The 108,184-nt window shown below is 62.2% G+C and carries 89 protein-coding genes, 4 tRNA genes and 1 pseudogene (1 of these 94 cut by a window edge); 42 read left to right on the top strand and 52 right to left on the bottom strand.

Annotation, left to right across the window (positions count from 1 at the left end; genetic code table 11):
* Positions 1–100: 100 nt before the first annotated feature.
* The gene (locus M0D65_RS24050; protein WP_266254862.1) at positions 101–316 is read right to left on the bottom strand and encodes a hypothetical protein; all 216 of its coding nucleotides are present in this window, start codon (positions 314–316) and stop codon (positions 101–103) included.
* Positions 317–318: 2 nt separating this feature from the next.
* Positions 319–10,035, bottom strand: a complete 9,717-nt coding sequence (locus M0D65_RS24045; protein WP_266254861.1) for a hemagglutinin repeat-containing protein — start codon at positions 10,033–10,035, stop codon at positions 319–321.
* Between the two features lie 511 nt (positions 10,036–10,546).
* On the opposite strand from M0D65_RS24045, the pseudogene M0D65_RS33165 reads away from it, so the two are divergent.
* Positions 10,547–10,807 (top strand): annotated as a pseudogene (locus tag M0D65_RS33165) (GFA family protein); the annotation flags it as partial.
* A 276-nt stretch (positions 10,808–11,083) separates the two neighbouring features.
* Here M0D65_RS33165 and M0D65_RS24040 read toward each other — a convergent pair.
* Positions 11,084–12,202, bottom strand: coding sequence for a YaaC family protein (locus tag M0D65_RS24040; protein WP_266254860.1), 1,119 nt, complete (start codon positions 12,200–12,202; stop codon positions 11,084–11,086).
* 833 nt (positions 12,203–13,035) lie between these two features.
* On the opposite strand from M0D65_RS24040, the gene M0D65_RS24035 reads away from it, so the two are divergent.
* The 5 genes from M0D65_RS24035 (at position 13,036) to M0D65_RS24015 (ending at position 21,190) form a co-directional block, all read left to right on the top strand.
* Positions 13,036–15,759 carry a DEAD/DEAH box helicase gene (locus M0D65_RS24035; RefSeq protein WP_266254859.1) on the top strand — a complete coding sequence of 908 codons (2,724 nt, stop codon included), beginning with the start codon at positions 13,036–13,038 and terminating at the stop codon, positions 15,757–15,759.
* Positions 15,760–16,213: 454 nt separating this feature from the next.
* Entirely contained in the window at positions 16,214–16,813 is a 600-nt protein-coding gene (locus M0D65_RS24030) for a recombinase family protein (protein WP_266254858.1), read from the top strand.
* Positions 16,814–17,082: 269 nt separating this feature from the next.
* Positions 17,083–18,426 (top strand): AAA family ATPase, encoded by a 1,344-nt coding sequence (locus M0D65_RS24025; protein WP_266254857.1) that lies wholly within the window; start codon positions 17,083–17,085, stop codon positions 18,424–18,426.
* Positions 18,423–19,475 carry a hypothetical protein gene (locus M0D65_RS24020; RefSeq protein ID WP_266254856.1) on the top strand — a complete coding sequence of 351 codons (1,053 nt, stop codon included), beginning with the start codon at positions 18,423–18,425 and terminating at the stop codon, positions 19,473–19,475. Before M0D65_RS24025 ends, M0D65_RS24020 begins: the two co-directional genes overlap by 4 nt.
* A gap of 20 nt (positions 19,476–19,495) precedes the next feature.
* Positions 19,496–21,190, top strand: a complete 1,695-nt coding sequence (locus tag M0D65_RS24015; RefSeq protein WP_266254855.1) for a DUF262 domain-containing protein — start codon at positions 19,496–19,498, stop codon at positions 21,188–21,190.
* 77 nt (positions 21,191–21,267) lie between these two features.
* On the opposite strand, the gene M0D65_RS24010 is transcribed toward M0D65_RS24015, so the two are convergent.
* The 7 genes from M0D65_RS24010 to M0D65_RS23980 all read right to left on the bottom strand — a co-directional run bounded on the left by M0D65_RS24010 (position 21,268) and on the right by M0D65_RS23980 (position 26,944).
* Positions 21,268–22,416 (bottom strand): site-specific integrase, encoded by a 1,149-nt coding sequence (locus M0D65_RS24010; protein WP_266254854.1) that lies wholly within the window; start codon positions 22,414–22,416, stop codon positions 21,268–21,270.
* A 323-nt stretch (positions 22,417–22,739) separates the two neighbouring features.
* Complete coding sequence (locus M0D65_RS24005) at positions 22,740–24,125, bottom strand: replicative DNA helicase (RefSeq protein WP_091016369.1); 1,386 nt, start codon at positions 24,123–24,125, stop codon at positions 22,740–22,742.
* Between the two features lie 198 nt (positions 24,126–24,323).
* Positions 24,324–24,776: a 50S ribosomal protein L9 gene (gene rplI, locus M0D65_RS24000; RefSeq protein ID WP_091016367.1), complete on the bottom strand. Its 453-nt coding sequence runs from the start codon at positions 24,774–24,776 to the stop codon at positions 24,324–24,326.
* Positions 24,777–24,803: 27 nt separating this feature from the next.
* Positions 24,804–25,079, bottom strand: coding sequence for a 30S ribosomal protein S18 (gene rpsR, locus M0D65_RS23995; protein ID WP_091016365.1), 276 nt, complete (start codon positions 25,077–25,079; stop codon positions 24,804–24,806).
* Positions 25,080–25,081: 2 nt separating this feature from the next.
* Positions 25,082–25,381, bottom strand: a complete 300-nt coding sequence (gene priB / locus M0D65_RS23990; RefSeq protein ID WP_091016363.1) for a primosomal replication protein N — start codon at positions 25,379–25,381, stop codon at positions 25,082–25,084.
* Between the two features lie 33 nt (positions 25,382–25,414).
* Positions 25,415–25,786: a 30S ribosomal protein S6 gene (gene rpsF, locus M0D65_RS23985; protein ID WP_091016361.1), complete on the bottom strand. Its 372-nt coding sequence runs from the start codon at positions 25,784–25,786 to the stop codon at positions 25,415–25,417.
* A gap of 246 nt (positions 25,787–26,032) precedes the next feature.
* Positions 26,033–26,944: a LysR family transcriptional regulator gene (locus M0D65_RS23980; protein ID WP_091016358.1), complete on the bottom strand. Its 912-nt coding sequence runs from the start codon at positions 26,942–26,944 to the stop codon at positions 26,033–26,035.
* Between the two features lie 209 nt (positions 26,945–27,153).
* Here M0D65_RS23980 and gcl point away from each other — a divergent pair, with 209 nt between their 5' ends.
* From gcl to M0D65_RS23965, 3 genes are all read left to right on the top strand, one after another.
* The gene (gcl, locus tag M0D65_RS23975) at positions 27,154–28,929 is read left to right on the top strand and encodes a glyoxylate carboligase (RefSeq protein ID WP_266254853.1); all 1,776 of its coding nucleotides are present in this window, start codon (positions 27,154–27,156) and stop codon (positions 28,927–28,929) included.
* A gap of 49 nt (positions 28,930–28,978) precedes the next feature.
* Positions 28,979–29,776, top strand: coding sequence for a hydroxypyruvate isomerase (hyi, locus tag M0D65_RS23970; RefSeq protein WP_266254852.1), 798 nt, complete (start codon positions 28,979–28,981; stop codon positions 29,774–29,776).
* A gap of 82 nt (positions 29,777–29,858) precedes the next feature.
* Complete coding sequence (locus tag M0D65_RS23965; protein ID WP_091016349.1) at positions 29,859–30,764, top strand: 2-hydroxy-3-oxopropionate reductase; 906 nt, start codon at positions 29,859–29,861, stop codon at positions 30,762–30,764.
* A 270-nt stretch (positions 30,765–31,034) separates the two neighbouring features.
* On the opposite strand, the gene M0D65_RS23960 is transcribed toward M0D65_RS23965, so the two are convergent.
* From M0D65_RS23960 to M0D65_RS23935, 6 genes are all read right to left on the bottom strand, one after another.
* Positions 31,035–32,066: an asparaginase gene (locus M0D65_RS23960; RefSeq protein WP_266254851.1), complete on the bottom strand. Its 1,032-nt coding sequence runs from the start codon at positions 32,064–32,066 to the stop codon at positions 31,035–31,037.
* Positions 32,067–32,243: 177 nt separating this feature from the next.
* Positions 32,244–33,170 carry a CysB family HTH-type transcriptional regulator gene (locus M0D65_RS23955; protein ID WP_091016345.1) on the bottom strand — a complete coding sequence of 309 codons (927 nt, stop codon included), beginning with the start codon at positions 33,168–33,170 and terminating at the stop codon, positions 32,244–32,246.
* A 55-nt stretch (positions 33,171–33,225) separates the two neighbouring features.
* Positions 33,226–34,284, bottom strand: coding sequence for a sulfate/molybdate ABC transporter ATP-binding protein (locus tag M0D65_RS23950; RefSeq protein ID WP_266254850.1), 1,059 nt, complete (start codon positions 34,282–34,284; stop codon positions 33,226–33,228).
* A 3-nt stretch (positions 34,285–34,287) separates the two neighbouring features.
* Positions 34,288–35,283 carry a sulfate ABC transporter permease subunit CysW gene (gene cysW, locus M0D65_RS23945; RefSeq protein WP_266254849.1) on the bottom strand — a complete coding sequence of 332 codons (996 nt, stop codon included), beginning with the start codon at positions 35,281–35,283 and terminating at the stop codon, positions 34,288–34,290.
* Positions 35,280–36,176, bottom strand: coding sequence for a sulfate ABC transporter permease subunit CysT (gene cysT / locus M0D65_RS23940; protein ID WP_266254848.1), 897 nt, complete (start codon positions 36,174–36,176; stop codon positions 35,280–35,282). Before cysT ends, cysW begins: the two co-directional genes overlap by 4 nt.
* 192 nt (positions 36,177–36,368) lie before the next feature.
* Positions 36,369–37,409, bottom strand: a complete 1,041-nt coding sequence (locus M0D65_RS23935; RefSeq protein ID WP_266254847.1) for a sulfate ABC transporter substrate-binding protein — start codon at positions 37,407–37,409, stop codon at positions 36,369–36,371.
* A 299-nt stretch (positions 37,410–37,708) separates the two neighbouring features.
* Between M0D65_RS23935 and lexA the strand changes: the two genes are divergently transcribed.
* From lexA to M0D65_RS23920, 3 genes are read left to right on the top strand one after another with little or no spacing between them, the layout of a single operon-like run.
* Positions 37,709–38,359, top strand: coding sequence for a transcriptional repressor LexA (gene lexA, locus M0D65_RS23930; protein WP_091016334.1), 651 nt, complete (start codon positions 37,709–37,711; stop codon positions 38,357–38,359).
* A 21-nt stretch (positions 38,360–38,380) separates the two neighbouring features.
* On the top strand, positions 38,381–38,719 hold the full coding sequence (locus tag M0D65_RS23925) for a hypothetical protein (RefSeq protein ID WP_091016332.1): 339 nt from the start codon (positions 38,381–38,383) through the stop codon (positions 38,717–38,719).
* Between the two features lie 17 nt (positions 38,720–38,736).
* On the top strand, positions 38,737–39,381 hold the full coding sequence (locus tag M0D65_RS23920) for a DUF2939 domain-containing protein (RefSeq protein ID WP_266254846.1): 645 nt from the start codon (positions 38,737–38,739) through the stop codon (positions 39,379–39,381).
* 40 nt (positions 39,382–39,421) lie between these two features.
* Here the strand turns inward: M0D65_RS23920 and M0D65_RS23915 are convergent, their stop codons facing one another.
* A complete protein-coding gene (locus M0D65_RS23915; protein WP_091016877.1) occupies positions 39,422–39,889 on the bottom strand; it encodes a universal stress protein in 468 nt (155 codons plus the stop codon).
* A 277-nt stretch (positions 39,890–40,166) separates the two neighbouring features.
* Here M0D65_RS23915 and nodI point away from each other — a divergent pair, with 277 nt between their 5' ends.
* Positions 40,167–41,081 carry a nodulation factor ABC transporter ATP-binding protein NodI gene (gene nodI, locus M0D65_RS23910; protein WP_266254845.1) on the top strand — a complete coding sequence of 305 codons (915 nt, stop codon included), beginning with the start codon at positions 40,167–40,169 and terminating at the stop codon, positions 41,079–41,081.
* Positions 41,082–41,174: 93 nt separating this feature from the next.
* Positions 41,175–42,002 (top strand): ABC transporter permease, encoded by an 828-nt coding sequence (locus tag M0D65_RS23905; protein WP_266254844.1) that lies wholly within the window; start codon positions 41,175–41,177, stop codon positions 42,000–42,002.
* A 34-nt stretch (positions 42,003–42,036) separates the two neighbouring features.
* On the opposite strand, the gene M0D65_RS23900 is transcribed toward M0D65_RS23905, so the two are convergent.
* Together M0D65_RS23900 and M0D65_RS23895 are read right to left on the bottom strand one after the other, a co-directional pair.
* Complete coding sequence (locus M0D65_RS23900; protein WP_091016323.1) at positions 42,037–42,459, bottom strand: hypothetical protein; 423 nt, start codon at positions 42,457–42,459, stop codon at positions 42,037–42,039.
* Positions 42,460–42,744: 285 nt separating this feature from the next.
* Complete coding sequence (locus M0D65_RS23895) at positions 42,745–43,797, bottom strand: NADP(H)-dependent aldo-keto reductase (RefSeq protein ID WP_266254843.1); 1,053 nt, start codon at positions 43,795–43,797, stop codon at positions 42,745–42,747.
* 149 nt (positions 43,798–43,946) lie between these two features.
* Between M0D65_RS23895 and M0D65_RS23890 the strand changes: the two genes are divergently transcribed.
* Together M0D65_RS23890 and M0D65_RS23885 are read left to right on the top strand one after the other, a co-directional pair.
* A complete protein-coding gene (locus tag M0D65_RS23890) occupies positions 43,947–45,377 on the top strand; it encodes an MFS transporter (RefSeq protein WP_266254842.1) in 1,431 nt (476 codons plus the stop codon).
* Between the two features lie 40 nt (positions 45,378–45,417).
* Positions 45,418–45,630, top strand: coding sequence for a DUF3820 family protein (locus M0D65_RS23885; protein WP_091016874.1), 213 nt, complete (start codon positions 45,418–45,420; stop codon positions 45,628–45,630).
* A gap of 18 nt (positions 45,631–45,648) precedes the next feature.
* Here the strand turns inward: M0D65_RS23885 and M0D65_RS23880 are convergent, their stop codons facing one another.
* The 3 genes from M0D65_RS23880 to dusA form a co-directional block, all read right to left on the bottom strand.
* Positions 45,649–46,215, bottom strand: coding sequence for a hypothetical protein (locus tag M0D65_RS23880; RefSeq protein ID WP_266254841.1), 567 nt, complete (start codon positions 46,213–46,215; stop codon positions 45,649–45,651).
* Between the two features lie 311 nt (positions 46,216–46,526).
* Positions 46,527–46,602, bottom strand: a tRNA-His gene (locus M0D65_RS23875).
* Positions 46,603–46,691: 89 nt separating this feature from the next.
* Positions 46,692–47,693 carry a tRNA dihydrouridine(20/20a) synthase DusA gene (gene dusA, locus M0D65_RS23870; protein ID WP_266254840.1) on the bottom strand — a complete coding sequence of 334 codons (1,002 nt, stop codon included), beginning with the start codon at positions 47,691–47,693 and terminating at the stop codon, positions 46,692–46,694.
* Between the two features lie 264 nt (positions 47,694–47,957).
* Here dusA and M0D65_RS23865 point away from each other — a divergent pair, with 264 nt between their 5' ends.
* Entirely contained in the window at positions 47,958–48,236 is a 279-nt protein-coding gene (locus M0D65_RS23865; RefSeq protein ID WP_091016310.1) for a hypothetical protein, read from the top strand.
* A 144-nt stretch (positions 48,237–48,380) separates the two neighbouring features.
* Here M0D65_RS23865 and M0D65_RS23860 read toward each other — a convergent pair whose 3' ends face one another.
* From M0D65_RS23860 to ssuD, 4 genes are all read right to left on the bottom strand, one after another.
* On the bottom strand, positions 48,381–48,596 hold the full coding sequence (locus M0D65_RS23860; RefSeq protein WP_091016309.1) for a molybdopterin-binding protein: 216 nt from the start codon (positions 48,594–48,596) through the stop codon (positions 48,381–48,383).
* Positions 48,597–48,691: 95 nt separating this feature from the next.
* Positions 48,692–49,663 (bottom strand): ATP-binding cassette domain-containing protein, encoded by a 972-nt coding sequence (locus M0D65_RS23855; protein WP_266254839.1) that lies wholly within the window; start codon positions 49,661–49,663, stop codon positions 48,692–48,694.
* Positions 49,660–50,475 carry an aliphatic sulfonate ABC transporter permease SsuC gene (gene ssuC, locus M0D65_RS23850; protein WP_266254838.1) on the bottom strand — a complete coding sequence of 272 codons (816 nt, stop codon included), beginning with the start codon at positions 50,473–50,475 and terminating at the stop codon, positions 49,660–49,662. Before ssuC ends, M0D65_RS23855 begins: the two co-directional genes overlap by 4 nt.
* A gap of 46 nt (positions 50,476–50,521) precedes the next feature.
* A complete protein-coding gene (ssuD, locus tag M0D65_RS23845; protein WP_266254837.1) occupies positions 50,522–51,679 on the bottom strand; it encodes an FMNH2-dependent alkanesulfonate monooxygenase in 1,158 nt (385 codons plus the stop codon).
* Between the two features lie 534 nt (positions 51,680–52,213).
* On the opposite strand from ssuD, the gene M0D65_RS23840 reads away from it, so the two are divergent.
* Positions 52,214–52,639 (top strand): hypothetical protein, encoded by a 426-nt coding sequence (locus M0D65_RS23840; protein ID WP_266254836.1) that lies wholly within the window; start codon positions 52,214–52,216, stop codon positions 52,637–52,639.
* A gap of 63 nt (positions 52,640–52,702) precedes the next feature.
* Here the strand turns inward: M0D65_RS23840 and M0D65_RS23835 are convergent, their stop codons facing one another.
* Entirely contained in the window at positions 52,703–53,833 is a 1,131-nt protein-coding gene (locus tag M0D65_RS23835; protein ID WP_266254835.1) for an enoyl-CoA hydratase/isomerase family protein, read from the bottom strand.
* 46 nt (positions 53,834–53,879) lie between these two features.
* A complete protein-coding gene (locus M0D65_RS23830) occupies positions 53,880–54,611 on the bottom strand; it encodes a TetR/AcrR family transcriptional regulator (RefSeq protein ID WP_266254834.1) in 732 nt (243 codons plus the stop codon).
* A 108-nt stretch (positions 54,612–54,719) separates the two neighbouring features.
* Here M0D65_RS23830 and M0D65_RS23825 point away from each other — a divergent pair, with 108 nt between their 5' ends.
* Positions 54,720–54,917 (top strand): hypothetical protein, encoded by a 198-nt coding sequence (locus M0D65_RS23825; protein ID WP_266254833.1) that lies wholly within the window; start codon positions 54,720–54,722, stop codon positions 54,915–54,917.
* Between the two features lie 39 nt (positions 54,918–54,956).
* Positions 54,957–55,319, top strand: coding sequence for a hypothetical protein (locus M0D65_RS23820; RefSeq protein WP_266254832.1), 363 nt, complete (start codon positions 54,957–54,959; stop codon positions 55,317–55,319).
* A 29-nt stretch (positions 55,320–55,348) separates the two neighbouring features.
* On the opposite strand, the gene M0D65_RS23815 is transcribed toward M0D65_RS23820, so the two are convergent.
* Positions 55,349–55,687: a multidrug efflux SMR transporter gene (locus tag M0D65_RS23815; RefSeq protein WP_091016291.1), complete on the bottom strand. Its 339-nt coding sequence runs from the start codon at positions 55,685–55,687 to the stop codon at positions 55,349–55,351.
* Between the two features lie 4 nt (positions 55,688–55,691).
* Positions 55,692–56,189, bottom strand: a complete 498-nt coding sequence (locus tag M0D65_RS23810; RefSeq protein ID WP_091016872.1) for a heme-degrading domain-containing protein — start codon at positions 56,187–56,189, stop codon at positions 55,692–55,694.
* 238 nt (positions 56,190–56,427) lie between these two features.
* Between M0D65_RS23810 and M0D65_RS23805 the strand changes: the two genes are divergently transcribed.
* The 5 genes from M0D65_RS23805 (at position 56,428) to M0D65_RS23785 (ending at position 59,997) form a co-directional block, all read left to right on the top strand.
* Positions 56,428–56,504 (top strand) — tRNA-Met (locus tag M0D65_RS23805).
* Positions 56,505–56,689: 185 nt separating this feature from the next.
* Complete coding sequence (locus tag M0D65_RS23800) at positions 56,690–57,235, top strand: NUDIX hydrolase (RefSeq protein ID WP_091016288.1); 546 nt, start codon at positions 56,690–56,692, stop codon at positions 57,233–57,235.
* 11 nt (positions 57,236–57,246) lie between these two features.
* A complete protein-coding gene (aat, locus tag M0D65_RS23795; RefSeq protein WP_266254831.1) occupies positions 57,247–57,984 on the top strand; it encodes a leucyl/phenylalanyl-tRNA--protein transferase in 738 nt (245 codons plus the stop codon).
* An 84-nt stretch (positions 57,985–58,068) separates the two neighbouring features.
* Positions 58,069–58,890, top strand: a complete 822-nt coding sequence (locus M0D65_RS23790) for an arginyltransferase (protein ID WP_091016286.1) — start codon at positions 58,069–58,071, stop codon at positions 58,888–58,890.
* Between the two features lie 78 nt (positions 58,891–58,968).
* Positions 58,969–59,997, top strand: coding sequence for a quinone-dependent dihydroorotate dehydrogenase (locus tag M0D65_RS23785; RefSeq protein ID WP_266254830.1), 1,029 nt, complete (start codon positions 58,969–58,971; stop codon positions 59,995–59,997).
* 126 nt (positions 59,998–60,123) lie between these two features.
* On the opposite strand, the gene bla is transcribed toward M0D65_RS23785, so the two are convergent.
* The 7 genes from bla to M0D65_RS23750 form a co-directional block, all read right to left on the bottom strand.
* Positions 60,124–61,023, bottom strand: a complete 900-nt coding sequence (bla, locus tag M0D65_RS23780; protein ID WP_266254829.1) for a class A beta-lactamase — start codon at positions 61,021–61,023, stop codon at positions 60,124–60,126.
* Between the two features lie 222 nt (positions 61,024–61,245).
* Positions 61,246–61,953 (bottom strand): signal peptidase I, encoded by a 708-nt coding sequence (gene lepB, locus M0D65_RS23775; protein WP_091016280.1) that lies wholly within the window; start codon positions 61,951–61,953, stop codon positions 61,246–61,248.
* A 155-nt stretch (positions 61,954–62,108) separates the two neighbouring features.
* On the bottom strand, positions 62,109–63,086 hold the full coding sequence (locus M0D65_RS23770) for a Gfo/Idh/MocA family protein (protein WP_266254828.1): 978 nt from the start codon (positions 63,084–63,086) through the stop codon (positions 62,109–62,111).
* A gap of 139 nt (positions 63,087–63,225) precedes the next feature.
* Entirely contained in the window at positions 63,226–63,942 is a 717-nt protein-coding gene (locus M0D65_RS23765; protein ID WP_091016275.1) for a FadR/GntR family transcriptional regulator, read from the bottom strand.
* A gap of 272 nt (positions 63,943–64,214) precedes the next feature.
* A complete protein-coding gene (locus M0D65_RS23760; RefSeq protein WP_266254827.1) occupies positions 64,215–64,769 on the bottom strand; it encodes a flavin reductase family protein in 555 nt (184 codons plus the stop codon).
* On the bottom strand, positions 64,741–66,363 hold the full coding sequence (locus tag M0D65_RS23755; protein ID WP_266254826.1) for a mannose-1-phosphate guanylyltransferase/mannose-6-phosphate isomerase: 1,623 nt from the start codon (positions 66,361–66,363) through the stop codon (positions 64,741–64,743). The genes M0D65_RS23760 and M0D65_RS23755 overlap by 29 nt, the downstream gene beginning before the upstream one ends.
* 88 nt (positions 66,364–66,451) lie before the next feature.
* On the bottom strand, positions 66,452–68,314 hold the full coding sequence (locus tag M0D65_RS23750; RefSeq protein WP_266254825.1) for an alpha/beta fold hydrolase: 1,863 nt from the start codon (positions 68,312–68,314) through the stop codon (positions 66,452–66,454).
* 170 nt (positions 68,315–68,484) lie between these two features.
* Here M0D65_RS23750 and M0D65_RS23745 point away from each other — a divergent pair, with 170 nt between their 5' ends.
* Positions 68,485–69,945, top strand: coding sequence for an oligosaccharide flippase family protein (locus M0D65_RS23745; protein ID WP_266254824.1), 1,461 nt, complete (start codon positions 68,485–68,487; stop codon positions 69,943–69,945).
* A gap of 55 nt (positions 69,946–70,000) precedes the next feature.
* On the opposite strand, the gene M0D65_RS23740 is transcribed toward M0D65_RS23745, so the two are convergent.
* The 6 genes from M0D65_RS23740 to M0D65_RS23715 form a co-directional block, all read right to left on the bottom strand.
* Positions 70,001–71,125, bottom strand: coding sequence for a glycosyltransferase family 4 protein (locus M0D65_RS23740; protein WP_266254823.1), 1,125 nt, complete (start codon positions 71,123–71,125; stop codon positions 70,001–70,003).
* 14 nt (positions 71,126–71,139) lie between these two features.
* Positions 71,140–73,611: a hypothetical protein gene (locus M0D65_RS23735; RefSeq protein ID WP_266254822.1), complete on the bottom strand. Its 2,472-nt coding sequence runs from the start codon at positions 73,609–73,611 to the stop codon at positions 71,140–71,142.
* A gap of 16 nt (positions 73,612–73,627) precedes the next feature.
* Positions 73,628–74,785: a glycosyltransferase family 4 protein gene (locus tag M0D65_RS23730; RefSeq protein WP_266254876.1), complete on the bottom strand. Its 1,158-nt coding sequence runs from the start codon at positions 74,783–74,785 to the stop codon at positions 73,628–73,630.
* Positions 74,779–75,942: a glycosyltransferase family 4 protein gene (locus M0D65_RS23725; protein WP_266254875.1), complete on the bottom strand. Its 1,164-nt coding sequence runs from the start codon at positions 75,940–75,942 to the stop codon at positions 74,779–74,781. The genes M0D65_RS23730 and M0D65_RS23725 overlap by 7 nt, the downstream gene beginning before the upstream one ends.
* A gap of 11 nt (positions 75,943–75,953) precedes the next feature.
* Positions 75,954–77,519, bottom strand: coding sequence for a hypothetical protein (locus tag M0D65_RS23720; RefSeq protein ID WP_266254821.1), 1,566 nt, complete (start codon positions 77,517–77,519; stop codon positions 75,954–75,956).
* Between the two features lie 64 nt (positions 77,520–77,583).
* Positions 77,584–78,117 carry a GNAT family N-acetyltransferase gene (locus tag M0D65_RS23715; protein WP_266254820.1) on the bottom strand — a complete coding sequence of 178 codons (534 nt, stop codon included), beginning with the start codon at positions 78,115–78,117 and terminating at the stop codon, positions 77,584–77,586.
* A gap of 266 nt (positions 78,118–78,383) precedes the next feature.
* Here M0D65_RS23715 and M0D65_RS23710 point away from each other — a divergent pair, with 266 nt between their 5' ends.
* The 10 genes from M0D65_RS23710 (at position 78,384) to M0D65_RS23665 (ending at position 92,080) form a co-directional block, all read left to right on the top strand.
* Complete coding sequence (locus M0D65_RS23710; protein ID WP_091016250.1) at positions 78,384–78,635, top strand: acyl carrier protein; 252 nt, start codon at positions 78,384–78,386, stop codon at positions 78,633–78,635.
* Positions 78,632–79,912, top strand: coding sequence for an acyl-CoA dehydrogenase family protein (locus tag M0D65_RS23705; RefSeq protein WP_266254819.1), 1,281 nt, complete (start codon positions 78,632–78,634; stop codon positions 79,910–79,912). Before M0D65_RS23710 ends, M0D65_RS23705 begins: the two co-directional genes overlap by 4 nt.
* A gap of 1 nt (position 79,913) precedes the next feature.
* Entirely contained in the window at positions 79,914–80,954 is a 1,041-nt protein-coding gene (locus M0D65_RS23700) for an amino acid--[acyl-carrier-protein] ligase (RefSeq protein ID WP_266254818.1), read from the top strand.
* Positions 80,955–81,064: 110 nt separating this feature from the next.
* Complete coding sequence (locus M0D65_RS23695; protein WP_266254874.1) at positions 81,065–82,066, top strand: DUF1839 family protein; 1,002 nt, start codon at positions 81,065–81,067, stop codon at positions 82,064–82,066.
* A 41-nt stretch (positions 82,067–82,107) separates the two neighbouring features.
* The gene (locus M0D65_RS23690) at positions 82,108–84,612 is read left to right on the top strand and encodes a glycoside hydrolase family 2 protein (RefSeq protein ID WP_266254873.1); all 2,505 of its coding nucleotides are present in this window, start codon (positions 82,108–82,110) and stop codon (positions 84,610–84,612) included.
* 611 nt (positions 84,613–85,223) lie between these two features.
* Positions 85,224–85,958: a Crp/Fnr family transcriptional regulator gene (locus M0D65_RS23685; RefSeq protein WP_091016245.1), complete on the top strand. Its 735-nt coding sequence runs from the start codon at positions 85,224–85,226 to the stop codon at positions 85,956–85,958.
* 87 nt (positions 85,959–86,045) lie between these two features.
* A complete protein-coding gene (locus tag M0D65_RS23680; protein WP_266254817.1) occupies positions 86,046–87,431 on the top strand; it encodes an undecaprenyl-phosphate glucose phosphotransferase in 1,386 nt (461 codons plus the stop codon).
* Positions 87,432–87,459: 28 nt separating this feature from the next.
* Entirely contained in the window at positions 87,460–88,392 is a 933-nt protein-coding gene (locus M0D65_RS23675) for a glycosyltransferase family 2 protein (RefSeq protein WP_266254816.1), read from the top strand.
* A 38-nt stretch (positions 88,393–88,430) separates the two neighbouring features.
* Entirely contained in the window at positions 88,431–89,642 is a 1,212-nt protein-coding gene (locus M0D65_RS23670; protein WP_266254815.1) for a polysaccharide biosynthesis/export family protein, read from the top strand.
* Between the two features lie 26 nt (positions 89,643–89,668).
* The gene (locus tag M0D65_RS23665; protein WP_266254814.1) at positions 89,669–92,080 is read left to right on the top strand and encodes a polysaccharide biosynthesis tyrosine autokinase; all 2,412 of its coding nucleotides are present in this window, start codon (positions 89,669–89,671) and stop codon (positions 92,078–92,080) included.
* A 114-nt stretch (positions 92,081–92,194) separates the two neighbouring features.
* Here M0D65_RS23665 and M0D65_RS23660 read toward each other — a convergent pair whose 3' ends face one another.
* Complete coding sequence (locus tag M0D65_RS23660; protein ID WP_266254872.1) at positions 92,195–92,620, bottom strand: type II toxin-antitoxin system HigA family antitoxin; 426 nt, start codon at positions 92,618–92,620, stop codon at positions 92,195–92,197.
* A 114-nt stretch (positions 92,621–92,734) separates the two neighbouring features.
* Complete coding sequence (locus M0D65_RS23655; RefSeq protein WP_266254871.1) at positions 92,735–93,931, bottom strand: glycosyltransferase family 4 protein; 1,197 nt, start codon at positions 93,929–93,931, stop codon at positions 92,735–92,737.
* Positions 93,932–94,141: 210 nt separating this feature from the next.
* Between M0D65_RS23655 and M0D65_RS23650 the strand changes: the two genes are divergently transcribed.
* Together M0D65_RS23650 and M0D65_RS23645 are read left to right on the top strand one after the other, a co-directional pair.
* Positions 94,142–95,386: a glycosyltransferase family 4 protein gene (locus M0D65_RS23650; protein ID WP_266254813.1), complete on the top strand. Its 1,245-nt coding sequence runs from the start codon at positions 94,142–94,144 to the stop codon at positions 95,384–95,386.
* 91 nt (positions 95,387–95,477) lie between these two features.
* On the top strand, positions 95,478–95,993 hold the full coding sequence (locus M0D65_RS23645) for a TonB family protein (RefSeq protein WP_266254812.1): 516 nt from the start codon (positions 95,478–95,480) through the stop codon (positions 95,991–95,993).
* A gap of 28 nt (positions 95,994–96,021) precedes the next feature.
* Here M0D65_RS23645 and rpiA read toward each other — a convergent pair whose 3' ends face one another.
* On the bottom strand, positions 96,022–96,717 hold the full coding sequence (rpiA, locus tag M0D65_RS23640) for a ribose-5-phosphate isomerase RpiA (RefSeq protein WP_266254811.1): 696 nt from the start codon (positions 96,715–96,717) through the stop codon (positions 96,022–96,024).
* Positions 96,718–96,922: 205 nt separating this feature from the next.
* Between rpiA and M0D65_RS23635 the strand changes: the two genes are divergently transcribed.
* Together M0D65_RS23635 and M0D65_RS23630 are read left to right on the top strand one after the other, a co-directional pair.
* Positions 96,923–97,684 carry a hypothetical protein gene (locus tag M0D65_RS23635; RefSeq protein ID WP_266254810.1) on the top strand — a complete coding sequence of 254 codons (762 nt, stop codon included), beginning with the start codon at positions 96,923–96,925 and terminating at the stop codon, positions 97,682–97,684.
* Positions 97,685–97,842: 158 nt separating this feature from the next.
* On the top strand, positions 97,843–98,727 hold the full coding sequence (locus M0D65_RS23630) for a hypothetical protein (protein WP_266254809.1): 885 nt from the start codon (positions 97,843–97,845) through the stop codon (positions 98,725–98,727).
* A 99-nt stretch (positions 98,728–98,826) separates the two neighbouring features.
* On the opposite strand, the gene rlmB is transcribed toward M0D65_RS23630, so the two are convergent.
* Positions 98,827–99,573 (bottom strand): 23S rRNA (guanosine(2251)-2'-O)-methyltransferase RlmB, encoded by a 747-nt coding sequence (gene rlmB / locus M0D65_RS23625; RefSeq protein WP_091016223.1) that lies wholly within the window; start codon positions 99,571–99,573, stop codon positions 98,827–98,829.
* Positions 99,574–99,700: 127 nt separating this feature from the next.
* On the bottom strand, positions 99,701–102,169 hold the full coding sequence (rnr, locus tag M0D65_RS23620; RefSeq protein ID WP_091016858.1) for a ribonuclease R: 2,469 nt from the start codon (positions 102,167–102,169) through the stop codon (positions 99,701–99,703).
* A gap of 320 nt (positions 102,170–102,489) precedes the next feature.
* Between rnr and M0D65_RS23615 the strand changes: the two genes are divergently transcribed.
* Together M0D65_RS23615 and M0D65_RS23610 are read left to right on the top strand one after the other, a co-directional pair.
* A tRNA-Leu gene (locus tag M0D65_RS23615) sits at positions 102,490–102,576 on the top strand.
* A gap of 148 nt (positions 102,577–102,724) precedes the next feature.
* Positions 102,725–102,810: transfer RNA gene (locus M0D65_RS23610), tRNA-Leu, on the top strand.
* Between the two features lie 150 nt (positions 102,811–102,960).
* On the opposite strand, the gene M0D65_RS23605 is transcribed toward M0D65_RS23610, so the two are convergent.
* The 4 genes from M0D65_RS23605 to M0D65_RS23590 all read right to left on the bottom strand — a co-directional run.
* Positions 102,961–104,004, bottom strand: a complete 1,044-nt coding sequence (locus M0D65_RS23605; protein ID WP_266254870.1) for an LLM class flavin-dependent oxidoreductase — start codon at positions 104,002–104,004, stop codon at positions 102,961–102,963.
* Positions 104,005–104,076: 72 nt separating this feature from the next.
* On the bottom strand, positions 104,077–105,018 hold the full coding sequence (locus M0D65_RS23600) for an ABC transporter substrate-binding protein (RefSeq protein ID WP_266254869.1): 942 nt from the start codon (positions 105,016–105,018) through the stop codon (positions 104,077–104,079).
* 40 nt (positions 105,019–105,058) lie between these two features.
* Positions 105,059–106,873 (bottom strand): amino acid ABC transporter permease/ATP-binding protein, encoded by a 1,815-nt coding sequence (locus M0D65_RS23595; protein WP_301718882.1) that lies wholly within the window; start codon positions 106,871–106,873, stop codon positions 105,059–105,061.
* 29 nt (positions 106,874–106,902) lie between these two features.
* Positions 106,903–108,184, bottom strand: partial view of an LLM class flavin-dependent oxidoreductase gene (locus M0D65_RS23590; protein WP_266254808.1) — the 3' portion only. It continues 41 nt past the right edge of the window; only the last 1,282 of its 1,323 coding nucleotides appear in the window; its start codon lies off the right edge, out of view — the gene reads right to left on this strand; it ends in the stop codon at positions 106,903–106,905.

Raw genomic sequence — 108,184 nt, 5'->3', positions numbered from 1 at the left:
CAAACCGCTCCTTGAATTCTCCCGCTCACACGATAGTCCATACGCTTCTCAATACCAGGACTTTTGCAGAATTTCCCTAGCTTTCGTTATTCGAGACAGGTTACCGCCTTCTTCCGTAGACTAGACCCACGAAGATGCTAAGCACGGCACCCAAAAGCGCGCCTTGCTTGAAAACCGAATGCACGTCATCCATGCCCCATTCGTAGTGCCCTCCATGCGAAATAACCACGATCAAAACCGCAAAGAATTTGACCAATGCGATAGCGACGAGTGAAATCGCAAATATTGAAAGAATGAGTGCAATCCACCTTGCCATCTTCATTTCCTTACGTGGCTGTTTATATCGTTGACCGCCTTGGTTCCGAATTCCGATCCGGCGGCACCGGCTGCGCCCGCGGCTACTACAGGCACATTATTTGGCGTGAACAAATTCATTCCGTTTGGACCGGCCAAAATACCTGTCCCGGCCCATACCCCGCTATTCAACGTTGGTTGCAACAGCCTGTTTGCTAAGCCCTGCACAGCAGCACCGGCGCCATAACCAATCGCTGCCGCTGTAGCGTTTACGGCAGCGCCCGTAGCAATACTATCGTTCTTTCCTGATATTGCATTGTTAGTGATCGTATCGAATGCACCGGTTACCGCATTTACACCGACATTCCATAGAAGGCGGCCAGATGCGCCGGCAAATCCCGCAGCATAAGCATATGCCACGTCTACAGGATTGATTGTGCCGCTTTGGATGTACTGCGAGGTTGCGTTCACCGCGCCGCTTATCAACCCGATTCCATTAGGTGCAGCCCACGCAGTGGAACCCAACGCCCCACCTGTGCTAAAAAGCGGCGCTCCCGGTATTGCTGCCAATGCTGGAAGTATGGCCGGAGCGGCCAATGCACCCGTAATCGCTAACCCGAGTGCCGGATGCGCGACCGCCCCCGGCATGGCCGCCTGCTCAGGCGTGAGCGGCCCGCCTAGCGGCCCAGGATCATTCCGCTGCTGCCATGTCGCGACGAACAGGCCCGTGCCCTGTGTCTGACCAGCGATGAATTGAGCGGCCACCGGATCGAACCCCGGTCCTTTCGCCGCTGTGTTGTCCACCTCGATATAGCCGGTGGCGAGCAGCATCTTTGTGGCCTGGTCGGGTGTGATTGCCTGGCCGGTCTGTTGTTCGTAGAAGTCTGCGAACGCCTGTGCCTTGTCTTTCGCCCACTGCCGCTCGTTTGAGTTCAACTGGCGGTTGTACATATCCGCGTTCGATGCCGTGAACGCGCCTGCGGTGCCGCCAACCAGCGCACCCGCTGCGGTCGCCAGCACGTTGGACACGATATTGCCCGCAAGCGTCGGGCTGGTCGTGTCACCAACCGTATCCGCGACACTGTTGAGCTTGCCTGCAAGTGCCGACGAAACGCCAGCGCCTGCGGCGCCCTGTGCTGCCGATCCGATGCTGCCACCGCCCAGACCGGCAACGAGGCCACCACCCGCAACGTGCAGCGCCACCCGGTTCGCGCCACCTTCTGCCCAGGAGTCCGCTTCCGCCTTGTCGGCAGCGGCTGCAGCCGTGTTGCCTGCAAGCTCATCTGCCTGCTCCTGCAATTGGGCCTGATGCTGCTTCCCGTCCGCGTATGCCCCGATCCCCTGCGCGACAGTCTGCCCAGCGGCCTGCGCCGCATTCATCATGTCCGACTGCTGCGACAGCAGGTTGTTGACGTCCGGCGTCTTCGCTACCGTCCCGTTCAGGTTCGACGTATCGCGATTCAGGCTCGCAATATCCTGCGTCTGGCCTGCACCGCTCGTGATGTTTATCGTGCCCGCGCCGATGGCACTCTTTGTCGTCGCGCTCTGGTCGCCATTGGCATCCTGCGACATCATTGGCACGATGCCGCCCGAGCCGGGAACCGAACCAGGTCCTGTCGCCTTGCCGGTAATGCCCACACCAGCGCCCGCGCTGAACCCGTTACTCGCCGCGCTGTAGTGCGACTGGTTCTGGATGTCGCTGAAGGAGAGCGTGCCCGTCGTCAGGCTATTTTTATCCGGGGTAGCCATGCTGGCAATCTCTGCACCCTTGAGGTCCGTGTTGCCCTTCACATTGATGTCGAAACCACCATTCCCAGCCTGGATACCTGCCTGTTCGTTCACGCCCGCGTAGTTCGAATCTGCGTGCCCGTTCTGCGCGCTGAAACTCGCGCTTCCACCGCCCTGGCTGATGCTGAAGCCGCCGCTCGTGCTCGACTGGTGCGCCGCGCTCACGGTCGTATCCTGCACGCTCGCGATGTTCAGGTTGCCGCCCACGTCCGCCGACACGTGGTTGCCACTCACGTCCGCGCCGACGATATTCGTATCGCCTCCTGAGACAATCGACACGTTGTTCGCCGCAGTCACATGCGTATTGTTCTGCATCGCCGCGTCGGAATTCGCATCACCATGCGCATTCGACATTGACGCCGACACACCAAAACCCTGTGTGCCGACCGACACGCCGACGCTTGAACTGCTCGAACTGTTCGAACTGCGTGTCGAATCAGTGTTCGTCGTGTTGACAAGGTTGACCTGGTTCTTCGCGGCCAGCAGGACGTTGTTCCCGCTCACGTCAGAACCCGCGATGGTCACGTTGCCACTATTGGGCGTACCGTTGCCGGTTGCAATGAAACTTGTCGTTCCACCCGCCTTCACGGTCGAACCCGTCTGCGTCGTCTGATCCTCGCTGGATGTGCTCTTGCTCTGGCTCGATCCGAAGCTCAGCTGCACGCCAAGGCTCGGGGTTGATCCCGCAAGCGACCCGCCTGTCACGCCAGCCAGCGCCGTCGCAGCGTCGCCTGCTGCAGCGATACCGTGCAGCGCCGCAGCGCGAGAGTCCCCCGCACCGCTACTGATAGCCTGTGACTGCTGGATCGAGTTGTTGATCGCGTCGCCCACGCTGCCTGAGAGCCCGAGCGTGAAGCCGCTCGTCTTCGCTTCCTGCGTCTCGTCGTGATGACTCGTGCCCGTCGCCGCATCGATCGTGACACTGGCCGCCTTGCCCGTCACGTCCTGCGCGGCGATCACGTCGCTGCCGGTGATGTGCAGGTTATTGCCCGCCGTCATCGTGACGCTGCCGTTCGTGCTACCAACCAGGCTCCCGTTCTGCGTCACCGAGTTGTCGTGCGTCGTCACCTTCGTATCGCTTGTGCCGTACGAGATGCCCGCACCACCCGTGCCGCCCAGTCCCGAGGTCTTCTCCTCGTGGAAACCGCTGCTCTGGCTCGTGTCCTGCGTCGTCGTAATGTTCAGGTCGTGACCGGCCGCGAGCGCCATGTCGTTTGTCGAGGCCACCGTCGAGCCGGCGATCGTCAGGTCGTGGCCCGCAATCGCCCCTACCGTGTCGCCCGAAACCGTCGAACCGACGGAGTTCACCTGATGCGAGGATGTCTGGTCCGTGGTTTTGTCGCTTGACAGGAAGCCCGAGTGATTCGCCTGTTCCCAGCTTTGCGAATCGTGCGTTTCACTGACCCCACCGACGTTGATGTCGCCGGTAGCCGCCAGCGTCGTTGCTCCACCGCTCGTGGCGCCGTTCGCCTGCGTCGAGCCTGTCGTCGCGCTCGAACCGAGCACGCTGAGGTTGCCGCCGCCCTTCGGCGCATCGGAAGCCACGTTGACACCGTATTGCGACAGCAGTGCGCCAGCGGTGCCCGTCTGCCCGGCGCCCAGCGTCAGGTTGTTGCCGGCATTCACGTTGCTGCCCTGTACCGTCTCGTTGTAGCTCGACGCCGTATGCTTCGCTTCGCTGCCGCCGAGCGACTGCCCGTTGTACGAGGTGGTATCGCGTGCGGCCGTGACCGTGAGATTGTTGCCGGCGATCATCGATGCATCGCCGCTCGACTTCAGGCTCGCATCGGTGAGTGTGGTGTCTCCGCCCGATACGCTGGTTAGACCGCCGCCCGTGATAATCGTGCTACCAACGTTCTTCGTCAGGCTGGTGTGGCCACCGTTCAGCCCGTCGTTCGTGCCCGCACCCTGCGTCGCGGTCAGCGTCGTCGTACCAATGTTGATGTTGCGGCCTGCGCCGACGAACGTGCTGTTGCCCGACTGGATCGATGCGCCGGCCAGTGTCAAATCGCGCCCCGCCAGTACCGCTGCATTGCCGGATGCCGAAATCGTCCCGGTCGCAAGTATCCCCTGTGAAGAAGCGCTGGATGTGAATCCGTCTTCATGCAACGTGTTCGAGACGCTGGAGGTCGCCGTTTCGTTGACGACATCGCGCCCGGCCTGCACCACGGTCTGCACGCCACCAATCTGACCACTCACGTTGCGCACATCCTGTACCGCCGCGACCGCGGTCACGCCGCCGCTGCCGATTACACCGCTGTTGACAATGTTGTTGCCCAGCACCGTCGTCGCCACATCGCTGACGATGTGTCCGCTGTTGTTCACGTTACCGGTGGCATTCAGGCTCACCGAGTTGCCTGCGACGAGCGCGCCACTGTGCTGCAGGTCGACGGTGTCGCCCTTCGCCAGATATACCGTCGGGACCAGCACGGTCTGCTGCGAGCCGTTCGGCAGTGTGACCGTCTGCGACACCAGCCACACCATATCGGTCGTGAGCTGCTGCATCTGGGCACCGGTCAGTGCGATGCCAGGTGTGAGACCGAACTCCTTGCTATAGCTGACACCGTTGTTCATCAGTGCCGTGTACTCGTCCATGTTGTCCGAGTATCCCGCGAGGAAGGTGCGGCCGGTGAGCTGCGTCACCTGGTTCATCACCAGGTTCTGCTCATAGGAGCCGTCGCCCAGGCGCTTTTCTGTGGTCTGCGGGTTCAGGCCGAGTTGTCCGAGCATGTAATCGCTCGAAACGAATTTGGTGTAGCTCGTCAGACGCGGATCGGTTGCGACCAGGTACGTTGCCCCCGGAGCCGTCTGGTACGTGTACAGGCCGTTGACCGGCAGCTTCAGGTTCGGGACACCGCCCGACACACCGCCCAGCGTCTGCGGACGCACGGTCAGTCCGCCCACCCCGGTCGCTGTATTCACACCCGCCGTCTGCCCATTCACACCGCCGAGCTGCGTACCTGTTGCGTCGCCCCCCGTCACACCGGAGCCTGCGACCGTCTGGCCAACGCGGTTCACGCTCGTGACATTGATGGTCTGCCCGCTGATCCCTACCGCACCGTTGGACGTCGAGACCGCGGGCAGCGCCGCCACTGTGGAGGTGTTTTGCGTAATGCCGTCGTCGACTGTCTTCGTGTCCGTGCTGCTGCCGGTCTTCTGGTGCCAGTAGTAGGTCGACTGGCTGTCCGCCGTGATGGTCTGCTGCAGCACGATGCCCGTTTCGTTCACGGTGCCGCCATTCGCGCGTGGCGTCAGGGTGCCACCTGCGGCCATGGTCGACGACTGGTTATTGATGCTGCCGCCGTCCGCATTGATCCGGATCGCGCCCTGTGCCTGGATGACCGCCTGCGTGCCCGCGTTCAGCAACTGGTCCGTCGTGGTGGTCGTTGTCGACGTGCGCGACATCTCCACGTAATCGTGGTTGTCCGAACCCAGGTCGGTGCGGACCTTGACCTGGGCCGGATTGATGTTCACGTTCGGGTTGTAGTCCGGGTAGAACGTGATCGACACCGTACCGTTGCCGTTATCCGTGATGCTGTTGTAGTACTGCGTCGTATTGTTCGTGATGGTGCGCGTGAACGTACAGAAGTTCGCGCACTTCGTCGCGTTTTCCGGCGCAGCCGCGAGCGTCGGGTCCTGGTACGTATCGGTGAGGGGTGTCGTCAGCGAGAAGGTCTGCGCCGTCGAGTTCAGGTTCGTGACCTGGGATTTCGGCAGCGTGACGCTGAGTGGCTTCGCCAGCGCGCCGATCGCCTCCGTGCCGATTGCGCCGGCATTGAAGGTCCACTGCGGATACGTCAGGCTGCGGTAATCGCCCAGCTCATCCATAGGAATGCCGCCCGTCCACAGCGTGAGCGTGCTCGTGCCGGTGGTCTGCGGGGTGCCCGCCTGCGTCACCACGCCGGTGCGCAGGTTGTTGACCGTATGGGCGGCGATGTCGATGTCGCCCACGGCCTGGATGCTGGCAGCACTGTTTGTTAGCGTCCCGGCCTGGTCCGCGAGCATCCCCGAGCTATCGCGCGTGCCATCCTTCGCGATCTGGAGATTGCCGCCGCTGTAGATCAGCGCGCCATCCTGATTGGTCACCGAGTTCGACGCGTAGATGGCCAGATTCTGCGCGGCCGCGATCGCTGCCGCCGCGCCGCTGTTCTGCACGTCGGTCGCGTTGACCTGGACCGTATTACCGATCACCGTGCCCGTGTTTGCGAGCGTCGCGCTGTTCGTCGTGACCGAATTGCCCTCGATGCGACCTGCGTTGGTGAGCGTGCCGGCCGCATTGACCGTGGTCGATGCCGAGTTGATGTCGGCACCCGCCGCGTTGATCACGTTTGCGCCGCTGGCCGTCAGTGCGCCGGTCGCAGCCAGCGTGCCGCTGTTGGTCAGGGTTCCGGTCGCTGACACGCTCAGGTTGCCGTCTGCGTGCAGGTTGTTAGCCGCGCCGTTGGTATAGTCGCCTGCAACACTGAGCGACAGGTTCCGCCCGGCCGTCATACCTCCATCGCCGCTTGCAGTACCGCTCACCGTGATGTCGCGGTTCGCATTGATTGCACCACCCGCGTTCGAGAGCGATGCGACCTGCAGCGATACATCCTGACCACCCTCCAGCTTGCCGCCGTCGTTCGTGACCGTGGCACCGGACTGGTTCAGATTCAGCGCCGTGCCGCCATAGATCGTGCCGCCTGCGTTGTTGATGTTGCTGGTAACGTTCAGGTTCGCAGCGCCGGCCGCCACGAGATTTGCGTTCGCGTTGTTGGCAAGTGTCTGCGCATTGAGCGTCACATCTCCGTTGCCACCCATCGTGCCGCCAGTGTTCGTGATTCCGGTGGTAGCCGTGATGGTGGTCACGCCATCGCCGCTGCTGGCGAGTTTGCCTGACGTATTGTCGATGCTGGAGCCCGAGACGGCCATCGTACTGTGAGCGCCGTTGGCTGAGACTGTGCCGTTCGCATTCGAGAGAGTCCCGCCTGCAGTCACCGACAGGTTGCCGCCGGTCTGGGCAGAACCGGCGCTGTTGTCTAACGCGCCCTGGGTAGTCGCGGTCAGACCCGTCTTGCCGTAGAGGGTGCCTCCGTGGTTCGTGAGTCCAGTGGTTGCGTTGACCTGCGCCACACCCTGTGCGGACACGGTGCCTTTCGTGTTGTCGAGGCTTGCCGACTTCGAGGTGAGCGCACCATTGGTCGCGATCTGTCCGCCCACGTTCGACAGCGCACCGGGCGTGGTTACGGCAAGTGTTCCGGTGCCCGCGTGCTGGATCGATCCGCTATCGTTCGTGATGGCCTGCGCGGAGACGGTCAGGTTCGTCGCGTTCGTTGCGATGGTGCCACCGGTGTTATCAATCGTGCCGCCCGCCGAAACTGTCTGGTCCGCATTGCCGAACTGCTGGATATGGCCACCACGATTAGCGAGATTTCCGGTAGTGGAGAGGACAAGCTGGTCGCCTTCGATCGTGCCGTTCGTGTCGTCGACCGACGAGGCCGACACCGTGGCGATCGCGCCCGACAGTGTGCCGCTCTGGTTGCCGAGCGCGCCCGTCACAGTCGCATTGAGATTGCCAGCGGCGGCAATGCTGCCGGCATGGTTGTCGAGCGACTGCGCGGTCACCGTTGCGTTGCCCTTCGCGCTCATCTGCCCCTGGTTCGACACTGCGCCACCGGTCACCTTGAGCGCGCCGTTCGTGACTACCTTGCCGCCCGTGTTCGAGACGGTTCCGGTCGTGCCGACGTCGAGCGTACCTGTGCCAGCGTGCTGGATCGATCCGCTGTCGTTCGTCAGCGACTGCGCAGACACGGTCAGGTTCGTCGCGTTGGAGGTAATCGTGCCCCCCGTATTGTCCAGCGTGCCACCGGCCGAAACTCGCTGGTCCGCGCCGCTGTACTGGGTGATGTGACCACCACGATTGACAAGATTTCCGGTCGCAGAGAGCGCGAGCTGGTCGCCTTCGATCGTGCCGTTCGTATCGTCGACCGACGCCGCCGACACCGTCGTCGCAGAACCCGAGAGCGTACCGCTCTGGTTGTTGAGTGCTCCACCAATCGTCGTACCGAGGCTGCCACCTGCGACGATGCTGCCAGCGTGATTGTCCAGCGACTGGGCACGCACGATCGCGTTGCCGGTCGCATTGATCTGCGCCTGGTTCGAGATCACGCCCGCTGATACGTTGAGTGCCCCGTTGCTGCCGATCACGCCGCCGCTCGTACCCGCTCCCGTGGTACCCGCCGCGTTCAGCAGCGCACCACTTGTGGTGATGTCCAGTGTTGCAGGCGCACCGGTGCCAACGAGGGTGCCAAGTGCGACGACTCGACCGGCCGTGTTATCGAGCGAGGCCGCGTTGATGGTTTCGTTTCCGGCTGCCTGGATGATCCCCTGACGGTTGTTCACCGCGCCGCCCGTATTCACGTTCAGCGTGGACTGCGAGACGATCTGGCCACCCTGATTCGACAGGGCACCGGCTGTGATTGTCTGCGCACCGGATGAAGACAGCACACCGCCATCGTTCGTAAGCGTACCCTGCGCGCTTGCCGACAGCGCACCGCCTGCCGTGGTCGTCGCACCGGCAAGCGTCAGGTCGCCGGCGCTTGCCAGCAAGGTCACATTGCCGTTCGCCGAGGTCTGACTGTTCGCGAGGTTGAGAGCCGTGCCTGTCAGCGTAGCGCTGCCACCGGCCGCGTTGTGGCCGGTCGCGGACAATGCACCCGACGAAGTCACGTTCAGATCGCCCGATTTCGCAATCGAGCCATCCGCGTTGATGCCTGCACCCAGCGTGCCGGTTGATGCAACACTGCCTGCATTGAGTGTGGTGTTCTGCTGTGCAGCGAGCGTGCCGCTGTTCGTCAGCGCCCCGGACGTGGAAACGGAGACATTCTGCTGCCCGTAGGTCGTGCCGCTGTTGTCGACGCCACCCGCGGCAGACACAGAGAGATTGCCGCTCGCGTTGGTCTTGCCGGTGAGCACCAGCTTGCCCTGCGTCGTGAGTGTCAGGTCACCCGCCTGCGCGGCAATCACGCCGGCGTTCGAAACACCGACGCCGTTTTCTGTGCCGACCAGCGTGATGCGGTTGGCGTACATGCCGCCCAGTTGACTCACATCGATCGAAACGCCGGGCGCTGCCCCACTTCCCGCAATCGGAGTAGCCGCAAGCGTGTCGTGATTAACCTGATTCGCGCCCGTCACCACGTTCAGCGTATTCGCGTAGATCGCCGCATTGGCCTGCACGGCGCGCGCGATCAGGTCCACCTGATCCGTGTTCGTCGCGTTCAGCCCCGCACCCTGCACGGTGATCTGGCCGCCGGTGACATTGAAGCCCGTGAGATTCCCGTTTGCGCCGATGAGCGGAGAGCCCGTTGTGAGAATCGCACGTGATGTGTTGATAAAGCCGCCACCGTCAACAACGAGGCCAGAGGAATTGGCAATGATGACTTCCGCCCTGCGCCCGGCAACCTCGACGTACCCTCTCAGTTGCGAAGGATTGTTGCTATTCACCTGGTTGACGATGATCGATGCGGACTGGCCCGGCTGGAAATTCGGGTTGCCGTTGATGTATCCCGCCTGCTGGGTATTGACGATCGTGGGCGAGTTATTCAGGATTGCGCCCGGCTTCTGAACGTCGAACTGGCCGTACGTGTTCATCGACACGCCCGCTCCGGACGGTCTGTTCACGTTCACCTGCGGCAGGCCGTTCTGTGTCTGGACCACTGACGGCGCGTGTGCGCCGCCCGGCACGATCTGCGCGTGGGCGACCGGTGTCGTGACCGGGATTACACCCGCGAGCATCAGCGCACCGAAGGCGGCATGACGCAGTGCCAGGCACACAGTGGTCCGCCGACTGCCCGGACGTGAGTGCCCGACAGTGGTTTCTCCCTGATTCGCCTTGCCGGAGCCCACCGCAGTTTCCTCAACAGCGACAAGCATCCCCCGGAGCCTGCTGAATATCAGGCGGTAGGTCTGTTTATTCATTTTTATTTGTACGACGTGACGGATTCAAGTCACAAAAATACCTGTAATTTCCGGTAAATGAAAGTTAAGCATCGTTAGATGCCCCTCGATATGCATTTCGCATATTTACAAGGATCACACACGGAAATACTCGACGGTCAACTGGATCAAAGTTGCCGGGGCGCCTTCATATCGACCGGACGTGAAACAGCGCACGGGAAATACGCAGCTATAGGTAAGAAGGTTCCTGAAAACCTGGCGATAGTGATCGTTGGCGAGTTTTTCAACAAAATGAGACGAACTCGGCCGGCGACGTCGGGCAGTAATCGGCCAGTTTCGGTAACTCGACAAGTTGCCCTGCATTGCCGACAATCTGCTTACGAACGATAGGTTGGGGGATTCGATGCTGACAGGTGGATGCTATTGCCGTGCGATCCGGTATGAAATTCATTCGAGTCCGCTCGACGCGACACTTTGCCACTGCGCCACGTGCCGGAAGGTATCTGCGGCACCAGCCGTTGCCTGGTTCAGTGTAAGCAAGAGCGGGCTCCTTTGGGTACGAGGCACACCGAAGACGTTTGAGTCCAGCCCAGGGGTTCTTCGGGCGTTTTGCAGTAATTGCGGGACACCATTGACCTATGCAAATGCAGGATTGTCCGACGTGGTTGATGTTTCGACCTGCTCACTCGATGAACCTGGCGAGACTCGTCCGGCAAGTCACATTTGGTGCAAATATCGGCTAACCTGGGATGGGCCAGTGGACGGTTTGCCTGAATATCCCGAAGCCGGCTAAAAGCACGACAGTAATTGCGACTGGACGTTTTTTCGTAGCGGATCGTCCGTAAGGGGGCGAGCTGAGCCGGTCGTAATAAGGCTCAGTTCGGCCGAGGCCGTTGTAGTCCATTCTCGCAAGCCGGCTTTAGCAGTTCCCGACTTATACGTACGTTTTGACACAGCCTCGGCCAAGAACTGCCGGTCGTGAACGACGGTTTTCGGGTGGTGATTCGATGTAGGTAGAGTGCAACGCTTCTCGTGCGCTCCTCCTACCGCGCCCCCAACGCCCAAGATGCTAATCCACAAAGTATGGAAGTTCGCAATCCGTGATTTCGTTGATCAACAGTGCTACGAATTGCTTTGGCGCGATCTGAAGAAACTCTTCGATCAGCCAGTGATACTTATTGCCAATCAAGCTCGAAAATCGCTGTGGTTTGTATCGAACGATAGAGCCCAAGTAGAACATCACTGCATAAATCGATGCAGGCTGGCGCAAAACACCGGATTCCGGATAGAGATAATACCGATAACCTTGGGGGAGAAGCAGTGGATGAACGATCTTTCTCAAATTGCTTCGTTGGCTCGCCAGTCTACTGAGAAAATTCACATTCGAAAAATTCACCGAGGTATTTTCAAGATCGTGAAACCCGGCGAGCGCTGGGGCAACGGCGCGAAATTGCCCGCCCAATTCAAAATTCTTGATTGACGCCCCCGAAGCCCTCACATCCGCGGATTCGAGTCGCAGTAAATGCCACATATCTCCAGATTTTCCAGTCGCCGCGCGCTGCTCCATCGCTGTAGCGTCGACCTTGCAGAAGCGCAACGGCGTATCGTAGGCGGTACAGAATGCCCTGTGTACACTCACGATATGGGAAAGCAAGGACTTGATCGATAAGTCAGCGGACCTCTCTCCGGCCGCGAAACGGACCGGAGTGCCGAGTGCTTCACACAGAGCGGGGAAAATCTGCAACTTGGTCGGTGTATTAGTCGTCCTCACACCAAAGACGGTCACTTTTTGTTTGTTGAGCGTAACGTACCCCGTACTATTGTTTGCCGGGTCCGCAATGCCGTGCGTGGCATGCTCAACCTCTTTCAATGTGTAGATTGTCGGCGTCTTCAGTAATAACGCTTTGCTAAGGTTTAGAAAACAGTAGTACCAAAGCAGCGGCGAGGTGTCAGACGAAGCGCTTGATGCAATGTGGTAGAAGCGCTCCGCCTGTTTGGCGAGCTCAAGCGCATCCGAACTACTAGGCTGGGGATAGTTGTCTCGGATCCAAAACCGAAGGTAACTCCACGGTTCGCGAAACGGAACTGATGAACCAGCATGAGTGCTGGCCGTATGTAAGCCGAAGCGCACGAGACTCTTCTGCCAAGTCGCGTAGCCAGTGTGAGCGGAAGGGGTAGGCAGTTTCATTGGAACCGTAGGCGTACTAGGGTGCACTAGACTGATTAACACCAGTATCATAGCGTAGCCTTAACACCTCGCATTTTCTGATCAGCACAGAAGCTGGGGCATTGGTCGCTTGAGTGCTCTGCAAATGTCGGGTTTGGGACGCGCGGTTCGGGTTTGCGAATGACGGCTTTGGGTTGAGGCTGTGTGAAAACGCAGTTCGAATGGACCATTCGAAAAACTCGACGCTCCAAATCGCGCTGTATTGGCTTGCTAGCGATTCGGGAAGGGTAAACACCCGAAAACCATGTGGTTTCGCGCTTTCACACAGCCTCGGTCGACAACAGCCTCCTGACGCAAGGAGCACCAACGCCATGTTCATGGCGTCGATTGGCGGATCGCGGTCGCTGAAACTCGCAATCTAGCTATGCTGCGACACCGTCAGAATGGTCGGGTGGGAAACACCGTACTCTTTCGCCAGTTCGCGGATTGAGGCTCCCGGTGTTCGCTTCGTCCTGAATCTCCGTCTTCTGTTTTTCGTTCAGCGCATCCCGACGTCCGAGCTTCTTTCCCTAGGCTTTCGCGCGGGCGAGTCCAGCATGTGTATCGGTGAACGTGTCACCCGGTTCAGAGACGTAACCGTCGAACTCTATGAACGCTACGCGCCTAGGATTGGTTCAGGATAACGGGGAAATTCCCAAGGAACGACGCTTGCCTAGAGCCCGGCCTGCCGGTGGTCATTTTGGCAGAGTGCTCTGCGCCAACTCGCGGTGAAACGTCATCTAGGGTGATACTCGAGAACGACGTGCGATACTTTGAACCAATGGACAACAATCCGGGGGAACAAGAAGATGACAATGTCCGCCATAGAGGGGCCGGGGGTCGATGCGCAGTTGCTCCAGCGACTACAGAGCTGGGGCATCGGCTTATTGACAGATGTTCAGCAGCGCGCGCTTGCCGCTGGTGTCGCCACCCGTCGCAGTCTTATCGTTAGTGCGCCAACGTCTTCCGGCAAGACCTTGGTGGGTGAGATTGCCGTCTTCTGTGCCTTACGATCTGGTCTCCGCGCAATCTATCTGGTTTCCCACAAAGCGCTCGCAGATCAGAAGTACCTCGATTTTGTCGCCCGCTTTGGCGAAGGTGCTGCTGAGCCCATAGGATCGGTTGGACTAAACACAGGTGATCGAACCGAAGGCGACATCAACGCGCAGTTGATGGTTGCGACCTACGAGAAGGCTCTGGGTCTGTTCCTGAGTGGCCAGATCAAACCGAACAATGCACTGGTCGTCGCGGACGAGCTGCAGATTCTTGGTGAGCCCGGGCGCGGGCCAGATATCGAAGCTCTTTGTTCAGCGCTACGTCAACGCGGCATCAAACAATTCGTGGCGTTGACAGCGACTGTCGCAAATCCCGAAGACATTGCCGGGTGGATGGAATGCGACCTCGTTCGCAGCACACACCGGGACGTGCCTCTCTACCAAGAAATTTGGTACGGTGGCCGTATCCATAGCACGAAGTTCGGCGACGACAGTGGACAAGAAGTGCGCGGCGGCGCCGCCACAACAAATGACGTTGGCGTCGTCGTCGATCATCTATTGCGCCTCGGGCGTGGTCCTGTTCTGGTATTCACGGAAAGCCGCCGCGAAGCGCAGAATTTCGCCACCGCGTTCGGGCAGAGTCGGCCCCGGGTCGGTATCGGCATCGCCCTGGCGCAGCAACTCGACTTATTCTCCGAGCCGACGGAAGCCTCCGATCAACTCCGCGAAAATGCAGAACGGCGTGTTGCCTTCCACACGGCCGATCTGTCGCCGCAGGAACGACAGGTTATCGAGGGGGGGTTCACCGACAGCAAGTTTGAGGTTTGCTTTGCCACTTCGACCCTTGCGGCCGGGGTGAATTTCCCGTTTCGGACGATTGTCTTTTCCAAGCTGACCTATCGCTTCGGCGACCGAGCGGGAAGCCACATTGTCCGGTCCGACTACCGCAATATGTCTGGACGGGCAGGCAGGCTGGGTATGCATCCTGATGGGTTCGCCGTGTTGCTGCCGCAAAACAATGTTGAACTCGCACATGCCAACACGCTGGTACTGCCCCACAACGATCGGCTCAATTCGCAACTGGTGAACCTAAGCCTGCGCAAGTCGATCTTGACACTGGTCGCCTCGGGGCTCGCCAGTAGCTTCTCTGAGGTGATGACGTTCTTCGAGAACACCTTGTATTGGTACCAGACGCTGGACCGGAATCCTGCAAAACTGGCAACGCTGACAACCGAAAGCCGTGCCGCCGTTGACTGGCTCAATATCAATGCACTGATTCGCGAGCACGCCGGTACCCTATTCATCACGCCTTTGGGAAATGCAGCCGCAATGTCTGGCTTGCTTCCTACCACGGCAGTCCAACTAGCTGCAATGCTTCGCGTCATCGGGCCAAACCTGGCAACGGACTTCGATGAGTGGATTCCGGGGTTGATCTACGCAGCGTGCGCCAGTGACGAATTCAGGGCTGAACGACCGTCCCGTTTCTTTCCTTACCCGTCACCGATAACGTACGAGTCGGTGACGTTCTGGGGGACAAGGCTGTTGCCTGTGGAGCTTGACCGCAACGATCTAAGGCTTGCGCAGTGCGCTCATGCAATCGCACTCTATGCCGAAGGGTTAGCAGATCGCAAGATTACACACACCACTCACGTGCCGGGCGGCATGATCCATCGCCTAGCGTTGGACGTCGCCTGGGTGCTCGATGGCATGCACAAACTCTCCACGACACCCGAACTCTGTTGCTCGCAATCGGTCAGCAATCAGATAGCCATGCTCGCGCGCCGCGTCCGCTGGGGTGCACCAACCGAAGCGCTAGATGTGCTGCGGGTCGCCGAACGACACGGGGTGCCCGGCTTCGGTCGGCAACGTGCCATGGGGCTTATCGCGCAGGGAATCGCAACGCTCCACGACGTTCTGGAAACCACGAAAGACAAACTCGTGCAATTACTGCGAAGCGAGCCGAGAGCACAAGCGCTGATCGATGCCGTCTCGAGCACCGTCGGTCTGGGGCCGAGTCGCCTAGCGGCCGCGCATCGCAAGACCGGACAAGAGTTGGGCATCGAGCGCCAAGTCAAGGCATGCGACGACGCTTTGGGTACCGACTATGAAGAGGCGATTGCGGTTCTGATGAGGGTCGAAGCGGCTTGGATTGTGACCGTGCTGGATGACGGTACACGGCCTAACGTTCCAGACTTGCTCATCGAGTTGGGTACTCAGAGCATTCTTCTGGAATGCAAGACGTGCACAAAATCGCCTGCCCTCATCAAGAAGGAGGAAGCTTGGGCGGTCATTCAGAAGGCCGCAGATTTTGACCCGGCGATGCGGCGGATAACATTGGGTAAGCCCGCGTTCGACGAGACCTCCAAGAAAAAGGCGGCGGCATCGAAGGACATCACGCTGATCGAGCACAGCGTGCTCATGGAAGGACTGCTGCGCGTACATGGGGGCTCGCTTTCTGCAATCGACTTCATGACTTGGCTTGGCAAGCCTGGCGTCGCTGAGCTTGAACGACTTGGTGGGAATCCAACCTATCTCGGTAAGTAGAGAGGCGGTGAGTAACGCGCGACCATACACGTTGCCCATCGGGGAGCTGCCGCTTGGTCGTGACCTCGTCAAAGTCGACGCCCGACTCGCGCTTGCCCGCTATATCGATGCGTTGCGATCGGTTCTTGGCGACATTCAATGCCACGTTATATATGACATGGATATTGGGCACGTCCCTCCGCAACCGTCGCTCGTTAACGGTACGTTGACTCAGGTCAGGCTGTGCGATGGATGCGGAACCATAGTTCAGCGACTGGCGTAGCGCGACCCACTACGCTGATCTTTTACCCGATGTGAGACCGGGTGCGATTAGTTTCGGTCATGGAACATAGCTCGTTTGGGTACACCGTAACGGGCCGAGCGCCGGGACGCCCAGAAGTGGATCAATAGGATCAACCGGGTATTTGATCCGTGCTATTATTGATCTATCAATTCAAATGATCCACTCAAAACAATGCGCAAACTCTATTACGGGCGGATTTCGACCACGGACGGCCAGTCCTCCGCGAGCCAGTACGAAGACGCCAGAGTGCACGGGGTACAGGACAAAGATGTTTTCATTGACGAGGGCGTCAGCGGCTACCACGTTGCTCCTGATGCACGGGAGCAGTGGCGCAAAGCCGAACACGATCTGCGGCACGGCGGCACTCTTATCGTGCGCTGGCTCGACCGCATCAGCCGCCGTTACGACGAGTTGCACGCCACCATGCGCCGACTCATGGAACTGGGTGTGCGCGTCGAATGCACACTCAACGGGATGGTCTTTGATGGAAAGGCCAAAGACGCCATCGAGAAAGCAACGCGCGACGCGGTGCTGGCGTTCATGGCCGCGCAGGGCGAAGCCGATTATCTGAACCGCGCCGAAATGCAGCGACGCGGCGTGGCGATCGCGAAGGCTGAAGGAAAATACAAGGGGCGCGCACGATCACATGACTACGCTGCAATCAAGGCATGGCGGACGGAACGCGGCGCGAGTATCCGGGTGACTGCCGAGAAGTTTGGCGTCGGCACAGCTACGGTCAAGCGGGCGTGCGCCGAGGACATGCCATCCTGATTGGTAGCCAACTACTGAAATCAATGCGGTCGGGAATCAATAAGTATGGCCGCAGTTGCTTACCGCGTTCGGGGGCGGCAACGGCATGGCAATTTACCGGACGTTTTATTACCGGACTTCGGCAAGTGCAAGCATCGGCGTTCGACAGAACCAATGCTACGGACAGTGAGGACACGAGAACACCGATAGGTTTAGCGTCGGCAGCGACAGTGAAACGTGTGGCGCAGCGCCTATCCAGATTAGAAACCTAGGGTTGGGCGACAGGCCATATGGCAAAATGGGGCTCAAATGCCTCCCTTTTTTGGAGCAAGCCCGCAGTGATCCCTACCGCCATGTTTTTTTCGCGCTACCGTTCGTTTTTGGAGCCGGAGCGGCTCGACCTCGCACCGCTAACGGTAATTATCGGTAGAAACGGAAGCGGCAAGAGCGTTCTCACCCGACTACCACTCTTAATCGCCGGAGGCCTTTCGGCCAGCGCGGACTCCGTTCTGGACTTAAGTGCAGGCGGGGTAAACCACGCTGCTCGTTTCGAGGACCTTATTCACCAGAGGTCGGCCCAACCATTCACCCTTGGAGCCGAAATATCGGACGGACGTCGATCACTCAGCTTTCTTACGACTCTTCGTTATCTAGTTGAACGCCACGCGTTAGGCATTGAAGGGTTCGAACTAGCGGATCAGGACGGCCCCATAGTGAGTATCGAAGCCTCCCGCCCAGAGGACATTGGCAATGCGGAAGGAGTATTTACCGTGCGCGCCAGAGGTGTCGGCGCTGCCAGCACCGCTGAGGTTGGTTTCGTTGGACTGTTTGCGAATTCAATTCGGGGCTGCGGCGACATTAACTTCCGCATCGCAGAAGCACATAAAGAGTTTTCAACAGCCTTCGAGTCTCCCTCGTACCTAGGTCCGTTTAGATCGGAACAAGGTTCTGCAGCGCGCGTCGCGCATCAAGGTGCCCGGGGACTTGGCCCTAGGGGAGAGAATGCCATCGACCTGCTCGGCGCTGACGCCTTGCGCAGTAGTGGCGATATAGGGCGAGCGGTGGAGGAGTGGTTCGACCGTTCAATGGCAGGGAATCGTGTCAAGCTCGACCGCATTGGTAGTTTCGTTCGTATGCTCGTCCACGATCCGATTCGGAACATTGACGTTGATATGTCGGAAACTGGAGCAGGGTTCGCCCAAGCATTCCCGATAGTAGTGCAAGCGTTTTGCATCCAGATGAAAAGTATCTCCAGCCCTATCTCAATCGTCGAGCAGCCTGAACTCCACTTGCATCCTAGTGCGCACGGGGAATTAGCCGACCTTATCGCGTCTACCGCGAATAGCTGCGATACCCGTTGCAGATATATCTGCGAGACCCACTCAGAGCAGTTCATTACGCGCATTCGACGACGCATCGCAGAAGGTCAGATTCCGAATACGTCCGTGAAAATAATTTCTGTCGCGCATCAAAGTGAACCCGCTGGGAGGCTCGAACCACTGCGTGCGATCGGAATCGACCCACAAGGAAACATGGATTCTTGGCCAATCGGAGTTTTCGACGAGGCGTTCGATGACTTGGTACATATGCACAGCGCGCAGCAAGGGGGACAGGCTGAAGAGGATCGTTCGTGAACATTCGAATTTCTTCGAGCGTTTTAAACAATCCCCGATGGCATTCGGTCCTTGATGTACTGTTCGAACTCACGATGCAGAACGACAGTCCCCACAGCTTCGACGTCGGTAACTACCCCCGGCTGGTCGCCAGCTCATGGCTGCGCGGCGGCGGAAACGAACGATTGACAACTCTCGAGGTGCTCCGGGCCGCAATGAAGCATGCAAGTCGTAACGCAGTGGCAGCACCGGTCGTGCTCGAAGTTGATGATCTCGCCCCCGTTTCCGGGCGTACCGAGGGAGATAACACCATTGTTGCGCACCCCCTAGGGGCGCTTGCAATCTTAATGCAGCCTCTGCACGTGATCGTTGAGGACGAGACTTCGGACGGCGGCTTCTTCCTGTGGATGGCACGCCTACTCGGTATCGATGCGATAATACGTGCCTACCGTAGCGGTCGGTTGCTGTTCAGGCACGCGGGTGGGAAAGGTCAGTTCAAGAAATGCGCCATGGCGTTGAGCTACGGCATATGGCCCAGGCCCAACAATCCGATTCTTGCGCTACGTCTTCGAGCAATTGCAATATTAGACAGTGACGCTCGCTTTCCTGGTGACGAACCAAATGCGGCTATCCGTGACGGCGTGAGCGACCATGTTGCACACGTACACGTACTCGAGGGTAGGTACATCGAAAACTACGTGCCGGACCCGTTTGTGCGACGTCGGCTGTCGGACGTAGGGCGGCATATGGCGATCGAGCCGTTCTTGCGGATGACAACGAACCAGCGCGCGTTCTTTCCTATCAAGAGGGGCTTCAAAAAGGCTGACTCGGCAGTGCAGACACGGGCGGCGTTTCTAGCGGACGACACTCGCGACACACGAGAGAAAAGCCTGTTCGAAAGCATCAACCCTGCCGACTGGGATGTACTGGCGGATGGGTTCGGCGATGTGCTTTCCACCGTGTACCACGACTCTTCATACCGATGCGAGCCCGGTCGAGAACATCTGCTTTCACCGTCGCAACGTAGCGAATTGCGGCAAATCCTGACTACCATAGCCCGTTACTTGTGACCTAGACACTGCGAACTTTCATGAGCAACCTTGCACCGGCCGCTAGCGCCCGACCAGACATTATTTCGCTCGACGTCCTCCTAAACGACGTTGACGAAGGTCGAGTGCATATTCCCCAGTTCCAACGTCCGTACGTTTGGACGCCCCAAATGATGCGGGACCTGTTCGAAAGCGTACTGAATGGCTACCCCATTGGCTCGCTCCTCTTCTGGACGCCGCGAGAATCGGACGTGCGGACGATGACGCATATTGGGCCGCTGCCAGCGCCACAAAAAAACCCGCAAACGCCAATTTCTTTGGTGCTTGATGGGCATCAACGGTTGGCAACGCTCTATGGCGTCTTGCGCCTGCCCGAAGAGTTCCCCAAAGACGAGACTGCGGGGGCGGACAAGCTTGGCTGGTGGCTAGGCTACGACCTTGAGATGGAAGAGCCCCGACAACTGCGTCGGCCAGCTGATTTCGATAACCCATCTATTTTGCCCCTGCGTACGGTGTTGAAAACCGCAGATTTCGTTCGATTTGCTAGGGCCGTCGATGCGAGCCCTGCGCTCAGCGCGACGCAGAAGAGTACATATATTGACCGTGCCGACCGTGTTCAGCGAGCAATCCGAGACTATCGAATTGCGCTCACTACTATGAAAGACGGGACGGTCGACGATGCTGTTGCCATTTTCTCCCGCATCAACAGAAGCGGGCGACGGATAACCACAGACCAAATGGCAGTGGCGCTAACATATCACCAAGGTTTCAATCTCGAGTATGCGCTCGATGCCATTTTGGCCGAACTTGATCGCTACGGCTTCGGCGATGTAAGCCGGACTGTCGTCTTACAGAGTCTTCTTCGCGGCGCGGGCAGGAACTTCGCGAAGCCAAAGTTCGAAGAACTCCGACAAACTGACGGCCAGATCGCGCTCGAAAGCGCGACCAAGCCCGTCACAGAGAGCCTGCTCAGTGCCGCCCAATTTCTTAATCAAAGTATTGGATTTAGCACCGGCCGCCTACTTCCGTACGCTATGCAGTTGCTGCTGCTGGGTGTTTTTTTCTTCGAACGCAAAATCAGCAATGACGCGATCGACGAGAAGTCGCGCGAGGTCCTTGTGCGCTGGTTCTGGGCTACATCGTTCTCTGGATGGTTCTCCTCGGCCAATTCTGCCGAAGTCCAAGACGCCGTCGAGGCAATGGAGCGATTTGCGAAAGCGAAAGATATCGGCGGAAAGTCAGCGTTCGAAGAGTTTTTTCTGGATCGGCCGCTGCGACCTTTCCCGAAGACTTTTGACCGGAGGTCTGCGCGCATCCGTTCAATGCTCTTAATCCAAATCGCGAAAGGCCCCTTGCTTGATCCAATTTCGGGTGCGGAAATCAATGGGTCATCGCTTCTAGCAGATGAAGATCGTCGAGACCTGCCATATGTTTTTGCTCCGGATGGAACACGCGCGGCCCGCAGCCCGGCTAATCGGATGCTACTAGACAGGAAACACGGCGGTGCCGTGCGAAGTGCGCTGGTTACGAGTATAGACAGCGCCGTGGCATTGGAGAGTCATGCCATAAACCAAGAGGCGAGGTCAGCACTCCAGCAGCGAGACTTGGAAACGTTCGTTAAAGCGCGCGAGAAGGCCTTGCGTGTCCAGGAGGAAGAGTTTTTGCAGCGCTTCGATCTAGTCATCGGAGAGTTCGTGGAGCAATCCGATGAGGAGGCTGACGTTGACGAAGACTGATTGCTGTAGGCGCATATACAGCACTTGCTCGTCGGATGCTCTTTGAATTGGAGAACAAGAGCCCCTCCCCTAGAGCGTCAGTAATTTTCGCCGATCACGGAAACGCGATTGAGGCGCTCAACGATATTGTCGGTGAATGCCCCATAGTTTGATTGGATGATCGCGACGCTCGTGCCCGTTAGCTCGGCCACCGTGTAAACGTCGATGCCCTGTGCGATTGCCTCGCTGATATAGGTATGCCGCATGCAATATAAAACCGCATCCAACAAACCAGCGATTTCTCGAGCCTCCCGGAATGCCCGCCCCCAAATGGGCGCGGTCCACCGCTGTCCGTCTGTAGTGGTCAATAACGGCGCATTGGCGATCTTATCTTTAGCCTGCGTCGCGAAGAATTCACGCGCCTTGTCCGACAGCGGCACCTTGCGACTGCCAGTCTTGCCGTTGAGCATCAAGACCCCCGCACTACGGTCGAAGTCGGCCACATTGGCGCTCGCAACTTCGCCCGGCCGCGCTCCAATATGTAGCAATGCAATCGCGAGCGTGCGTAAATCGCCAGGCATCGACTGAAGTAAGCAAGTACGTTGCTCAGCGGTCAACCAGCCTTTCCGGCGGGTACCGACATCAGGGAATTGATTAACCTCCTTCCATCCCGCATCGCTCGAAACAAGTTTGAGACGCGCCTTGGCATAGTTCAACGCCGCTTTCAACGACTTGAGATTGCGGTTTACGGAATCCTTGGCGCGCTTGTAGCTTTCTTCATCATCGGGGGAAGCGTCGTCTAGTTGTGAATTCCGCCACCGCTCGACGTCCAAAGGGCGCAGCCTTGCGATGTTGACCATGCCGATGGGCTTCTCATAGACCAATCGCTTAAATCTGCCCTCGGCGTCGTGAGCTGTAGCTTCACCCTTCTCCAAACGCCGATTCTCGACATACAGGCGACATATGTCGGCGACCGTTTTTCTGTCATGGTGAACACCCGCCGCCAACTCATCCGCCCACCGTTCAATCCCTTTGCGCGCCTCGTTGTACTCGCAAAGTGCATCACCGAACGAGCTGAACTGGTATTTGCCACCCTCGCTCATGCGACGTCCGATCCAAGTGCCCGCCCCCGATTCCAACTTACGGTACCCGACGTGAACGCCCGTGCTTATGCGCTCCCAATACGGCTCACGGCGCGGCGCAAGTTTGGCGCGCGCCGTTTTCGTCTGAATGCTTATTTTCATCATGCAAAACCCCGACCAAGTTCCGTATACGGATTTTATACGGAAAATCACTGCCGGACGAACCCGAACGAAATCGAACAAACTTCTTAATTATCAATATCTTATTTCACCCACTGCGGACCTCCCCGAACGGCGTCGGACGGTAAATTTTGCCCTCGGTGGGCATAAATCGACCGAACATGGAAATCCCGGTAAATGGTCACGTGATGGCTGACATAAAACCGCAACATTGTACCGGTGTGGGACGGTTGCGGCACTCTCTGTGTCACTCCATCGTGGCCATTCACCACGCATAGCGGCTCTCCGTGCCGCTTCCGACGCTTCGGTTATTCGCTGTAGAAATTCTGCGCGCCGGCAAAATTATCGAACTTCGTATATTGGCCGTGGAACGTGAGCCGAACAGGCCCGATCGGACCATTCCGCTGCTTGCCGATGATGATTTCGGCGGTGCCTTTGTCGGGACTGTCCGGGTTGTAGACTTCATCGCGATAGATGAACAGGATGATGTCCGCATCCTGTTCGATGGCGCCCGACTCGCGCAGGTCCGACATGATCGGACGTTTGTTGGGCCGCTGTTCGAGGCCGCGATTCAGCTGCGACAGTGCGATCACCGGCACGTCGAGCTCTTTGGCAAGGCTCTTTAGCGAACGTGAGATTTCGGAGATTTCAGTTGCACGGTTTTCGCCCTGCGAAGACGATCCGCTCATCAGCTGCAGGTAGTCGACGATGATCAACCCGAGCTTGCCGCATTGCCGCGACAGGCGCCGCGCGCGCGAGCGCAATTCCATCGGGTTCAGGCCGCCGGTTTCATCGATGAACATTTGTGCCTCGCTCATCTTCTGCACCGCGTGCGTGAGCTTCGGCCAGTCTTCGTCGGTCAGCCGGCCGGTACGCATGCGGTGCTGATCGAGCCGGCCGACCGAGCCGAGCATCCGCATGGTCAGCTGCGTACCCGGCATTTCCATCGAGAACACCGCGACCGGCAGTCCGTACTCGACTGCAACGTATTCGCCGATGTTCATAGAAAATGCGGTTTTTCCCATTGACGGCCGACCCGCCACGATGATCAGTTCCCCACCATGCATCCCCGACGTCATCCGGTCGAGATCGACGAAGCCGGTAGGCGTACCGGTCACATCGCTGGGATTCGCCGTGTGATAAAGCGTATCGATCCGCTCCACAACCTGCGTGAGCAGCGGCCCGATCTCGAGAAAGCCTTGGGTACCGCGGGCACCATCCTCGGCAATCGAAAACACCTTCGATTCCGCTTCGTCCAGCAATTGCCGGACTTCCTTGCCCTGCGGGTTGAACGCGTCGGCGGAAATTTCATCCGCCACCGACACGAGCCTACGTAGCACCGCCCGGTCACGCACGATTTCCGCATAACGCCGGATGTTCGCCGCGCTCGGCGTGTTCTGCGCCAGCGCATTCAGGTAAGCGAGCCCGCCCACATCATCGGCCTTGCCTGCCGTGCCGAGCGCCTCGTAGACCGTGATTACGTCCGCGGGACGGGTCGCCGCGATCAGGCGCCCGATGTGTTCGTAGATGATCCGGTGGTCGTAGCGATAGAAATCGCCCTGCGACAGAAAATCCGCGATGCGGTCCCACGCGGCGTTGTCCAGCAGCAAACCACCGAGTACCGATTGCTCGGCCTCGATCGAATGCGGCGGAACCTTCAGCGATTCGATTTGGGGATCTTTCGGTGCGTTCATGGGGAGGAATTATCGGGCAAACCGGCGCTGGGAGGAACGGTTTCCAAACCCTGTAGCAAACAAAAAAGGCAGGGGCCGGTTTCCCGGCCCCTGCCTCTGCTCTAGCGCGAGGCTAGAGCGACTCCTGCCTACCGTACCTGGCTACGTCCACACGGCCCGGGCAGACTGCCCGGTCGGCGCACGCCAGCCAGAACCGGCTTAAACGTGTTCGCCCAGCACCGACACCGTGACGTCGACCAGCACGTCGGTGTGCAGCGAGACTTGCACCGGATGGTCGCCGACCAGCTTGAGCGGACCTTCCGGCAGACGCACTTGCGCCTTTTCGACAGCGAAGCCTTGCTTGCCCAGTGCTGCGGCGATGTCGGCGTTCGTGACCGAGCCGAACAGACGACCGTCGACACCGGCCTTCTGTGCGATCTGGACGGTCGAACCGGCCAGCTTTTCGCCTTGAGCCTGAGCGGCTGCCAGCTTTTCAGCGGCGACCTTTTCGAGTTCCGCGCGGCGGACTTCGAATTCGGCGATCGCGGTCTTCGTGGCACGGCGAGCCTGCTTTTTCGGGATCAGGAAGTTACGTGCGTAACCGTCCTTGACCTTGACGATGTCGCCGAGGTTACCCACGTTGACGACTTTTTCGAGAAGAATGATCTGCATTCGGATGCTCCTTGTAGCGTCGTCGGGTTAGGCCTTGTGCTGGTCGGTGTACTGCACCAGCGCGAGGAAACGCGCGCGCTTGATAGCCGTATCCAGCTGACGTTGATAGTGGGCCTTGGTACCCGTCAGACGCGCCGGCGTGATCTTGCCGTTTTCGCCGATGAAGTCCTTCAGCGTTTCGATGTCCTTGTAGTCGATCTGATCGACGCCAGCAGCCGTGAAACGGCAGAACTTCTTGCGCTTGAAGAGCGGGTTTTGTTGCTGACGACGCTTGTCGAATTTCTTACCAGTCGGGCGGGGCATGATTAGTCCTTTCCTGTGTCCTGCAATTCTGTGATGTGAAACACCAGGGTTCTCGCATTGCGGCTTTTTTTCGCCAGGAAACCGGTGAAGAGCGTTTCGACGCCCATCTCGCAGTTTTCCAGCTTGCCGCTCGCTTCACCGGCTGCCACCGCCTGCATCGTCAGTTCAACCTGCCGGGCAATGCCCGCTTCGACGACTTCGGCACGGTGGTGCAGCGTACAGCTTGCGATCGGAACGCCGGCGGGGGTGTACCGCACCGGTTCGCGTTCAACGACGCTCGCCTTGAGCTGCAGCCTGTTCACGTCAGCGATATGCTTTCCTGATGGCTTGGTTCTTTAAGCCTGCGCTTCGGACGGCTGGGCAGCCGCCTTCTTGGCTTCTTCGCGCTGCACTTCCTTCATCATCGGCGACGGGCCGGTTTCGGCCTTCTTCATCTTGACGATCAGGTGACGCAGAACGGCATCGTTGAACTTGAACGCGTGTTCGAGTTCGTCGAGCGTGGTCTGGTCGCACTCGATGTTCATGCAGACGTAGTGAGCCTTCGCGAGTTTCTCGATCATGTAGGCCAGCTGACGGCGGCCCCAGTCTTCGATGCGGTGGATCTGACCACCGTGCGACGTGATCGTGGACTTGTAACGCTCGATCATGGCGGGCACTTGCTCGCTCTGATCGGGGTGCACGATAAAGACGATTTCATAATGACGCATACACACTCCTTGTGGATTAAAGCCACCCGGGCGTCGAACCGGTGTAGCAAGAGAGAAGCCCAAGATTCTAACTGGATCGGGGGGCTGATGCAACTGATATCACCAGATCGGCGGTGAATTCGGCCGTATTTTCAACGACTTGCGGACCTTACGGGGGCCGCCTCGGTAGTCGCACCTGCTCCAGTCGGGCACGTGATCCAGCCTCGGGGCGCCCGCGAAGGCCCGCGCTGCCTCGGCCGGAGCCTGTTACTCGACACTGCTCCAGTAGTCGGCCCGCGCGTAGGCCGCCTTCAGATAGTCGATGAAATAGCGCACTTTGGCCGGTACATACCGCTGCTGCGGGTAGACCGCGAGAATGTCGTAGTCGGGCAACGCGTAGTCGTCGAGCACGGTTTCGAGTTCGCCGCGCGCAAGCTGCTGCTGGATCTCCCAGGTCGAGCGCCAGCCGAGCCCAAGCCCCTCGGACACCCAGCGGTGCAGCAACTCTCCGTCGTTACAGTCGAGCGTACCGCCGACCCGCACCGTCACCAGCTTGCCGTTGCGCCGGAAATACCAGCCGCGGTTCTGGCCGCCCTGCAGGTTGAACGCGAGGCAGTTGTGCTGCGGCAGGTCGTCGAGTGCTTTCGGCTTGCCGTGCTTCCTGAAGTAGGCGGGCGTGCCGCACACCACGCGCCGGTTCGACGCGAGCTTCACCGCCACGAAATTCGGATCGACCGATCCGCCGATCCGGATCGACAGGTCGTAGCCCTCGCGTACCAGATCCACCACGCGATCGGTCAGGTTGAACGACACCTGCAAATCGGGCTTGTCGGCAAGAAACGCGGGCGCCAGCGGCGCGACGTGCTTGCGGCCGAAGGCGGCCGGCGCCGACACGATCAGATGGCCGTTCACCGCGCGGCGCCCCGCTGTCAGCTCGTTTTCCGCCTGATCCCATTCGGTCAGCAGGCCCCGGCAGCGTTCGAGGAACGCCGCGCCCTCCTCGCTGACGACGAGCCGCCGCGTCGACCGGTACATCAGCTTCACGCCGAGCCGCTGTTCGAGCGCATCGATGCGCCGCCCAAGAATCACCGGCGACACGCCCTCTTCCAGCGCCGCCGCGGCAAGACTGCCGGCGTCCGCGACCCGTACGAAGGTTTCAATCTGCTTGAAGCGGTCCATCGTCGTCTCCTCTCCCTGTGTGCCCTGGCGCCGGTGTCTACCTGAACCGGCTACCGGACTGTCGCCATCATTCAATACTTTTTGTTTCGAAACAAGCGACCCGCGCTGATCTTATCAAACCTTTAGGTGAGGCCTAAAGTCGCTCCACCAGCCTTTGCAGCCATTCCCGGTATTTGCAACATCCGCGACATTCAGGAAGGAGACATTTCATGGCCAAGATGAGAGCCGTCGACGCAGCCGTACTGGTGCTCGAAAAAGAAGGCATCGACACGGCGTTCGGCGTGCCCGGCGCCGCGATCAACCCGTTCTATTCGGCGCTGCGCAAAGCCGGTGGCATCAGCCACGTGCTCGCGCGCCACGTCGAAGGAGCGTCGCATATGGCCGAGGGCTATACGCGGGCCGCGCCGGGCAACATCGGTGTGTGCATCGGCACCTCCGGGCCGGCGGGCACCGACATGATCACGGGTCTCTATTCGGCGCAGGCCGACTCGATTCCAATTCTCGCGATCACGGGCCAGGCGCCGCGCGCCCGGCTTTACAAGGAAGATTTCCAGGCCGTCGATATCGAATCGATCGCCAAGCCGGTCACCAAATGGGCGGTCACCGTGCGCGAACCGGCGCTCGTGCCGCGCGTATTCCAGCAGGCGTTTCATTTGATGCGCTCGGGCCGGCCCGGTCCGGTGCTGGTCGATCTGCCGATCGACGTGCAACTCGCCGAGATCGAGTTCGACATCGACACCTACGAACCGCTGCCGATCTACAAGCCGCAGGCAACCCGCAAGCAGATCGAAGCGGCGCTCACGCTGCTGAACGATGCCGACCGCCCACTGATCGTTTCCGGTGGTGGCGTGCTCAACGCCGCCGCGGAAGACCTGCTCGTGCGCTTCGCCGAACTGACCGGCGTACCGGTCGTACCGACCTTGATGTCGTGGGGCGCGATTCCCGACGATCATCCGCTGATGGCCGGCATGGTCGGCTTGCAGACATCGCACCGCTACGGCAACGCGACGATGCTCGCGTCGGATTTCGTGTTGGGTATCGGCAACCGCTGGGCCAACCGTCACACCGGCAGCGTCGAGGTTTATACGAAGGGCCGTAAGTTCGTGCACGTGGATATCGAGCCGACGCAGATCGGTCGCGTGTTCGGACCGGATCTTGGCATCGTCTCCGATGCGAAGGCCGCGCTCGAACTGTTCGTTCAGATCGGCGAGGAATGGAAGCACGCTGGCAAGCTGAAAGACCGTCGTGCATGGGCCGAGGAATGCCAGCAGCGCAAGCGCACGATGCAGCGCAAGACGCATTTCGACAACGCGCCGATCAAGCCGCAGCGCGTGTACGAAGAGATGAACAAGGTATTCGGTCGCGACACCTGCTATATCAGCACGATCGGTTTGTCGCAGATCGCCGGTGCGCAATTCCTGCACGTGTACAAGGCACGCAACTGGATCAACTGCGGCCAGGCCGGCCCGCTCGGCTGGACGATTCCGGCGGCGCTCGGCGTGCGTGCTGCCGACCCGCAGCGGCCGATCGTCGCGCTGTCCGGCGATTACGATTTCCAGTTCATGATCGAAGAGCTCGCGGTGGGTGCGCAGTTCAAGCTGCCGTACGTGCACGTTGTCGTGAACAACTCGTACCTCGGGCTGATTCGCCAGGCACAGCGTGCATTCGATATGGACTTCTGCGTTCAGCTCGCCTTCGAGAACATCAACGCGCCGGAGTTGAACGGTTACGGCGTGGATCACGTGGCGGTGGCCGAGGGTCTCGGTTGCAAGGCGCTGCGCGTGTTCAAGCCCGAAGAGATCGCGCCGGCGCTAAAGAAAGCGCAGTCGATGCTGTCGGAATTCAATGTGCCGGTCGTGGTCGAGGTGATTCTCGAGCGCGTGACCAACATCTCGATGGGTGCTGAAATCGATGCGATCAACGAGTTCGAGGAACTGGCCACGACTCGCGAAGACGCGCCGACTGCCGTCGCCTTGCAAGATTGAGCGCAGCAGCGTTCGCACTACCCTTGACCGACCACAAAGAACCCGCAACATGCCGAAATTCGCAGCCAACCTCACGATGCTGTTCAACGAAGTCCCGTTCCTCGACCGTTTCGCGGCCGCGGCAAACGCCGGCTTCAATGCAGTCGAATTCCTGTTTCCGTATCCGTACCGGGCCGCGGAACTGGCCCAACGTCTCGAACAGCATCGGCTGAAGCTGGTGCTTCACAACCTGCCGGCAGGCAACTGGGAAGCGGGTGAACGCGGCATCGCGTGTCTGCCTGCACGCATCGCCGAGTTTCAGGAAGGCGTCGGTCGCGCGATCGAATACGCGAAAGCGTTGAAAGTCCCGCAACTGAACTGCCTCGTCGGTATTCCGACGGCCGATGTCGATCGCGATACCGCCCGCGCGACCATCGTCGATAACCTGCGCTTCGCTGCGCAGGCGTTGAAGAACGAGCGCATCAAACTGCTCGTCGAACCGTGCAACGCGTACGACATTCCGGGCTTTGCGCTGAACCGCTCGGCGGAAGGTCTCGACGTGATCCGCGCAGTCGGCTCGGACAATCTGTTCCTGCAATACGACATCTATCACATGCAGCGAATGGAAGGCGAACTCGCGGCCACGATCAAAAAGAACCTGCCGCAGATCGCCCACATCCAGCTCGCCGACAACCCAGGGCGCAACGAACCGGGCACCGGCGAAATCAACTACCCGTTCCTGTTCGATCTGCTCGATTCGCTCGGCTACAACGGCTACGTCGGTTGCGAGTACAAACCGCGCACGACCACATCCGAGGGCCTCGGCTGGCTGCAACACATCGCCGGCCGCACACACGCTACGGCGTGAACGCGCGGCGCACGCGCTGCCGTCGAACCGTCATCGAGCTGTCGAGTAACGGATCGGCACGAACCTATTCCTGGAGAGAGATATGGCAACAATCGGTTTCATCGGCCTCGGCATCATGGGCGCGCACATGGCGCGCAATCTTCTGAAAGGCGGCCACACGCTGTTCGTCAACGGTGCGTATCCGGTGCCCGACGATCTGCGTACGACGACCACTGTCGTCGCGAATTCGACGGCTGTCGCGCAGGCCGCGGATATCGTCATCGTGATGGTGCCGGACACGCCCGATGTCGAGAATGTGCTGTTCGCCGACGACGGCGTGGCGAAGGGCCTCACGAAAGGCAAACTCGTGATCGACATGAGTTCGATCTCGCCGCTCGATACCCAGGCTTTCGCGAAGAAGATCAACGCGCTCGGTTGCGATTATCTCGACGCACCGGTGTCGGGTGGCGAGGTCGGCGCGCGCGAAGCAACGCTGACGATCATGGTCGGCGGTCCGCAGAAATCGTTCGACGCGGCAAAGCCGCTGTTCGATCTGATGGGCAAGAACATCTCGCTGATCGGCGACAACGGTGCGGGACAAACGTGCAAGGTCGCCAACCAGATCATCGTCGCGCTGAACATCGAAGCGGTCGCGGAAGCTTTGTTGTTCGCCGCACGCTCGGGTGCCGATCCGGAACGCGTGCGCCGTGCGCTGATGGGTGGTTTTGCATCGTCGCGAATTCTCGAAGTACACGGTGAGCGCATGACGAAGCGCACGTTCAATCCGGGCTTTCGCATCGAGCTGCATCAAAAGGATCTGAATCTCGCGCTCGACGGTGCGCGCAAGCTCGGCATCGCATTGCCGCACACGGCGAGTGCGCAGCAGCTGTTCAGCGTGTGTGCGGCGAACGGCGGCAAGGCGTGGGATCACTCCGCGATGATTCGCGCGCTTGAGTTGATGGCTAACTTTGAGATCGCGCAGGCGCCGCAGGAAGCGAAAGCGGCTTGAGCGGCCGGCGATAGGCGATAAAAACGTTCCGCCGGCGCATCGCGCCGTCGGAACAACAGGTGGGGCGTCCGTTGCGGTATGCGCGAGTATGGCGCAACGGGCAAATCGGACCGCTCTGGGCTGAGAGCGGTCAGTGGGGTCCGCAGCGGCACCCGGCGGCGCCGGGGAAGCCTTGGTCGGTCAGACGTCGTCGTCGGGTGTCCGGCTGTCGGATTTCAACGCACTTTTTTGCCGTCGGTTTTGCCCTGCGCGGTTGCGCAAATGCATAACTCAGTACGTATCGAACACGCGCTGCAGCACCACCGGCCCGGTTGCGCCCGCAGCTAGTGCCAGCATCAACAGCACACGCGCCTTGTACGGATTGAGCGTGCCGGCCGAAACGAAGCCGAGCGCATCGTCGGATGCCGCACCGTTGCGCATCACATGACCCGACCCCACGCGCGATCCCCGTACGACGGCCACACCGTGCGCAACTGCATCGGCGAGGCCCTGCTGCACGGTCGTATGAATCGAACCATTGCCGGTGCCCGCCACGACGATGCCGCGCACACCTGAGGTCACCAGCGCATCGACCGCAATGCGCGACGCACCCGCATAACTCGCGACGATCTCGACGTGCGGCCAGTTCGCGCCGATGACGAATTCGGTATCGACGGTGTGCGGCCGCAGGACCTTACGCTGAAACTCGACTCGACCGTCCTGCACCCAGCCGAGCACACCGACTTCGGGCGACTCGAATGCATTGACCGTATACGTGCTCGTCTTGACGATATCTCGCGCGCTATGAATCCGGTTGTTGAACGCAACCATCACGCCCTGCCCGTGCGCCACGGCGCTCGCCGCAACGGTCACGGCGTTGAGCAGATTGAGCGGGCCGTCGGCGGACAGTGACGTTGACGGCCGCATCGCCGCGGTCAAGACAACCGGCTTCGTGCTTTTCACGGTCAGATGCAGCAGATACGCGGTTTCTTCGAGCGTATCGGTGCCGTGTGTGATGACCACGCCATCGATGCCGTCGGTGGCGAGCAACGCGTTCACACGTTGTGCGAGCGTGCTCCACAACGCAAGCGAGATGTCCTTGCTGTCGACGCTCGCGAGCTGTTCGGCCTGCACGCGTGCCACCGATGACAGTGCCGGCACAGCGGAGAGCAGCCGCTCGACACCGACCACGCCGGCTTGATAGCCGGAGGTATTGGCCGGATCCGCCGCCGAGCCGGCGATTGTTCCGCCGGTCGCGAGCACGGCGATGCACGGCAGCGCGTCCGACGCTGCGTGGGAAGGAAAGGAAATCGATGAGTTCATGGCCGCGATTGTAAGCGAAGCGCCGTGCGCTTCACATAGTCGCGGCTACCCTGCCACCTGTACGAGCGCTATGCAACGGACCGCCGGTTCGGAGCCTGGCCAGTAGCGGACCGATCTGTGTGGACCGGCCTGCCCGACCCGATCAGCCGCAACCGATCGCAGCCCACGCGACTACGGTTACGCCACTTCGCGCAACTGCGCCGCGATTTCAGCTTCGTTCAGGTGCGGCGCGAACATTTCGATCAGCCGGTATGCGTAAGCGCGCAGAAAGGCGCCCTTGCGCAACCCGACGCGCGTCGTGCTCGCCTCGAACAGATGCTGGGTGTCGAGCGCGACAAGTTCGGTGTCGCGCTTCGGATCGTAGGCCATTGCCGCCACCACGCCGATCCCCATACCAAGCTCGACGTAAGTCTTGATCACATCGGCATCGATAGCGGTCAGCACGACGTCGGGCAAGGCACCCGCTTTTGCAAACGCCTGATCGATATGCGAGCGGCCAGTGAAGTCCTGATCGTAGGTGACGATCGGATATTCCGCGATTTCGTCGAGCGACAGGTTCGGGCGGCCCACCAGCGGATGGCCCTTCGGCACAACAACGATGTGATGCCACGAATAGCACGGGAACGTGACGATATCCGGGTAACGGTCGAGCGCTTCGGTTGAAATACCAATGTCCGCTTCGCCGTTGATGATCATCTGCGCGATCTGTTGCGGACTGCCCTGGCGCAGCGCGAGATGCACCTTCGGGAACACCTCGGTGAACTGCCGGATCACCTTCGGCAGCGCGTAGCGCGCCTGTGTGTGGGTCGTCGCAACGACCAGGTGACCACTGTCCTGGTCCGCATACTGGCGGGCAACGCGGCGCAGGTTTTCCGCATCGAGCAGCATCCGCTCGATCAGCTGATGCACCGCCTTGCCCGGCTCGGTCAGCCCCGTCAGGCGCTTGCCGCGGCGAATGAAGATGTCGACGCCGAGTTCGTCCTCGAGGTCCTTGATCTGTTTCGATACCCCCGACTGCGACGTGTACAGCACGTTCGCCACTTCGGTCAGGTTCATGTTCTGGCGCACGGCCTCGCGCACGAAGCGTAATTGCTGGAAGTTCATGTGTGTGTCTCCGGGTCAGCCAGAGTGTAATTAAGCGAAATCATATCCTTGCCCATCATTGTGCGGGGAACACCCGCAGCGCACGCGGCACGGCGGTGACGCCGTCGCCGACGCCAAGCTGCAGTTCGCGCCACGTTTCGCGGTCGAGTTCCGCTTCGAGCACGTTGCCCGCGCGGCCTTCGAGTTCGACACGCACCGAGCCGCCCAGCGTCACCACGCGCCGCACGTCGACCACGATGCCGTCTCGATGACCGGACGCCTGCGGATACAGCACGAGATCGTGCGGGCGCACATAGGCAAACGCGGGGCCTTCGAATTCCGCCTCGATGGCGATCGGCTGCGCCGCGCCGTCGACGACAAACCCGCTCTGCGCGACCTTGCCGTGCAACCGGTTCGCCGCGCCGAGAAACTCGTAGACGAACGAAGTCTGCGGATGGTCGTACACCTCCTGCGGACTGCCTACCTGCTCTACGTGACCGTGGTTCAGCACGACGATGCGGTCGGCAACTTCGAGCGCCTCTTCCTGGTCGTGCGTGACGAAGATCGTCGAGATGTGCAGATCGTCGTGCAGACGCCGCAGCCAGCCGCGCAGCTCCTTGCGAACCTTCGCATCGAGCGCGCCGAACGGCTCGTCGAGCAGCAGCACCTTCGGTTCGACTGCGAGCGCACGCGCCAGCGCGATCCGCTGCCGCTGGCCGCCCGACAGCTCGGATGGATAGCGCTGCGCAAGCCAGTCGAGTTGCACGAGCTTCAGCAGTTCATGCACCTTCTCGCGAATCACGGCTTCGCTGGGACGCTCTTTGCGCGGCTTCACGCGCAGACCGAACGCGACGTTCTCGAACACCGTCATATGACGAAACAGCGCGTAATGCTGGAACACGAAGCCGACCTGGCGTTCGCGCGCGCCAACCGTTGCGACGTCCTGGCCTTGCAGCACGACCTGGCCTGCGTCCGCATATTCAAGACCGGCAATCACACGCAGCAGTGTTGTCTTGCCACAGCCGGACGGCCCAAGCAGCGCGACGAGTTCGCCGGGCGGGAAGTCGAGTGAAACGTCGTCTAGCGCGACGAAATCGCCGAAGCGCTTTTGCAGGTTACGAACGATGATGCCCATGTGTTACCACTCCCCTTGCTGAACCGGTTGCGGTGCGACCTTGTTTAGCGATGTCGCCGAGCTCGCGGCCGTTCGCGCGCTGACGGGCTGGCTTGCCGGTCCCGCATGCGCCGGCACGACCTGCGCATCGTCGCGCTGCGCCGACAGATGGCGTTCCGCGAGCAGCTTCAGGCCGAGCGTCACGAGTGCGAGCAACGCCAGCACCGACGCCACGGCGAACGCGGCCGCGAAGTTGTATTCGTTATAGAGAATCTCGACGTGCAGCGGCATCGTATCGGTCTGCCCACGAATATGGCCCGACACGACCGATACCGCACCGAACTCGCCCATCGCCCGCGCATTGCAAAGGATGACGCCGTACAGCAAGCCCCACTTCACGTTCGGCAGCGTCACGCGACGAAACATCTGCCAGCCCGATGCGCCGAGCACGTGCGCGGCTTCTTCCTCATCGTTGCCCTGTGCCTGCATCAGCGGAATCAGTTCGCGGGCGACGAACGGGAACGTGACGAAGACCGTCGCGAGCACGATGCCGGGCACCGCGAAGATGATCTGTACGTCGTGCGCCTGCAGCCACGGGCCGAACCAGCCCTGTGCACCGAACAGCAATACATAGACGAGGCCGGAAATTACCGGCGAAACCGAGAACGGCAGATCGATCAACGTGGTCAGCAGCGCCTTGCCGCGGAATTCGAACTTCGCGATCGCCCACGATGCCGCGAGCCCGAACACGAGATTCAGCGGCACGGCGATCACGGCCGTCAGCAGCGTGAGCTTGATCGCGGACACGGCGTCGGGGTCGGTCAGCGACTCGAAATAGAAACCAATGCCCTTGCTCAATGCCTGGACAAACACAGCAGCAAGCGGCACGACGAGAAACAGCACGAGAAACAGCAGCGCGATGCCGGTCAGGAGCCAGCGCACGACGCGCGACTCGGTGACCGGATCGGGACGGCGCGGTGCGCCTGCGCGGATGTTCGATGAAACGGAAGCGCGGCTCATGGCGTGCCTCCTGTGACCGTTGCGGCCGTTGCGAGCGGTGCGCGTGGTGCAGCGGTGCCGCGCCCCGTGCGCCGCTGCAAGAACCATTGCAGCGTGTTGATCAGCAGCAGCATCAGGAACGACACGACCAGCATCACAACCGCGAGCGCAGTCGCACCCGCATAGTCGTACTGCTCGAGCTTCGTGATGATCAGGAGCGACGTAATCTCGGACTTCATCGGTACGTTACCGGCGATGAAAATCACCGAGCCGTATTCGCCGAGCGCGCGCGCGAACGCGAGCGCGAAGCCGGTCAACAATGCGGGAAACACGGCGGGCAGAACGACGCGGCGAAACGTCAGCCAGCGCGAAGCGCCGAGGCAGGCCGCCGCTTCCTCCTGTTCGCGCTCGAACTCTTCTAGCACCGGCTGCACCGTGCGCACGACAAACGGCAGACCGATGAACGTCAACGCGACGAGTACGCCAGCCGGCGTAAACGCGATCTTGATACCGAGCGGTTCGAGAAACTGGCCGATCCAGCCATTGCCCGCATACACGGCCGCGAGCGAAATACCCGCCACCGATGTCGGCAACGCAAACGGCAAATCGACGATCGCGTCGACGATCCGTTTGAACGGAAACGTATAGCGCACCAGCACCCACGCGACGAGAAAGCCGAACACCGCATTGATCAGCGCGCCGCCGAATGCCGAAAGAAAGGTCAACCGGTATGAGGCCAGCACGCGCGGCGAACTGACGGCGCGCACGAACTGCGCCCAGTCGAGCGTCGCGGTTTTCAGGAAAGTTGCTGCGAGCGGAATCAGCACCACAAGGCTCAGATACGCCACCGTGATGCCGAGCGTCACGCCAAAACCGGGCAGCGCACTCGGTTTGCGGAAGGTGAACGTCGTCATGCTCAATGCTCTGTCAGGGTTATCCGCTGCAGACCTGTCGGGTCCGGCGAGCGATGCAACGACGCGGTTCCATCTGGCCGAAAAGCGCGCCCGGGGGCGCGCTTGCCTGATGTCACCGCGTCGTTACATCGGCTGCTGCCGGTTCTCCGCGGTCTGCCTGTCTTTATGCTCTACGATCTGACGGCTTGCACTTCACTGCGGCGCGTAGATCGAATCGAACACGCCACCGTCGGCAAAATGCGTCTTCTGTGCGTTCGTCCAGCCGCCGAACGTATCGTCGACCGTGTACAGCTTCAGCTTCGGAAACTTGTCGGTCAGCGCGGCCGGCACCTTATTCGAACGCGGACGGTAGAAGTTCTTTGCAGCGATCTCCTGACCTTCCTGGCTATACAGGAAGTTCAGGTAGGCCTCGGCAAGCTTGCGCGTGCCATGCTTCTCGACGACCTTGTCGACCACGGCAACCGGCGGCTCAGCCAGAATGCTCACCGACGGCACGACAATCTCAAACTTGTCCGGACCGAATTCCTTCAGCGACAGGAACGCTTCGTTTTCCCATGCGATCAGCACATCGCCGATCCCGCGTTGCACGAAGCTCGTCGTCGCACCGCGCGCACCCGAGTCGAGCACGCCCGCATTCTTATAGAGCTTCGAGACGAATTCCTTGGCTGTCTGCTCGTTGCCGCCCGGCTGATGCAGTGCATAGGCCCACGCAGCGAGATAGTTCCAGCGCGCGCCGCCCGAGGTCTTCGGGTTCGGCGTGACGATCGATACGCCCGGCTTCGTCAGGTCGTTCCAGTCCTTGATCTGCTTCGGGTTGCCCTTACGGACAAGAAACACGATCGTCGACGTGTAGGGCGACGCGTTGTCGGGCAGACGCTTCTGCCAGTTCTTGTCGAGCAGGCCCTTGTTCGCGAGCGCGTCGATGTCGTAGGCCAGCGCGAGCGTCACGACGTCCGCCTGCAAGCCGTCCAGCACCGAGCGCGCCTGTGCGCCCGAGCCGCCGTGCGACTGCTTGAAGGTAATCGTTTCGCCGGTCTGCGCCTTCCACTGCTTGCCGAATGCCTGGTTGATGTCCTGATACAGCTCGCGTGTCGGGTCGTACGACACGTTCAGCAGCGTCGTATCCGCCGCCTGTGCGTGCGACACGATGCCGACTGCTGCCGCGGCGCCCAGCGCCAGTGCGGCAACGAGATGTTTCGTCCTGTCTGCAAACCCCGTAATGCGATAGACCATCCAGTTTCTCCGTGCGGTGTGGTTGTGCTGGCTATGTATGTTGTTGTGCGCCTGATGACGATCAGGTCGAGGCCAGTCTATCGAACGGCTTACATCATTAAAAATAATGTTTCCTCATTCTTTAATACTCAAAAGTGGTAATGGCGGCTGGGCGCGGCGTTGCGGCATGCAAATGGGTGTTTTGGCAGCCAATTGCGGTGCTGCAGCGGCCCCTCTAGAGGACGAACTTAAAGTAACGCTTGATATGTGCCGAATACTGTATAAAAATACAGTCACCTGTCTATCCATACAGTGGCGCTATGACCAAACTCACCGCACGACAGCAACAGGTTTTCGAACTGATCCAGCGCGCAATCGAGCGCACCGGCTTCCCACCCACGCGGGCGGAGATCGCCGCCGAGCTGGGCTTCAGCTCGGCCAATTCCGCAGAAGAGCACCTGCGGGCGCTTGCACGCAAAGGCGTGATCGAACTGGCGGCGGGCGCGTCGCGCGGTATCCGTCTGGTACGCAACCTCGACGACGCACCGCATCAGTTCACGCTGCCACATGCGAGCCTGATGCAACTGTCGCTGCCGCTGGTCGGCCGCGTCGCGGCAGGTAGCCCGATCCTCGCCCAGGAACATATCTCCCAGCACTACGCCTGCGACCCGGCGCTCTTTTCGAGCAAGCCGGACTACCTGCTCAAGGTGCGCGGGCTGTCGATGCGCGACGCCGGTATCTTCGACGGCGATCTGCTCGCGGTGCAGAAAAAAAGCGAGGCGAAAGACGGCCAGATCATCATCGCGCGGCTTGGCGACGACGTGACGGTGAAGCGTCTGAAGCGGCGACCGAACGGCATTGAGCTGATCGCCGAGAACCCCGACTACGAAAACATCTTTGTCGAAGCCGGGAGCGACGACTTCGCGCTCGAAGGCATCGCGGTAGGGCTGATCCGGCCTACCGAATTCTGAACCTGTCGTCTGGAGAGATTCATGGAACGCCTTGCCCGCCTGCTGCCTTTCCGCCAGTTCGGACGTCTGCGCCATTTGCGCGGTGTCGTCCCGTGTGCCCCGCTCGAAGCAGACGGTGCGCCATCGCTGTTCGATGAAGCTCCCACTAGCTCGTCCATCCTGCCGTCGTCGTTGCCGGCATTCGCTCGCGTGTCGCTGAATGCGGGTCTCAACGTCGAACCGGCGCGTCGTGCTCCGGTGCGCGTGTACCATGGGTCGAAGCGACTCATCATGGTCGGTACGATGGATGCCGTATGCCGGATGATTGATCGTGCGATCGCCGAAGAACGTGCCGGCATTCAGGGTGCGCTGTTCGAATAAACGGAGAACGGCAGGCAATGGCAGGGACAGTCAACGGTAGACGCGGATCGCAGCAAGGCAGCATCCGCAAACCACTGGTTATCGTCGTGATCGTGATTGCGATCGTCGCGATCCTGGGGTTCAGCTACGCGTCGCCTTATATGACGCTCGACCGGTTGAAGCGCGCCGCCGACGCACGCGATGCGGCAACCGTCGACCAATACGTCGATTTCCCCGCGTTGCGCGAAAGCCTGAAACAGCAGGTCACTGCCCTGCTCGCGCAACGGCTCGATGCGAAGAGCAACGGCAATCCACTCGCCGCATTGGGCGCGATGATCGGTGTGGCATTGATTGGTCCGCTGGTCGATGCGTATGCAACACCGGATGGCGTTGCCGCGTTGCTGAACGGTATACCGCCGCGCGGTGAACCCGGCGAGCGGCCCCCTGCGCCGTCTCAAACTGCGGCGAGCCCGGCAACCGACGTTGCGCCGGCGCCCGGTGGTACGACACCGCCTTCAACACAGCCCCCGCAGCCGCCGCAAACCACTGCCGGCTATCGCGGGCTGAATGAATTCGTCATCACGTATCGGCACGGCGTAGGCGATACACGTTACTCAGCCATTCTGCATCGCGACGGTCTGTTTTCGTGGAAGCTATCCGCCGTCGATCTGAACGGACGCTAGTTCGAACGCTAGTGCCGTCTGCATGCATTGCCTCCGAGATTCAGGCAGCCTCTTGTTGTTGCTGCTCTTGCACCGATGAACACGCCACCAGGATGCTGCACGACACGCGGTCTAGCAGCGGCGTGTTACCCGCACCCATCCACCAACGCGACAGGCCAGTACGGCATCGATGTCCCACTACGAGCAGATCGACCTGCAACTGGTTCGCGAGATTCGCGATCTCGTCGATAGGATGGCCGAACGCAAAGTGCCCTTGCGCGTTCACACCGCGCTCGGTCAGCCAGTCGACGCCTTCCTGAAGAATGTCGCGCGCGGTTTTCTCGAAGCTGCCGCACGCAACATCGGTTAGCAACCCTGCGCTTTGCGCGATGCTCGAGCGCATATCAACAACCGACAGCAAATGCGTTTCAGCTTTCAGGTCCAGTGCCAGGTCCGCGCCGCAACGCAACGCCTTGCGGCCTTCACGCGAGCCGTCGTAGCACAACAGAATCTTTCGGTAGCTCGCCATCGTCATCTCCCTTCCGCGCCTATCGCGGCATTCGATTCAATCATGGTGCACCGCAATTCAGGTTGCAAGGGATGGAAAACGCCAGGTATTCGAGGCCCTGCAATGGGGCATGCGGCGGTGCAAAACGATGCGAAACAGCACCAAAGCAGCTACGACGAATGCATCGATACCCTAGAATAGGCACCCGTGGCTTACGCATGGCCTGCATCGCGCGCAGACAGCGCGTTCGCCGTTTCGTTTCCGCTGCAGTTTTTTGTTCCCGGAGCCCTCGTCGTCCATGTCAGATGCCGCAATCGAGTTTCAGCAGGTTGAAAAACGCTACGGCGACAAGATCGTCGTCGATGGCCTGTCGTTTCATGTGCAGGCTGGCGAATGTTTCGGTCTGCTTGGGCCGAACGGTGCCGGCAAAACGACCACGCTACGCATGCTGCTCGGTATCGCGTCGCCCGATGCGGGCACGATCCGCCTGTGCGGCGAAGCGATCCCCGAACGCGCACGCTTTGCGCGTATGCGTGTTGGCGTCGTGCCGCAGTTCGATAATCTCGACCCCGACTTCACCGTCAGCGAAAACCTGATGGTGTTTGGCCGCTACTTCGGCCTGAGCGCCGCAGAGACGCGCGCCCTGGTACCGTCGCTACTCGAATTCGCGCGGCTCGAAAGCAAGGCTCACGCGCGCGTCAGCGAGCTATCCGGTGGCATGCGCCGGCGGCTGACGCTGGCACGCGCACTCGTCAACGATCCCGATGTGCTGATCATGGACGAACCGACCACAGGTCTCGACCCGCAGGCGCGTCATCTGATCTGGGAACGGCTGCGCTCGCTGCTCGCACGCGGCAAGACGATCCTGCTGACCACCCATTTCATGGAAGAAGCCGAGCGGCTCTGCAACCGGCTCTGCGTGATCGAAGAAGGACGCAAGATCGCCGAAGGTGCGCCGGCCGAGTTGATCGCATCGGAGATCGGTTGCGACGTGATCGAGGTCTACGGTCCCGAGCCGCTCGCGCTGCGCGACGAACTCGCGCCACTCGCAGTGCGGACCGAGATCAGCGGCGAGACGCTGTTCTGCTATGTCGACGATCCGCAACCGGTTCACGCGAAGCTCAAGCAGCGTACCGACCTGCGCTATCTGCACCGGCCCGCGAATCTCGAAGACGTATTCCTGCGGCTGACCGGCCGCGAAATGCAGGATTGAGCGCACCCCTAACAACCGCAAGCACAACAACAAGCGGATGCACGCGCCCCGCCCGCACGACAACCGCAACCGACACCGGAACAACACCGCACCATGGATGCACGAAGCCTCGACACCGCGAGCAAAACGATGTCCACCAGCGAACGTTTCGCCGCACTACCCGCCAACACCGTGAACTGGGTTGCCGTCTGGCGCCGCAACTATCTGGTCTGGCGCAAGCTCGCGCTCGCGTCGATGTTCGGCAACCTCGCCGATCCGATGATCTATCTGTTTGGCCTCGGCTTCGGCCTCGGGATGATGGTCGGGCATGTCGACGGCGTGTCGTACATCGCGTTTCTCGCGGCGGGCACAGTGGCATCGAGCGTGATGATGTCGGCGAGCTTCGAATCGATGTACTCGGGCTTCTCGCGCATGCACGTGCAGCGCACCTGGGAGGCGATCATGCATACGCCGCTCACGCTCGGCGATATCGTGCTTGGGGAAGTGATCTGGGCGGGCAGCAAGTCCGTGCTGTCGGGTGTCGCGATCATGCTGGTGGCCGGCGCGCTCGGCTATGCGAGCTTTCCGTCGATGCTCTTCGCGTTGCCGGTCATCGTGCTGGCAGGTATGGCGTTCGCGAGCGTCGCGATGATCGTGACGGCACTCGCGCCGTCGTACGATTTTTTCATGTTCTATCAGACGCTCGTGCTCACGCCGATGCTGCTGCTCTCCGGCGTGTTCTTTCCGGTCGAACAATTGCCGGCTGCTGCGCGACTGGTCACACAGTTGCTGCCGCTCTCGCATGCAGTCGAACTGATCCGGCCTGCGATGCTCGACCGGCCGGTCGGGCACGCAGCGCTGCACGTTGCCGTGCTGGTCGGCTATGTCGTCGTGCCGTTCTGCATCTCGGCGATGCTGTTCAAACGGCGCATGATGCGCTAACCGCTAGCCACGCGCAGCACCGGCGTGCAGCAGGTCAGTCTTCGTCGTCGGTCCAGGGAATGTCGACGTCGGAAATGAACGCGACTGTCGCGAAGGGTCCGCCGTCCTGGCGGCCAAGCTTCCCGTCCGCCCGTTGCCACTCGACGCGAAACACGGTCGACGGATCGTCGGCGATCAGGCGGATCGTGCGCAGTTCCTCGGGGTCGCTCTCTTCGACCGGACCGTCGAGCGAAATCAGCAGTGCCTGCGGCCAGAGGCCGTCGGCCGGATCGTAAATGCGATCGCCATCCTGTATCAGCGTGAACGCTTCAACGCCGATCGTCGCCGATGCTTCGACGATCATCTTGCCCAATGCGCGTAGTAGCGCGGTGGCCCGCGCCGAGTTCGCCTGGCGGATTGCAAGATCGCCGCGCGTCAGCGCCTGTTCGAGTTTCGGATTCGTTTTTTGTTGGGCCATTCGATGTCCTGAGTCCTGTGGCTATTTGGCAGCGGCGAAACGCAGCCCGGCGCGAGGCACGGCCCGGTGATACGTTTCGCGGGGTGAATCGTACCATCGGTGCGGACCATGGCCGCTGCAGGCAGCCGCGTTGTGTCCAGGCCGTGGCTGCCTGTGCGCTACCGCCTTCATCAGTTTAGGTCGTGAATCAGCGATCGCCCATGGAGATTTGCTGGTGACGCGCACCGGAAAATCCCGCAGGCGGCGTGAGTTCCCGCGCGCCGCCCCCATGCCGTATAAGCGCGACTACGGTGCCGGATTCGGTTGCAACTCGTGCAACGCGTCGATTTCCGCGAGGATCTCGGGCGAGAGCTTCACGTCGATACTCGCGATGTTTTCCTTCAACTGCTCGAGCGAGGTGGCACCGATCAGGTTGCTCGTCACGAACGGCCGGCTGTTGATGAACGCCAGCGCAAACTGCGCCGGCGACAGCCCATGACGCCGCGCCAGTTCAACGTAACGCGTGGTGGCCTGCACCGCGTGCGGCTTGCTGTAGCGCTGGAAGCGCTCGAACAGCGTGATGCGCGCACCGGCCGGCCGCGCACCGCCCTCGTATTTGCCCGACAGCCAGCCGAACGCCAGCGGCGAATACGCGAGCAAACCGACGTGCTCGCGATGACTGAACTCCGACAAACCGCTTTCGAACGTGCGATTCAGCAGACTATAGGGATTCTGGATCGTAGCGATGCGCGGCAGACCGGCCGTCTCTGCAGCGCGCAGAAACTGCGCGACACCCCACGGCGTTTCGTTCGATACACCGATATGCCGCACCTTGCCGGCCTTCACGAACTCGGCCAGCACCGACAGCGTTTCCTCGATCGGTACTGTGTAGGCATCGTCGATCCACGGGTATGCACTGCGGCCGAAGGTCATCGTGCTGCGATCGGGCCAATGCAGCTGGTACAGGTCGACGTAATCGGTCTGCAGGCGCTTGAGACTGTCGTTCAGCGCCTCGGTCAGATTCTTGCGATCGAACTGGTTGCCTTCGCCACGGATGTGCCGCGGGTTATGCGGCTGGCGCGCGGGCCCGGCGATCTTGGTGGCGAGCACGATCTTGTCGCGTGCGCTGCGGTGCTGCGCGATCCATGTGCCGATGAAGCGCTCGGTCAAGCCCTGCGTTTCCGGCCGCGGCGGTACCGGGTACATCTCGGCCGCGTCGATCAGCGTGACGCCCTGGGCCAGCGCGTAATCGATCTGCGCGTGCGCGTCCTGTTCGGTGTTCTGTTCGCCCCACGTCATCGTGCCGAGGCCGATCAGACTGACCTGTACATCGGTATTGCCAAGTCTGCGGTATTCCATCGAACGGTCCCTGTTGATTGAGTCAATCGGAAAACGTCGAAATTAACATGGCAGCACGACACGTGCAGCGCCGCTAGAATGTCGCTCGGCACGGCTGCCTTGCCTGTGCCTTCGTTTCGATGCAATGCCGTTTCCGGAGTGTCATCCCGATGTCAGGTTCGCCATCCGTTGCAGCCCGCCCCAGCGGTTCTTCGCTGATCGTGACGCTGGTCGCCGCTGCGTTCTTCATGGAGAACCTCGACGGTACGATCATCGCCACGGCGCTGCCGCAGATGGCCCGCTCGTTTGGCGTGCAGCCGGTCGAGCTGAGCATCGGCATCACCTCGTACCTGCTGACGCTCGCGGTCTTCATTCCGGCCAGCGGCTGGGTGGCGGACCGGTTCGGCGTGCGTGCCGTGTTCACGACCGCGATCGCGGTGTTCACGGCGGCATCGGTAGTCTGCGGGATGACCGATGGGTTGGTCCCGTTCACGGCGGCGCGGATCGTCCAGGGGATCGGCGGCGCGATGATGGTGCCCGTTGGGCGGCTCGCGGTATTGCGCGCGACCTCTAAAGACAACCTGATGCGCGCGATCTCGATCATCACGTGGCCTGGCCTCGTCGCACCGGTCATCGGGCCGCCGCTTGGTGGGCTCATTACGACACATGCGTCGTGGCGCTGGATCTTTTATCTGAATCTGCCGCTCGGACTGATCGGTATCGTGCTCGCGTGGCGCTTTCTCGATACGGCGAGAGATCCGGAAAAACGTCCCTTCGATGGTATTGGTTTTGCGTTGTGCGGTATCGCCGGCACGGCCGTGATGTACGCGATGGAATTGACCGGGCGCACAGACGCGGGGTGGCTCGAAACGTTCGCCTTCCTGCTTGTTGGAGCGCTGACCGGTGCGGCCGCGCTGTTTCATTTACGACGTACCGCGCACCCGGTTATAGATCTGACCGCGTTTCGCGTGAAGACTTTTGCGGTAGCAATGAGCGGCGGCCTGCTGTTTCGCATATCGATCAGCGCGGTCCCCTTCCTGTTGCCGCTGATGTTCCAGGTCGGTTTCGGCATGGACGCATTCCGCTCCGGGCTGCTGACGCTCGCAGTCTTCGCCGGCAATCTCGCGATGAAAGTCGTCACCACGCCGGTGATGCGCCGCTTCGGCTTCCGGTCGGTGCTGCTCGTGAACGGTGCGTTCGCTGCGCTGTCGCTTGCTGCGATGAGCCTGCTTACGCCCACTACGCCGTATGTCTGGATCGTGATCGTGCTGTTCGTGAGTGGGCTCGCGCGGTCGCTGCAGTTCACCGCAATCAACACGTTGAGCTTCGCCGACGTGCCGAAACCGCAGATGAGCGACGCCTCGACGTTATCGAGCACACTCAGTCAGATGACGATGGGCATGGGGGTTGCGCTCGGCGCGATCGCGCTGCGCGTCGCGGCCTGGCTGCATGGGCACGGCACACAATCCGTCACGCCGGCAGACTTCAGCATCGCGTTCCTGCTAGTCGCCGCGGTCGGCATCGTGGCGATCGTCGATGTGTTCACACTCGATCGCAATGCCGGCGCGCATGTGAGCGGTCACGGTGGACGCAGCGCATGACACACACCGCACGACCGCGCCATCTTCATCCGGACGCACGATGAATTCCGAACACCTCGAACTGCTCGTCACGCGCGTGATGCCCTACGGCAAGTACAAGGGACGCGTCATCGCGGATCTGCCGGGACACTATCTCAACTGGTTCGCGAGCCAGGGCTTCCCGCCCGGGGAAATCGGGCGGCTGATCGCGCTGATGCATGAGATCGATCACAACGGATTGAAGAGCTTGCTGGAGCCGTTGCGCAAGCGTTGAAGTTTTGTGTGGCCTCGCCTAACCGAGTATCTTACGCAAAGCCTGGATGTGTTCGACGACCAGACGCTGGCTCGCCTGTATATCGAGGCACAGGGCCTCGTCGGTCATCTGCTCGCTGCCGTCACCGAAACGCGACGCGCTGATCGCCCGCCCGATCGCACCGTACGCCAGCTTCAAGCGAATCAGATCCGAAACCGCTTCGGGAAAACCGAACTGATACAGGTTGAGGGAATTGAGTGCGTGCAACGTTTCGTTGAAGAAGCGTTCGTTGTAGGAACCGAGCAAAAGCAGTTCGTCGACGACATGCCCCTGAAAACCCGCGGCCGCCGCGTCTGCCTGCTCCTGTGCCAGATCGCAGAGTTCAAGGATGCCGTTCTTTTTGCGTTGATCCCGATCCGCCGCCTCTTCGCGAGCGCGTGCGCGCTCCTGCTTCAACTGATACCGGACCACCGCAAAAGAACCGATGATCGCCGCGATCGAACCAAACGCCTGAATCCAGGCAGCCCATGCGGCGGAATCGCCGGGCATGTGTGTCAGTGCTGCCGCGAGGACCAACCCAAGCGCGAAGCCGGCCAACGCGATCATCGCGTCGCGCCTCTGCAGGACGCTTGTTTCTTTTGGAATTCGGCGTTCGTTCGTGTTCATCGCGCTCTCGACCGGTTTTTTTTGATCCTATCATGGGCTCTTGCGCGTAACGGATCGCCGCAATCCGCACGTGGCACGACGCGAATCACGCTCGTTCTGACATTTCAATTCAACGCGGGATTCGCATGAAGATGGACGCGCCTCAACAACGCCACGATTGACGAAAGCGGAAAACATCAAACGAGACGAAGCACCGCGCCGCTATGCGGAAACGAATGGACGCTGAAGGGGATCGATTCGGAAAGGCTAGATGGGGTGGCTGATGGGACTCGAACCCACGACGACAGGAATCACAATCCTGGACTCTACCAACTGAGCTACAGCCACCACTGGAAACATCTGTCTGGCTCGCCAAGAACTGGCTCACCGATCAAGAAGCGAGATTATACAAACATGATTCGCGTTTGCCTAGCCCTTTATTCACACATTTCCGCGGACTCGCGCAAATACTGCCGCGCTTCGTCGAAAATCGCGAGATCGCCGGTGGCCAGCTTTTTGTTGTCGGACAGCACTCTTCGCCATCCGCGTGCGCCGGCCACGCCGCGATAAAGACCGAGCGCATGGCGCGTGATCGAACCAAGAGGCGTGCCGCGCGCCACTTCTTTCGCGCAGTACTCGATCAGCTTTGCTTCGGCCTGCTCGCGCGTCAGCACCTCGCTCGATGCGCCGTAAAAACGCGCGTCGACATCCGCGAGCACGTACGGGTTGTGATACGCCTCGCGTCCGAGCATCACGCCGTCGACGTGCTGCAAATGCGCGTCCACTTCGTCGAGCGTCTTCACACCACCGTTGAGAATGATCTCCAGATGCGGAAAATCGCGCTTCAACTGATACGCGTAGTCGTATTTGAGCGGCGGAATCTCGCGATTCTCCTTCGGGCTCAATCCTTTGAGAATCGCGTTGCGCGCGTGGACGATGAATACATCGCACCCGGCTTCCGCAATCGTGCCGACGAAGTCGCGCACGAAGCTGTAGTCTTCGACGGCGTCGACGCCGATTCGATGTTTGACCGTGACCGGTACCGACACGACATCGCGCATGGCCTTCACGCAGTCCGCAACGAGCGTCGGCTCATTCATCAGACATGCGCCGAACGCGCCGCGCTGCACGCGCTCCGACGGGCAGCCGCAGTTCAGATTGATCTCGTCGTAACCCCACTGCTCGCCGAGCTTCGCTGAACGCGCGAGGTCGTCCGGTTCGCTGCCGCCGAGCTGGAGTGCGACGGGGGCCTCGTCGGCGGTAAACGCGAGATGGCGCGCGACATCGCCGTGGATCAGCGCGCCGGTCGTCACCATCTCCGTGTAAAGCCACGTATGGCGCGACAGCGCGCGGTGGAACGAGCGGCAGTGGCGGTCGGTCCAGTCCATCATCGGGGCTACCGAGACGCGACGAGGACTGGCGGGTAGAACTGGAGACATAGGGACTGCCGGGCGGGGCGGGGGGTGAGTCAAAACGCGATTTTACCGCAAGCCGCCCCCGGCCCCGATTTCCCCACCAACCCACACCACCAAGCCCCACCGATCCGACCCCCCACCATTATTCCGTTTTAGAGAAAAGTAATTTCAGATAATCGGCATAGATTTTTGATAGTAAGGGAATACACTTAGCCCCATCGACGCTGCAACCGGAAACAAAACTTAGTCGCAGCGCCATCCCGAACGAAACCTGATTGGAGTCACATCATGAAGACCAAACTTATCGCTGCTGCACTGATCGCCGCTTCCGCTGCATTCGCCGCTCCTGCTTTCGCCAGCGGCTACGGCCCGGCACCGTTCTATCGCCCGGCAGTTGGCGCACCGGCTTCGCAACAAGGCCAGAGCGCACAAACGGTCGCTGCTGAACAACAGCAAAGCGGCGTCGCGGGCTCGTACGGCGGTGTCAGCGACACGTCGTCGCAAGCCGGTACGCGTGGCGCGTACGTCAAGCAAAGCGGCCCGGGCGCAGTGTTCTTCGGCCATTAATTTGCACAGGCAGTACGCAAATGACCGGTCGACGGTGACTGGTTAGCCACAGGGTATTAACGATAAAGCCCGGTGTTCATGACGAACACCGGGCTTTATCGTTTGTGGTACATGGCGAGCGCCAGACGGCGCCCGACAGCGACATCAAAGCCGCGCGATCGACACCTCCGTCGATTTGACCAGCGCGACCACTTCCGCACCGACCTTGAGTTCGAGTTCGTCGACCGAGCGCGTCGTGATCACCGACGTGACGACGCCAAACGGCGTATCGACGTCCACCTCGGACACCACCGGACCGCGGATGATCTCCTTGACCTTGCCCTTGAACTGATTGCGTACGTTGATTGCGGAAATGCTCATAGCGTGTGACTCCAGTGGATCGATAAAAGGTCAGGTGAACGAGGCGTCCCCTGCCATCTTGTGACAACGCACAAGCAACGCCATAAGACCGCGCATCAGACGGCCCAACGAACCTCGGTTGGGCGCGCGATGCGGTCCGTACGGCGTGCGTCGTATGCGTGGTAAGGCAGCGCGTCGTCATGCACGGTCGTTTTCAGTACCCGTTGCAGCACATGCTCCTCAAGCGCCGCAAAACCAGAAGACGCCCGCGCCCGCGGACGCTCGAGTGGCACCGGCTGATCGAGCGCGATGCGCCCTTCTTCGATCAGCAGAATCCGGTCGCCGAGCGCCACGGCTTCGTGCACGTCGTGCGTGACGAGTAGCGCGGTAAAACGATGTTCGTGCCACAGCCGTTCGATCAGCGCATGCATTTCGATGCGCGTCAGCGCATCGAGCGCACCAAGCGGTTCGTCGAGCAACAGCAGTTGCGGCCGATGAACAAGTGCCCGCGCCAGCGCAACGCGTTGCCGCTGGCCACCGGAGAGTTGCGCCGGCCAGTCGTCCGCACGCGCCTCGAGACCAACTTCCGCGAGCACGGCGCGCGCCGCGTCGCGGGCTCCCTTGCCGAGCCCAAGCATCACGTTCTGCAGAACGGTTTTCCAGGGCAGCAACCGCGCGTCCTGAAACATGATCCGCGTGTCGAGCGGTGCACCGTCTTCCGCGCGCTTCTCGAGCACGCCCGCGCTGGTCGCTTCGAGTTCGGCAATCAGGCGCAGCAGTGTCGACTTGCCGCAGCCGCTGCGCCCGACAATCGCAACGAAGCTGCCGCGCTCGATCGACAGATCGAAGTTCTCGAGCACCGTACGTTCGCCGTAGCGCTTGCCGACGCCGCGCAATTCGACTGCGTGATCGGCCGGCGGCGCACCATCGCGAGTGAGCGGCGTATGTGGGCCAGGCTCATAGCGATGCGCGTGTGGCGCAGAAGCCTCACTCGCATCGTTATCGTGCGCGCGCGGCTGCGCCACTTCGGCCTCGAGATCGCTACCCGCAATCCCACCCCACGACGACGCCCATGTAGTCGCGCTCATGTCTTCGCTCCTCGTTGATACGCGGGATGCCAGCGCAGCGTGACGCGCTCGAGCGTCTTCGCAAGCATGTCCGCGAGCTTGCCGAGCCCGGCATACAGCAGGATGCCGACCACCACGACGTCGGTCTGCAGGAATTCGCGTGCGTTCATCGTCATATAGCCGATGCCCGATTGCGCGGAGATCGTTTCGGCCACGATCAGCGTGACCCACATCAGGCCGAACGCGAAACGCACACCGACGAGTATCGACGGCAATGCGCCCGGCAAGACCACGTGACGATACAGCGCGAGTCCCTTCACGCCATAGCTGCGCGCCATCTCGATCAGGTTCGTATCGACCGAGCGGATGCCATGAAACGTATTCACGTAGATCGGGAAAAACACGCCGAGCGCGACCAGAAACACCTTCGCCTGTTCTTCGATACCGAACCAGAGGATCACGAGCGGAATCATCGCGAGCGCGGGGATGTTGCGGATCATCTGCACGGTCGAATCGAGCGCGACCTCGGCGGGTTTGAACAGACCGGTCGCGAGCCCAAGCACGAGACCGATGCTGCCGCCGATCGCAAAACCCGACACTGCGCGCCAGGTACTGACCTTCACGTCGGCCCACATTTCGCCCGACTGGATCAGCGACCACGCGGCCTTCACGACCGCGATCGGTTCCGGCAGTACGCGCGTGGACAGCACGCCGCTGCGCGCGGCAAATTCCCATGCCAGCAGGATGGCAAGCGGTGCGATCCACGGCGCCGCATGCTCGGCCAGTCGGCGCAGCACGCCTCGTTTCGTTGGGTTCACGTTGGACTTGGCCATAACTGGCTGCTCCTCGATTCGTCAGCGTGTGAGCGCTATATAAGACTCAGCTCGCGCTGGTCTTCGGCAGATAGTTGTTGCCGACGATCTCGCCAAACGGCCCCGACAGCGGACCGCTCGCGCTTGCACGCTTGCGGTTCGGCAGCAGCGGAAACACGAGTTCGGCGAAACGGTACGACTCTTCGAGATGCGGATAGCCGGACAGGATGAAGGTGTCGATACCGAGGTCCGCGTACTCTTTCATGAGCGCAGCGACCTGCTCCGGATTGCCGACGAGCGCCGTGCCCGCGCCACCGCGCACGAGCCCCACGCCCGCCCACAGGTTCGGATACACCTCAAGCTGTTCGCGACCGCCGCGCTTGCCGCCGTGCAGCGCAGCCATGCGGCGCTGCCCTTCCGAATCCATCTTCGCAAACGAAGCCTGCGCGCGCGTGATCGTTTCATCGTCGAGCTTGCTGATCAGCTTGTCGGCGGCGGCCCATGCTTCCTCTTCGGTGTCGCGCACGATGACGTGCAGGCGAATGCCGAACTTGATCTGCCGACCGTGCGCCGCCGCGCGTGCGCGAATGTCGGCGATCTTCTTCGCCACCGCTTCGGGCGGCTCGCCCCACGTCAGATACGTATCGATGTGCTGTCCTGCCATCTCGTGCGCCGCCGGCGACGAGCCACCGAACCACAGCGGCGGATGCGGATGCTGGACCGGCGGATACAACACCTTGCCGCCCTTCGACTGCAGCGTTTCGCCGTCGTAGTCGATCGCTTCGTTGGTGTGCGACGCGGCGAGCAGATTGCGCCAGATGTGCAGGAAATCGTCGGTGATCTTGTAGCGCGTGTCGTGATCGGCGAATAGTCCGTCGCCTTCCAGTTCGGCCTGGTCGCCGCCCGTCACCACGTTGATCAGCAGGCGCCCGCCCGAGAGACGATCGAACGTCGAGGCCATGCGCGCGGACAATCCCGGCGATGCAATGCCCGGCCGGATCGCGACGAGAAACTTCAGACGCCGCGTGACCGGGATCAGGCTCGACGCGACCACCCAGGCGTCTTCGCACGAGCGGCCCGTGGGCAGCAGCACGCCCTCGTAGCCGAGCGTGTCGGCAGCGACGGCGATCTGCTGGAAGTAGTCGTAGTCGGCTGCACGCGCGCCCTGCGATGTGCCGAGATAGCGGCTGTCACCGTGGGTCGGGATGAACCAGAACACATTCATTTGCTGCTCCTGCTTGTTCGAGACTGGATGGATCGGGTGGACGGGTGCGCCCGTCGATCGCGCTGCGGCACGCTCAGCATGCGCAAGACCCGCGGCGCCGGTGACGGGCAGCGGGCCACACGACAGGCAACGAATCGGGACGGCGCGCTCAGGACCGACAGCGCGTCAGCAAGACGGCCGGGCACATGGGATGCGGCATCGCAGGGGGAATCACGCTCTGAACGACACTCGAAAACAGGCAGGACATCGCGACAGCTTCCTCGGCGAGACATGCGCGCAGTGCGCGCCCGGTGACGGGGCGACGGCAATGCCGTCTACATGGGAAAACAGTCTATGGACGGGGCTTTCGCTTTTGAACGATTTTTTTAAGCTTAGGTTTTCCACTTTCGTGATTAGCCCGACGCTTTAGCATACGGCCCGCGCAACCGCGCGCCGCGTCTGCGGGCGCGGCCGGTCTATATAATGACGCACGTTTTCCGATAATCCGCCCCGGCCGCGCACGCTGCGCCGCCGGTGCCTCTGGCGGTGCAATGCATGCAAAAGATCATCCTGCCGTTCGTATCCGGTTTTCTGGCTTCGCTGTTTTTTCGTGAATCGACGCTCGCGTTACTGCACGCCGCGGCGTTAATCGATGCAAGCGGCTTCTCGACCGCGCCGTTCCTGCCGCTCGGTATGCCCGAGTTCATCGTGAACGCGCTCTGGAGTGCCGTGCTGGCTGTGCTGATGGCGTGGCTGCTGCGGGTCTCGCCGGAACGTGCCGCGCCCTGGGTTCAGGCGTTCGTGTTCGGCGGGATCGTGCTGACTGCGGCCAGCGTCTTCGTGATCGATCCGCTGCGCGGTATCTGGCCGAGCGGCAATATGTTGCCGCGCCTTGTGGTCGGTTTTGCGGCCAACGCGATGTGGGGCTGGGGCGCGCTCGTGTTCATGCGCGCGTTCATGGTGTTCGACGACGAGGACTGAGCGAGGCTCGACTGAGGTCGGTCCCGCGCCGCGCAACCTGCGCGGCGCGCCGTGAACGCTGGTCTAACCTTGCAGGTCGCGCAGCGGATGGTCCGCCGCCGACCACGGGCTTTCGAACATCCGCTCGACATCCACTGCCGAAACATCCTCGATGCGCGCGATACGCCACTGCGGACGATTATCTTTATCGATGATCCGTGCCCGGATGCCTTCCATCACATCGCCTTGCTCGAAGGTCGAGCGCGTCAGATCCAGATCGCGGCGCAGGCAGTCGGCCATCGTGCCTTCCGAGCGCACGACCATCTCCAGCGATACCGCCACCGACAGCGGCGAACGTTCGCGCAGCACACCTACCGTCTGTTCGGCCCACTCCGCCCCTTCGCACTCGGGTTCCGCTTCGAGCGACGCGAGAATATCCGCGACGTCGGGCTTCGCAAAATGCCGGTCGATCAACGCACGGGCGTCCGCCAGCGTCGACGTGTCCGGAGCAGGAACGACCTTGTGCGACGCGGTCTCGCGCATCACGCATACCGTGACATCGGCACCGCGTTCGAATGACTCGCTCTTCAGCGTATCGATAAGTGCGGGCAATGCCGCATCGTCGATATAGGCGTCGGCGAGGCCCGCATACAACGCATCGGCGGGGCCGATCGTTTCGCCCGTTACCGCGAGATAGCGTCCGAGGGCGCCCGGCGTGCGCGCGAGAAACCAGCCCACGCCGACATCCGGAAAGAGCCCGATGCGCGTTTCGGGCATCGCCATTTTTGTCGAGTTCGTGACGACGCGCAGACCGCCGGTGCGATACGCACCTTGCGAAATGCCCATGCCGCCGCCCATCACAACGCCGTTCATCAACGCGATGTAAGGCTTTGGATAGGAAAAGATGGCGTGATTGAGTTGGTACTCTTCGGTGAAAAACGTATCGAGCGCCGCACGCTCGCCGCGCTGGGCCGCGTCGTACAGGAAGCGGATATCGCCGCCCGCACAGAACGCGCGCGCGTGCTGACTGCGCACCACCACCGCAAGCACCTCGCGGTCGTCGCGCCAGCGCTCGAGCGCGCCGCGGATCGCACGAATCATCCCTGTAGATAGCGCATTCAGCGCTTTCGGGCGCTCCAGTTCGATGAAGCCGATGCGGTTTGCAACGTAGGCGGAAATTTCGTCGCTGGGAGTAACGGGGGCGGCGGAGGACATGAAGGGAAAAATCGGGTGACCGGCGAACGGCGGAAGCAGAACGTTATCACGGCTGCGCAGCTTTCGGTTTCGCCGCCGGACGCTTCGTGGCACGGCGCTTCGCCGCCGGAGCAGCGGGCACGTCGAGTGCTACTCCTGCAGCAGATGCAGCCGCAGCGATCGGCTCGCGCGCAGATCCGAACCATGCGCGGAGCGCGGTATCCACGAGCTTGTCGGGCGGCGTGCGCGGAAACGCTGCACACGTCAGATGCAACGCCACGATGCCGTGCAAGGTCGCCCATAGCGCGTCGGCCCAGCTCTGAGAATCAGCCGATGCCGGCAGACGCCCCGCTGTCTTCATCTGCTCAACGGATTCGGCGAGCAGGCCAGACACGGTATCGCTGGAATGGTCTGCATCCTGCGTCGCATCGACGAATGCAGCATCGGTGTGCGCCGGATCTTCCATGAAGATCAGCCGATAGGATTGCGGTTGCTCGATGCCGAATGCGACATAGGCGCGACACAGGGCCTTCACGCGTTCGGTGGAATCGACGATTGCCGCGAGCGGCGCGAAGCGTTCCAGCAATTGCACATAGCCTTCGGCGCACAGCGCACGAACGATCTGCTCGCGGCTGTCGAAGTGCAGATAGAGCGTCGCGGGGGCGTAGCCGATTGCATCGGCGATCTTGCGCATCGACAGCGCGGCGAAACCGTCGCGCGTCACGATGAGTCGCGCTGCGTCGAGGATACGTTCGCGCAGCGGCTGTTTCTGACGGCGTTTTCGTTCTGGTGTGCCCATGTTGGGCATTGTCCGGTTGAGAAAGTGAAAGTCAACTTGTCGTGAGAACGACAGTCGAACTGGATGAACAGCTGCACCACGGCCGCGAGGCTAACTGGAGATTGCGTTATGGGAACCTATTTCGTGAAGAACCACGCCGTACCGGAACCACAAGCGGCAACGCAGTGGTTTACCTACGCCGGCGATCACGGCATCGAGATTTCGCGCGCGATCAACATCTGGGAAGACGCAGCAACCGACGAAGGCGCCAAAAGCCGCGACATCGTCGAGCGTGCGGGCATCCACATCGAATCTGGCGTCAAGTGATGGCCGGCCGTTGAGCGCTCTACCAGGAGGACGCACCATATGAAACACCTTACGCAGCGCTTTCATTCGCCTACCCGACTTGATATAGCCGCACACGTACGCAACAGCGCATTCGGTGTGGCGATCGTCATCGCCTGCGGTCTCGCGGCATGCGCATCGTCGAATACCACGTCGCTGATCAACCTGCCGGACGGCACGACCGGCTTCGCGGTGAACTGCAGCGGCGCGGACTCCGGATCGAGCTGGGCCTCCTGCTACGTGCAGGCCGGCACGGCGTGCGGCGCGGGTGGGTACGACATCGTGTCGAAAGATGGCGACCAGGGTGGTGCAGCGGGCGGCGGTGTGACCAACGTGGTGTCGGCGAACGTCAAGAACCGCTCGATGATCGTCCGCTGTAAATGAGCGTAGCGCTCAGTGATGAGCAGTGATCTTCAATGAGCCTGCATCTTCGAGAACAGGTTCAACACGACCACGCCCGCGACGATCAGACCAAGCCCCGCGATGGCCGGCAGATCCGGCACCTGCCGGTACATCACCATCGCCACCAGTGTGATCAGCACGATGCCGACACCCGACCAGATCGCGTACACGATTCCGACCGGCACACTGCGCAGCGTCAGTGAAAGACAGTAGAACGAGATGCCGTAGCCGATCACGACGAGCACGGCCGGCACGAGCCGCGTGAATCCCTCCGACGCACGCAGCGCCGAAGTCGCGATCACTTCGGCCACGATGGCGATCGCGAGCAACGCATAGGGAGGCACGCGCATTGGCTCAGACCTTTGCAAGCGCGAGCTTGCCGTAGTCGTGACCGAGGTGCGCGCACAGCGCTTCGACAACCAGCTCGTGGTCGCTTCGCTGCGGTAAACCCGACACCGTCACCGAACCGATCACGCCGGCGCTACTCACCGTCAACGGAAATGCGCCGCCATGCGACGCGTAATCGGCAAACGACAGGCCATGCTTTTCGGTAAGCGTCGATCCCGCCTGCTGCATGCGCAAACCGACCGAGTACGAACTGCGCCGGAACTGCGCCACGACATTGCCTTTGCGGCGCGCCCAGTCGAGATTGTCGGGCGTCGTTCCTTCGAGCGCGCTGAAAAACAGCTGCTGGCCGAACGTCCGGATATCGATGACGAGTGCGAGCCCGCGCGTTGTCGCCATATCGCGCAGCGCTACGCCGAATTGCCACGCGCGGTCGGTATCGAAATGGGGGAATACAAGCGCTTTTTCCTGCGCGGCAATCGACTGCAGATCGTGAGCGATATCCATGGGCACCGGGAACTCGAAGAAGAATGCGTGGCGTTTGCCTGATCGGAAAATCGATCCGTCAATCGCACGTGAACGGAACGGCGATTCTAGCGCAGCCACTCGATGTGTCTTGCGCAGATCGGCCTCCTGTATGGTTTCTGGCGCCACGTGGCACGAGAACATGCATGCTCGATGACATGTTCCTGTCAAAGGTGTTGCACGGGTATGCGAATTGTCCTATAATCTTTTCTTCGACGGACGCGGGGTGGAGCAGTCTGGCAGCTCGTCGGGCTCATAACCCGAAGGTCGTAGGTTCAAATCCTACCCCCGCAACCAAGCAGCATTGATGTTGAAAACCCGGTCGAAACCACAGCAAAGGCTTGCCACTCCGGCAGGCCTTTTTTGTTTTGTGCGCCGGATTTTCTGCATCGATCCTGCGCCGCGCGATCTCACCGCGCGCCGCTTATCGGCGAACGCCGCCGGATGATAAACTCGGCGTCACCCTTCTCTGCCGTCTCCCTATGAAATTCTGTTCCGTCTGCGGTCACGCGGTCAGTCTGAGCATTCCGCCCGGTGACAACCGCGAACGCTTCGTCTGCCCGCAATGCGGCACCGTGCACTATCAGAACCCGCGCAACGTGGTGGGCACCGTTCCCGTATGGGAAGACAAGGTGCTGCTGTGCCGCCGCGCGATCGAGCCGCGCTACGGCTACTGGACGCTGCCCGCCGGTTTCATGGAGATGGGCGAAACGACTTCCGAAGCGGCCGCGCGCGAAACGCTCGAAGAAGCCGGCGCGCGCGTCGAAGTGCAGACGCTGTTCTCGCTGCTCAACGTGCCGCACGTTCACCAGGTGCATCTGTTCTATCTCGCGCGGCTGCTCGATATCGACATCGCAGCCGGCGAGGAAAGTCTGGAAGTACGCCTCTTCGAAGAACACGAAATCCCCTGGAACGACATCGCGTTTCCGACTGTCGGCCAGACGCTGCGCTTTTTCTTCGCCGATCGCACGACCGGCAACTACGGTCTGCATACGGGCGACATCTTCCGTTCGCTGCGCGAAGGCTGACCGGCGCGCGCATGGTTCCCTGGCTCGGACCCGACGATCCGTTCCCCTCCGTCGAGCGCGCGCTCGGCGCGACGAGCGGTGCGCCGGGCCTGCTCGCGGCGAGCGCCGATCTATTGCCGTCGCGGCTCATCGACGCCTACCGGCGCGGCATCTTCCCGTGGTATTCGGACGGCCAGCCGGTGCTCTGGTGGAGCCCCGATCCACGCATGGTCCTGCGTCCGCAGGAATTCAAGGTTTCGCCGTCGCTCAAAAAGACACTACGCCGCGTGCTACACGACGATGCCTGGGAAATTCGTGTCGACCACGATTTCGTCGCCGTGATGCGCGCCTGCGCGCAGACACCGCGGCGCGACCAGCGCGGCACCTGGATCACCGCCGACGTCGTCGATGCCTACGCATCGCTGCATCGTCGGGGCGACGCGCACAGCATCGAAACCTGGCACGACGGACGGCGCGTGGGCGGACTCTACGGGGTGTCGTTCGGGCACATGTTCTTCGGCGAATCGATGTTCGCCGAAGCCACCGATGCCTCGAAAATCGCGCTCTCCGCGCTCGTCGCGCACTTGCGACGTCACGATATAGAAATGATAGACTGCCAGCAGAACACGTCGCATCTGGCGTCGCTGGGCGGCCGCGAGATAGCGCGCAAGGCGTTCGTCGCGCATGTTCGCGCGTCTGTCGATGCACCGCCGATTCCCTGGCGTTTCGACAAGACCGTACTGTCCGACGTCGTCGCGCACGCGGCGTGATGGACGAATCCGCGCCGGCGTGCTGACCGGACCACCTGCAGCGACGGATTTGCTACGTACTGAGACGCTTCGAGAGCTGCCAACGTGACTCACCCCAATGAGCTGCCGCTTTCACCGCTTTCCGCGCTGCAATTCTATGCAACGGCGCCTTACCCTTGCAGTTATCTGGAAGGACGTATCGCCCGCTCGCAGGTCGCCACTCCCAGCCATCTGATCAACTCCGACGTCTACACCGATCTCGTCAAGGCCGGTTTCCGGCGCTCCGGTGTGTTCACCTATCGCCCCTACTGTGACGGCTGCCGTGCATGCGTACCCGTGCGCGTGCCGGTCGATGCGTTCGAGCCAAACCGCACCCAGCGCCGCATATGGAAAAAGCATGGCGAACTCGTCGCCACGGTCGCACCGCTGCACTACGACGAAGAGCACTATGCGCTGTACATGCGCTACCAGTCCGCGCGGCACGCGGGCGGCGGCATGGATCGCGACAGCCGCGACCAGTACGAGCAGTTTCTGCTGCAAAGCCGGATCAATTCGCGCCTCGTCGAATTCCGCGAACCGATCCCCGATCACCCGCAGGCGCCCGGCATCCTGCGGATGATCAGCATGATCGACATCCTCGGTGATGGGCTGTCGTCGGTGTATACGTTTTTCGAGCCCGACACGCCGCACACGAGTTTCGGCACCTACAACATCCTCTGGCAGATCGAACAGGCGCGCAGCCTGAAGCTGCCGTATGTGTATCTCGGCTACTGGATACGCGAAAGCCCAAAAATGGCGTACAAGGCGAATTTCCGGCCGCTCGAAGGGCTCTTCGACGGTGTGTGGAAACCGCTCGATACCGCGCACGTCGAGCTACCGCCCGTCGATGCAGCGTTGCACGGCCGGCGTGGTCCGGTGCGCTTCTAATTTCACGCGCGGCCGGCCGGTGCGCCAATGCCGGTAAAATAGCGGGTTCCCATTTTCCAGCCGCTCCGGCTCCGCCCCGTGTTCAGTTCCCTCTACCCGCTCGTACGCGCCCAACTCTTTCGCATGGACGCGGAAGACGCTCACCATCTGACACTCAAGCTGCTAGGCGCCGCCGGTCGCACCGGCCTCGCCCGTACGCTTGCGCCGCGCGTGCCCGATGCGCCGCGCACGGTGATGGGCCTGAACTTCCGCAATCCGGTCGGCCTCGCGGCCGGGCTCGACAAGGACGGCGCGTGTGTCGATGGGCTCGCCGCGCTCGGCTTCGGTTTCATCGAAGTGGGTACGGTGACGCCGCGCGCGCAACCGGGTAACGCGCGGCCGCGCATGTTCCGGCTACCGCAGGCCAACGCGCTGATCAACCGGATGGGCTTCAACAACGCCGGGGTCGACCAGTTCGTGCGGAACGTGCAGGCGGCCCGCTATCGCGGGGTGCTTGGTCTGAACATCGGCAAGAACGCCGACACGCCGATCGAGCGCGCGGCCGAAGACTATCTGTACTGTCTTGAGCGCGTGTATCCGTTCGCGAGTTACGTGACGATCAATATCTCGTCGCCGAACACGAAGAACCTGCGCCAGTTGCAGGGCGCCGGCGAACTCGATGCGCTGCTCGCCGCGCTGAAGGACAAGCAGCAACGTCTCGCCGATCTGCATGGCAAGCTCGTGCCGCTCGCGCTGAAGATCGCGCCCGATCTCGACGACGAGCAGATCAAATCGATTGCCGGCACGCTGCTGCAACATCGCATCGAAGGCGTAATCGCGACCAATACGACGCTTGCGCGCAATGCTGTCGCCGGCCTGCCGCACGCCGACGAAGCCGGCGGCCTCTCCGGCCGGCCGGTGTTCGATGCATCGAACGAAGTCATCCGCAAGCTGCGCAGCGAGGTCGGCGAAACGGTGCCGATCATCGGTGTCGGCGGTATTTTTTCCGGCGACGATGCGCGCGCGAAACTGGCCGCGGGTGCGTCGCTGGTGCAGCTCTATACGGGGTTCATCTATCGTGGGCCATCGCTCGTTGCTGAATGCGCGCAGGCGTTGGCGTGTGTCTAGTGGCGGGTGGTGTCCGCGTGTCGCGACGATGCCTGGGCTTGCCCGCTAGCTAGATGCGGCGCGAGCAACGCGCGCGAACGTGTTGAACCTGCGAATTCAGCACCTCGCGCGCAATGAAGAGCCGCTTTAGCCAAACGCGCTCGCCACGATCCGCGCGGCCGCTGCAAGCACACCACTGTGCACCTTCTCATCTTCACTACCCTGCGTGTAATAGAGCGCCAGCACGATTGGCGCGCCCGTCGGCCGCCACAGCACGCCGATGTCGTTCGCTGTGCCATGCTCGCCGGTGCCGGTCTTGTCGGCAACCTGCCAGTCCGCCGGCACCCCGGCGCGAATACGCTGATCGCCGAGCCGGTTCGCACGCAACCAGGCGATGAGTTGTGTGCGCTGCGCCTGCGGCAGGCTCTCCCCAAGCACTAGCCCTTGCACGCTCAGCGCCATCGATGCAGGCGTTGCGGTATCGCGTGTGTCGCCCGGTATCGCCGTGTTCAATGTGGTTTCCGTGCGATCGAGATGAAACGACTCGTTACCGATCGAGCGCGCATACGCTGTCACTTCGGCCGGCCCACCGAGCACCTTGATCAACAGGTTGGCCGCGGTGTTGTCGCTGATCTGGAGGGTCGCCGCGCACAGCTCCCCGACGGTCATGCCTTCGGCGAGGTGCTTTGTCGTCAGCGGCGAGCTACTGACCAGATCGCTTGCGGCATACCGGATGCGCCGCTGCATCAGGCCGCTATCCTGCGTGCTTCGCGCGAGGATCGCTGCACTGAGTATCAGCTTGAAGGTACTGCAGAACGGAAACCGCTCTTCCGCGCGATAGCCGATACGCTCGCCGCTCGCGGTATTCAATGCCGACACGCCGAGACGACCGCCCGAGCTTCGCTCGAGTTCGGCCAGCAGCGTTTCGGCAGAAGTTGAAGTCGAGCTTGCGGACATCGATGCGGCTGCCCTGGCACCGACAGCGAATGTCAGAGGAAGTGTGGCAGCGGTGAGCAGCAGCGCACGGCGCTTTGCTGAATGGATCATGAAGAGTCGTCCCGGTTCTGGATGAAGGGTTGGAGCGCGTTACCGAGACGCAAATATCCTCTGCTTCACGAACACCGACAAACGACGATATTTATCAGAAGGCGATAGAAAATCTTGTGCATGGCTCACTCACTGCGGGGACGTAACCACTGCCCGCAAAAACGCAAACGGCACGGGTACACCCGTGCCGTAAGTAAGCCCTGATAGCGCAAAAGCCGCCGCTTAACGCGCAGCTAATGGCGCGCTAGCCGCCACCGCATCGAGCGCCACTCCGAAACGATCGAAACGCGGCTTGTAGAAATGATCGGGGTCCAGCGAAAACGCCACCCGACGCGTGCGGCCCATCAACTCCTTGCGCGGGAAAAAACCGAAGTAACGCGAATCGGCGCTGTCGTCGCGATTGTCGCCGAGCATCAGATATTCGCCGGCCGGCACGACCAGCGGACCGAACGAACGGCGCGGGCTCGGTGCATCTTCGGACAGCCGCATCGCATGCGCGACGCCGTCGAAACGCTCGACGTAATACTCACCTGGCGAACCTGCATCATTGGCAAGCGGACCGATACCAAGCGGTTGATAATCGGCGCGCACGCCGTTCACGTACAGCACGTTGTCGCGCAGCGCGATGCGGTCGCCGGGCAAACCGATCAGACGCTTGACGATCAGATCGTGCGCCGCCGAAGAATCGATCGTCACGATATCGCCGCGCTGCGGATCGTGCAGATGCGCAATCGCGATATGCGTAAGCGGCACGCGCAGATCGTAGGCCATCTTGTCGACGAAGATGCGGTCGCCTAGACGAATGGTCGGTAGCATCGAGCCGCTCGGCACGACATTCCAGTCGGCCACCGCGCTTCGAAACAGCACCATCAGAACGAGAAAAGCGACGAGACTCCGGTACTCGCGCCACAACCTGGCCAGCATGCGCATCGGGAACAGCTCCTGCGAAAATATAAACAGCACAAGGCAATTGAAAGCATCGCTGGCCGCGCTATAGCGTCAATGCGCGGCCCATGCTTCTGCCGGTGCAAATCGTATCATCGCTCGTGACGTTGCGCCGCGAGGCCGGCGGTGCGCCAACCCACTCAGTCAGCGGCAAACCGCACACCGAGCGCTGCGCGCGCAGCATCTGCCATCGCAATCATCTGCAGCGATACCGCGTGCGTCATCACCGGACTCTCGGTTTCTCCGGCACGTATCAGTTCGCAGAAGTGCGCGGTTTCGTAGTTGAGGCCACCGCCTTCGAACGGCGCATCGAGTTCGACGACGCGCCCATCCGCATAGCGAACGGTCGCGCGCGTCGGGTTCCACCAGTTCTCGTGAATCGTCACGTGACCGCCCGGCGCGGCAATCAACGCATCGCCCTTGCCATACAGATCGAGCCCGCAAAAGAGCTGCGAAATACCGCGTTCGTGCTGACTGTTGAGACTCGCGAACAGATCGACGCCGGTCGTACCAACCCGGCCGAGCGTCTGCACGTCGAGCGGCGCGCCGAGCCAGTCGACGGCGAGAAACATTTCATAGATGCCGATATCGAGCAGTGCGCCGCCCGCCTGTTCAAACGACAGCGACGGATGATCGTCCGGTACGCCCGGCACGGCGCAGCCGGCACGCACGAGTCCGGGCACGCCGATCGGATCGGCGGAAAGATGCGCGCGCAACTGACGGTAAAGCGGATAGAACGGCGGCTTCATCGCTTCCATGAAGAGCCGTTGTGTGCGGCGCGCCGTCTCGACGACGCGCTCGAGCTGCGCGGCGTTGACGGTGGCCGGTTTTTCGCACAGCACGTGGCGGCCGGCTTCGAGCGCGGCGATCGCGTAATCGGCGTGGCTGTCCTGCATCGTTGCGATATAGACGGCGTCGATGCCGCTGTCGAGCAGCGCCGCGAAGCTCGCACACGCCGCGCCGCCGAACTCCTGCGCAAACGCGACCGCCGGTTCGGGGCGGCGCGACCAGACGGCAGCGAGCTGCGCGCCTGGCACATGGGCGAGGCTCTGGGCAAATCGGCGCGCGATGCGGCCGGTGCCGACAATCCCCCAGCGGATTACGGTAGTGTCATTCATCGATCGTTCGGGTCCTGGTGCGATTAGTGGCAGGCCCGTATTGTCGCGCATCCAGGCGGCGACACCTGCGCTACGGGTTCACGCCTGACCGATCGCTACGTCGACGACCTCTACCCGCCACCGGCAACTAACCCCGCGTTCAACGATGCGGCGGGTCCGCCGCCAGGGCACCCGCGACGTCCTCCACCGTAGAGTCGATCAACGCCCGCATGGCCGTCTCCGCCTCTTTCGGATCGCGCCGCTCGATCGCCTCGACGACGCGACCGTGCGTGCGCACTGCGGTCTCCCACACGCGATCCTTGTGATAGATGGTCTGACCGACCGCGGACAACGCGCCGCGCACGATCGCCGCCATCTGCCCGAAGAACTGGTTGCCGCTCGCGATCACGATACGTGTGTGCAGCAGCTCGTCCGCAGACTGATACCCGGGCTCGCCCGGACGAATTGCGCAAAATGCATCGTACGCATCGCGAATCGCCGCGATCTCGGCAGCGCTGCCACGCGCGGCCGCCTGCGCCGCGGCGCGCGGCTCGATCAGGATGCGGAATTCGATCACGTCGCGTAAAAACAGCGGATCGGGCTTCGCGCGAAAGCGCCAGCTGACGACGTCCTCGTCGATCATCCGCCAGTCGTGCATCGGCTTGATGCGCGTGCCTACCTTCGGACGCACGTCGAGCATGTCGCGTGCGAGCAGCATCGACAGTGCCTCGCGCATGACGGTCCGGCTCACGTCGAACTCTTTCGACAGCACATCCTGGGGCGGCAGTATGGCCCCGTACTTCTCCTCGACAATGCCGGTGACCAGTCCGTCCATCACCCTGCTGACCAGCGAGCGGTCTTTATTGCTGTGTTCCATGACACCCTCCCCGATACGGCGCTGTCGCCTGTGTAGTCCTGCTAATCCCTGCGCCCTCGTTATGTCTTATGCGGCTTGTCGATACGTTGCTTGCACAAATACCGTTGCGCCAGTTGGGAAACGTCCTGACAGGGTTATCCCTCTGAGGAATTGTTTCGTCTATGTAACGTCCTTGCCTGCAAAACGCACAAACTGGCCTAGCGAACGCACCGCAGTGGGGAAAGTTGTCTCGCGCACGCCACACGCCGCCGCTGCCCTGGCTCACGCGTCGTTCAACCCGCCGGATGCGCCACCGACCCGTAACGTCCGGCGAAAAAAACCAGTGGCGCCTGCTCGCCGAGCGAAAACAGCCGCACCTCACCGACAAACAACGTGTGATCGCCACACGGATGCCGGTCGACAATGCGCGCGGCGAACCGGGCAAGCGCATGCTCGAGCAGCGCAACGTCCGGCATCCCCTCTACCGACGCAAAGCGCGGCGCGAAACAGCTCTGAAGCTCGCCGGCAAAGTGCCGGCTATGCGGTTCCTGCTCATTCGACAGCACGCTGACACCGAAGCTCGTGGCACGCATCAACCGCTCGTGCATACGCGCCCGCGTGCCGACCGACACGACGACCAGCGGCGGCTTCAGCGAGCCCGACATGAACGCGTTCGCGGTCATCGCATGCAGCGTTGCGCCGCTGCCCGCGGAAATCACCACGACGCCGGTCGCAAAGCGCCCCAGCGCATGGCGAAAGCGCCGTTCGTCGAAGCCTGCCGTGCCGTCGTCGGCGCCGGGCTCGACGTCTACGCACGCATCACGGGCGGGCAGCAGCCGGGCGTTCATTGGCTGTCTCCTGTTCGTGTTCGACGCGGCCGTATTGATCGTCGAAACGCACGATGTCGTCTTCGCCGAGATACGAACCCGATTGCACCTCGATGATTTCGAGCGGCGTCTTGCCCGGATTCTCGAGCCGGTGCGTGGTGCCGAGCGGGATATAGGTGGATTCGTTCTCCGACAGCAGGAACGACTCGGTGCCACGCGTCACGCGCGCGGTGCCGCGCACGACGACCCAATGCTCGGCGCGATGATGATGCATCTGCAGCGACAGCCGGCCGCCTGGATTCACCACGATGCGCTTCACCTGGAAGCGGTTCCCGTGTTCGAGCGAATCGTAGTAGCCCCAGGGCCGCCGCACCTTGCGATGATCCTGCGCTTCGTTACGCTGCTCGGCCTTCAACCTGCCGACGATCGCCTTCACGTCCTGCACCCGGTCCTTCGCCGCGACGAGGACCGCGTCCGCGGTCTCGACCACGACGACGTTCGTCAGACCTACGCAGGCTACGAGGCGTCCGTCGGAATGCACGAAGCTGTCCGTCGTGCCTTCGAACAGCACCGGCCCGCGCGCGGCGTTTCCGGCCGCGTCCTTCTCCGATACCTGCCATACCGCGTCCCACGCACCGACGTCGGACCAGCCGGCAACCAATGGCACCACCACACCAGCTATGCCCGCGAGCCGCGCGTCGGTACCGATGCGCTCCATCACCGCGTAGTCGATCGAGTCCGACGGGCATGCGGCGAAGGCCGCGCGATCGAGATGCAGCGTGCCGTCGCGAGCGGTCGAAGCGTTGCGACAGGCCGCCACGCATGCGGCTGCGAGTGCCGGGCGGCAGGTGTCGATCGCAGCCAGCCAGACCGATGCGCGCACAACGAACACGCCACTGTTCCACCAGTACTCACCCGACGCGACGTAACGCGCCGCGAGTTCGCTGTCGGGCTTCTCGACGAAGCGTCCGATCGTGCGCGCTCCGTTTGCGTCGAGTACGTTGCCGGTGCGGATGTAGCCGTAGCCGGTTTCGGCGTGTGTCGGCGGCACGCCGAGCGTGACGATCGCGCCGCGCGCCGCGTGTACGACTGCCTGTGCCAGTGCGGCGGCGAACGCGGCGCGATCGGCGATCAGATGATCGGCGGGAGTCACGACCAGAACGGGGTCGTCGCTCAAACCGCGTTCCGCCTGTGCGGCGAGCGCCGTAAGTGCTGCCACCGTCAGCGCAGGCGCGGTGTTGCGCGCAGCCGGCTCGAGCACGATGCGCGCGCCGGCGTCGCATCGCGCGAGCCGCTCGGCGGTCAGCAGGTGCAACGCTTCGCTGCAGACCACGAGCGGCGCGCATAACGTCATCGGTAGCTGCGTGGATCGATCTTTGGTCGCGGCCATGCCGGCGCGGGCGGTGCCCATAGCCTCGGCAACGCGGCGCACGGTTGCCTCCAGCAGCGACTCGTCGTCGAGCAGGTCGATCAGCTGCTTCGGGCTGCGTTCGCGCGACAGCGGCCATAGCCGCGTGCCCGAGCCGCCCGCCAGAATGACCGGCTGCACGACAAGCTGCGCAACATCGGTCGGGTCGTCGAGTTCGGGTGTACAGGGTTCTGCGATCCGGTTCATCGTGGGTTCCATCGTGTCTGGGTACGGGGGTGGGTCGCGTCGTGCGGTGCGAAACCGGTATGCGACCGAGGGACAGGCGTGCGGAGATTCATGGGCTGACTCCGTCGAACCAGTTCGGCGCGGCAGCGGACGGCACAGGTGTCGATGCCCCCTCCTGGAGAGTCCGCGCGCCTGGCCGCGATGCGAGCAACGTGTGTGGCGCGGTATGGCCGATCACATCGGCGCACAACCAGCGTTGCGCATCGGCCATCGCCGCTTCGCGAGCAGGCCGCGTGAACAGCGCGTGATCGAGCTTCGGTAACGTCACCGCCCTGATGTGCGGATAGCGGCGCAACCCACCCAGCCGCGGACCGAACTGCACGAGTGCCTCGTCGAGCCCAACATCGAATTCGCCATACACGAGCCGCAGTTGCACGCCTTTCGTGTGAATCGTCCGCAGCAGCGTTCTGGCTTCGTTGAGCGCGACCGGCCAGCCGGTACGATCTTCGATCCAGCCAGACATCGCGAGCCAGCCGCGGCGCGCAATCCGCCTGCCGAGCACCGCCGCAACACGCAACGGATGACTCTGCCGACGCAACGCACGCAGCCACTTTCCCGGCGTCAGTGCCGCGCGCCAGTACACCCTCGACGAAGCAAACTGATGCACGCCTGGCGTGCGCGCAGCCCCGTCCCACACGAACTTCTGCAAGTTGACGCCAAACGCGCCCACCACCTTTGGATGCCGTGCACAGACCTGTAATCCGACAAACGCGCCGCCGCAAACACCGAACGTCGCGACGCTCGCGTGACCGTGCGCGACAAGCCAGTCGGCGCCGGCCATTGCATCGCGACAGGCGGCTTCCGAATAGACCGAGTCGAGCGTGATCGTGTCGGCAGCGGGTTGCGCGTCGCCGAGGCCGCCCAGGTCCATCCGTAGCGAAGCAATGCCGAGCGCGGCGAGCTGTCGCGCAAACAGCACGAAAATGCGGCCGTCGCCGATGTGATGGCTTGCGCCTGTGTTGAAGAACAGCACAGCGGGCGCGTCGGCACGTGGCGCCGCGGGCTCGCAGTAGATACCGAAGTACGGACCGAAGACGATCGGGCGTTCGGTGGCGGCTTCGGTGGGGAGCGGGAGTAGCGCTTCGTCTGGCATGTCTGCGTGAATCGCACGATCGCGGGTCGCATGCTTGGGCGCATGTTTAGACACACCCTGCGAGAGCCATGTCGCCACGCGCGCGAACGCATCGACGGGTTCTTCGCTGTAAAGCGCTTCGATCATGAAGCGGTCGCACTCGTCGAAGTCCTGCCGTTCGACCTCGACGCCATGCTGCGTATAGTGCTCGGCCAGCGCCACCGTCCGGCTGCGATCGTTCGATCCAAGCAGCAGCACACGCGCAGCAGGCGCGAGCGTGTCGCGTTGCAAGTCGATCTCGCTGAGCCGCGCAATGTCGTCGCCGTGCAAACCGAAGCCGAACGCTTCGACATAGCTGTCGCGTTCGTCGAGCGGATCGGCGTTCATGCCGGCGGGCGTGCTCAACCAGCTTTGTCTGTGCGCACGCAGCTCGCGCAGATAGTTGCGCCCGAGCATCGCAGGGGCGAGCAGCACGAGCGCATCGATATCGCCGGCCTGTTGCGCGGCCAGTGCCGCGAGCGTCGCGCCAAGGCGCAAGCCCACCAGCGATACGCGCGTCACACCGGTCCACTCGCGTAAGCGCCGCGTGGCGGCCACGATGCTGTCGAGCCACGCGGCAACGCGCTGCGGATCGTCCTCGAAACCGGCGGAATCGCCCGTACCTGGGTAATCGAAACGCAGCACCGGCATACCGGCCGCTGCGAGCCGTTCCGCGAGCTTGCGCCAGCCGCGATGCGTGCACAGCGCGTCATAGCCGAACGGATTGCACAGGACGACACCCTGCTCGCCGGCCGCCGGATGCAGCCAGCCGAAGCAGCCGTCGAAGACGACTGGTCTCATTGATGGTCCCCCACGCAATAGTCGAATAGTTGAATAGTTGGTTTGGGCGCAGCGCGCCTGATCGTGACGGTCATTTAATCAACGGCCGTCACGCGAATCTGTACGGGCCCGCACACATTCAAAAACCGTCCCGGGGCACTATCGGGGCACCGTCGACAGCGCAGCCCGCCATGGAAAAAAGGATCGTCAAGAACATCGTCATCAACTTCGTCGGCTCGGTCGTGCCGGTCTTCATTTCGCTTGCGACCGTGCCCGCGTATCTGCACTCGATGGGCGTCGAACGGTACGGCGTGCTCAATCTCGTGTGGGCGCTGATCGGCTATTTCAGCGTGCTCGAACTCGGCACCAGCATCGCCACCGAAAACCAGATCGCCCGCGTGCGCGATGCCAACGACGGTTCGGTCGAGCGCATTTTCTGGAGCGCATGTGCGCTGAACTTCGTGAGCGGTGTGATCGGCGGCGCGATCATCTATTTCGCGGCGTATGTGTACGTCACGCACGGCGAAAAGGTCGACCCGCAGTTTCAGCACGAAGTGATAGCGAGCCTGCCGTGGATCGCGGCGGCCGTGCCGCTTGCGAACGTTACGTGGGTCTTTGCCGGCGCGATTACCGCTGTCGAGCGTTTTACGAGCTTCAACACCAGTCAGACGATCGGCACGTTGCTGTTTCAACTTCTGCCGCTTGGCGCGATCTGGTGTTTCTCACCGTCGCTTGCGGTGGTGATCCCAGCGGCGGTATGCGCGCGGGTGATCGCCGGTGTGCTGCTCGGTGTCGCGACGTTCCGTGCATTGCACATCCGGCGTGTCCGCAAACCCGACTGGCCAACCGTGGTCTCGCTGTTTCGCTACGGGCGCTGGCAACTGCTGTTCAGCGGCGCCGGCATGATCGCGCAGACGCTCGACCGGATGCTCGTCGGCACGCTGCTCGGTGCGCGCGCGGTGGCTTACTACGCGACGCCGCAGAACCTCGTGACGCGCCTGAACATCCTGCCCGGCGCGATGCTGCGCACGCTGTTTCCACGCCTGTCGGCATCGACGCGCGAAGACGCGGACGAACTTGCCCGCGGCGCGCTGGCGTTGCTGAACGGCGTGTTCACACCGTGCGTGATCGTCGCGATGTTCGCGCTCGAGCCGTTCATGCATGTGTGGCTCGGTGCGCACATGGCGACGATGTCGGCACCGTTCGGCCGTGTGTTGATCGTCGGCGTGTGGCTCGCCGGGCAGTCGAGCATTCTCGGCATCCTGATCCAGGCGCAATCGCATCCGGCGCAAGCGGCCCGCGTAAGCTGGGTGCAGTTGCCGTTCTTTGCGGCCGGCTTATGGTTCGGCATTCATCGGTTCGGCGTGATGGGCGCGGCCGTGGTCGTCGTGATCAAGGCGCTGTGCGACTACGCCGCGTTTCTGTATTTCGCCGAACTGCATCTGCGCTCGATTGCGGGCAACATGGCCGCGCATATCGCGTTCCTCGGCGCGGCGCTGTTTCTCGCAAGCGAACTGTCGACGCTGCCCGCGATGGTCGTCGCGGCGTGGGTACTGGTCGCGGCGAATCTCGCGTGGTCCTTGTATGAATCAGCGATGCTGCGCGAACTGGTGCGGCGGGTCTGGGGACGTCTGGGATTGCGGATGGGGTGACGAAGCGTCGGGACAGGCTATCGTCCGTCGTTGTAGTAAACGCGGACGCCCCTCTTTAGCGCACGATTCCGTCCGCGGCCACACCCTGCCCGCTCCCAACAAGCCGACGACGCGACCGCACCGCTTCAAGCGCCTGTTCATAGACCGCCAGATACGCATCGCAGACATGCTGCACATGGAACGTGCCGATGTTGCGGCGTGCGCCCGCCACCAGTGAAGCGCGCGCGGCGCGGTCGGTGAGCAGCAGTTCGATTGCATCGGCTAGCGCTACCGGGTCTGCCGACGGCACCAGTAAACCGGCTGCGCCGTCGTCGAGCATCTCCGGGTTGCCGTCCACGCGTGTCGCAACGATCGCGCAGCCTGCCTCGCGTGCTTCACACAGCACAAGACCGCCGGGCTCGCGATGCGACGCCAGAACGAACACCTCGGCCTCGGCCAGATACGCACGCGGATTTGCGACAAAGCCAGTAAACCGAGTACGGTTAGCGACACCGAGTTCCTGCGCGAGTGCTTCCATCTCCGGACGATCGGGCCCGTCGCCGACCAGATACAGCATCGCCGCCGGAAAACGTTCGCTTAGACGCGCAAACGCATGCAGGAGATCCTGAATCCCCTTGCGCCGGTACATGCCCGCCACGGTCACGATGCCGGGCCGCGCGAGTTGCGGGGAAACCGCAGCAGGCAGGTTCGCGAAACGCGGCGTGCCGATCGTGCCGTTGCGCACCACGACGAGCCGTTCGCGCGGCACACCGCGTCGCGCCATCGATGCGGCCACCGCCGCGCTAACCGCCACGACGCGATCGCCGAAGCGCATCAGCGACGCGCTCTTCTGGAATTCGTTGTGAACTGTCGTGATCAACGCATAGCGGCGCCGCAACGTGCCGAACCGTGCGATCAACGCACCGGTCATCATGTGGGCGTGCACGACGTCGGGATCGCACTGCGCGAGCAACCGGTTAAAGCCGGCGATCATCGACGGCACCTGTGACAGTCTGCGCGATTGCGGCAACAGCACATGACGCACGCCGTGCTGCGCGAACAGCGGTTCGAACTCGCCCCCCGCCGATGCCACCGTCACCTCGTGACCCGCGTGTGCCTGCGTGCAGGCCAGGTCGACCATCATGTTGACGATGCCGTTGCCGGCGTTCAGCGCGTGATTCGCAAGGTGAACGATTTTCATGATTCTGGACAAGCTCAATGAGGTGACGAATGGGGTAGCGAGGAAAGTGAAGCGGACACAGTCGATAACGCACGCACAGGCGGCGTGAAGCGATACATCAGCACCTTGCCGTGCCAGTCTTCTTCGACGAGCACGAGGTATTCGCCGCTCGCGAGCCGATGCGCGGTCATCGGCATCGACTCGTCGATCATCCCGCTCGCCGCGCCCACTTCCGGGCCCGGCGCGAGCCGTCCGACATCGCGGCCGGTGTCGCGGTCGTAGACACGCACGATGCCGGTCATCGTCTCGGCGGCGAACAGGTAGTCGCCCGCTTCCGCGATGCCGTTGATCCCTTCTGTATGCGGTGGCCCGCTGTCCGGCAGATCGATCGTGTAGCGCAGCACGGGCGAGCCCGCGAGCCAGTGGTCGTAACGCGCAAGTGTCGAACTCGCGCTGTTCCAGTTGTGCTCGTTGAACGGTCGCGCGGCGGTCGATCCGGCGAGCAACATCGTGTCGTCGGCGGCGTTGTAGATGACGCGTGTGATTCGCGTGAGCGGTGCAGGTACTGTGAAGCGCTGCATCGTCGCGTAGCGGTACACGGGGTTGCCGATGTTGTCGAACCCTTGCAGCGGAAAACGTCGAATGCCTTGCGATAGCGTGCCTTGCCATACGTCGCCGCGCGTATCGACCCACCACGTCGTCACACGCGGCGCATCGCTGGACGTGTCGCGTACCTCGGGTCGATCGAAATCGGCGGCGGCAAAGCGGCCCTTGCCGGCTGTGTCGCGCCAGATCCATGCGCCCTGCGACGGCTGCCCCGGCGGCCACGTGCCATCGATATGGTCAGGCGCAAAAAATCCTGCCGGAATCGCTGTTTCGCTCGTCTTCTCGAAGCGATAGATGCGCAGATACGACGACTCCATATCGAGCGTGTACAGCACGCGCCGCCCGTCGATGTCGCGCACGATCGGCGTGCCCCGCTGCCCCTGCTTCAGGTGGAAGAACGGATCGTAGGGATAGCGGAAACGGTCGGCGGTATAGCCGGCATACGACCATTCGTGGCCGGCGGGACGCGACAGGTCGAGTGCGAAGCGTTTGCTGCCGCTATAGACCGATGGCAACGATGGTGCTTTCTCGTCGACGAACTGCGCCCCGTCGACGAACAACAATCCTTGCAGACTGAAGCGCAACGCGCCCTCCGCCGTATAACTCTCGAGCACCGCGCCATCACCGTTCTGCGGACCACCGTTGCCGTCACCACCACTGCTACGCGGCCCGATGCCGTTCATCGCCACATACACATTGCCCGCGCGATCCGCACCGACACCGGTGAGTCCGTTAAAGCGCAGTGGCCCAGGCGCGCCGCGGCGGCCCGCGTAGAGACCGCCCGCTTCGCCTAGCGTCGCGGTCAGTTGCATGGAAACTTCCCTGTTGTCGTGCTGTGTAAGCGGAGCTGCACTTACCGATGCGTCTGCATCGCGCGACGCGCTAAAAATCAGCACCTGCTGACGCGGCCCGTTGTCCGCCACCAGCAGGCGCCCGTTCGCATCGAAGCTCAGATCGACCGGCACGCTGCCCGGCGGCAGCGTCAATGTGCCAAGACGTGCCCCGTTGCGTGCATGGTGGACGACGCGTCGCGCGCCGTCTGTGCGGCTGCGCTCGATGATCCATAACGAGCCATCGGGTGCGATCGCGAGCCGGCCAGGTTCGCGGACTGGGAACTGACCCGTCGGCTGCATCGACGCTGCATCGAAGGCTTCGATGCGGTTCTCGCTCGGGTTCGATACGAAGAGCGTCCGGTTGTCTGCGGCGATCCCGCGTATCGACTCGTCGTCGTGATCGGACGATTGCGCGATCAGGCGAAACGCGAGCGTGCTACCTGGCCACTGCATCTGGCCGGCAAACGGCACGCCCTGCGTGAAGTCCGCGCGGCTGCGACGTGCCACGCCATACCATCGCGTGCCTTGCGGCGGCAGGTTCTTCTGCGCGGCGAGTGCGTTGCCGATACTCTCGACGACCTGCGCGGTGAACACATAGCGGTCGTTGAGCGCGATTGCGTCGCCGCCGAGCATGCCCCAACCATGCGATTGCCCGCCATAGCCGAGCAACTGGCCGTCGCGATAGTGGCCGATCTCGCCGCCGCCTTCGTCCCATAGCGCGTTCGTGTAGATATCGCCATCCGGCGCGACCGCGAGAGCCTGCACGTCGATCTGCATCCAGCGCTGCTTCGCGTAGCCCCATGTGTTGCCGATCCATGAGGTGCGATAGGTCAACGAGGGATGTTGAATAGCGGATTCGGAGGGCGCTGCTGCCGATGCACTCGCAACACTCGCAACGCTCGCCGCATTGCGAGAACTCGTCGCTTGCCCCGCTTCGGCATAAGCAGCACCCTGAATCGTCGCCCCACCTGGATCGAGCGCGACAATCAACCCCAGCACCGGCAACAACAGCGCCGCCGCAAAGACAAGCCGCTCGAACCTGCGCCGCGCATGCGAGCGAAATGACATGGTCGTCGCACGGGCTCTAGGACGCGTCTATCGCTTCGCGATAGACCTGCGCGACCTGCGCGGCAACGACGGGATGGTCGAAATGCGCGCGTGCATATTCGCTGCATTCGGCGGCCGAAGGCAGCACGCGACGGCCGAGCAACGCATCGGCGATACCGCCGCCCAGTGCCTGAAAGCCGCCCGACGGCAACACGAGATCCGGCGACAACGGTGCCACCGCTTCGGGCAAGCCACCCACTGGCGTAACCAGCACGGGCGTCCCGGCCGCCAGCGATTCGATCGTCGTCAACCCGAAGCCTTCCAGCGCGACGGTCGGCACGACGGTGATATCGGCGGCCTTGTACCACAGCGGCAATGCATCGTCGGGAACGAAGCCCGCAAGCTGCACATGCCGTTCGAGTCCGCGCGCGACGATGCGCGCCTGGAGTTGCGCTTCGAGCGGCCCCTTGCCCGCGATCGTCAGCAGCACATCGGGCACCGACTGTCTGACCACGAACAGCGCATCGATCAGATCCTCGATACCCATGCGCGACACGAGCCGCCGCACGCAGAACAGCAACGGCCGGTCGTGCGGCAGACCCAACCGCTTGCGCGCACTGCGCTTCGATATGTCGCGATCGAAACGGCTGACATCGACACAGCCCGGCACAACACGGATGCTGTCCCCGTGCACGCCATACTGTATGTGCAAAATCTGCGCGAACGCATGCGACAGCACGATATGCCGCGTGCCGCGGCGATACACGAAGCGCTCGAGCGTCCGGCGCAGCACACGCGATACGCTGCCGCGCCCTTCGGAGCCGGACTCTTCGGCCCACGGTCCGTGAAAATGCACGACCCGCGGCACGTTGCCGAACACGCCGACAGTCGGCGCTGCATAGAGCGCGAAGTGCGTCGCGACGACATCGGGCATGCGCGCCGTCTTCAACTCGCGCGAACGCGTGCGGACCTGCCACAACCGCGTGCCAAGTCCGTCCTGGGTCGCTGCAAACGGATGCACGCGACCACCCGACGCATCGAGCACCGCTGGGCTTCCGGCCACGAGTCCGCGCACGTTCACCCCTTGCGCGGGCAGTGCATCGACGAGCGCCATGAACATCCGGTCGAGTCCGCCAGGGCGCTCGCCGAACCAGTGCATGCCGATCTGCAATGAATCGATCGTTGCGCTCACGATTGGGCCATGACAGTTGTCTGGGTTGCGGAAGGCGCCGCTGCAATCTCTCCATACAACGCGAGATAGCGGTCCGCCATCGTCTGCCAGCTCAATGTGCGCGCCAGTTCGCGCGCCGCATCGCCCATCCGGCGCGCATCGGCGGGATGCGCGGCGAGCTGGCGGATCGCCGCGGCCAGTGCGACGTCGTCGTCGGGTTGATCGAGCACGATGCCGCAGTCGGGGCCAATCACCTCGGCGCCACCCGCGGTGCGCACGGTCACGACTGGCAGCGCAGTGGCCAGCGCTTCGAGCAGCACGAGGCTCATCGCCTCGTAGCGCGACGGAAACACGAACGCATCGACTGAACGCATCAACGCGGGCATGTCCCTGACGAGATCGGTGAAATGCACGCGCTGCGCGACGCCGAGCGTTGCGGCAAGCGCCGGATAAGGACTGTTGCGCAGAATGCCGGCGACGACGAGATGCACATGTGCCGGCGTCTGCGTCAACGCACGCAGCACCGTATCGAGATTCTTGCGCGACACGCGCAGATCGCCCGCGAACAGCAGCATGAACGGCGTCTGCGGCAACGCGAAACGCGCCCGCTGCGATGGGCCCGGTGCAAATTCGTCGATGTCGACGCCGTTGTGGATGACGCGCAGGTTCGCGCGATCGACACCGAGCGCACGCACTTCCTGCGCGACCTTCTCCGATACCGGCACAATGGTGTCCGCACGCCTCAATGCCCAGCGTTCGCACCAGGCATTGAGCCGCGTATAGAGAACCTGGTACGCGTCATACGGACCACGCAGGAAGCGAAACGGATAGAAACCGCAGCGATACCAGCCGTCATGTACGAAGTGCACCGCATTGACGTCAGCGCGTGTCCACGCGATAAAGCCGTTCACATGCACGACATCGAACGCCTCGCGATGCGCACGAATCCACACACCGCAACGCCACGCAAACAGTTGATACTGCAGCAGGCGCGTCGGCAGCCGGCTCGCCTCGATGCACACGAAGCGCGCATGCGGATGTGCGATCAGTTCGGGGGCAGCCTTTGAAGCCAGCAGCGTCACATGGTGCCCGGCCGCGAGTGCCGCACGCGCAATCTCGTAGTTGACGCGACCCTGTCCGTCGTTGTTTGTCACCACGTGCGTGACGATCAGGATGCGCATTGCCCGGCCGCTCATCGCACTGCCCCGACTGCGCGCATCGGCCGTTGCGGAACCGCGCGTGTTTCGCGCGCATGGCGCAGGCCGATCACCGGCATCGTGACTCCGATAAAAAAGAACATGCCCGGTAGCGCAATCAGCGTGTTGACGAAGATCATCATCGCGAAGATCGCTAGCGCGAGCCCGACACCGGCAATCGCAAAGCGGTCTTGCGAGCGCGACAGGCTTGCGCGGATCGCGCGCCAGATCAGCATGACAATGCCAGTCGTGTACAACAACGTCCCGGGCCAACCCATCACGAACGGCACTTCCATCAGGCCGCTATCGAATACGAGGTTCTGTTGCGATGAATCGTCGGCGAGCTTGGTGCCGAGGCCAGTCGTGCCGAGCCCCTGACCGGCGATATCGGTCAGCGCCACCGAGAGAAAGTTACGGTAGAACTCGGCGCGCGCCTGATAGCTGTCGTCCTGGCCGAGGTTCTGTACCGTATCGAAACGCTGCACGATGCTGTCCGACACATCGCCGATCATCGCGAGCGGCGCGCAGAGCAAGGCGAAACCGAGCAACCCGCCGATCATCCGCAGACGGCTGCGACCGTCGAGCATCGCGAGTGGATAAATCAGGCCAATCACGAAACCGCCCCATGCGCCACGCACCGATGTGAACAACAGCGCGGGAATCGCCGCGAGACCGGTCGCCATCTTCATCTTGCCGGGCGCGCCCAGCAGCATGAGCAAGACGGACATCATCGTCATCGCAAAGACGCCCGACGAATTCATCGTGCTGCTCACACGCATGCCGAACGGCACCGGATGCCCCTCCGACTCCATCTGCGACGCAATCAGCCAGAACACGTCCCACGGCAACGGCGAGATGTATTCGAGCACGCCGTAGATGCCCATCACGAGACCGCCGTACGTGAAGGTACTGACCAGCACACGTCGATAGAGCGGATAGTCGCGCCATGTAACGACGAGACGAAACGCGATCAGCACCGGCAGCAGCCAGTTGACGAGCGTGAACGTCGCGGCAGCGGGACCGGCCCGCACCATGCCGACGATGTACGCATAGAACAGCGCGAGCACGATCAGCACGATCGGTGCGGCACGGCGCTGGCCCAGCACATGCACATGTCTGAGCAGCGTGAAACCGCATAGCGCGACTGCGAGCATCGGTGCGACCATCACGAAGCTCTGCGGATTGAACGAACCGTTCATGAAATCCGCGAGACGCCGTACCTCCGGCGAGAGAAAGAACAACCAGCAGACGAAGCCGAGGTAATGCGCAGGCGAGCGTCGAAAGAAATACACGGCGATCAGGAATGCGCCGCACGGGTAGAACAGCTCGATCACGCGGCCCTGATGCGCGAAGATCAGCAATAGCGTGATACCGAAGAAAGCGAGCGGTAGCGGCAGCGGATAGCGCATGCCGCGTGGCGTGGTTGCTCCTGCTGGAGCGCGCCGCGCGACAGTGGGTGCGGTTGCGGTTACGGGCTCGCCGTAGCCGCTAACACCAGGACGCGCCATAAGCGGCGCGCGCGGCGCAGCCGATGCGTCCAGCCATGTGGAAGGCGTATTCATCGTCGGCAGCACTCCGTCTGCGGCGCGCCCGCATGGCACGCCTCCCCGCGCTCGGTGCGCACCGTCACAGCAGTTCGAACGTATTCACGAGCACGAGACCGTCGCGCTCACGGCGTGGGCCACGCAAGCGCGGCGGCACGCCACGCGCCGGTCGCGTGAGCCCGATAAACGGCACACCGTGTTCGAGAAACGGCCCTTCGCTCTTGCGAAAGCCGAACTGCTCATAAAAACCACGCAGCCCAATCGGCGCGGAGACGCGCACGACCCATCCGGGCCAACGCTCGGCGATCGCCAGCAATGTCCGCTCGATCAGGATTTCCGCTGTGCCGTCGCCGCGCCGCACAGGGCTCGTCAGCACCTTGTCGATGATCACTTCGGGGTCTTCGGCGTCGCCTGGCTTGATGCGCGCATAGGCGAGCACCGGCATCGGCCGCGACATGTCTTCAGTGGCAAAGACGTGCAGCGCGGTGTCGTCGTGACCATCCGCGTCGAGGCACACATGCGACTGTTCGACCACGAACACCGCACTACGCGCTCGCAGGATCAGATACATCTCCCGCGCGGTGAGCGCTTCGAACTCCAGCGTTTTCCAGTTCATTGCCACTTTCCCCAAGCGCCCCCAGCGATTCATTCGACGGGCATAACCCGTTCCCATGGCGACACGTTACGTCGCCAACCCGCGTATTTCCGTGCGGCATCGCACTGACGCTGTCGCATGGCAATTCGTTAAATACGGTCAAGCAAGGCGCGCTGCAGGAAGACGCGCCGCAGAATGCGCGAACAGAACCGATACGAGGCAGCACTAGTGAACAGAGGTGGCGGGGCCAACTCCGAGGACATCACCAATAAAGGGGGCAACATTTCATGAAAAACGCATTGCGACGCATTCTTTCCGAATCGGCACGACTCGACGTGCCGCCCGACACGCTGGCCGACGACGCCGATCTCTACGCGGCGGGACTCTCGTCGCTGGCGACGGTGCATCTGATGCTCGCGATCGAAGACGAGTTCGGCATCGAGATTCCGGACCGGATGCTGACCCGGCGACTCTTTTCGAGCATCGATTCGCTCGCGGCCGCGGTCGGCGAATTGCAGCAGGCAAAGGCGGCAGCATGAATGCGCCACTGCTGCACGGCACAGATTCAGCCGGGGCGTCGGGCCAGACGGCGTTGCAAGCTGCAACGCCCGTCGCGCTCGCCGCCGTTGAATCCGAACCAGGCTGGCGCGCGGCTGCGCAACGCGTCGCCACGATCGCCGCCCAACACGCCGATGCGGTCGACCGCGAGGCACGCTTTCCCGTCGAAGCATTCGACGCGCTGCGTCGCGAGCGTTTGTTGTCCGCGTTCGTGCCGGTTGAAGCAGGCGGTGCCGGGCTATCGCTGGCCGATATCGCCGTGATCTGCGAAACGCTGGGTCAGGCCTGTGCATCGACGGCCATGGTGTATGCGATGCACCAGATCCAGGTGGCGTGTATCGAAGCGCATGGCAGCGATTCGTTGTGGCAGCGCGCGCTGCTCGCCCAGCTGGTCGAGCGCCAGTGGCTGCTCGCGTCGGCGACCTCCGAGGAAACCATCGGCGGCAATATGCGCACCAGCGCGTGTGCGGTGGAAATCGACGCGGGCCGCTTTCGCATCGAGAAGCTCGCACCGACCATCTCCTACGGCGCGCACGCGGACGGCATTCTCGTCACGGCACGGCGCACCGCCGAATCGCCCGCCGCGGACCAGGTGCTGATCGTCGCGCTGCGCGACGACACGCAACTGGAGCGGCGCGGCGGCTGGGATTCGATGGGCATGCGCGGCACCTGTAGCGAAGGCTTTCGCCTCGTCGCGAGCGGTGCCGTCGAACAGATTCTCTCCGTGCCGTTCGCCGACATCGCCGACCAGACCATGTTGCCCGTGTCGCACACGCTGTGGGCGGCTGTGTGGACCGGCATCGCCGGCGACGCGGTGAATCGCGCGAAAGCATTCTTTCGCGCCCAGGCACGCGGTAAACCTGGCTCGATGCCGCCCGCCGGCGTACGTCTCGCGCAGGCAGTCGGATTGCTGCAGATGATGCAGGCACGTCTGTCGGTGTCTCTCGATGCCGCGCGCGCCGCGCATCACGCGAGGCATGGCGGCAACCGCGCCGACGCGCCGCTATCGGCCCTGCTCGGCTTTGCCTCTGACATGAACACGCTGAAAACGAGCATCTCGGCGACGGCGCTGCAAGTCGTGCAGGAAGTACTGATGATCTGCGGCATGGCGGGCTACAAGAACGGTACGGAGTACAGCGTCGGGCGCCACCTGCGCGACCTGTACTCGGCGCCGCTGATGATCAACAACGACCGTATCGCACAGAACACGGCGAGCCTGCTGCTGGCGCAGCGCCCGACCGCTTCGGGGAGAGCCTGACATGAACACGATGACCGATATGGCCGCACTCGCGGCCATCCCCGGTGGGGACACCGCTACCCCGACCTTTCGCGACGCGCTGCTCGCGCAGGGCCTGCTGATCGATACCGGCGAGAACGGCCTGTACGGACGCAGCGAGGTATTCGAAGATGTCGTCGAGCGTCTGAACGTCGCGATTACGCATCTCGGCGCCGACCAGACGCCTGAGGTGCTGCGCTTTCCGCCGGCCATGCGTCGCACCGATTTCGAGGACAGCGAGTACCTGAAGAGCTTTCCCAATCTCGCGGGGACGATTCACTCGTTCTGCGGCAACGACATGGGGCATCAGCGGCTGCTGCGCTGCCTCGACGATGCGATCGCGGAACGCGACGACGATCGCAGCGACGAATGGATGGCGCAACAGAAGCCGACGCGTGTCGTGCTGACGCCGGCCGCGTGCTATCCGATCTACCCGGTGATGGCGCGGCGCGGACCGCTGCCCGCCGACGGTCGCACGATCGATGTGCTGTCGTACTGCTTTCGCCACGAACCGTCGCTCGATCCGGCCCGCATGCAGATGTTCCGTCAGCGCGAATACGTGCGCCTCGGCACGCCCGACCAGGTGATGGCGTTCCGTGAGATGTGGATCGAGCGCGGTTCGCTGCTCGTCACGCTGCTGGACCTGCCGGTCGACGTCGATCTGGCCAACGACCCGTTCTTCGGCCGCGGCGGCAAGATCATCGCGGACAGCCAGCGCGCCCAGGCGCTCAAGTTCGAACTGCTGATCCCCGTTGCGAATGCCGACAGCAAGACCGCATGCCTGTCGTTCAACTATCACATGGACCACTTCGGCGCGATCTGGAAGATCGAATGTGCGGACGGATCGGTGGCGCATACGGGCTGTGTCGGCTTCGGCATGGAGCGCATCACGCTCGCGTTGTTCCGGCATCACGGGCTCGACGTCGACGCATGGCCCGCCGATGTGCGTGCGCTGCTGTGGGGCGATACGCATGCACGGGTTGCCGAGGGACTTGCGCAGCAGACACGTGGAGCCGCACGATGACCCCGCCGCTTACGACGGTCTGGAACGGCGAGGCGCAGTCGGCGCCGACAGCGGAGCCCGACGGCACTGCAACCGGCACCGCTGTCTCCGGAGCGGTTATACCGCTGGTCATGCCGTCGACGCCACAAGCGCCGACACAAGCGCGGACGCAGAACCAACCGCGCCAGCATGCCTCGCACTCGCTCCACCAGGGCGATCGCGTCTGGCAGGAGACCAACTGCTATGTCGATCTGTGGATCGAACTGTTGCACGGCTTCGGGCTCGACCCGCGCGCGGCGTTCGGTTTCACCGTGACACAGGATTTCGAAGGCGACCAGTTCACCTTCTTCAAGTTTCCGCTTGAAGATCTCGACCGGCTGTACGGCACCCAGGTGCAGGAACTCGCAATCTACGACTCGCTCGAAGACCGCGTACTCGCGCAGACACAGCGCGGCCACACCGTGCTCGCCGAAGTCGACGGTTATTACCTGCCGAACACGCGCGCGACTTCCTACCGGCGCGAACATCCGAAGACGACGATCGGTATCGACTTCATCGATCCGGCCGCGCGCCGGCTCGGCTATTTCCACAATACCGGTTATCACCGCCTCGACGGCGAGGACTATGACGGGCTGTTTCGCAAGCTGCCGCAGTTCGCGCATCAGCCGGATCTGCTGTTCCCGTACGTCGAGTTCGCAAAACAGGCAAGACCGGCACTGGAAGGCACCGCGCTCGCCGATGCATCGGCGGAATTGTTGTGCGCGCATCTTGCACGCCGGCCGCTGCGCAATCCGCTCACGCAGTGGCGCGCGGCGTTTCCCGAGCATCTCGACAGGCTGCTTGCGCGCGGCGAAGCGTACTTTCATCCGTATTCGTTCAATCTGATGCGACAGCTCGGTGCGAACTTCGAGTTTCTGTCGAAGTATCTGCTGTGGCTCAATGCGCAGGGCTTCGACATTCCCGCCGCGATTCCCGCGGCCGCGCAGACGATCGCCTCCGAGGCGATGGTGATGCAGTTCCGTCTCGTGCGCGCCATTGCGCGCGGCCGGCACGATCGGTGTGACGACTGCTTCGACGTGCTCGAAGCCGCCTACGACGACACGATCACGCCGCTTGCCGCGCTGGTGCTGTGACTGGACTGGTGCCTGGGGTTGACGAGGCGACTGGCAACGCGATACCCACCGCAGCGCGTGCGGAGCATACAGACGCTGCGTTGAACCCCTTCTGGCCGCTGCGCCTCGACGAAGGCTGGCAATGCCTGAGCACGCCCGCTGGCGCCTGTGCTTCGCCGACACAATGGCCGAAGAGCGGCTGGCTCGCTGCGATCGTCCCCGGTACCGTCGCAGCCGCATGGCGCGCGGCCGGCCGGCTCGATCCCGATCACCTGTCGCCGTTCGCGTTCGACGACCACTGGTATCGCCTCTCCCTCACCGGCGACGGAGCGCGACGCCTGCGGCTGCACGGCCTCGCCACGCTCACGGAAGTGTGGCTCGACGGCGAAAAGCGTCTCGAGTCGGATTCGATGTTCGTCGCACACGACCTCGATATCGAGCTGCACGGAACCGTCACGCTCGCGCTGTGTTTCCGTTCGCTCGCACCCGCGCTCGCGGCGCGCCGCACGCGCGCACGCTGGCGACCGCGGCTGGCATCGCCCGCGACGTTGCGCAATGTCCGCACAACCCTGCTGGGCCACATGCCTGGGTGGTGCCCGCCGCTTCAGGCGGTCGGTCCGTGGCGGCCAGTCGAACTGCTTGGCGGTGCGCCCTGCTCATTCGACACGGTCGACCTGCGTACCGAGATCGACGGCGACGACGGCCTCGTGCATCTGACGTTGACGTTCGTGCAACCGCAAAACAGCAGCAGCCAGGCGTCGCTCAGTTGCAGAGGTGCGCGCACACCTCTCGTATGGCAAGACCCGCGGACACTCGCCGGCACCCTGCGCGTGCCGCACGCGCCGCGCTGGTGGCCGCATACGCACGGCACACCTACCTTGCACACGGTAACGCTCGAACTCGACGGCGAGCGCGCCTGCGAACTCGGTCGCGTAGGCTTTCGCACGCTGGAAGTCGACCATGGCAACGACGACGCAGGCTTCGCGCTGCGCATCAACGGCACACCGATATTCTGTCGCGGCGCGTGCTGGACGAGCGCCGATCTCGCGACGCTGGCTGGCACGGACGCACAACTGTCACACGCATTCGCATTGGCACGCGACGCGGGCATGAACATGCTGCGCGTCGGCGGCACGATGGTCTACGAGTCCGACGCGTTCTACGCGCTCGCCGATGCCTACGGCATCCTCGTCTGGCAGGACTTCGCGTTCGCCAATTTCGACTACCCGAGCGATGCGGATTTCATCGCCTCGGTCACGCGCGAGGCCACGCAGTTCCTCGCCCGCACGCGCCGATTCGCCTCGCTCGCCGTGCTCTGCGGCGGCAGCGAGATCGATCAGCAGGCGGCGATGTTCGGTCTGCCGCCGGCGATGCGGGCCCAGCCGTGGTTCACCGAACAGTTGCCCGCCATCGTCGCCGCGCAGCGACCCGATGTGCCCTACGTCGCGCATTCTCCAGGCGGTGGCGTCTGGCCGTTCTCGACCCGCACCGGCATCACGCACTACTACGGCGTCGGTGCCTATCAGCGCCCGCTCGAAGACGTACGGCGCGCGAATGTGCGCTTCGCGGCGGAGTGCCTCGCCTTCGCCAACGTCCCCGACGATGCGACGTTGCACGATGCAACCGGCACGATACATGTTCACGATCCGCGCTGGAAAGCCGCCGTACCGCGCGACCCCGGCGCCGGCTGGGATTTCGACGACGTCCGCGATCACTACTTACGCACGCTCTACGGTGTCGACCCGGCGCAGTTGCGTTACGCCGATCCATCGCGCTATCTGGACCTGTCGCGCGCGGTGGTAGCCGAACTGATGATCGACACCTTCGCGGAATGGCGCAGCGCGTACTCTACGTGTGGCGGCGCACTGGTCTGGCAGTTTCAGGATCTGCGCGCCGGCGCCGGCTGGGGCCTCGTCGATGCGCTGGGGCGACCCAAAAGCGCGTGGCATGCGCTCGCCGCCGTGCTGCAGCCGGTCCAGGTCACGATCACCGACGAGGGCCTCAACGGTCTCGATCTGCACGTCATCAACGACACCGCGAAAACGTTGCATGGACAACTGGATCTGGTCTGCCTGCGCGACGGTGCGGTACAGGTCGCATCGGGCAGTTGCGCAGTGCAACTGGCGCCACGCAGCCGGCAGCGCATCGAGGCGGCAACCTGCCTCGGACAGTTCTTCGACTTCACTTATGCGTACCGCTTCGGCCCGCAAGCGCACGATGTCACTATCGTGACGCTGCGCGACGCGAAGACTGGAGATATCTGGTCCGAAGCGTTTCATCTACCCGACCGGCAGGTTCACGAGCGCCACGATCTGGGCCTGACAGCGCGTCCCGAACGCACGGCATCAGGCTGGCAACTCATCGTCGAAGCACGTCGATTCTCGCGTTTTGTGCACATTGCCGATCAGAACTATCGCGCGGTGCGAGACTGGTTTCATCTTGCACCTCATCGTCCGCTCGCCATTCCCCTCGTCGCGCGCGATCCGCTGAACGCGAACGATACAACTCCGGCACCTGAAGGCGAAGTGCGCGCGATCAATGCGCGCGCAACTATTTTTTATCGCTGACGCGCATCGCTGCATTTCCATCCCTTACCCCGCTCTTCGCAATCCGCGTAGTGGCCCGTGCCACGTGGCTTGCGCGTGTGTGCGGACATACCGTCATGCTGCTTCGAGCAGTTCGCGTGCGCTTCGCAAAATGCCTTCTGTTCGACAACACACGCAGACCGTTGAACACATCTGAATCATTTCCGCGTTATCGACGCAGCATTGCCAGGCCAGTCTGCGAAGGTGTTTCAAACATCAACGGTCATCCGGAATGCATCGCGTCAAACGCTCCTTATCCAATCCGATCAAGGACTTGCATCGAAGAAAAAAACGCTTCCCGGCCGTTGCGCCAATCCTGACCTGTTGTACAGATTTGAAACAAAAACGCACGTTTTGCCGCTTATCGAAACATCGGATCTTTCGCTGCACCGCACCAGTACTGGCTTTCGGGGCATTTGGCACAGTCCTCGCTAACTGACTTCCGCGACACAAACGCTCAGACATACAAACAGAGCTATACGAGGCCGGGACTGTCATCCATCGCCGCTTGCCAGGCGGCACGTTCAAAGGATGCAATCGCCCGGGGGTTAGGAACGGGGCCGTTCAAAGGCGGCTCTTTGCGAGGACCGATCATGTTGATGCTTCAATCAGACCTGCACGGCAATCATTTGCTAGGTGCACTGCCTTCGTATGAATGGCAGGCACTGGCACCCCACCTGGAACTGGTTCATCTGCGTACCGAACAGCTGCTCTGCGATTCGGGCCAACGCATCCATCACGTCTATTTCCCCACCACCGCCATCATCTCGATGCTGTCGACGATGGAAGACGGCGGCTCGGTCGAGATCGCCGCGGTCGGCCGTGAAGGCATGACGGGCGTGCCGGTGCTGACCGGCGGCGAGACCATGCCGAACCGCGTGCAGGTGCAATGCTCGGGCTTCGCCTACCGGATGAGCGCGCAGGTGCTCAAGCAGCAGTTCGCGAGCTCGGACTTTCTGCGCCGCCTCATGCTGCTCTACATGCATGCCCTGCTCACCCAGGTCGCACAGACCGCCGCATGCAACCGACATCACTCGCTGAACAAGCAGTTGTGCCGCTGGCTGCTGATCGAGATCGACCGGGTCGCGTCGAACGAATTGACGGTCACGCAGCAACTGATCGCCGACATGCTCGGCGTGCGCCGCGAAGGCATCACCGAAGCGGCCGGCAAGCTCCACGACGAAGGCCTGATTCATCACAGCCGCGGCCACATCAAGGTGCTCGACCGCAAGGGCCTCGAAGCGCGTGCGTGCGAATGTTATGGGCTCGTGAAGCGCGAGTTCGACCGGTTGTTGCCGCGTCTGCATCAGTCGGAAACGGTGAACTGAACCGCGGTGGACTGAACCGCGCTGTACCGCGGATCGTTCCGCGGTCGCCCCGACCGCTGCCACGGTAACCCAACGTAGAGACCCATCATGTTCCGCAACACTGCGCGTTGCCTCGACGCCCTGTTCGTCATCGCCGGCGCGCTGATCGCTCACTGGCTGCGCTTCGCCGCGCCGATCGGGCTCTCCGACGAGGAGAAGCTGCTGATCGCTTTCAACTGCGTGTTCACGCTGTTGCTGTTCCCCGGCTTCGGCGTGTACGACACATGGCGCGGCAAACCGCTACCGTCGATGCTCGCGCGCGTCGCCAGTGCGTGGCTCGTAGTGGTCGCAGCGGGACTCGTGCTGGTGTTCACGCTGCATCGGATGGACGCGCTGTCGCGGCTCTGGTTCGGTTACGCGACCTTGATGTCCGGCGCGCTGATTGTCGTGACCAAGCTGATCGCCCATCTGCTGTTGAGAGTGGCGCGACGTCGCGGCATGAACTACCGGACCGTGGCGATCGTCGGCGCACCCGGTTTCGCCCGCACGTTGCTCGGGCATCTTGAACACGCGCCGCAAGCGGGCTTCAAGCCGGTCTGCGTATTCGATACCGGCGCAGAAGCTGCGCATGGTCCGGCGGTGCGCATGGGCAGCCTCGCGGTGCTGAGCGATATCGATGCGTTCGTCGACAAGGTGCGCAGCGACGGCATCCATGAAGTCTGGCTCGCGTTGCCGCTCTCCGAAGAGCACACGATCTATCGCTTCACGCGCGCGTTCCGCCATGACTTCGTGAATCTGCGCTTCATGCCTGATGTGCGCAGTCTGTCGTTGTTCAATCACTCGCTTGTCGACGTGCTCGGTCTGCCGACCATCAATCTCACGGCGCCGCCGGTGTCGCCGGTGCAGATGTGGCCCAAGCTGATCTTCGACCGGCTGTTCGCGTTCGTCGCGCTGACGCTGCTCGCGCCGCTGTTCGCGGTACTCGCGGTCGCGATCAAGGCGAGCTCGCACGGGCCGGTGTTTTTCACGCAGGTGCGCAAGGGCGTCGACGGGCGGCCGTTTCGCATCTACAAGTTCCGTTCGATGACCCTGCATCGCGAAGCGCATGGGCAACTCACCCAGGCCTCGCGCCACGACGCGCGCGTGACGAAGCTCGGCGCGTTCCTGCGCCGCACGAGCCTCGACGAGCTGCCGCAGTTCGTCAACGTGCTGCTCGGCCAGATGTCGGTGGTCGGTCCGCGTCCGCACGCGCTCGAACACGACGATCTGTACAAGGACCAGGTGTACGGCTACATGCACCGCTATCGCATCAAACCCGGCATTACCGGTTGGGCGCAGGTGAACGGCTATCGCGGCGCGACGACGAAAGTCGAGAAGATGGAAACGCGCGTGAAGTTCGACCTGTTCTACATCCACAACTGGTCGTTCGGCTTCGACATGCGGATCGTGCTCATCACGATCTTCAAGGGTTTCGTCAGCCGCAACGCCTACTGAACCACACGAGTATTTCGGGGATCCGATCGTGAAAGTGTCCGTGATCGTGCCGACCTACCGGCGCACCGCCGACCTCGCGCGCTGCATCGAAGCACTCGATGCGCAGCGCCGGCGTGCGGACGAGGTGATCGTGATCGCGCGCGACGAAGATCGCGCGACGATCGACTGGCTGCGCGCACGCACCGCAGCGCGGCCCGATGCGCGTCTTACAGTTGCGCTTGTACAGCAGCCAGGTGTCGTCGCCGCCTACAACCGCGGCATCGATACCGCGACCGGCGACCTCGTCTGCTTCACCGACGACGATGCCGCGCCGCACGCCGACTGGATCGAGCGCATCGCGCTCGCCTTCGAGGCGGACCATGCGCTCGGCGGTCTGGGCGGTCGCGACATCGTGCATGAGCGCAACAGCATCCTGCAAGGCCAGCAGCCCGTGGTCGGCCTCGTGCGCTGGTATGGACGCGCGATCGGCAACCATCACATCGGCCACGGCGCACCGCGCGAGGTACACGTACTGAAAGGCGTCAACATGGCGTTTCGTCGCGATGCGATCGGCACATTGCGCTTCGATGCGCGCCTGCGCGGCAGCGGCGCGCAGGTGCACTGCGAAATGGCTTTTAGTCTCGACATCCTGCGGCGCGGCTGGACCCTCGTGTACGACCCGACACTGCTCGTCGAGCATTACCCGGCGCCGCGCGTCGACGAAGACCAGCGCTACACGTTCAATGACGCCGCGTTCTACAACGCGTCGTTCAACCTCCGTCTCATCATGTGCGAACACCTGTCGCCGCCAGGCAGATGGGTGTTCGTCGCGTACTCCGCATTGATCGGCAACCGGGCCGATCCTGGACTCGCGCGCGCCCTGTCGCTGGCAATTCGCGGCGACGGACCGGGGCTCGCACTGCGCAAATGGTGGGTCGGCTTGCAGGCAATGCGCGGAGCCTGGCAGGAGGCAATCCGCTAGAAACAGACAGCGTGGAGGCTCACGCGGGGGATTACGACATGAACATCAAAATACTTGCCGGCGTGCTTGCGAGCGTATCGCTCGGCGCGTGCGCGCTGGCGCCAGGACCGTATCTCGACAACGACCGGCTCGACCAGACGAAGATCCCGCAACACAGCGCGGAACGCTTCGTGGTGCGGCCGATCGACGTCGGTTATTTTCGTGCGGAACGCGCGGCGTACAAACCGGCTACCTGTCTGCTCACGTGTCTCACGCAACAGACACGCAGGCAGTACGAGTACCGCGTCGGTATCGGCGACCAGCTGTCGATCATCGTCTGGGACCATCCGGAGCTGACCGGCACCGGCTTCGCCAATGCGGTCACGCTGCCGCCGCTGCCGGCGGTTGGCCAGAGCGCAGGCGTCAACGGCACGGCCAGCGCGGGTGCCGGCGGCACGACCGGCCCTGGTACGACGGCACCGGGAAACGGCGCTGCAGAAGGTGGATTGACCGTACGCGTCGCGAATAACGGCACCATTTTCTTCCCGCGTGTGGGACGTTTGCGCGTGACCGGCAGGACCGCGCAACAGGTCCAGGAGATGCTGGCGCGTTCGCTTGCCCGCACGATCCGCGCGCCGCAGATCGACGTACGTGTGTCGGGCTACAACAGCCAGACCGTGCAGGTCACCGGCAACCTGCGCAACCCCACGCTCGAATCGATCACCGATTCGCCGCTCACCGTGCTCGATGCGATCAATCGCGCGGGCGGTGCGTTGCCGGATGCAGACTTGCAGAACGTCGGCGTTACACGCGACGGCCGGCGCTACACGGTGGACGTCGCCGCGTTGCTCGAAACCGGCGACACGCAGCAGAACGTGCTGCTGCAGGATGGCGACATCATCGATGTGCCGGACCGCTCGAACAGCCGCATCTTCGTGCTCGGCGAAGTGATGAAACCGACCTCGCTGCCAATGAATCGCGGCCGCCTGACGCTCGCCGACGCGATGACCGGCGCGGGCAGTCTCGATCCGAAGACCGGCGACCCGCGCTACATCTACGTGATTCGCGGTGCCGACAAAACGCTCACTCCGGATGTCTACCGCCTCGACATGACCCAGGTCGACGCGCTGATGTTGATGACCAAATTCGAATTGCAGGCGAAGGATGTCGTGTACGTGCAGGTCGCGAGTTCCGCGCGCTTTAACCGCGCGCTCGACCAGATCTCGCCGACGCTGCAAACGCTGTTCTACACCAGAGAGCTGGGCCGCTGAGCCACCCTACCGGACGGAGTAACGCAATGAGTACCTATGACATGCTCGAGCATTCCCCTGCTTCGGGCAACGACGAAGACGCTGTGACGCGCGATCTGCTGCGGCTGATCCTCGATCAGATCGGCTGGGTGATCGGCATCGCGGCCTGTGTGATCTTCGCGTCGGTGATCTACACGAAGATCGCCACGCCGATCTATTCCGCGGATGCACTGATCCAGGTCGAATCGCAAACCGGCACCAGCACGAATTCGGCGAGCCAGGCGCTGGCTGCGCTCGTGCCGTCGGCGGGAGCGATGCACACCGATGCCGAGATCGAGATCATCAAGAGTCGCGCGGTGGTCGAGCCGGTCGTCGAGCAGTTCAAGCTGAACATTACGGCATGGCCGCATACGATGCCGCTGCTCGGCAAGCTCACTGCGCTCTTCGCGCGGCCGGGCCACCCGCTGCCGGCGCTATTCGGTATGCGCTCTTACGCATGGGGCGGCGAACAGCTCTCGCTCGATTCGATCAGCGTGCCGAAACCGCTCGAAGGTGCGCAACTTGTACTGCGTGCGCTCGGCGATGGGCGTTACATGCTGCTCGACCCGTATGGCCAGCCGCTCGTCACCGGTATTGCGGGCGTCACGGCTAACGGTAGCGGCATCGCGATGCGCGTCAGCACGCTGACGGCGCGGGCCGGCACCGAGTTCTTCGTCACGCGCTACAACCCGCTCGATGCGGTCGCGCGCCTGTCGTCCGGATTGCAGGTTGCCGAGAAGGGTCGCGACACCGGTGTCGTACAGCTGTCGTACATGGGCACCGATCCGCACGCGATCACCGCGATTGCGAATGCGATCACCGCGTCGTATCTGCAGCAGCGTACCGAACGTGCACAGGAAGAAGCGAGCCGCATGCTGTCGTTCCTCAACAGCGAACTGCCGCGCCTGCGCGACGAAGTGCATCACGCCGAAACTGCGCTGTCCGAATACCAGGCGCGTGTCGGCTCGTTCCAGCCGACTCAGGAAGCTTCCGTGTATCTGTCGGGTGGCCTCGACTATGAGAAGCAGATTGCGGCGCTGCGCATTACGCGTGCGCAGTTGCTACAGCGCTTCACAGCCGAAAGCCCCGAAGTCAAAACCGTCGATGCGCAACTCGCCGCGATGACCGGCGAAAAGGACCGCTTCGAGGATCACTTCAAGACGCTACCGAACTCCGAACGCGATGCGGTTGCGCTACAGCGCAACGCGAAAGTCGCCGAAGAAATCTACGTCGCGCTGCTGAACAAGACCCAGGAACTGTCGATCTCGCGTGCCGGCACGATCGGTAACGTGCACATCATCGACGAAGCGTTGTTGCCGGCGGCACCGGTACGTCCTAAAGCCGCGCTGATCATCTCGGCGGGGACGGTGCTCGGCGTGATCGCGGGCATTCTGTTCGCGTTCTGTCGACGCACGTTCTTTACCGGCGTCACCGATCCGGAATTCGTCGAGCGGCGCTTCCAGATGCCGATCTTCGGTTCGATTCCGTTCAGTGCCGAGCAGGCGCACAGCGACCGGCTCTCGGCAAGCGCGCGTGCTGCCCTGCCGGGCGCGGCCGCCCGCCGCGTCGGCACCGGCGCCGGCCTGCCCGCGTTACCGGGCAGCTTCGCGCGGCTGGTGCGCCCGCGTGCTACGTCCGCCGCACCGCACGCGCCGACGCGCGTCAAAACCGGCACGCAGACCGTCGTACCGCGCGCGAAACCGCCGACCCGTTCTTTGCTCGCGACCACCCGGCCGTTCGATATTTCGGTGGAAGGTTTGCGCGGTTTGCGTGCGACGTTGCAGTTCGGGCTGATCGACGCACCGAATCGTATCGTCGCGATCACGAGCCCTGCGCCGTCGGACGGCAAGAGCTTTCTGTGCGCGAACCTCGCCGTGCTGCTCGCGGAATCGGGCAAACGTGTGTTGCTGATCGACGCCGACCTGCGACGCGGCCGGCTCGCTCAGTATCTCGGTCGCTCGCCGCATGGTGGTCTTACCGAACTGCTGACCGGCCAGGCCGACTTCGACGTCGTTGCGCGCCCGACCGGCGTGGAAGGGTTGCACTTCATCGCGGCCGGCGCCTATCCGCCGAACCCGTCGGAGATTCTCACTTCGGCGCGCTTCGGGGAAATCCTGCAACGACTCGAGCAGCAGTTCGACATCGTGATGATCGATACGCCGCCGTTGCTCGCCGTTGCCGACGCGGCGATCATTGCGCACATCGCCGGGTCGACCGTGCTCGTGATGCGCGCGGGCGCACATAGCGAACGCAACATCGGCGAATCGCTGAAGAAGTTGCGGCGCGCGCGGGCACGCCTGATCGGTGGTGTGATGAATGCTGTGCCGCTGAAAAGCGGTGGGCGCTACGGCACTTATGACTACGCGTACGCTTATACGTACACGGCAAGCGATCCGCTCGGTACGAATACACCTGGCTAGTACTCCGTTCAGGCACGCAACGAGCGAACGCCGGCAGCACACGTTTTCAGACGTGTGCTGCCGGAAAATTCATTTTGTGTGATTGGGTGTCGTTGGGTCCGGCAGCCAGCGCAGTTACAGAAACCGCGCCACGTCCGTATGAAAACGCACGGCCAGCGCTTTCGCGACGTTCTTGCTGATCGCTCGCCGGCCCGCAAGAATGTCGCTGATCACGGTCGGCGACGCAATGTCGGACAGATCCTTCTGCCGCAGCTTGTGCGTCTCGAGCAGATGACGCAGCACGTCACGCGGCGCGGCTTCCGGCAGTACTTCCACATGCCGTGTGCCCCACACGCCTACGAGATCGGTAACGATGCCGAGCAGATCCGCAAGCGGATGCTGTGCGTCACCTTGCAGATGATCAGTGAGTTCGCTTGCGAGCCGCGTCATCCTCTGGAAGTCTGTCTCGCTGCGCACGGGTTTTAACGGCACCTGGGCCTGCAATGCGGCCCAGGCTTCGATGATGGCGGAAAACGGTCCCGCAATGCGATCGGCATTCATATGCGTCGATTCGTCCTCGTCCACGCGCCGTCTGCAGTCCACTTGAGTCTCCCCACGAACGAATGACGGCTGTCTGTTGGTCTTGATTGATGAAACTGCTTGTGGTGCCCGCGCTCAACGGCCCCACATGCTCCCCGGTGCGGAATCGCGTGGCCACGCGAGGTCCGCGGGCCGCGACGCACTGCTGCGCTCGCGCGCACCAGCCGCCGCAATCGTGCGCGTCACTTCGACCATGAACGCGCGCCGAAACGTCGCCGCAGCAAATCGCTCGGCATTCGCGCGGCACGCAGCCGGCGAAATCGCCGCGCGATGGCGCTCGAAACGATCGACGGCATCGAGTACGGCGGAAACGCTCTGCTGCGCAAAATGCACGCCAGTCGGTTGTGCTTCGCCGAGCGGCACGACAGTTTCCAGCGCGCCACCCTTGCCGTAAGCGATGACCGGCGTGCCGCTCGCCTGCGCTTCAACGACCGCGATGCCGAAATCCTCTTCGGCGGCGAATACGAATGCCTGGGCACGTTGCATATGGTCTTTCAGCACCGCAAACGGCTGATAGCCGAGTATCTGTACATTGGGGCCGGCCTTCGCGCGCAGCTCGGCCATCTGCGGGCCGTCGCCGATCACGATCAGCTTGCGCTGCGGCATCGCGGTGAACGCCTCGACGATCAGATCCATGCGCTTGTACGGCACCATCCGCGATGCGGTCAGATAGAAATCGTCTTTCTGTTCGCGTAGTTCGAAGTTGTGCACGTCGACCGGCGGCGCGATCACAACAGCGTTGCGGCGGTAGGTCTTGAGCATCCGGCGCGCGACGAAATGCGAATTCGCGATCAGACAATCGACGCCGTTCGCCGAACGCGCATCCCAGCCACGCAGGTAATGCAGCAACGCACGTGTGGCCCACGAACGCGGTCCGCGCATCAAACGCGCTTCGCGCAAGTACTGATGCTGCAGGTCCCACGCGTAGCGCATCGGCGAGTGCACGTAGCTCACATGCGTCTGGTCGGGACCGACCAGTACGCCCTTGGCCACCGCGTACGAACTCGTGATGATCAGGTCGTAGCCCGACAGATCGAACTGCTCGATGGCGAGCGGCATCAACGGTAAATAGCTGCGATAGCGGCGCCGTGCAAACGGCAGGCGCTGGATAAACGACGTCGTGACCGGTTTGCCGCGCACCGGCGTGCGGTCCTCGAGAAAATCGACCAGGCTGAACAGGTCGGCGTCGGGAAAGCACTGGATGATCTGCTCCAGCACCTTCTCCGCTCCGCCGGGCGCTACAAGCCAGTCGTGCACGATCGCCACTCTCATCATTTCGATACCTGTAGGACGGCGCACGGACAAACCCTCGCCACGCAACCGAGTGTACGGGGCGTGTCTGCGGCCGTGCGTGCGCGCGGCCACACTGCGCGTGAGACAACGCGCGAATAATGGAAACTCGCCGGTTGCGTGTATGCACCGATCCGGCGAGCCGCCGGCTACGCCCGTCTCTGTTACCTCTCTTGCTACGCTTGCCCGACGATGAACAGTCCTCGTATCGCTTCGCCGTTCCCACTCGCCCGTGCCGCCGATAGCGACACTGTTGTTCACGACAACGCAGACGCACCGTCGGTGCTGTTCGTCGATCAAAGCGGTCAGCTCGGTGGTGCGGAGTTTTCGCTGCTGCCGCTCGCTGAGGCGTGCGCCTCGCGCGGCAAGGTAGTGTTGCTCTCGGATGGACCGTTTCGCGCGCGGCTCGAAACGCTTGGCGTGCCGGTCGAAGTGATCGGCAATGCGCGTGTGTCGGGTATCGGCAGGCAGTCGTTGCGCCTCGGGTGGTTGCGCGCATTGCCCGGTATCGTGCGTCAGGTGCGTGCAATCGCGGACGTGGCGAAACGCTACGATGTGCTGTTCCTGAATACGCAGAAGGCGCTCGTGATCGGTGCGCTCGGCAAGCCGCTGCATCGGCGGCCCGTGATCTGGCATCTGCACGACATCATGTCGCCCGAGCATTTCGGATTCGCACAGCGGCTCGTGGTGAAGTGGCTCGTGCGGCTCGCGGTCGATCGTGTGGTCGCGAATTCGCATGCGTCCGCGCAATCGCTCGCTGAACTCACCGGACGCATGGCCGATATGCCGCCGGTCGTGCACAACGGCATCGACACCGACGCGTTCAATGCAGCGGGCAAATTGAGCCCCGCCGATCTCATCGCGTTGCGCGGGCGCCTCGGGCTACCCGAACACGCGTGGCTCGCGGGACTCTTTAGCCGGCTCGCGCCGTGGAAAGGTCAGCACATCGCGATTGCCGCGCTTGCCCGTGTGCCGGATGCACATCTCGTGCTGGTCGGCGCCGCGCTGTTCGGCGAGGATGACTATGTCCAGCATCTGCATGAACTCGCGGCACAGTTCGGTGTGAGCGAGCGCGTGCACTTCATGGGCTTTCGCGACGACATGCCCCTATGGATGAAAGCGATGGACGTCGTGTTGCATACGTCGACGGATGCGGAGCCGTTTGGTCGCGTGATCGTCGAAGGGATGGCGGCCGAGCGACCAGTCATTGCGACCGCGGCCGGCGGAGTCACCGAGATCGTGCGGCACCTGCGCAACGGCTGGCTCGTCGAGCCCGGCAATGTCGAGGCACTCGCCGGAGCCATGCGAACGTTGCGCGTGTCGCCGCATCTTGCACAACGTCTCGCCGAAAAGGCGCAAGCCGATGCGCAACGCGATTTTTCGCTGGGTATGTATGTGCGGAAAATGACCGATGCGATCGCGGATACGGTGCGCTGACGACTCGACCCGGCTGTGCCTCGGCTAGCGCTACACCTGTAAATGCAGCGCCTATAATCGTCCCATCGATCAACCGGCGATGAGAACGACAATGAAACAGCGCGTGTTGGGGGGAGTCATATTGGCGCTGGGGCTCGCGGTGCTGACAGCCTGCACAAGCGATAGGCCGAGCGTGCCCGACAGCGCGACTATCGTGCGGCTATGCCGTGAGCGGTTGGGTCAATCGGGCCAACCGGCACCCGACTCGCTCGATCAACTCACGCGCCCACAGTGGTCGCGTTATACCGGATGTCTGATCAGCACCAATCTGCGGATTGCATCGAGGGATCGTGCCGGGTATCCGGAGTCGATCGTATCGATACGCTTTGCGCCTGATGGAAGCGTCGCATCGGCGCAGTTGCTGCACAGCACCGGCGACGCCGCGTGGGACACGCTGGCCGCGCAGGCGATCGCCGCGGCAGCGCCACTGCCGCACGCGCCGACCGGACAACCGGCGACACGCATCGATCTGCGTTTCGCGTCGAGTCCGCGGCTGGGACTGTCCACGGAGACCCACTGGTCAGCCCATACCTGCACGACGGTCGGCAGCGCGACGTCCTGCAACTAGTGTCCGTTGCAGGCGAGCACGAATACGCTTAACGCTGCCCGTATTCGATCGTTTCGACGCCGTGCTCCGCACCGATCAGACACAGGTTGGCGCCGCGCGCCGCAAACAGACCCACGGTCACCACACCCGGCCACGCATTGATCTGCGCTTCGAGTGCGCGCGGATCGTGGATCTGCAGGCCCTTCACGTCGATGATCTCGTTGCCGTTGTCGGTAATGAACGGCGTACCGTCCTGCTTGACGCGCACCACCGGCACGCCACCGAGCGCGGTCACGCGTCGACCGATGGCGGTACGTGCCATCGGCACGACTTCGACCGGCAGCGGAAACTGGCCGAGCACGGCCACGCGCTTGGAGGCGTCCGCGATGCAGACGAACACATCCGCCACCGATGCGACGATTTTCTCGCGCGTCAACGCCCCGCCGCCGCCCTTGATCATCGCGCCGCTCGCGTCGATTTCGTCAGCACCGTCGACGTAAACCGGCAGCGAATCGATCTCATTCAGATCGAACACCTTGAAACCGTGCGACTGCAGACGCGCCGTCGTTGCAACCGAACTGGACACCGCCCCGCGATAACGCGGGCGGCTCGCGGCGAGCGCATCGATGAAGCAGTTCGCGGTCGACCCGGTACCGACGCCGACGATGGCGCCCTCGGGCACGTTGGCGTTGACGTAGTCGGCGGCGGCGCGGCCGACCAGTTGCTTGAGTTCGTCTTGAGTCATGGAGAGAGCGGGAGGCGGAAAAGCATCGAGTTTACCGGAGTCGCGGCTCGTCGCTGGATTTCAGGTCGCCGCCGCTTGCCGTTTAACGACCTCGCGGAAATTTAAAACTAAATTAGACCGGCCCCTCTTCACTGTAATCCCTCACCACGGCTAACATGCTTCCGCCGTCATTACACGGCAATTACATTCTTATAACGAGGGAAGCATGAAAACTGCAGTAACCACACTGGGGATGGCCATTGCGCTGACGGCATGCGGCGGTGGCGGCGGTGGTGGAGATAACACCGGCCCCGCTCCTGCAACCAGCGCCGAAGGGATGTACCACGGGACCACCTCGAACAACCGGCAAATCGATGCGTTCGTGCTCGATGACGGCACGTATTACGTCATGTACTCGGTGTCCGGTAGCAGCGCGATGCCTGGCGGCGTCGTGGTGGGCAGCGGTACGTCGAAGAACGGATCGTTCTCGTCGGACAATGCGCGCGACTTCAATCTCGAGGGGCTGGGCATCGTGTCCGGTAACGTCAGCGCGTCGTACACGCAGAAGAAGTCGCTGAACGGGACGATCGCGTATACGAACGGCACAGGAAGCGCGACCTTCACCGGGAACTACGATGCCGACTATGAGAAGACGCCGGCACTGACGTCGATCGCTGGATCGTACTCGGGGTTCTTTGTGTCGAGCTTCGGGCAAGGAGGCAGTCTCGCGCCGGTGAGTTTGACGCTGGCAGGAGGCGGCGCGGCGAATTTCTCCGGTGTACTGTGCTCGTCTACCGGCACGGTTGCGACCCGGGTACGTGGCAACGTGTACAACGTTACGGCGACGTTTGCCGGTACTGACTGTGCACTCGCCGGGCAGTTGTTGAGCGGTATGGCGTATTTCAACAGCACCGATCGATCGCTTAGGGGGATGTTGACCACGAGCGACCGCAAGACCGGTTATCTGTTCGATGTGACTAAAAAGTAGGACACGCGGCAATAAGAGTGCAGTACGGCCTGCCTGGATTTTTCGGGCAGGCCTGTTAATGTGCTTTAATAATGCCGTATGGTTATTGTAATTATTCTGAAACCGTTCTACGCTGTCGTCGTCGGGCCGTACCTGACAACTACAACGGGAGATCAATTTTGAAATTGCGGGTTCAGCGGGATTTTTTAAAACAAAACAGATGTTTATTCGTTTCCGCGATAATCGCGACCTTCGCTCTTTACGGATGCGGTGGAGGCGGCGGCGACAGTGCACCAGCAAATACGCCCTCATCTACGCCGCCAACCCAATCGCCATCTTCCTCGACCATTAATGATGTTAGGGGAATCTATACTGGGACGACCGGCGACGGAAAAACTATCACGGGAATTATCCTGGATAATGGCACCATGCATCTGGTCACCACAAATAAAACAGATAATTCAACCCATATTCTGACTGGGGGGCTTAGAAACGCGGACAGCGCCAATTTCGTTTTTGATGTTTCCGATTTTACGATAGATCATAGTGATAAGCAGGGACTTGCTGAGATGTCCGGATCTTACGTGACAAAGAAGGCCATCACGGGACATCTGAACTATGTACCAGAGGGGGCCAATCAGCCAGCCCCAGGGGCCGGCATCCCAATCTCGCTAAACTACAGCAGTAGTAACGAAGAGACGGCGAGCCTTGATCAGCTACCAGCCGCTATAGGCATCAATATCCGTGGAACGTCTTACAGTGGATCTACCGACACCGCGAACCTCAGCGTGAATGCACCGGCATTCCTCATGATGGACAAGAATGGAAATGCCGAACTGGAAGGACCGGGAACATGCACAGGTGAAGGGCGAATTTCGCCAAGGAAAAAAGATAACGCCTATGATATGTATTTTTCCTACAAGAAAACGCCGCAATGCGATTTATCAGAGCTTCGAGCGTCGGGGATTCTTTATTTTGGCAAGACCGACAACAACCCTAAAACTCTTATAATGATTGGTGCAGAAATTGACAAAGCAGTAAATTTTTTAATCACAGGTCAATAGATTAAATAGTGGGGCGAAAACAACCACTTCGCCTCACTATAGAATTTTAATTTATCAAATGACCGCGCGAAAATCAGCAGTCAAAACGCAGCCAGATCCTTACTTCTTAAGGACCGCCCGCTGCCTGACCGCCTCGAACAGACACACCCCACTCGCCACCGACACATTCAGACTCTCCACAGTGCCTGCCATCGGAATCTGCATGACTTCGTCGCAGGTTTCACCTGTCAGACGCCGCATCCCCTCGCCTTCGGCACCGACCACGAGAGCGACCGGTCCATCGAGTTTCGTCTCGTAGAGGCTCTTGGTTGCCTCGCCAGCCGTACCGATCACCCACACGCCGGCGTCCTTCAGTTCGCGCAACGCACGCGCGAGATTCGTGACCGTGATGTAGGGCACCGTGTCCGCGGCGCCGCTCGCGACTTTCGCGGCCGTCGCATTGAGTCCGACTGCGCGGTCGCGCGGCGCGATCACCGCATGCGCACCGGCGGCATCCGCGACGCGCAGGCACGCGCCGAGATTGTGCGGATCGGTCACCCCGTCGAGCACCAGCAGCAACGCCGTCCCATTGATACTGTCGAGCAGTTCCGCGAGATTCTGCGCGAGCGGCAGATCGCTGGCACGCGCGACGATGCCTTGATGGCGCTCGGTATGCGAGAGCCCCCACAGACGCGTTTCATCGGCGGCGATCAGACGGACGCCCGCCTCCTTCGCCACATTCAGAAACTCCTGCATGCGGCGATCGCGCCGCGTCGCGTCGTAATAGACCTCTTCGACCGTCGACGCATCGTGCCGCAGACGCGCGGTCACTGCATGGAAACCGTATAGAACCTTGAGACGTGACATGACTGAACAACCTTTGATTAAGCGATCGACGATGCGCTTCTAGTTCTGATAAAAACCTGCTGAAAAATGCACAACGCGCGCAGTGCGGTACGGATACCGGCTGCGCGCGGTGAAACTGAAGACAACGTCAGCGCTTCTTGCGCGTCTGCGGTTTCGGCGCCGACTTCGGTGCCGATTTCTGCGCGACGCCACGCTTCTTCGCCGCTCCGCGAGCAGCACGTGCTTCTTTCACCTCAGCCGTTTGCGCAGGCGCAGGCTTCTTGCGACGCGCCCCTTCGGCCGGCGGCAACGAACGCACGCGCGCCCCACCACCCGTTTCGAGCACCGCTTTCTCCGCATGTCCCGCGCGACTTGCCGGCGGCTTGACCGGCGCATCGCGCACGAGCCGGAAATCGATCTTGCGTGCGTCGAGATCGACGCGGCTCACCTGCACGCGCACGCGATCGGACAAACGGTAGCGAATGCCCGTGCGCTCGCCGCGCAGTTCGTTCTTGATCTCGTCGTACTGGAAGTAGTCGGAGCCGAGTTCGGTGACGTGCACGAGCCCTTCGATAAAGAGCGCATCGAGCTGCACGAAGATGCCGAACGACGTCACGCCGCTCACCATCCCGCCGTATTCCTCGCCGAGCTTGTCGCGCATGAAGTAGCACTTGAGCCAGGCTTCGACGTCGCGCGAGGCTTCGTCGGCGCGGCGCTCGTTCGCCGAACAATGCAGACCGAGCTCTTCCCAGATCGCCGTGTTCTCGCGACGGCGGTTGCCGCGCTTCTCGTCGTCGGCCTGCTGCATCGCGCGGGCACGCGGCGACAGCGCCGTGTTCAGCACGACGCCTTCCGGTGCTTCCGGGTTGTACTTCTTGCCCTGCAGGATCGCGTAGATCGCGCGGTGCGTCAGCAGATCGGGGTAGCGGCGAATCGGGCTCGTGAAGTGCGCGTACGCCTCGTAAGCAAGCCCGAAGTGGCCGATGTTGTCGGGACTGTAGACGGCCTGCTGCATCGAACGCAGCAGCATCGTCTGCAGCATCTGCGCGTCGGGGCGGTCGCGGATATGCGCCATCAACGCCGCGTAATCGCTCGCATGCGGCGACTCGCCGCCGCCGAGCGTGAGCCCCATACCGCGCAGGAACGTACGCAGGTTTTCGAGCCGCTCGGCCGTCGGCCCCGCGTGTATGCGATACAGACCGGGGTGCTTGTTGCGCTTCATGAAGTCGGCCGCGCAGACGTTCGCGGCCAGCATGCATTCTTCGATCAGCTTGTGCGCGTCATTGCGCGTGCGCGGCACGATCTGCTCGATCTTGCCCTGCGCATTGCAGACGATGTAAGTCTCGGTCGTATCGAAGTCGATGGCGCCGCGCTTCTGGCGCGCCGCGAACAGCGACTTGTAGACGCCATGCAGGTTCTGCAGCTGCGGCATCAGCGCGGCGCGCTTTGTCGCTTCGGGGCCTTTCGTATTCTTCAGGACGGCGGCCACCTCGGTATAGGTAAGCCGCGCGGCCGAATGCATCACGCCCGGATAGAACTGGTAACCCTTGATCTCGCCACGCTCGGTGATGATCATGTCGCAGACCAGCACACAACGATCGACGTGCGGGTTCAGCGAGCACAGGCCGTTCGACAGCTTCTCGGGCAGCATCGGAATCACGCGGCGCGGGAAATACACCGACGTGCTGCGCTCGATCGCATCCGCATCGAGGCCGCCCTTCGGCAGCACGTAATGCGACACGTCGGCGATCGCAACGATCAGACGGAAGCCGTCGCCCCGACCGACCGTAACCGGCTCGCAGTACACGGCATCGTCAAAATCGCGTGCGTCTTCGCCATCGATCGTGACGAGCGGCACATCGCGCAGATCGACGCGATGGCGCAGATCGGAGGGACGGACTTCGTCGGGGAGTTTCGCGGCTTCGTCGAGCGCGGCGCGATCGAATTCGTGCGGCACACCATACTTGCGCACCGCGATCTCGATCTCCATGCCAGGGTCGTCGATATCGCCGAGCACCTCGACCACACGGCCGAGCGGTTGCGAATGACGGCTCGGGAAGTCGGTCAGCTCGACCACCACCACCTGACCGACCTTCGCCTTCTTCGTGTTCTGCGTGACGAGGATGTCGTGGCCGATGCGCTTGTCTTCCGGCGCGACGATCATGGCGCCGTTCTCGCTCAGCAGACGACCGATCACGCGACGGTTCGCACGGTCGGTGACCTCGACGATGTGGCCTTCAGGCCGCCCGCGCCGGTCGTAGCCGACGATGCGCGCAAGCACGCGATCGTTGTGCATGACCTTCTGCATTTCGCCGGTGGGCAGGAACAGATCGTCCTGGCCGTCGTCGCGCACGAGGAAACCGTAACCGTCACGATGCCCCTGCACGCGGCCGGCGACGAAGTTGGACGGATGGGTTAGCTGGTAATGACCGCGCTGATCGAGCCGGATCTGGCCGTCGCGCTCCATGGCGCCGAGGCGCTTGAAAAATCCTTCGCGCTCCTGGCGTTTGATCGACAGCGCTTCGGCGATGTCGTTCGCGGCAAGCGGTGTTTCGCTCGTGCGCAGCACGCCGAGGATTTCTTCGCGGCTCGGAATCGGGTACGGATATTTGCTCAAGGGCTTGTCGATGATCTTGTTCTCGTTGCGTGAACGTCGTGGCGAGATGACGCGGCTCGTTACAGCGCTCAACCGAACCGGCTCGCCCGGAGGTGGGCCCAAGGCGCCCGCGCGCCGACCCAAAGACTTCTGCGAGGCATTCTAACACCCGTATTCCACGCCACGCGGCGCTCGACGTCGCGGCAACCGGACGAACCGGGCGGCACCTTGGGGTACGTTCGAAACGCTTGACAGCTTTCGCCCGACGGTTATAATTGCATTCTTTGCTGCTGGTCACAAGCAACACGACTGACCGAGTAACACGGCAAAGACAGACACCTGCCCAGGTGGCGAAATTGGTAGACGCACTAGGTTCAGGTCCTAGCGGTGGCAACACTGTGGAGGTTCGAGTCCTCTCTTGGGCACCAAATATCGGAAAGCCGCCTTCGGGCGGCTTTTCTTTTTGCGGTTTGTTTTTTACTTCGCGCGGCAGACAGATGAGTTGCATTGGACGCTTTCAACTTCCAATTGACACAATGCATCATCTCGCTAAAATTACGGCTTGACCTGAAGGATGCCCAGGTGGCGGAATTGGTAGACGCACTAGGTTCAGGTCCTAGCGGTGGCAACACCGTGGAGGTTCGAGTCCTCTCCTGGCACCAGCGAAGTAGATTCAGATCAGTTGCAGGACTTATAAAAACGCTCGCCTTTGCGAGCGTTTTGTTTTTGGGCCGCCCAGAAGGCGCGCGCCCTTTACGCGCCCAGTTTTGCCGCGGCACCACGACCCCATACAACGTCAAATTTTCGCAAAGCTACCCAACCGCGACGGACTCGCGCGCAGTCTCAGGCCGCCAGCCCAGCTCCGGCGCGATCCGCGCAACGAAGTCCTCAAGAATCTGCCGATAATTCTCAAACGGCAGGTCATATGGCAACTCAAGCCGCAGTTCGCTTACCTGCCCCACCACCGGATCATCGAGCAGGCGACTGATAATTTCATCGGCGGAACCGACCAGATCGGGCGCAAACAACGTACGCCGCTCACCATGCGGAGCCAGCGTACGCGCATGGCGCTTCTCGGCAAACTCGCGATAGCGCTGCCGCGTCGGCGCATCGGCGCCATCGGTCGGCACGATCACTCGGCCCAGCGCGACACGCGGTGCGCGCGCTGCGCTCCACTGCGAGCGAAACAGCTCGAGCTGTCGTAGCTGCGCGTCGCGGTAATCGTCGGTCCCCTCGCCCGACGTGATATTGCCGAGCAGCAGATTGAACCCGTTGCGACCGGCCCATTCAATCGAACGCTGCGAACCGCCGCCATACCAGAGCCGCTCAGTCAAACCTGCCGCGTACGGCGTCACGCGCGGCCGTACACGACCTGCCGCCGATTCGATGAACGCGTCCTCGTCCCCGAGCCATTCGCCCGCAAGATTGCGGCGCAGTCGCTCGATGCGGGCGTGCGAAAAATCGATCAGTTCCGGATTCGCATCGAACAGCCGGTCGCCAAGCAGGATGCCGTGTGCCGGCGTACCCGCGCTCAGTCCGACATTGAGGCGCCCACGAGACAGCACATCGACGGTTGCAAGATCTTCGGCGAGGCGAAACGGATTCTCATAGCCCATCTGGATCACCGCCGCGCCGAGTCCGATGCGCGTCGTGCGCTGGCTCGCCGCAGCGAGCAGCGTCGCCGACGATGACACCGCACGCTCGAGATGACGCTGACGTACCCACGCGCTGTCGTACCCCAGCGCCTCGCCCACACCGAACAGTTCAAGTGTTTGTTCGAAGCCGTCGCGTGGCGCGTCGTCCGGGTAATTTCCCGGCGTCAGAAAAGCAAGATGATCGATACGCACGGCACACATACTTCGTCCCTGTAGTGGTTCCGACGATGCATCCACAACCGGCATCGCAGCGCTAGCCAGCAGCGTCTTCAATCACGCATCCGGAAATCCGGCGGGATTGGTTTCCGAACGATCGATAGCCTCCGCCTGCAAGCCCCAACGCGCCAGCGCAGCGCGATATTGCCCACCACGAATCAAGCCGTTCGTCGCGACCGTCAGCGCCGGCGCGAGACCGCTGCCCTTGCGCGTCGCAATCGCGACATCGGCCTTGTACGGCCAGCCCGCGTTGACGGTACCCACCTGGTGGATCTGCCCTTGTGTCGCGGCCTCATAGGCAAGCGGCGCATCCGGGTTGAAGATCGCGTCCGCTCGTTTCGACAGCAGCGCCAAGCGCGCCGACGCTTCATCGTCGAAGTACAGCGGTGTGGCTTCCTTCAGCCCACGTGCAGCGTTGCGCCGGTTCCATTCGAGCAGGATGCGCTCCTGGATCGTCCCGGAACCCGTGATGATGCGCAGCCCGGCAATATCCTGCGGTTCGTGGATCGACTTGATCGCGCTGTCAGCCCGCACAAAGAATCCGTGTAACCCGAGCCGGTAAGTCGTGAAGTCGAACTTCTGCTTGCGCTTCTCGGTGACGCCGACGTTGGAGATGACGGCATCGAACTTGCCCGATGTGAGACCGAGCGGCCAGTCTGCCCACGCAACCGGGACCAGTTGCAAATGCAGACCGAGTGCATCGGCGACCAGTTGCGCGTAATCGGGATCGGAGCCCACGACGCTGCGGGCGTCGGTTGCATACGTGGCAATAGGCGCGGCGTATGGCGAAATCGCCACCGTCAACACGCCAGGTGTGACGAAGCGATAGCCGGCGAGCCCGCTCGAGGCAGTGGCATCTTTCGGCGCGCGGACACGCTCTTTCTGTTCGGCGCTGAAATCGAAAGATTGCGTTGCGGCGTGTGCGAACCCAACTGGCCACGCAAGCGGCGTTGCAGCCAGCGCGCTCAGGTTGATCAGGAACGTGCGCCGTTGAGTCACAAGCTGTTTCGAGTCGTAGCGTTGTCCACGTCGCATATGATCACAGCACCTTCGAGAGAAATTCGCGGGTGCGTGCCTGCGCCGGATCGCCGAGCACGCTCGCCGGCGAACCCATTTCGACGATACGTCCGCCGTCCATGAACACGATCGTGTCCGCGACCTCGCGTGCAAAACCGATTTCGTGTGTGACGATGATCAGCGTCGTGCCCGACCGTGCGAGCTGGCGGATCACGTCGAGCACTTCGTTGACAAGCTCCGGGTCGAGCGCCGATGTCGGTTCGTCGAACAGCAGCACCTTCGGCTTGAGCGCCAGTGCGCGCGCGATCGCCACCCGCTGCTGCTGGCCGCCCGACAATTGGCGCGGCCACGCGTCGGCCTTGTCGGCAAGCCCCACTCGCGCGAGCAGTTCGCGTGCTTCGGCTTCCACCTGCCCGCGCGGCACGCCCGATGCCAGCGGCGCCTCGACGATGTTGTCGAGCACGCTCAGGTGCGGAAACAGGTTGAAGCTCTGGAACACCATGCCGACATCGGCACGGCGCCGTTGCAGGACGTCTTTCTCCTTGAGTTCGTAGAGCGTGCGTCCGTCGCGGCGATAGCCGATCAGATCGCCGTCGATGTCGATGAAGCCGTCGTCGACGCGTTCGAGGTGATTGATCGAGCGCAGCAGTGTCGATTTGCCCGAGCCCGATTGCCCAAGAATCACGGTGACACTGCCCGAGGGAATCGCGAGCGAAATGTTATCGAGTACCTTCAGCGCGCCGAAGCTCTTCGATACATTGTGAATACCCACCTTGCCGCCGACGCGCCGCTGCGCCCAGCCGGTTGTCGTGCCCGCATCGGACGTCGTTCGAGTGTGCGCCGCCAGTCGGGCCGCAGCACGCACGTTACGCCAGTGTTTGAACAACGTAGCCAACGGCGATGCCACCACCTGCTCGCGCGTCGCGCCGCGCGCATAGTACCGTTCGATGTGAACCTGGATCGCCGACAACACCGTGAGAATGATCAGATACCAGACCGTTGCGACCATCAGCAACGGAATCACCTCGAGATTGCGGTGATAGATGATCTGTACCGTGTAGAACAGATCCGGCATCGCGAGGATGTAGACCACCGACGTACCCTTCGCAAGACCGATCACGTCGTTGAACGCGGTGGGCAGGATCGCGCGCATTGCTTGCGGCAACACGATGCGTCGCACCTGGCGCGCCCCCGGCAAACCGAGTGCGGCAGCAGCTTCACGCTGCCCGTGATCGACGGACAGAATCCCGCCGCGAATCGCCTCGGCCGAAAACGCCGCGTGGTTCAGCGTGAGCCCGAGCGCCGCTGCGAAGAACGGGCTGATCAGATCGGTCGTCGATTGATTCAGCAGCGCGATGTGAGTGAACGGCACGCCGATCCAGATCGTCTCGTACAGGTAGCCGAGGTTGTTCAGCAGTAGCAGCAGCACGATCGGCGGGATCGAGCGGAATAGCCAGATGAACGCCCACGCGCAGCCGGCCAGCAGCGGCGAGCGCGACACGCGCGCCAGTGCGAGCGGGACCGCGAGCGCGAAACCGAACAGTGCGCCAAGCCCGGTGAGCACGAGCGTGCGCACGAGTCCCTCGAGCACGGGTCCGGCAAAAAACCACTCCGCAAAAACGCCCCAGCCCCAGCGAGGATTGCCAAGTACCGAGTTCAGTACGATGCCGATCAGCGCGATCGCCAGTACCGTTCCTGCCGTGCGTGCGTGATGTTTTGCCGGGACGATCCGGTAGTGCGCGTATTCCGCGCCTGCTGTGTCATCGTCCAGCTGGCCGGGGTGCCCAGGACGGCCCACGGGGACCGTGCCCGGAAACTGCTGGGTGGTATCGCTCATGATCTGTCTCCCGCTGTGCGAACTGTCGGTTACGCCGTTTCTGCAGTTGCGTAGCGGCTCACGCGTCGCGGCAGCCCGAGGTGATCGCGCAGCGTCGTTCCGGCCAGCGTGCGGCTATAACGGCCGCGCGCCTCGAGTGCCGGAATCACGTAGCGGACGAAATCGTCGAAACCTTCGGCCTGCACCGGAAAACCGAGGATGAAACCATCGGCCGCATCCGCATCGAACCAGCGGATCAGCTCGTCTGCAATCTGCTCGCCTGTGCCGATGAACTGCGTCTTCGGTGTCGCCACTTCCAGTGCGACTTCGCGCAACGTCGAGCCTTTCTTCTGCGCCTCGGCCTTGATACGGTCGGTCGTCGAACGGAAACTGTTCTTGCCGAGATCGCCGAGATCCGGGAACGGTGCGTCGAGCGGGTATTGCGTAAAGTCGTGATGTTCGAAGAAGCGGCCCAGATACGCGAGCGCTTCATCGACGGTAAGCAGATCGCGGATCACCCGATACTTCGCTTCAGCCTCGGCTATCGTTGCACCGACAATCGGGCCGATGCCCGGGAAAATCTTTACGTCGGTGGCGAGACGCCCGTGTTCCACCGCGCTCTGCCGCACACTCTCTGCGAACGCGCGCGTTTCTTCGAGCGAAGGCGAGTGAGTGAACACCGCATCGGCGTACTTACCCGCGAGCGCGATTCCGGAATCCGACGACCCCGCCTGGAAGATCACCGGCTGCCCCTGCGGCGAACGCTGGATGTTGATCGGCCCGGCCACTTCGAAGAACCGCCCCTTGTGGTCGAGTGTATGCAGTTTCTCGCGATCGAAGAAACGTCCGCCTTCGCGATCGCGCACGAATGCGCCGTCGTCCCAGCTGTCCCAGAGTCCCTGCACGACTTCCAGATATTCGTCGGCGATTTCGTAGCGCAGTTCGTGATCGGGATGCTCGCCGCCGTAGTTCTTCGCGGAACCCTCCAGCGGCGAAGTCACGACGTTCCACCCTGCCCGTCCACCGCTAATCAGGTCGAGCGACGCGAACTGTCGCGCCACCGTAAACGGGTGGCTGTACGACGTCGACAGCGTGCCTGCCAGACCGATCTTCGACGTCGAGGCAGCCAGCGCCGACAGGATCGAGATCGGTTCGAAGCGGTTCAGGAAGTGCGGAATCGACTTGTCGTTGATATACAGGCCGTCTGCCACGAACGCGAACGCCACACCGTTCGCCTCGGCCTTCTGCGCGATACCGGTGACGAAATCGAGGTTCACGCTGGCATCGGCGGGTCCGGCGGGATGCTTCCAGGAATTCATGTGACCGCCTGCG

This window comes from Paraburkholderia sp. CHISQ3, from assembly GCF_030464945.1.
GTDB lineage: Bacteria > Pseudomonadota > Gammaproteobacteria > Burkholderiales > Burkholderiaceae > Paraburkholderia > Paraburkholderia megapolitana.
This window is presented reverse-complemented; position numbering and strand designations above follow the sequence as displayed.

Coding starts and splice junctions, on each gene's coding strand:
- M0D65_RS23835 (WP_266254835.1), bottom strand. CDS start 53,833: ATGTCCTCCGCCGCCCCCGTTACTCCCAGCGACGAAATTTCCGCCTAC.
- M0D65_RS23960 (WP_266254851.1), bottom strand. CDS start 32,066: ATGAACTCATCGATTTCCTTTCCTTCCCACGCAGCGTCGGACGCGCTG.
- M0D65_RS23665 (WP_266254814.1), top strand. CDS start 89,669: ATGAGTACCTATGACATGCTCGAGCATTCCCCTGCTTCGGGCAACGAC.
- M0D65_RS23840 (WP_266254836.1), top strand. CDS start 52,214: ATGCAAAAGATCATCCTGCCGTTCGTATCCGGTTTTCTGGCTTCGCTG.
- M0D65_RS23700 (WP_266254818.1), top strand. CDS start 79,914: ATGAACACGATGACCGATATGGCCGCACTCGCGGCCATCCCCGGTGGG.
- M0D65_RS23680 (WP_266254817.1), top strand. CDS start 86,046: ATGTTCCGCAACACTGCGCGTTGCCTCGACGCCCTGTTCGTCATCGCC.
- rpsF (WP_091016361.1), bottom strand. CDS start 25,786: ATGCGTCATTATGAAATCGTCTTTATCGTGCACCCCGATCAGAGCGAG.
- M0D65_RS24040 (WP_266254860.1), bottom strand. CDS start 12,202: ATGAAACTGCCTACCCCTTCCGCTCACACTGGCTACGCGACTTGGCAG.
- M0D65_RS23860 (WP_091016309.1), bottom strand. CDS start 48,596: ATGAGCATTTCCGCAATCAACGTACGCAATCAGTTCAAGGGCAAGGTC.
- M0D65_RS23980 (WP_091016358.1), bottom strand. CDS start 26,944: ATGGACCGCTTCAAGCAGATTGAAACCTTCGTACGGGTCGCGGACGCC.
- aat (WP_266254831.1), top strand. CDS start 57,247: ATGGTTCCCTGGCTCGGACCCGACGATCCGTTCCCCTCCGTCGAGCGC.
- dusA (WP_266254840.1), bottom strand. CDS start 47,693: ATGTCTCCAGTTCTACCCGCCAGTCCTCGTCGCGTCTCGGTAGCCCCG.
- M0D65_RS23815 (WP_091016291.1), bottom strand. CDS start 55,687: ATGCGCGTGCCTCCCTATGCGTTGCTCGCGATCGCCATCGTGGCCGAA.
- M0D65_RS24030 (WP_266254858.1), top strand. CDS start 16,214: ATGCGCAAACTCTATTACGGGCGGATTTCGACCACGGACGGCCAGTCC.
- M0D65_RS23905 (WP_266254844.1), top strand. CDS start 41,175: ATGGATGCACGAAGCCTCGACACCGCGAGCAAAACGATGTCCACCAGC.
- rpsR (WP_091016365.1), bottom strand. CDS start 25,079: ATGCCCCGCCCGACTGGTAAGAAATTCGACAAGCGTCGTCAGCAACAA.
- rpiA (WP_266254811.1), bottom strand. CDS start 96,717: ATGACTCAAGACGAACTCAAGCAACTGGTCGGCCGCGCCGCCGCCGAC.
- rplI (WP_091016367.1), bottom strand. CDS start 24,776: ATGCAGATCATTCTTCTCGAAAAAGTCGTCAACGTGGGTAACCTCGGC.
- M0D65_RS23890 (WP_266254842.1), top strand. CDS start 43,947: ATGTCAGGTTCGCCATCCGTTGCAGCCCGCCCCAGCGGTTCTTCGCTG.
- M0D65_RS23965 (WP_091016349.1), top strand. CDS start 29,859: ATGGCAACAATCGGTTTCATCGGCCTCGGCATCATGGGCGCGCACATG.
- ssuD (WP_266254837.1), bottom strand. CDS start 51,679: ATGAATGTGTTCTGGTTCATCCCGACCCACGGTGACAGCCGCTATCTC.
- M0D65_RS23855 (WP_266254839.1), bottom strand. CDS start 49,663: ATGAGCGCGACTACATGGGCGTCGTCGTGGGGTGGGATTGCGGGTAGC.
- M0D65_RS24015 (WP_266254855.1), top strand. CDS start 19,496: ATGAGCAACCTTGCACCGGCCGCTAGCGCCCGACCAGACATTATTTCG.
- M0D65_RS23650 (WP_266254813.1), top strand. CDS start 94,142: ATGAACAGTCCTCGTATCGCTTCGCCGTTCCCACTCGCCCGTGCCGCC.
- M0D65_RS23655 (WP_266254871.1), bottom strand. CDS start 93,931: ATGAGAGTGGCGATCGTGCACGACTGGCTTGTAGCGCCCGGCGGAGCG.
- M0D65_RS24050 (WP_266254862.1), bottom strand. CDS start 316: ATGGCAAGGTGGATTGCACTCATTCTTTCAATATTTGCGATTTCACTC.
- M0D65_RS23935 (WP_266254847.1), bottom strand. CDS start 37,409: ATGGTCTATCGCATTACGGGGTTTGCAGACAGGACGAAACATCTCGTT.
- M0D65_RS23900 (WP_091016323.1), bottom strand. CDS start 42,459: ATGGCCCAACAAAAAACGAATCCGAAACTCGAACAGGCGCTGACGCGC.
- M0D65_RS23670 (WP_266254815.1), top strand. CDS start 88,431: ATGAACATCAAAATACTTGCCGGCGTGCTTGCGAGCGTATCGCTCGGC.
- M0D65_RS23770 (WP_266254828.1), bottom strand. CDS start 63,086: ATGAATGACACTACCGTAATCCGCTGGGGGATTGTCGGCACCGGCCGC.
- M0D65_RS23825 (WP_266254833.1), top strand. CDS start 54,720: ATGGGAACCTATTTCGTGAAGAACCACGCCGTACCGGAACCACAAGCG.
- M0D65_RS23645 (WP_266254812.1), top strand. CDS start 95,478: ATGAAACAGCGCGTGTTGGGGGGAGTCATATTGGCGCTGGGGCTCGCG.
- M0D65_RS24010 (WP_266254854.1), bottom strand. CDS start 22,416: ATGATGAAAATAAGCATTCAGACGAAAACGGCGCGCGCCAAACTTGCG.
- M0D65_RS23880 (WP_266254841.1), bottom strand. CDS start 46,215: ATGATCGCGTTGGCCGGCTTCGCGCTTGGGTTGGTCCTCGCGGCAGCA.
- M0D65_RS23955 (WP_091016345.1), bottom strand. CDS start 33,170: ATGAACTTCCAGCAATTACGCTTCGTGCGCGAGGCCGTGCGCCAGAAC.
- M0D65_RS23740 (WP_266254823.1), bottom strand. CDS start 71,125: ATGAAAATCGTTCACCTTGCGAATCACGCGCTGAACGCCGGCAACGGC.
- M0D65_RS23605 (WP_266254870.1), bottom strand. CDS start 104,004: ATGTGTGCCGTGCGTATCGATCATCTTGCTTTTCTGACGCCGGGAAAT.
- M0D65_RS23705 (WP_266254819.1), top strand. CDS start 78,632: ATGAATGCGCCACTGCTGCACGGCACAGATTCAGCCGGGGCGTCGGGC.
- rlmB (WP_091016223.1), bottom strand. CDS start 99,573: ATGTCACGTCTCAAGGTTCTATACGGTTTCCATGCAGTGACCGCGCGT.
- M0D65_RS23745 (WP_266254824.1), top strand. CDS start 68,485: ATGGAAAAAAGGATCGTCAAGAACATCGTCATCAACTTCGTCGGCTCG.
- M0D65_RS23830 (WP_266254834.1), bottom strand. CDS start 54,611: ATGGGCACACCAGAACGAAAACGCCGTCAGAAACAGCCGCTGCGCGAA.
- M0D65_RS23750 (WP_266254825.1), bottom strand. CDS start 68,314: ATGAGACCAGTCGTCTTCGACGGCTGCTTCGGCTGGCTGCATCCGGCG.
- M0D65_RS23800 (WP_091016288.1), top strand. CDS start 56,690: ATGAAATTCTGTTCCGTCTGCGGTCACGCGGTCAGTCTGAGCATTCCG.
- M0D65_RS23695 (WP_266254874.1), top strand. CDS start 81,065: ATGCCGTCGACGCCACAAGCGCCGACACAAGCGCGGACGCAGAACCAA.
- M0D65_RS23915 (WP_091016877.1), bottom strand. CDS start 39,889: ATGGCGAGCTACCGAAAGATTCTGTTGTGCTACGACGGCTCGCGTGAA.
- M0D65_RS23715 (WP_266254820.1), bottom strand. CDS start 78,117: ATGAACTGGAAAACGCTGGAGTTCGAAGCGCTCACCGCGCGGGAGATG.
- M0D65_RS23660 (WP_266254872.1), bottom strand. CDS start 92,620: ATGAATGCCGATCGCATTGCGGGACCGTTTTCCGCCATCATCGAAGCC.
- M0D65_RS24005 (WP_091016369.1), bottom strand. CDS start 24,125: ATGAACGCACCGAAAGATCCCCAAATCGAATCGCTGAAGGTTCCGCCG.
- M0D65_RS23950 (WP_266254850.1), bottom strand. CDS start 34,284: ATGGGCATCATCGTTCGTAACCTGCAAAAGCGCTTCGGCGATTTCGTC.
- M0D65_RS24025 (WP_266254857.1), top strand. CDS start 17,083: ATGGCAAAATGGGGCTCAAATGCCTCCCTTTTTTGGAGCAAGCCCGCA.
- nodI (WP_266254845.1), top strand. CDS start 40,167: ATGTCAGATGCCGCAATCGAGTTTCAGCAGGTTGAAAAACGCTACGGC.
- M0D65_RS24035 (WP_266254859.1), top strand. CDS start 13,036: ATGTCCGCCATAGAGGGGCCGGGGGTCGATGCGCAGTTGCTCCAGCGA.
- M0D65_RS24045 (WP_266254861.1), bottom strand. CDS start 10,035: ATGAATAAACAGACCTACCGCCTGATATTCAGCAGGCTCCGGGGGATG.
- M0D65_RS23885 (WP_091016874.1), top strand. CDS start 45,418: ATGAATTCCGAACACCTCGAACTGCTCGTCACGCGCGTGATGCCCTAC.
- M0D65_RS23760 (WP_266254827.1), bottom strand. CDS start 64,769: ATGAACGCCCGGCTGCTGCCCGCCCGTGATGCGTGCGTAGACGTCGAG.
- bla (WP_266254829.1), bottom strand. CDS start 61,023: ATGATCCATTCAGCAAAGCGCCGTGCGCTGCTGCTCACCGCTGCCACA.
- M0D65_RS23765 (WP_091016275.1), bottom strand. CDS start 63,942: ATGGAACACAGCAATAAAGACCGCTCGCTGGTCAGCAGGGTGATGGAC.
- lexA (WP_091016334.1), top strand. CDS start 37,709: ATGACCAAACTCACCGCACGACAGCAACAGGTTTTCGAACTGATCCAG.
- ssuC (WP_266254838.1), bottom strand. CDS start 50,475: ATGGCCAAGTCCAACGTGAACCCAACGAAACGAGGCGTGCTGCGCCGA.
- M0D65_RS23895 (WP_266254843.1), bottom strand. CDS start 43,797: ATGGAATACCGCAGACTTGGCAATACCGATGTACAGGTCAGTCTGATC.
- gcl (WP_266254853.1), top strand. CDS start 27,154: ATGGCCAAGATGAGAGCCGTCGACGCAGCCGTACTGGTGCTCGAAAAA.
- M0D65_RS23865 (WP_091016310.1), top strand. CDS start 47,958: ATGAAGACCAAACTTATCGCTGCTGCACTGATCGCCGCTTCCGCTGCA.
- M0D65_RS23595 (WP_301718882.1), bottom strand. CDS start 106,873: ATGAGCGATACCACCCAGCAGTTTCCGGGCACGGTCCCCGTGGGCCGT.
- cysW (WP_266254849.1), bottom strand. CDS start 35,283: ATGAGCCGCGCTTCCGTTTCATCGAACATCCGCGCAGGCGCACCGCGC.
- cysT (WP_266254848.1), bottom strand. CDS start 36,176: ATGACGACGTTCACCTTCCGCAAACCGAGTGCGCTGCCCGGTTTTGGC.
- M0D65_RS23820 (WP_266254832.1), top strand. CDS start 54,957: ATGAAACACCTTACGCAGCGCTTTCATTCGCCTACCCGACTTGATATA.
- M0D65_RS23925 (WP_091016332.1), top strand. CDS start 38,381: ATGGAACGCCTTGCCCGCCTGCTGCCTTTCCGCCAGTTCGGACGTCTG.
- M0D65_RS23685 (WP_091016245.1), top strand. CDS start 85,224: ATGTTGATGCTTCAATCAGACCTGCACGGCAATCATTTGCTAGGTGCA.
- M0D65_RS23920 (WP_266254846.1), top strand. CDS start 38,737: ATGGCAGGGACAGTCAACGGTAGACGCGGATCGCAGCAAGGCAGCATC.
- hyi (WP_266254852.1), top strand. CDS start 28,979: ATGCCGAAATTCGCAGCCAACCTCACGATGCTGTTCAACGAAGTCCCG.
- lepB (WP_091016280.1), bottom strand. CDS start 61,953: ATGCGCATGCTGGCCAGGTTGTGGCGCGAGTACCGGAGTCTCGTCGCT.
- M0D65_RS23635 (WP_266254810.1), top strand. CDS start 96,923: ATGAAAACTGCAGTAACCACACTGGGGATGGCCATTGCGCTGACGGCA.
- M0D65_RS23735 (WP_266254822.1), bottom strand. CDS start 73,611: ATGTCATTTCGCTCGCATGCGCGGCGCAGGTTCGAGCGGCTTGTCTTT.
- M0D65_RS23755 (WP_266254826.1), bottom strand. CDS start 66,363: ATGAACCGGATCGCAGAACCCTGTACACCCGAACTCGACGACCCGACC.
- M0D65_RS23720 (WP_266254821.1), bottom strand. CDS start 77,519: ATGAATACGCCTTCCACATGGCTGGACGCATCGGCTGCGCCGCGCGCG.
- M0D65_RS23810 (WP_091016872.1), bottom strand. CDS start 56,189: ATGGATATCGCTCACGATCTGCAGTCGATTGCCGCGCAGGAAAAAGCG.
- M0D65_RS23725 (WP_266254875.1), bottom strand. CDS start 75,942: ATGCGCATCCTGATCGTCACGCACGTGGTGACAAACAACGACGGACAG.
- M0D65_RS23710 (WP_091016250.1), top strand. CDS start 78,384: ATGAAAAACGCATTGCGACGCATTCTTTCCGAATCGGCACGACTCGAC.